Annotated in this window: 97 protein-coding genes and 1 tRNA gene; 80 read left to right on the top strand and 18 right to left on the bottom strand. The window is 55.1% G+C overall.

The window, feature by feature from the left end; genetic code table 11:
* The 6 genes from HMPREF3016_RS04995 to HMPREF3016_RS04970 all read right to left on the bottom strand — a co-directional run.
* On the bottom strand, positions 1-500 hold a 500-nt coding region (locus HMPREF3016_RS04995), incomplete at its 3' end, for a hypothetical protein (RefSeq protein WP_070741095.1).
* 19 nt (positions 501-519) lie between these two features.
* Positions 520-7,431 carry a DUF6531 domain-containing protein gene (locus HMPREF3016_RS04990; RefSeq protein ID WP_070740638.1) on the bottom strand — a complete coding sequence of 2,304 codons (6,912 nt, stop codon included), beginning with the start codon at positions 7,429-7,431 and terminating at the stop codon, positions 520-522.
* Between the two features lie 231 nt (positions 7,432-7,662).
* Positions 7,663-8,661 (bottom strand): NUDIX hydrolase, encoded by a 999-nt coding sequence (locus tag HMPREF3016_RS04985; protein WP_048751123.1) that lies wholly within the window; start codon positions 8,659-8,661, stop codon positions 7,663-7,665.
* Positions 8,662-8,908: 247 nt separating this feature from the next.
* The gene (locus HMPREF3016_RS04980; protein ID WP_070740635.1) at positions 8,909-11,161 is read right to left on the bottom strand and encodes an RNA degradosome polyphosphate kinase; all 2,253 of its coding nucleotides are present in this window, start codon (positions 11,159-11,161) and stop codon (positions 8,909-8,911) included.
* Positions 11,162-11,288: 127 nt separating this feature from the next.
* A complete protein-coding gene (gene mshD, locus HMPREF3016_RS04975; RefSeq protein ID WP_070740632.1) occupies positions 11,289-12,428 on the bottom strand; it encodes a mycothiol synthase in 1,140 nt (379 codons plus the stop codon).
* A 124-nt stretch (positions 12,429-12,552) separates the two neighbouring features.
* Complete coding sequence (locus HMPREF3016_RS04970; protein WP_004005341.1) at positions 12,553-13,257, bottom strand: winged helix-turn-helix transcriptional regulator; 705 nt, start codon at positions 13,255-13,257, stop codon at positions 12,553-12,555.
* Positions 13,258-13,750: 493 nt separating this feature from the next.
* Here HMPREF3016_RS04970 and HMPREF3016_RS04965 point away from each other — a divergent pair, with 493 nt between their 5' ends.
* Together HMPREF3016_RS04965 and HMPREF3016_RS04960 are read left to right on the top strand one after the other, a co-directional pair.
* Positions 13,751-14,428: a heme-binding beta-barrel domain-containing protein gene (locus HMPREF3016_RS04965; protein ID WP_013397656.1), complete on the top strand. Its 678-nt coding sequence runs from the start codon at positions 13,751-13,753 to the stop codon at positions 14,426-14,428.
* Between the two features lie 111 nt (positions 14,429-14,539).
* The gene (locus HMPREF3016_RS04960; protein ID WP_070740629.1) at positions 14,540-15,748 is read left to right on the top strand and encodes a CAF17-like 4Fe-4S cluster assembly/insertion protein YgfZ; all 1,209 of its coding nucleotides are present in this window, start codon (positions 14,540-14,542) and stop codon (positions 15,746-15,748) included.
* Between the two features lie 98 nt (positions 15,749-15,846).
* Here HMPREF3016_RS04960 and HMPREF3016_RS04955 read toward each other — a convergent pair whose 3' ends face one another.
* Together HMPREF3016_RS04955 and HMPREF3016_RS04950 are read right to left on the bottom strand one after the other, a co-directional pair.
* Complete coding sequence (locus HMPREF3016_RS04955) at positions 15,847-16,878, bottom strand: 6-phosphofructokinase (RefSeq protein ID WP_070740627.1); 1,032 nt, start codon at positions 16,876-16,878, stop codon at positions 15,847-15,849.
* 532 nt (positions 16,879-17,410) lie between these two features.
* Positions 17,411-18,610 carry a pyridoxal phosphate-dependent aminotransferase gene (locus HMPREF3016_RS04950; protein WP_070740624.1) on the bottom strand — a complete coding sequence of 400 codons (1,200 nt, stop codon included), beginning with the start codon at positions 18,608-18,610 and terminating at the stop codon, positions 17,411-17,413.
* A gap of 386 nt (positions 18,611-18,996) precedes the next feature.
* On the opposite strand from HMPREF3016_RS04950, the gene HMPREF3016_RS04945 reads away from it, so the two are divergent.
* The 14 genes from HMPREF3016_RS04945 to HMPREF3016_RS11050 all read left to right on the top strand — a co-directional run bounded on the left by HMPREF3016_RS04945 (position 18,997) and on the right by HMPREF3016_RS11050 (position 30,500).
* Positions 18,997-19,069 (top strand) — tRNA-Trp (locus HMPREF3016_RS04945).
* A gap of 69 nt (positions 19,070-19,138) precedes the next feature.
* Entirely contained in the window at positions 19,139-19,420 is a 282-nt protein-coding gene (secE, locus tag HMPREF3016_RS04940) for a preprotein translocase subunit SecE (protein WP_004005336.1), read from the top strand.
* A 92-nt stretch (positions 19,421-19,512) separates the two neighbouring features.
* The gene (gene nusG / locus HMPREF3016_RS04935) at positions 19,513-20,241 is read left to right on the top strand and encodes a transcription termination/antitermination protein NusG (RefSeq protein ID WP_048779616.1); all 729 of its coding nucleotides are present in this window, start codon (positions 19,513-19,515) and stop codon (positions 20,239-20,241) included.
* Positions 20,242-20,475: 234 nt separating this feature from the next.
* Positions 20,476-21,021 (top strand): peptidoglycan recognition protein family protein, encoded by a 546-nt coding sequence (locus HMPREF3016_RS04930; protein ID WP_004005334.1) that lies wholly within the window; start codon positions 20,476-20,478, stop codon positions 21,019-21,021.
* A 396-nt stretch (positions 21,022-21,417) separates the two neighbouring features.
* Positions 21,418-21,846 (top strand): 50S ribosomal protein L11, encoded by a 429-nt coding sequence (gene rplK, locus HMPREF3016_RS04925; protein WP_004005333.1) that lies wholly within the window; start codon positions 21,418-21,420, stop codon positions 21,844-21,846.
* Positions 21,847-21,968: 122 nt separating this feature from the next.
* The gene (gene rplA, locus HMPREF3016_RS04920) at positions 21,969-22,673 is read left to right on the top strand and encodes a 50S ribosomal protein L1 (protein WP_070740621.1); all 705 of its coding nucleotides are present in this window, start codon (positions 21,969-21,971) and stop codon (positions 22,671-22,673) included.
* A gap of 358 nt (positions 22,674-23,031) precedes the next feature.
* Positions 23,032-24,015 (top strand): dicarboxylate transporter/tellurite-resistance protein TehA, encoded by a 984-nt coding sequence (gene tehA / locus HMPREF3016_RS04915; protein ID WP_070740618.1) that lies wholly within the window; start codon positions 23,032-23,034, stop codon positions 24,013-24,015.
* A gap of 81 nt (positions 24,016-24,096) precedes the next feature.
* Complete coding sequence (locus HMPREF3016_RS04910; protein WP_070740614.1) at positions 24,097-25,224, top strand: ABC transporter ATP-binding protein; 1,128 nt, start codon at positions 24,097-24,099, stop codon at positions 25,222-25,224.
* Between the two features lie 48 nt (positions 25,225-25,272).
* Positions 25,273-26,028, top strand: a complete 756-nt coding sequence (locus HMPREF3016_RS04905) for a HipA family kinase (RefSeq protein ID WP_048751135.1) — start codon at positions 25,273-25,275, stop codon at positions 26,026-26,028.
* Between the two features lie 19 nt (positions 26,029-26,047).
* On the top strand, positions 26,048-26,899 hold the full coding sequence (locus HMPREF3016_RS04900; RefSeq protein ID WP_048751136.1) for a hypothetical protein: 852 nt from the start codon (positions 26,048-26,050) through the stop codon (positions 26,897-26,899).
* Between the two features lie 386 nt (positions 26,900-27,285).
* Positions 27,286-27,816 carry a 50S ribosomal protein L10 gene (rplJ, locus tag HMPREF3016_RS04895; RefSeq protein WP_004005327.1) on the top strand — a complete coding sequence of 177 codons (531 nt, stop codon included), beginning with the start codon at positions 27,286-27,288 and terminating at the stop codon, positions 27,814-27,816.
* A 116-nt stretch (positions 27,817-27,932) separates the two neighbouring features.
* Positions 27,933-28,310, top strand: a complete 378-nt coding sequence (rplL, locus tag HMPREF3016_RS04890) for a 50S ribosomal protein L7/L12 (RefSeq protein WP_004005325.1) — start codon at positions 27,933-27,935, stop codon at positions 28,308-28,310.
* A 318-nt stretch (positions 28,311-28,628) separates the two neighbouring features.
* The gene (locus HMPREF3016_RS04885; protein ID WP_070740611.1) at positions 28,629-30,164 is read left to right on the top strand and encodes a glycoside hydrolase family 32 protein; all 1,536 of its coding nucleotides are present in this window, start codon (positions 28,629-28,631) and stop codon (positions 30,162-30,164) included.
* A gap of 189 nt (positions 30,165-30,353) precedes the next feature.
* A complete protein-coding gene (locus HMPREF3016_RS11050; protein WP_160311320.1) occupies positions 30,354-30,500 on the top strand; it encodes a hypothetical protein in 147 nt (48 codons plus the stop codon).
* A gap of 94 nt (positions 30,501-30,594) precedes the next feature.
* Here the strand turns inward: HMPREF3016_RS11050 and HMPREF3016_RS04880 are convergent, their stop codons facing one another.
* On the bottom strand, positions 30,595-30,948 hold the full coding sequence (locus tag HMPREF3016_RS04880) for a hypothetical protein (RefSeq protein WP_070449073.1): 354 nt from the start codon (positions 30,946-30,948) through the stop codon (positions 30,595-30,597).
* A 144-nt stretch (positions 30,949-31,092) separates the two neighbouring features.
* Here HMPREF3016_RS04880 and HMPREF3016_RS04875 point away from each other — a divergent pair, with 144 nt between their 5' ends.
* Both HMPREF3016_RS04875 and HMPREF3016_RS04870 read left to right on the top strand, forming a co-directional pair.
* On the top strand, positions 31,093-31,470 hold the full coding sequence (locus HMPREF3016_RS04875; protein WP_256370665.1) for a PTS sugar transporter subunit IIA: 378 nt from the start codon (positions 31,093-31,095) through the stop codon (positions 31,468-31,470).
* A 304-nt stretch (positions 31,471-31,774) separates the two neighbouring features.
* Complete coding sequence (locus HMPREF3016_RS04870; protein ID WP_070740608.1) at positions 31,775-32,482, top strand: GNAT family N-acetyltransferase; 708 nt, start codon at positions 31,775-31,777, stop codon at positions 32,480-32,482.
* A gap of 161 nt (positions 32,483-32,643) precedes the next feature.
* On the opposite strand, the gene HMPREF3016_RS04865 is transcribed toward HMPREF3016_RS04870, so the two are convergent.
* From HMPREF3016_RS04865 to moaA, 5 genes are all read right to left on the bottom strand, one after another.
* On the bottom strand, positions 32,644-33,666 hold the full coding sequence (locus HMPREF3016_RS04865; protein ID WP_070740605.1) for a LacI family DNA-binding transcriptional regulator: 1,023 nt from the start codon (positions 33,664-33,666) through the stop codon (positions 32,644-32,646).
* Between the two features lie 182 nt (positions 33,667-33,848).
* Positions 33,849-35,117, bottom strand: coding sequence for a molybdopterin molybdotransferase MoeA (locus tag HMPREF3016_RS04860; RefSeq protein ID WP_070740601.1), 1,269 nt, complete (start codon positions 35,115-35,117; stop codon positions 33,849-33,851).
* Between the two features lie 28 nt (positions 35,118-35,145).
* The gene (locus HMPREF3016_RS04855) at positions 35,146-35,835 is read right to left on the bottom strand and encodes a molybdenum cofactor guanylyltransferase (RefSeq protein WP_246828461.1); all 690 of its coding nucleotides are present in this window, start codon (positions 35,833-35,835) and stop codon (positions 35,146-35,148) included.
* A 107-nt stretch (positions 35,836-35,942) separates the two neighbouring features.
* Complete coding sequence (locus tag HMPREF3016_RS04850) at positions 35,943-36,209, bottom strand: MoaD/ThiS family protein (RefSeq protein WP_048751142.1); 267 nt, start codon at positions 36,207-36,209, stop codon at positions 35,943-35,945.
* Positions 36,210-36,212: 3 nt separating this feature from the next.
* A complete protein-coding gene (gene moaA / locus HMPREF3016_RS04845; protein ID WP_070740598.1) occupies positions 36,213-37,436 on the bottom strand; it encodes a GTP 3',8-cyclase MoaA in 1,224 nt (407 codons plus the stop codon).
* 180 nt (positions 37,437-37,616) lie between these two features.
* Here moaA and modA point away from each other — a divergent pair, with 180 nt between their 5' ends.
* From modA to tuf, 23 genes are all read left to right on the top strand, one after another.
* On the top strand, positions 37,617-38,438 hold the full coding sequence (modA, locus tag HMPREF3016_RS04840; protein ID WP_070740595.1) for a molybdate ABC transporter substrate-binding protein: 822 nt from the start codon (positions 37,617-37,619) through the stop codon (positions 38,436-38,438).
* A 77-nt stretch (positions 38,439-38,515) separates the two neighbouring features.
* Positions 38,516-39,382, top strand: a complete 867-nt coding sequence (locus tag HMPREF3016_RS04835) for a molybdate ABC transporter permease subunit (RefSeq protein WP_048751145.1) — start codon at positions 38,516-38,518, stop codon at positions 39,380-39,382.
* 30 nt (positions 39,383-39,412) lie between these two features.
* Positions 39,413-40,792, top strand: coding sequence for a molybdopterin molybdotransferase MoeA (locus HMPREF3016_RS04830; RefSeq protein WP_070740592.1), 1,380 nt, complete (start codon positions 39,413-39,415; stop codon positions 40,790-40,792).
* A 43-nt stretch (positions 40,793-40,835) separates the two neighbouring features.
* On the top strand, positions 40,836-41,342 hold the full coding sequence (moaC, locus tag HMPREF3016_RS04825) for a cyclic pyranopterin monophosphate synthase MoaC (protein ID WP_070740589.1): 507 nt from the start codon (positions 40,836-40,838) through the stop codon (positions 41,340-41,342).
* A 72-nt stretch (positions 41,343-41,414) separates the two neighbouring features.
* Positions 41,415-41,933 carry a MogA/MoaB family molybdenum cofactor biosynthesis protein gene (locus HMPREF3016_RS04820; RefSeq protein ID WP_048751147.1) on the top strand — a complete coding sequence of 173 codons (519 nt, stop codon included), beginning with the start codon at positions 41,415-41,417 and terminating at the stop codon, positions 41,931-41,933.
* Positions 41,923-42,411: a molybdenum cofactor biosynthesis protein MoaE gene (locus tag HMPREF3016_RS04815; RefSeq protein WP_070740586.1), complete on the top strand. Its 489-nt coding sequence runs from the start codon at positions 41,923-41,925 to the stop codon at positions 42,409-42,411. Before HMPREF3016_RS04820 ends, HMPREF3016_RS04815 begins: the two co-directional genes overlap by 11 nt.
* Positions 42,412-42,448: 37 nt before the next feature.
* Positions 42,449-43,657: a ThiF family adenylyltransferase gene (locus tag HMPREF3016_RS04810; protein WP_070740583.1), complete on the top strand. Its 1,209-nt coding sequence runs from the start codon at positions 42,449-42,451 to the stop codon at positions 43,655-43,657.
* Between the two features lie 79 nt (positions 43,658-43,736).
* Positions 43,737-47,459 (top strand): nitrate reductase subunit alpha, encoded by a 3,723-nt coding sequence (locus HMPREF3016_RS04805; RefSeq protein WP_004005308.1) that lies wholly within the window; start codon positions 43,737-43,739, stop codon positions 47,457-47,459.
* On the top strand, positions 47,459-49,072 hold the full coding sequence (gene narH, locus HMPREF3016_RS04800) for a nitrate reductase subunit beta (RefSeq protein ID WP_048751150.1): 1,614 nt from the start codon (positions 47,459-47,461) through the stop codon (positions 49,070-49,072). The genes HMPREF3016_RS04805 and narH overlap by 1 nt, the downstream gene beginning before the upstream one ends.
* A gap of 3 nt (positions 49,073-49,075) precedes the next feature.
* The gene (gene narJ / locus HMPREF3016_RS04795) at positions 49,076-49,822 is read left to right on the top strand and encodes a nitrate reductase molybdenum cofactor assembly chaperone (protein ID WP_070740581.1); all 747 of its coding nucleotides are present in this window, start codon (positions 49,076-49,078) and stop codon (positions 49,820-49,822) included.
* A 23-nt stretch (positions 49,823-49,845) separates the two neighbouring features.
* The gene (narI, locus tag HMPREF3016_RS04790; protein ID WP_070740578.1) at positions 49,846-50,679 is read left to right on the top strand and encodes a respiratory nitrate reductase subunit gamma; all 834 of its coding nucleotides are present in this window, start codon (positions 49,846-49,848) and stop codon (positions 50,677-50,679) included.
* 35 nt (positions 50,680-50,714) lie between these two features.
* A complete protein-coding gene (locus tag HMPREF3016_RS04785; protein ID WP_070534484.1) occupies positions 50,715-51,959 on the top strand; it encodes an MFS transporter in 1,245 nt (414 codons plus the stop codon).
* A gap of 134 nt (positions 51,960-52,093) precedes the next feature.
* Complete coding sequence (locus tag HMPREF3016_RS11045; RefSeq protein WP_168162142.1) at positions 52,094-52,231, top strand: hypothetical protein; 138 nt, start codon at positions 52,094-52,096, stop codon at positions 52,229-52,231.
* A gap of 250 nt (positions 52,232-52,481) precedes the next feature.
* Positions 52,482-55,334 carry an aminomethyl-transferring glycine dehydrogenase gene (gene gcvP / locus HMPREF3016_RS04780; RefSeq protein ID WP_070740575.1) on the top strand — a complete coding sequence of 951 codons (2,853 nt, stop codon included), beginning with the start codon at positions 52,482-52,484 and terminating at the stop codon, positions 55,332-55,334.
* A gap of 194 nt (positions 55,335-55,528) precedes the next feature.
* On the top strand, positions 55,529-56,647 hold the full coding sequence (gene gcvT / locus HMPREF3016_RS04775; protein WP_070627486.1) for a glycine cleavage system aminomethyltransferase GcvT: 1,119 nt from the start codon (positions 55,529-55,531) through the stop codon (positions 56,645-56,647).
* Between the two features lie 359 nt (positions 56,648-57,006).
* Entirely contained in the window at positions 57,007-58,503 is a 1,497-nt protein-coding gene (locus tag HMPREF3016_RS04770) for an L-serine ammonia-lyase (RefSeq protein WP_070740572.1), read from the top strand.
* A 236-nt stretch (positions 58,504-58,739) separates the two neighbouring features.
* Positions 58,740-59,123, top strand: coding sequence for a DUF6985 domain-containing protein (locus HMPREF3016_RS04765; protein ID WP_246828460.1), 384 nt, complete (start codon positions 58,740-58,742; stop codon positions 59,121-59,123).
* A 346-nt stretch (positions 59,124-59,469) separates the two neighbouring features.
* Positions 59,470-62,979, top strand: a complete 3,510-nt coding sequence (rpoB, locus tag HMPREF3016_RS04760) for a DNA-directed RNA polymerase subunit beta (RefSeq protein WP_048754765.1) — start codon at positions 59,470-59,472, stop codon at positions 62,977-62,979.
* 100 nt (positions 62,980-63,079) lie between these two features.
* The gene (locus HMPREF3016_RS04755; RefSeq protein WP_048754791.1) at positions 63,080-66,985 is read left to right on the top strand and encodes a DNA-directed RNA polymerase subunit beta'; all 3,906 of its coding nucleotides are present in this window, start codon (positions 63,080-63,082) and stop codon (positions 66,983-66,985) included.
* A gap of 545 nt (positions 66,986-67,530) precedes the next feature.
* Complete coding sequence (gene rpsL / locus HMPREF3016_RS04750) at positions 67,531-67,905, top strand: 30S ribosomal protein S12 (RefSeq protein ID WP_004005292.1); 375 nt, start codon at positions 67,531-67,533, stop codon at positions 67,903-67,905.
* Complete coding sequence (gene rpsG, locus HMPREF3016_RS04745) at positions 67,905-68,375, top strand: 30S ribosomal protein S7 (protein ID WP_004005291.1); 471 nt, start codon at positions 67,905-67,907, stop codon at positions 68,373-68,375. The genes rpsL and rpsG overlap by 1 nt, the downstream gene beginning before the upstream one ends.
* A 72-nt stretch (positions 68,376-68,447) precedes the next feature.
* Entirely contained in the window at positions 68,448-70,562 is a 2,115-nt protein-coding gene (fusA, locus tag HMPREF3016_RS04740) for an elongation factor G (protein ID WP_070627481.1), read from the top strand.
* Between the two features lie 205 nt (positions 70,563-70,767).
* A complete protein-coding gene (gene tuf, locus HMPREF3016_RS04735; protein ID WP_004005289.1) occupies positions 70,768-71,958 on the top strand; it encodes an elongation factor Tu in 1,191 nt (396 codons plus the stop codon).
* A 448-nt stretch (positions 71,959-72,406) separates the two neighbouring features.
* On the opposite strand, the gene HMPREF3016_RS04730 is transcribed toward tuf, so the two are convergent.
* Complete coding sequence (locus tag HMPREF3016_RS04730; RefSeq protein ID WP_070740569.1) at positions 72,407-75,844, bottom strand: hypothetical protein; 3,438 nt, start codon at positions 75,842-75,844, stop codon at positions 72,407-72,409.
* A 600-nt stretch (positions 75,845-76,444) separates the two neighbouring features.
* On the opposite strand from HMPREF3016_RS04730, the gene rpsJ reads away from it, so the two are divergent.
* The 36 genes from rpsJ (at position 76,445) to glmM (ending at position 102,509) form a co-directional block, all read left to right on the top strand.
* On the top strand, positions 76,445-76,753 hold the full coding sequence (gene rpsJ / locus HMPREF3016_RS04725) for a 30S ribosomal protein S10 (RefSeq protein WP_004005287.1): 309 nt from the start codon (positions 76,445-76,447) through the stop codon (positions 76,751-76,753).
* Positions 76,754-76,766: 13 nt separating this feature from the next.
* On the top strand, positions 76,767-77,423 hold the full coding sequence (gene rplC, locus HMPREF3016_RS04720) for a 50S ribosomal protein L3 (RefSeq protein WP_004005286.1): 657 nt from the start codon (positions 76,767-76,769) through the stop codon (positions 77,421-77,423).
* 6 nt (positions 77,424-77,429) lie between these two features.
* Entirely contained in the window at positions 77,430-78,047 is a 618-nt protein-coding gene (gene rplD, locus HMPREF3016_RS04715; RefSeq protein WP_004005285.1) for a 50S ribosomal protein L4, read from the top strand.
* On the top strand, positions 78,047-78,349 hold the full coding sequence (gene rplW, locus HMPREF3016_RS04710) for a 50S ribosomal protein L23 (protein ID WP_004005284.1): 303 nt from the start codon (positions 78,047-78,049) through the stop codon (positions 78,347-78,349). The genes rplD and rplW overlap by 1 nt, the downstream gene beginning before the upstream one ends.
* A 42-nt stretch (positions 78,350-78,391) precedes the next feature.
* Complete coding sequence (rplB, locus tag HMPREF3016_RS04705; RefSeq protein ID WP_004005283.1) at positions 78,392-79,228, top strand: 50S ribosomal protein L2; 837 nt, start codon at positions 78,392-78,394, stop codon at positions 79,226-79,228.
* Between the two features lie 12 nt (positions 79,229-79,240).
* Complete coding sequence (gene rpsS, locus HMPREF3016_RS04700) at positions 79,241-79,522, top strand: 30S ribosomal protein S19 (protein ID WP_004005282.1); 282 nt, start codon at positions 79,241-79,243, stop codon at positions 79,520-79,522.
* 58 nt (positions 79,523-79,580) lie between these two features.
* Positions 79,581-79,946, top strand: a complete 366-nt coding sequence (gene rplV, locus HMPREF3016_RS04695) for a 50S ribosomal protein L22 (RefSeq protein ID WP_004005281.1) — start codon at positions 79,581-79,583, stop codon at positions 79,944-79,946.
* Positions 79,947-80,744 carry a 30S ribosomal protein S3 gene (rpsC, locus tag HMPREF3016_RS04690; protein ID WP_004005280.1) on the top strand — a complete coding sequence of 266 codons (798 nt, stop codon included), beginning with the start codon at positions 79,947-79,949 and terminating at the stop codon, positions 80,742-80,744.
* On the top strand, positions 80,745-81,161 hold the full coding sequence (gene rplP / locus HMPREF3016_RS04685) for a 50S ribosomal protein L16 (RefSeq protein ID WP_004005279.1): 417 nt from the start codon (positions 80,745-80,747) through the stop codon (positions 81,159-81,161). It begins immediately after the preceding gene.
* Positions 81,162-81,166: 5 nt separating this feature from the next.
* On the top strand, positions 81,167-81,406 hold the full coding sequence (gene rpmC / locus HMPREF3016_RS04680) for a 50S ribosomal protein L29 (RefSeq protein ID WP_013397613.1): 240 nt from the start codon (positions 81,167-81,169) through the stop codon (positions 81,404-81,406).
* Positions 81,403-81,675 (top strand): 30S ribosomal protein S17, encoded by a 273-nt coding sequence (rpsQ, locus tag HMPREF3016_RS04675; protein WP_004005278.1) that lies wholly within the window; start codon positions 81,403-81,405, stop codon positions 81,673-81,675. Before rpmC ends, rpsQ begins: the two co-directional genes overlap by 4 nt.
* 307 nt (positions 81,676-81,982) lie before the next feature.
* Positions 81,983-83,980, top strand: coding sequence for an S-layer homology domain-containing protein (locus HMPREF3016_RS04670; RefSeq protein ID WP_048751163.1), 1,998 nt, complete (start codon positions 81,983-81,985; stop codon positions 83,978-83,980).
* A 1,454-nt stretch (positions 83,981-85,434) separates the two neighbouring features.
* Positions 85,435-85,806 carry a 50S ribosomal protein L14 gene (gene rplN, locus HMPREF3016_RS04665; RefSeq protein WP_004005276.1) on the top strand — a complete coding sequence of 124 codons (372 nt, stop codon included), beginning with the start codon at positions 85,435-85,437 and terminating at the stop codon, positions 85,804-85,806.
* 3 nt (positions 85,807-85,809) lie between these two features.
* A complete protein-coding gene (rplX, locus tag HMPREF3016_RS04660) occupies positions 85,810-86,145 on the top strand; it encodes a 50S ribosomal protein L24 (protein WP_004005275.1) in 336 nt (111 codons plus the stop codon).
* Positions 86,145-86,705, top strand: coding sequence for a 50S ribosomal protein L5 (rplE, locus tag HMPREF3016_RS04655; RefSeq protein ID WP_004005274.1), 561 nt, complete (start codon positions 86,145-86,147; stop codon positions 86,703-86,705). The genes rplX and rplE overlap by 1 nt, the downstream gene beginning before the upstream one ends.
* A gap of 73 nt (positions 86,706-86,778) precedes the next feature.
* The gene (gene rpsH / locus HMPREF3016_RS04650; RefSeq protein WP_004005273.1) at positions 86,779-87,177 is read left to right on the top strand and encodes a 30S ribosomal protein S8; all 399 of its coding nucleotides are present in this window, start codon (positions 86,779-86,781) and stop codon (positions 87,175-87,177) included.
* Positions 87,178-87,204: 27 nt separating this feature from the next.
* Entirely contained in the window at positions 87,205-87,741 is a 537-nt protein-coding gene (gene rplF, locus HMPREF3016_RS04645; protein ID WP_004005272.1) for a 50S ribosomal protein L6, read from the top strand.
* A 2-nt stretch (positions 87,742-87,743) separates the two neighbouring features.
* A complete protein-coding gene (gene rplR, locus HMPREF3016_RS04640) occupies positions 87,744-88,106 on the top strand; it encodes a 50S ribosomal protein L18 (RefSeq protein ID WP_004005271.1) in 363 nt (120 codons plus the stop codon).
* A gap of 29 nt (positions 88,107-88,135) precedes the next feature.
* Positions 88,136-88,777: a 30S ribosomal protein S5 gene (gene rpsE / locus HMPREF3016_RS04635; protein ID WP_172461391.1), complete on the top strand. Its 642-nt coding sequence runs from the start codon at positions 88,136-88,138 to the stop codon at positions 88,775-88,777.
* Entirely contained in the window at positions 88,777-88,983 is a 207-nt protein-coding gene (rpmD, locus tag HMPREF3016_RS04630; protein ID WP_004005265.1) for a 50S ribosomal protein L30, read from the top strand. The genes rpsE and rpmD overlap by 1 nt, the downstream gene beginning before the upstream one ends.
* 1 nt (position 88,984) lies before the next feature.
* On the top strand, positions 88,985-89,431 hold the full coding sequence (gene rplO, locus HMPREF3016_RS04625; RefSeq protein ID WP_048751165.1) for a 50S ribosomal protein L15: 447 nt from the start codon (positions 88,985-88,987) through the stop codon (positions 89,429-89,431).
* 272 nt (positions 89,432-89,703) lie between these two features.
* Positions 89,704-91,011, top strand: coding sequence for a preprotein translocase subunit SecY (secY, locus tag HMPREF3016_RS04620; RefSeq protein WP_013397608.1), 1,308 nt, complete (start codon positions 89,704-89,706; stop codon positions 91,009-91,011).
* On the top strand, positions 91,008-91,571 hold the full coding sequence (locus tag HMPREF3016_RS04615; protein ID WP_048754761.1) for an adenylate kinase: 564 nt from the start codon (positions 91,008-91,010) through the stop codon (positions 91,569-91,571). The genes secY and HMPREF3016_RS04615 overlap by 4 nt, the downstream gene beginning before the upstream one ends.
* A gap of 119 nt (positions 91,572-91,690) precedes the next feature.
* Positions 91,691-92,527 carry a type I methionyl aminopeptidase gene (gene map, locus HMPREF3016_RS04610; protein WP_070627475.1) on the top strand — a complete coding sequence of 279 codons (837 nt, stop codon included), beginning with the start codon at positions 91,691-91,693 and terminating at the stop codon, positions 92,525-92,527.
* An 80-nt stretch (positions 92,528-92,607) separates the two neighbouring features.
* The gene (rlmN, locus tag HMPREF3016_RS04605) at positions 92,608-93,837 is read left to right on the top strand and encodes a dual-specificity RNA methyltransferase RlmN (RefSeq protein ID WP_070740566.1); all 1,230 of its coding nucleotides are present in this window, start codon (positions 92,608-92,610) and stop codon (positions 93,835-93,837) included.
* Between the two features lie 208 nt (positions 93,838-94,045).
* Positions 94,046-94,267, top strand: a complete 222-nt coding sequence (gene infA, locus HMPREF3016_RS04600) for a translation initiation factor IF-1 (protein ID WP_005505018.1) — start codon at positions 94,046-94,048, stop codon at positions 94,265-94,267.
* Positions 94,268-94,393: 126 nt separating this feature from the next.
* Complete coding sequence (gene rpmJ, locus HMPREF3016_RS04595) at positions 94,394-94,507, top strand: 50S ribosomal protein L36 (RefSeq protein ID WP_004005257.1); 114 nt, start codon at positions 94,394-94,396, stop codon at positions 94,505-94,507.
* Positions 94,508-94,680: 173 nt separating this feature from the next.
* The gene (rpsM, locus tag HMPREF3016_RS04590) at positions 94,681-95,049 is read left to right on the top strand and encodes a 30S ribosomal protein S13 (RefSeq protein WP_005505026.1); all 369 of its coding nucleotides are present in this window, start codon (positions 94,681-94,683) and stop codon (positions 95,047-95,049) included.
* A 68-nt stretch (positions 95,050-95,117) separates the two neighbouring features.
* Entirely contained in the window at positions 95,118-95,522 is a 405-nt protein-coding gene (rpsK, locus tag HMPREF3016_RS04585; RefSeq protein ID WP_004005255.1) for a 30S ribosomal protein S11, read from the top strand.
* A 137-nt stretch (positions 95,523-95,659) separates the two neighbouring features.
* Positions 95,660-96,652: a DNA-directed RNA polymerase subunit alpha gene (locus HMPREF3016_RS04580; RefSeq protein ID WP_013397604.1), complete on the top strand. Its 993-nt coding sequence runs from the start codon at positions 95,660-95,662 to the stop codon at positions 96,650-96,652.
* A gap of 100 nt (positions 96,653-96,752) precedes the next feature.
* Positions 96,753-97,472 (top strand): 50S ribosomal protein L17, sunset domain variant, encoded by a 720-nt coding sequence (gene rplQ, locus HMPREF3016_RS04575; protein WP_004005253.1) that lies wholly within the window; start codon positions 96,753-96,755, stop codon positions 97,470-97,472.
* A 132-nt stretch (positions 97,473-97,604) separates the two neighbouring features.
* Complete coding sequence (gene truA, locus HMPREF3016_RS04570) at positions 97,605-98,639, top strand: tRNA pseudouridine(38-40) synthase TruA (protein ID WP_070740563.1); 1,035 nt, start codon at positions 97,605-97,607, stop codon at positions 98,637-98,639.
* Between the two features lie 210 nt (positions 98,640-98,849).
* Positions 98,850-99,293 (top strand): 50S ribosomal protein L13, encoded by a 444-nt coding sequence (gene rplM / locus HMPREF3016_RS04565; protein WP_004005251.1) that lies wholly within the window; start codon positions 98,850-98,852, stop codon positions 99,291-99,293.
* A 33-nt stretch (positions 99,294-99,326) separates the two neighbouring features.
* On the top strand, positions 99,327-99,824 hold the full coding sequence (rpsI, locus tag HMPREF3016_RS04560; protein WP_004005250.1) for a 30S ribosomal protein S9: 498 nt from the start codon (positions 99,327-99,329) through the stop codon (positions 99,822-99,824).
* A gap of 169 nt (positions 99,825-99,993) precedes the next feature.
* Positions 99,994-101,049: a polyphosphate kinase 2 gene (ppk2, locus tag HMPREF3016_RS04555; protein WP_070740560.1), complete on the top strand. Its 1,056-nt coding sequence runs from the start codon at positions 99,994-99,996 to the stop codon at positions 101,047-101,049.
* A gap of 101 nt (positions 101,050-101,150) precedes the next feature.
* Complete coding sequence (glmM, locus tag HMPREF3016_RS04550) at positions 101,151-102,509, top strand: phosphoglucosamine mutase (RefSeq protein WP_070740558.1); 1,359 nt, start codon at positions 101,151-101,153, stop codon at positions 102,507-102,509.
* 208 nt (positions 102,510-102,717) lie between these two features.
* Here the strand turns inward: glmM and mscL are convergent, their stop codons facing one another.
* The 3 genes from mscL to coaA all read right to left on the bottom strand — a co-directional run bounded on the left by mscL (position 102,718) and on the right by coaA (position 105,287).
* Positions 102,718-103,083 carry a large conductance mechanosensitive channel protein MscL gene (gene mscL / locus HMPREF3016_RS04545; protein WP_070740555.1) on the bottom strand — a complete coding sequence of 122 codons (366 nt, stop codon included), beginning with the start codon at positions 103,081-103,083 and terminating at the stop codon, positions 102,718-102,720.
* Positions 103,084-103,285: 202 nt separating this feature from the next.
* Positions 103,286-104,275 (bottom strand): M15 family metallopeptidase, encoded by a 990-nt coding sequence (locus tag HMPREF3016_RS11285; protein WP_239661902.1) that lies wholly within the window; start codon positions 104,273-104,275, stop codon positions 103,286-103,288.
* 55 nt (positions 104,276-104,330) lie between these two features.
* Positions 104,331-105,287, bottom strand: a complete 957-nt coding sequence (gene coaA / locus HMPREF3016_RS04530; protein WP_037231131.1) for a type I pantothenate kinase — start codon at positions 105,285-105,287, stop codon at positions 104,331-104,333.
* 185 nt (positions 105,288-105,472) lie between these two features.
* Between coaA and glmS the strand changes: the two genes are divergently transcribed.
* The 3 genes from glmS to HMPREF3016_RS04515 all read left to right on the top strand — a co-directional run bounded on the left by glmS (position 105,473) and on the right by HMPREF3016_RS04515 (position 109,633).
* Positions 105,473-107,356, top strand: coding sequence for a glutamine--fructose-6-phosphate transaminase (isomerizing) (gene glmS, locus HMPREF3016_RS04525; RefSeq protein ID WP_004005244.1), 1,884 nt, complete (start codon positions 105,473-105,475; stop codon positions 107,354-107,356).
* Between the two features lie 200 nt (positions 107,357-107,556).
* Complete coding sequence (locus HMPREF3016_RS04520) at positions 107,557-107,991, top strand: holo-ACP synthase (protein WP_048751175.1); 435 nt, start codon at positions 107,557-107,559, stop codon at positions 107,989-107,991.
* A 40-nt stretch (positions 107,992-108,031) separates the two neighbouring features.
* Positions 108,032-109,633 (top strand): bifunctional ADP-dependent NAD(P)H-hydrate dehydratase/NAD(P)H-hydrate epimerase, encoded by a 1,602-nt coding sequence (locus HMPREF3016_RS04515; RefSeq protein WP_070740552.1) that lies wholly within the window; start codon positions 108,032-108,034, stop codon positions 109,631-109,633.
* The last annotated feature ends 47 nt before the right edge of the window (positions 109,634-109,680 follow it).

The following is a 109,680-nucleotide window of genomic DNA, read 5'->3' as shown; positions in this document are numbered from 1 at the left end:
CCTGTAAAAAACTGCTCCACACGCGGCAAAGAAGTCCGGCTCACCCCGAACCCGTAGCCTAAAGTCACCTCATAATCATCCCCAGACCGAGGACGTGGGCTAGGACGCATAGGGTAGTCCAGACGCATTGAGTCAATGATATTTACGGCATAGATAGCATAGCTATCATTGCCAAGACGATCTGCCATCGACAGTACGTCCTCAAAGTTTTTATAGTACACAAACAGCCCCTGACGCAGATCAAGCCAATCGACTGCAGTAGCGTATTCATAAGCCCACTCTGTATCGAACTCATGCAAGAAAGAGTCCCAGTCGAAGTCCAAAGCTGTTAACAGACGACGCCCGAAGTCTCGAGCATCTACCACCCCAGCACAGTCAACCTCTGCGATATACCATCCTTCACGCTCAAGATAGGGCTTCATACAATTCTGCCAATACCCATCTTCCTCAATGAAGATCGGGGCGATGAAGGGTTTTGAAAGATTATGTTGATATGGCATAAGCTTTTTCCTTTCAGGCTTAGTCAATAAGACGAATAAAAGTTAGGTAATGGTCTGGAGAATAGTAAATGCTTCCGTTGCTGCCTACCACGATACGGTGTTTACCACGATCAAGCCCAGGCTTACCATTTTCTTTAACGATAGGCTCGGGAGGTTTTACATCATACTCGGTATAGGTAATCGGATTACCATTCACGTCCTTTTCCGGAAGAATATGACCACCGCTTTTATTCTCGGGCATGTTTCCATATCCTTTAGGACCTTCGGCTTTCTTCCAGAGTTTATCCTCAGGCAAACGTCCAGTTTCCCAAATACTCTTCACAGACTCTTTAATCTCCTGGGGAATTACCCCTTTGAATTTGTCAAGGCTGATAATCGAATGCTTCGTCTTCTCAACCTCACTGAGGCCTTCAAAAGCAGTGTTATAGTCAGCCTCAGTTTTCTCAGCCTTCCAAGGCGAAAACTCAGGCCTAGGTCCTTCCCTAAGCCCGCTATAGTATTCAGGTTCAGCTTCTTTGAACTTCCCGTATTTGTTGTAATACTTCACCGGAGTTCCATTGATCTCTGACACGCTGCCAATACGAGAAGCCTGAGGTAACTCAGTATCGACCCAAGACTTCAGATCATCAGGATACATGATTTGCTGAGCAGGTTTATCAACCTCAGAATGTATAGGCTGAAGGCTACGATCATCACGGAGCACTCGCACTGCTTCCCGTCCCTCTGGCGTGAGGTTCTCAACCTTCGGTTCCTCAACAGGCCTCAGCTGCACATTGGGTTCGTCTACTGCTCCTGAAGTCCTGTGATCGAGAGATCCGGTATGGGTAGGTTTGGGCCCGTTGGGTATGTCTATCTGATGTGGGCTATTGTGCGGCGTGGGGTGCACTTTGGGCACTACGTGCTCGATGCCCAGCAGGCTGGTGCGCGTCCATGTGGCAATGCGGTCTTGGATTCCGTTGATGCGGGTTTTGACAGCATTAACGGTATTTTGGGTTTTAATGACAACAGGGGACGTCTTAACCCGATCAACCGTTCTGGAGATAACGGGGACTTTCATCGCCTGGTTGCCGGTGGCGCGTGCTACGGGCGGCCCGGCTTTGAAGAGCATCCCTATGAGTGCGGCTGTGAGTGCTTCTTTCCCGCCTTCCTGAAGGGCGTAAGCCTGCACTTTATCCCAGTCGATATTGCCGTCGGGGGTGTGGAAATCCATGCCATCAGCGGCACCGTTGGCGGCACCAGAAATAAAACCAACACCGCCAGCCAAAAGGATACTTGTCGGCGCTATGAACAGGGAACCAATAACACCTACAAGAGCCAGAAGGCGCAGACTCTGCTGCATGAAACGTTCGCCTTCTTGGCTCTGATACTTACGGTAATCTGCAACCGTCATGGGGCGCTCACCCCGAGGGTCCACATACTCCAGCGGATTATTGCCTGCATATGCGTAAACGTCAGCAAACCAGGATGAACCAGCTATCGCGGCCTTCGGGTCTGTTGAGAGAAAACGACGTGAAGGGCTGTCATATACGCGAGCGCCTAGCATATCTAGACCGGCTACGCGCAGCGACCCTGCACCCGTGAACTCGAAACCGGTGGGCAGCCCGGGCACCGGGGTAGCGCTTGCAGAAGGTACGCCCCAGTCTGTCGGCAGTCCGGGTGTGCTACCTAATGCCGAATCGAAGGTGCTGCCGGTCAACCCGGGGACGTTGAGGGTATGCCAAGGTGTCACTCCGCCGGGTATACCCGCCTGCGAAAAGCCGCCGTCAGAGCTGGGCGCGCTCGTTGCCCCAGCACCCAGAAGATGCGGAATATCCGACCTGGCATCCCACATGAGAGGCACCATAATGCCCTCACCATCAGAAACAGCGGATACCTCACCCACCGCGTCAGAAATCAGTGAAGTGCGTGAAATACCTGCACGTGAGGAAACAGAGTCTGTTACCGATGTCAGACCGCCGTAGGCACCCCAGCTATATTCGCGAGAGTATGAGGTGCCGGTGAGCTTATCGGTCGTGACTTCACCACTACGTTCGCCTGCCAGATTGTAGGCGTATTCCGTGATGGTATGAGCGGCAAGCTCCCCAGCGTCGCCTCGTGCACCTGCGTATGCGCGAGCCTCAACGGTGACTAACTGGTTCGCTTCGTTATGGGTGAAGATACGCTCACCCTCCAGAACACGAGAACCTGCAGCCGTGCGTTCAGACCCGTTAGAACTATCGAGAGCAAAGACGCGCTCGCGCATCATGACTCCGGCTGTGTACTCCCACTCCCACACGTGGGATGCTGAACGGGCGCCCACAAGCTGCCCGGCATCGTCATAGGAGTACAGCACAAGGCCATCCGGTGAAGTATCAGATCCCGTTGAATCTAACCCAATCACGCGGCCGTTATGGTCACGGATTACTTGTGTGCGTTCAAGAACCTTTGATTCTTCAAACCCTCGGACGTCGGTGAGTACCTGTTCCCGCACATAGTCTGAGATTAGCCCGGTAGCGCGCTCGTGCGTCCAAGAAGACACAATATCTCCCACCCGAATCCGTGTGAGACGTCCCAGAGGATCGTAGGAGAATACTGAAGAGATAACGTCGTGAGCGGGCTGTCCCGTGGCATGTGTTGTTACAGCTACCGTTCGACCGGCGCCATCTACGGTACGTGTAGATTTTGCGTAAGGGGTTACTGACGTGATCAGATAACCATCGGCATCATACGAGTACGTTAGTGTATATGCGCCGGTTTTGATAAAGGTATTCAAAGCGTGAAGACGCTCGTACATATCGTCGTCTGCATGAGCGTTGCTTTGCTCGTCCAATCTTAGGAATCCTGAACGGCTGCGAGAAATCAGACGGTCGTAGGAATCATAGACAAAACGATGCTCAAGGTACGGCTTTTCGACACCCGCAAAGGCGGAAGAATCGCGGTCCCTGAGTGCAGAAGCAGAGGCATAGTCACGCACCGTCACGGTCCGATGACCAATAGATGATGCTCCGGGGGAGTACGAATACTCCGCCGCGCACACACCATTGACGCTCAAAGACGCGAGCAGACCGCCACCCTGATAGTCGTAGGAGTATGCACGGGTCCGCTCACCATTATTCTCAGACAGCAGACGACCTGCGGCATCGTAGGTGTACGTAGATGTTATCTCTGCCGTAGAACCCGCGCCCTTAACGGTGCGGATAAGCTGACCTGCGGCGTCATAAATATACGTGGTGACCTGACCGGTCGCATCCAGGGTGCGCACCATCTGCCCAGCAGCGTCATACTCGAAATGGGTGCGATACCCTAAGGCATCTACAGCAGTCACTAACTGACCGGCTGCATCATAGATGAATCTGCGGTTACCAGCGCTGTTATCACTCATGCGGATCAGGCGTGAGCACCGGTCGTATGCATACGTTGCCACGCGAGATCCATGCTGCACCCGTACAATGCGGCCAAGGGCATCGCACGTCGTATGTTCAGTTGTGCCGTCAGGATAGGTTCGGGCAATAATTCGAGATGCGGCGTCGTAGGTTAGCGTTGTGTACGCCCAAGCGGTAGGTTCTTCCCACTCCACGTTCTCGCTCACTGCCGGCTTCTGCTCGGGCACGCTTAGCCCCACGCCCATGCGCCGCAGCCGCCCGGCTTGATCATAGTCGAATGTTTGGGTACGTCCCGCCGCAGATACCTCGCGTATCAGCCGGTTTGCCGCATCGTAGGTGCGGCGGGTGAGTCCGCCATGAGCATCAAGAGTTTCAACAGGGTTGCCTGCGGCGTCATAGGTTGTAAACTCGGTAACAGTTTCGCTGTTTCTTGGGGATGCGCTCGATGACTTTGAGTTTTGAGATGCACGTCTAACCGGCTGCGAAGAGTGGGTGTTGTTCTCGCCCTCAATAATCACCCGTCCCAGATAATCGACGTGACGGAATGAAGATCCGAGTATTCCGCCGGAGGACGTAGTTTCTTTGCCCGTTCTACGGTCTACAGCGCGATGTGTAACAACGCCAGTAGCATCCGTAATCTGGCTGATTTCGCCAGCCAAGTCGTAGTCAAACTCACTCCGGGCACCCAGAGGATCTGTCACCGCAATAAGTTGTGACAGGCCGTCGTATTCATAGTTGGTTACGGCACCGAGGGCATTAATAGTCTTGACCATGTTGCCCCAGGCATCAAATACTGCGCGGTTGGTACGACCCAGTGGATCCGTGACAGCGGTGAGCTGGTTGCCGTTATTGTACTCAAAGTGCGTGACATGACCGTAAGGATCTGTCAAAGAAACGGGCAGCTGACCCATAGGGCGCGATGTATTGTGTACACGGTGAGTGTCGCTTGAAGTGAGGTTTTGGCGAACAAAAGCAGGAATATCCAGTTCTTCGGGAGCAAGTTCAGGGTACGTGAGAGACCAGCGTGAACCGGCAGCATCCGTAACCGAGGCGAGTTGCCCGGCGGAGTTCCAATGAGTAGAGGTTACGTGACCTAGAGCATCCCTAACCTGCACTATTCGACCGTGTTTGTCGTACTCTAGATGGACTTTATCGCCAACACCGTTTGTTATGCTGATCAGTTCCTGACGTGCGTTATAGGTGTATGTGGTATGTACACCGGTGGGGTCAGTAACGCTCAGAAGGTTGCCGTACTCATCCCAGCTGTATTCTGTAGTATGTCCGTTCCCATCAGTCATAGTGATGGGGTTTGGGTTTGCGCCTGTTGATTCGTAGGTATATGACACTACCACGGGATCACCGGGGTTGAGCCGATCACGAAAATCACATACAGAGGTCGTGAGCAGGCGGTTATGTTCGTCCCAGGTGTACTTAGACAGTGCACCCTCGGGGGTAAGCTGTTTCGCTAAACGGCTGTGAGAGTCATAGGAACGGCTTATCGTAGAACCATCGCGTTCAGTAACGCTGATGCGGTTGCCGAACTTATCGTAGCGCATGACTTGGCGGCTGCCATCAGCAGCCGTCATGGAACTGAGACGTCCGCGTTCATCCGAGCGCCAAATATTAGAGCTGTCGCCGGTTATCGCATCAGCAACAATCGTCATAATGCCTGGAGCATAGACGAAAGACACTTCACGGGAATGTTCTGTCAGCTGGTGGACCACACGTCCTTGGCCGTCATAGGTATTAGTGACTTCACGGTGGCCGTTCACGTCCCAGACTTCTTCAATCAGGCGCTTAGCGTTATGGGTGTAACGACGAATACCGTCGGGACGGTTAACCGCTGCTAGCAGATCATCATCGTCGTAAATGTAGGTGACGGTATCAAGTATCTGCACATCATGATCTATGAAATAGGTGCTGGCAGCTTCAGGGCGAATACGGTTATCACGGGGTGAGCTGCCGTAGCGTATCTGAAGACCTCGACCTGAGGCCGGGTGAATGATGTCAGTTAGCTCTAACGCACCCGTTGCGGAATCCGATGAGTAAAGAGGCAGCGTTAAGGTTGCATAATGCCCCTCCATGACGCCTGTCCAGGCGCCAGAAGGGTCGTAGAAGTATCGAACATGCTTGGAATTGTAAACAACCCAATAATATGCGGGTGTAGTAGGTGCGCTGACCTTGCGCCCAGCATTCCTTGCCGTCTTGATTGCCTTCGTTGTCGCTGTGGATACATAGCTGTAAAGCTCGTCGCCGGGGACAGTTTTGCTAAGCCAATACGATTCGGAAGGAACACGACCAAAACCGTCGCCCATACGAGGGAACGCTAGAGTCCGACCATCAGGCGTGTGCCATACAGCGCCCGTGTTACTCAACGTAAGCTGAGTATCAAGCGTAGAAGACCAACCGAGACCAAAGATGCCCGAAGGAGCTTCTTCGGGATAGGTAATGGCAACGCTATTGTACATACGCTCAAGTTTGATGAGCGATGCCGCAGGAGCATGCTCGAAGGAGAGATCACACTCATGCTCAATGAAATTCCCTGTGGCAACATTTACGGGATCAAGCGCATATCCCGCTGAGTATACAGCGCCGGTTATTGTCGCACGAGAAACATCAATACTCGGACGATCCGTAGAAATTTTCTGTTCCTTCAGATAATTCCGGATATACCCCGTATTAAGGTACTGCGGATAATCCAAAAAATCTGCTTCAGAATAAATAGGACCTAACATTCCTTGAGAACCAGCTGTCGCGAAAGCTTCCGCAACAGTGAGAATCCAACGAACATCAGATTGGTTAGCATCAACCCATTTTGCTAGCGAGTTAAAAAGGCTTGCGGCATCAAAAAAACCCCATGACGTATGCTCAACAAAGGAACTGTAGCTTTTCGTGATATTGGAGTAAAGCTCGGCAATTCTTTGATCTAATGTGGAGTTCTTCTGTGCAAATTTCACGATGTTGCCGGGAATAGCCGATGTAGTCTCGGTAGCATCCTGGGCGGCATCCCGAGCCCTCTTCTCGGCGCGATGCGTACGGTTGCGCCCGATAACCTCTGCATTTCTGCCTGTATTACGGGATTTAATAATCGGGGCGCGTTCGTCGAACTTGGGACCTTCGCTATCTAGATTAGGCTGTGGTCGGGGAGGGTAATAGGCAGCGGGATCTTTCTGAAAACTTATAAATGTATTGCGATTATCATTTTCAATGTTATCTCTAATCTTCTTCTTTTCTTCCTCCCAATGTGCCATAGCCTCACGGAATTTTTTACGATTCTCATTTTCTTGGTGCGCGGCATCAGTATATTTCTGTAGGTCGGCAGCGGCATCGCCCAGGGCTGTAATCAGGTTTTTACATTCAGAGATGGAATACTTGCAGTTCTGATCAAAAACTCGTGCGAAATGTCCTTTAAACTCACGTTGGGCTATGCCAATATACCGCTGCCGTTCCGGAAGCTGTATTTCTAACTTTCTTTTTAAATACCTGAATATACTGAGCAGAATATCGGCATGATTAAAATCGAACTCAACATCACGATCTAGAACGTGCATGTTGTCGTATTCGCCCATAGTTTATGTATCTTCCGTGATGCGTGGCTGGAAACTATGCTGAACCTAAGTGAAAGGTTGAAGCTCAACTTATGTTACCAGATGTGAACCCCCATTATGAGCACAGCCTGTAGGGGCCTGAGGCGTTGCATGAGCCTGTATAGTCATCTGGAATACTTGAGCCCCTCGAAAGTTTTCGAGGGGCTCAAAACTCGCGCACTTCCATGCACATGGACTGCGAAAGTTCTGGTACTAATCAATAACCGGGCGGATGGTCTCAACCGAGACGATGCCGCCGTGCTCGGCGGTTGAGACCTGCAGGACTACCGCATCCCCTGGCTCCATATAGGGATCTTCGGTGGGAAGAATTTTCGCCGAGCCCTTCATGAGGTGCCCTTTGAGAGTTTTAAAAACCAGCGGAAAAACGGGACGGTGCGTGCACAGCAGCGAAGGAACTTCCTTCACGAACAGCGATTCGGTCACTTTTGCCGTGCGTTTAGGATGCCCTGCCGCGCCGCTCTCCGAGAGGGACTTCTTCTCTTTGATCGCGATTGCATGGTCGTTCGCGTAGGGCGCCACGGTCTGCATGCACCGCAGCCATGGAGATGAAAGCAAACGGGTGGGGGAGTATGCCTCCAGCAGGCGGCTATGCGCAAGCGCCTGGCGTTTACCGGTTCCCGCGAGCGGACGCTCGTCGTCGGCGGCAGTCCAGTTAGACCGCGGTTTTGCCTTGGCATGCCGCATAATGACGACCGGGCGAGTGTGCAGAGTACCGGCTTTATGGTGAGCAACGAGCGCATCCAAAGGCTCGTGATCGGTGCTGTTGCTCAAGAGCTTGCGTGCCTCTTTGGGGGTTACCCAGCGGATTTCATCAACTTCGCCTTCGTCAGCGCGGGGATGCTCACCCACGGGCAGCTGCGCGGCCCAGTAGAACACATCCTTGGGGCGCCCCGAGACCATATAGTTGGTGACCGCCAGCGGCACGCCGAGGGTTATTCTGAGGGTGACTTCTTCGCCTACCTCACGAATGGCGGTTTCAACGAGTGATTCGCCCGCATCCTGTTTGCCTTTGGGCCAAGACCAGTCGTTATAGCGGGGCCGGTGAATCATGAGCACCTCAAGTTTTTCCCCGTGCAAGCGCCAGACGAGGGCACCTGCGGCAACGACAGGCGCTGTGTTTTCGCGGGTGCGGGTGATGGCGAGTGAATTATCGTATACGTGGGCGGAATAGTACGTTGATTCGGTGGTCACGGGATCCTCTATGAGCTGGTAGTGATGATGCGGTGTACTCCCATTCTAGGGGAAAAATCTTCAGAGGCGTCACCGTCCCGTAACCTTGTGTTCACCTTCGTAGTAAAAATCCGAATGTTACGTGGCTTGGCGCCCTGTGGAGCGCAATTATGGGCATATAGTGTGGCTTTCAGACCGAAAATTCGCATAGTGCTACTTTTCGGTCTGAAAGCCACCTGTATACAGAAGTTACGGAAAGGGAAAACCGCTAAATCTTGTCGTGGTTCTTCCGGGAGCGCGAGCGCAGGTAATAGGACTGCACGTCGCGCAGCGGGTTGCCGTCGGCATCGGTATCGAAACGCTTCCACGTGCCGTCACCCGAGAGGTGCCAGGTGCGGGATTCATCGCTCATGTAGACCGTGAACATATCGAGCAGGTACTTGATATGGCGGGGGTCTTTGACCCTTACGAGCGCCTCGATGCGGCGGTCGAGGTTGCGGTGCATCATGTCTGCAGACCCGATATAGACGATGGGCTCACCCGCGTTCTCAAACGCGAAGACGCGCGAGTGCTCCAGGAAGCGCCCAAGTACCGAACGCACCCGGATATTCTCGCTGAGTCCGGGCACACCGGGGCGCAGGGCGCAAATACCGCGCACGACCACATCGACGGGAACTCCGGCCTGAGAGGCGCGGTAGAGAGAGTCGATAATCGCCTCGTCCACCATAGAGTTGCACTTGATCTGGATGCGCGCCTCCTTACCCGCCTTATGATTCTCAATTTCGCGGTTGATGCACTCAATGAGCCCGCTGCGCAGCGAACGTGGGGCGACGAGCAGCGATTTGTAAGTGGTTTTCGGTGCGTACCCGGAGAGCTGGTTGAACAGGCGCGAGACGTCCTCACAAATCTGCTCGTCACAGGTGATAATGCCGAGGTCTTCGTAGAACCGTGCGGTGGAAGGGTGGTAGTTGCCAGTGCCGATGTGCGCGTAACGGCGCAGCTGGTTGCCTTCGCGGCGCACTACCAAGGAGAGCTTGCAGTGGGTTTTCAGTCCGACCAGACCGTAGACCACGTGCACGCCCGCGCGTTCGAGTTTGCGCGCCCAGGAGATATTAGCTTCCTCGTCAAACCGCGCTTTAATCTCAACGAGTGCGACAACCTGTTTGCCTGCCTCAGCGGCTTCGATCAGCGCATCGACAATGGGGGAGTCGCCGCTAGTGCGGTAGAGGGTCTGCTTGATAGCCTGTACCTTCGGGTCGGCCGCCGCTTGCGCAAGAAACGCCTGCACACTGGTGGCGAAGGAATCGTAGGGGTGGTGCAGAAGCACATCGTGATCGCGGGTTGCGGCAAACACATCCGCCTCTTTGGCGGTTTCGGCGGCGTTGAGCCAGCGGGAGGTATGCGCAATATGCTTGGGGTAGTGTAGGGCAGGACGGTTAGCGCGCACGATCGCGCCCATACCACGCAAATCCAGCGGCGCGGGGAGCTTATATACTTCGGAGTCGTCGATATTGAGCTCAGAAATAAGCAGGTCGAGGATCGTGGGGTTGATCGTATCTTCAACCTCAAGACGCACGGGCGGACCGAAACGGCGGCGCAGCAGCTCCTTTTCGAGGGCCTGCAGCAGGTTCTCGGCATCGTCCTCTTCAACCTCAAGATCTTCGTTACGGGTTACGCGGAAGACATGGTGCTCAACAACCTCCATGCCGGGGAAGAGCGTGTCAAGGTGCTCGGCAATGATAACCTCTAGCGGAATATAGCGGGATTCCTTACCGGTCGTGTTGGCGGCGCGGGGACCATCCACCGAAATCATGCGGTCAAGCTGATCGGGCACCTTCACACGCGCGAAAAGTTCCTTTCCGGTCTGCGGGTTGCGCACCAGCACCGCAAGGTTCAGCGAAAGCCCCGAAATATAGGGGAAGGGGTGCGCCGGATCTACCGCGAGCGGTGTGAGAATCGGGAAAATATCGCGCAGGAATTCTTGGCGCAAACGGGTTTTAGCGTCTGCATCCAAGTCATCCCAGCCCACAATATGAATGTTCTGTTTTTTCAGCTCGGGAAGTATCTGCTCGTGGAATACCTGGGCGTGGCGCTTTTGTAGGCTGTGAGCGGCGGTCGAGATCGCCTCCATCTGTTCGTCAGGACTCAACCCTGCGGCGGAAGGTACTGCCAGTCCGGTAGCGATGCGGCGTTTGAGCCCCGCCACGCGCACCATAAAGAACTCGTCAAGGTTCGAGGCCACGATAGAAAGAAAATTCAGGCGCTCCAGCAGGTACAAATCAGGGTCTTCGGCGAGCTCCAGCACCCGGGAATTAAAATCGAGCCAGCTGCTTTCGCGGTCGAGAAAACGCTCGGCGCCAAAATCGCCTTCGATGCTGGGCAGATCGAGTTTTTCTCCCGCTTCAATGCGGTCGGCACGGGTATCGGCACGCTCAATCTTTGAGATATCGTTTCCGATGTGAATCAACCCGGTCATCGGTGCCGGTTCGGTATTCTTTTTGGTATGCGGGTGGGGTGCCACAGGCTATTCCTTACTATGTTGAGGGACTAAGTTTACGATGCGCCGCTCGTCATCGAGCACAACGCAGAAAGAACGTTCGGTACGGGTGTGAGCCGGTAAAGAACCCGCGCCCCACCCCGAATAAACGCTAGATGCTGCCGGTCGAGATAACCGCCGTGGTAACAGCGGAGAGCACGCCCGCATCCACACCGTTAGACGAACTCTTGCCGGATCCGCGTTCGGGGGCGTACATGCGATCCACGGTCGCAACTGCGAACCCTAACGACTCGTAGAGCTTCAAGGCAGGGGCGTTATCGGCGTCCACATACAGTTCGATTGCATGCAGAGGCTCGCCGTTTTCGTCGGATGCAAGCGCCAAATACGCCAGGGCACGCAGGGTCACGGTGCGCCCCAGACCGCTACCCTGGGCGTTTGGGCTGACCCCCACCACATAAATCTCACCCGCAGGCACCAGATCGTCGAGCGGCTGCCCCGGCTCGGTCTGAGCGGTGGGAATCTTTGTCCACGTAAACGCCGCAATATTATGCGGATCTTCCCGCTCGGAGATGAGAAAGAACCCCTCCGGGCGGAACCAGTCGCTGCCGGTGCGCTCGCGTAAATCCGCGAGAGTCAGGCGACCTTGTTCGGGGTGCTCGGCGAAGGCTTCCGCATTAACGCGAAGCCAGGGGTTTTCGTCGGCGGGGGTGAAGGTGCGCAGCTCAAGCGAGTCGGGCAGGGTGCGCGCATCCGAGAGCTCGGCAAGATTCTCACGGGTTTGCTCGTCAAGCGGAAGTACCATTTTGTACAGCACGCGCACCGGGGTGAAACCTGCGGCTTCGGCAAGCTCATTGGCGGGACTCTCAATACCGGTGTCGGTTGCGCTTCCGTGTACCCAGAGATTGTAGTTGGCGGCCTCGCTTCCTAAATCCTCGATAACGCGAGTGAAGAAGGCAGGACCGAGCCCCTGCCCGCGCATCTGCGGGTGAACGGCTGCCTCAAGTACACCGGGCTCGTCAGAGTCTTCGGGGGAGGGAACGGCAACGAGCACAGCCTGTAACTCGGGATTATCGGCGGCCGGAGTGAATGCGAAAACTTGCGGATGAACCAAACTCTCACCGCGCACCGCTTTCGAGAGCTCCACCAGAGTTTGTTCGGAGAAAGCCGGGGTGCCGTCGTGCTTCTGTACGGCACGTGCGAACTGCGTGAAATGCTCTAGAAGCTCAGCATTGAGGGGCATATTTTCGTAGTGCCCAGAGTCGAGGGTGAAGTTTTCGGGTGATGCCGCCATTCTCGCCTTCTTTCACATTGCCTACTGTTTAACTTTACCGGGTGAAAGCCTGCGTTTGAACCGGTTTGATGCAATAAGCGCAATCTTCGGCGCACCAGAAAAAGAAAAGTATTTCGCCGCGCCGTTAGTCTTCGGCAGAAGGGTCGTGATGGGTATTCTGCGCGTGGAACGAATACCCCACGTTGCGCACCGTGGTAATCATCTGTTCGTGCTCAGAACCGAGCTTTGAACGCAGTCGGCGAACGTGTACATCGACCGTGCGCGTGCCGCCATAGTATGAATCGTAGCCCCAGACCTCCGAGAGTAGCTGCGCCCGCGAAAATACTCGCCCGGGATGCTGAGCCACAAACTTCAAAAGCTCAAATTCCTTGAAGGTCAGGTTGAGTGCCGCTCCGTTCAGATGCGCCGAATAGGTTTGTGCATCAATGACCAGATTGCCGATGCGGATAATCTGCTGGCTGCGATCGTCTGTATCTTTGAGCTCGGGTGCCGTAACCAACAGGCGCAGGCGAGCATCCATTTCGGAGGGCGAAGCCTGGTCCAGCACAATATCGTCCACCTGCCACGAGGCGGAAACAGCCGCCATTCCGCCCTCGGTCAGGACAATCATGAGCGGGATAGTGATCCCCGCAGTCTTCAGAAGTTGGGCGGTATTGCGTGCTTTGAGCAGATTTTGGCGCGCATCCAGAATAACAATATCGTGTTCCGTGCCGATAGTACTCAGGGGCGAATCGAGGGGGAGCTCAATCACACGGTGGCTGAGCAGACTGAGGGCAGGAATGAGCTCTTGCGCTCGTGGCGCATCGCTCAGTAACGCAATGCGGTACATACATCCTCCTGAATCTGCAATCCTTACTCGCACGGTTTTGTACTATTTTACTCATGCCCTTGTGTGCTCTTTCAGGCACAGTATCTTCAACGGCGCTAAAACACGCAGCAGCGGTGCGCGGTAAAGTTATTTTTACCCAGGAGAGAGCGCCGTGATCCGTGCTTTAGATCAGCTATCTATGGTATTTTTAAGGCATGGACAACATCTTGTACTTAGAGATCTTCTTCATCTGCTTGATGGCTCTCATCTCGGTATGCATCGCCGTTGGTGCATACGCAGTACTTAAGGGTCTCTTCGCAGGGCAGAAGTAGAGCGTAAAATTTTTTGAGCCGAGGAAGGCTCACGGTGCCCCCGGTTAATGCTGAGGCACCCCGGGCGGGGTGCGCAGACAGTGCCGGGGGCTTTTGCATGCCTGGCTCTCGTGCATCCCAGCCTATGGCGAAATAGCCCACGTTTTGAACTGCTGGCCACAGAAAACCCCTAGAATAGGGGAATGGCAATTGAAATCCCAACCAACCTAACCCCCGAGCTCGTTCCCTTCGCGTGGCTTCTGGGTACCTGGGAAGGTACCGGAACCATGTGGTACGAAGGACAAGAGAACACCCCCTTCGGGCAGATTATTAACTTCACACAAGACGGCCTGCCGTACCTTGAATACCGCGCCGAGTCTTTCCTGCTCGACGATAACGGGCAAAAGCTGCGCCCTATCACCATCGAAACCGGCTTCTGGCAGATCGACCGTCCTCTCACGGATGCTGACGGCGGGTTCGGGTTGGTACCCAAAGATATCGTCCCCGCTTTTGCCGATGCGGAATCGGTTGAAACTCTGCGCAACGAAGATGATGGGTTCAATCTCATCGCCACTATCGCGCACCCCGGCGGAATCAGTGAAAACTACGTAGGCATGATTAAGGGACCGGTTGTGCGCATGCAGACCGGTAACCTGCTGCGCGACGAAATATCGCACGACTACGCCGGATCCGTGCGCCTGTGGGGGCTGGTGAACGGCAACCTCATGTGGGATTGGGAAATCGCCGACCAGGAAGGCAACCTGCACAAGCACGCCTCGGCGGAGCTGCGGAAAACCTCATCCATGACCGGCGATTCGCTGGGCACAGGCATGTTCGGTTCCCTCGACGACGGCGCAGAAGAAGGCTCCGCCGAAAACTAGGACTACACAGCGCAAAATAAAGCCCGCATACCCGCCGTCCCGCTGCGGTATGCGGGTTTTGCAGACCGCCTGGCCGCCACTCACGATAAAAAACAGCACGAGAGGAACATCATGAGCACCGCCGAAAATACCGCCGCCGATGCGCCCGAATACACCCCCACACTCAGCCCCCTCATGCAGGTACACGGTGCCTTCGCCGCAGACGGTCCGGATGCGGGCATCGCGGCGCATTACGGCAACCCCCTGGCCGAACAGCGCGCCCTAGCCCGCGACCGTGGAGTCACAACGGGGGAACCCGTAGTTGTGGACCGTTCCTCCCTCGGCGTCGTGCGGGTCGCAGGGCCCGACCGCGCCAGCTGGCTCACCTCCCTCGCATCCCAAGTCTTGACCGGGATGAAACCGGGGGACAGCCGCGAATTTCTGCTGCTCTCCCCGCAGGGACGTATCGAATATGCACCCGCCGCCGTCGAGGACGGGCAGGCGCTCTGGCTCATCGTCGAGGGTGCACAGGCGGAGCCGCTCACCGACTACCTGAACCGCATGAAGTTCATGCTTCGCGTCGATATTGAGAATATGAGCGGCGACTATGCCGTCATTGAGACCGCCCGAAACCCGCGCGGGGAACAAGGCTCTATCCATCCGGGCTTTGAGGATGCACTGATCTGGCGCGACCCGTGGACGGCACTCGTCGAAGGAGGCTACCATTACAGCGCAACGCCTGATGCGCATCCCGGCACCGACTACGAACGGTACCTGAGCATTATTCCCCGCGAAAAGCTCGCCACCCTCACGGAAGGCGCTCAGCTGGCGGGTGTCTGGGCGGCGGAGGCGCTGCGCATCGAAGCCTGGCGCCCGCGCGCAGGTACCGAAATCGACAATAAAACCATTCCGCAAGAGCTGGACTACACCCGCACCGCCGTGCACTTCGAGAAGGGATGCTACAAGGGACAAGAAACCGTCGCGCGTGTGCACAACCTGGGACACCCGCCGCGCCGCCTGGTCTTTCTCGACCTTGACGGCTCTGAGCACACCCTGCCCGCAGCGGGCAGCGAACTCTTCGTAGAGGGCAAGCCCCGTGCGGTGGGGCGCATAACCTCGGTGGCGCTGCATCACGAGGCGGGCCCCATAGCGCTCGCCGTCATCAAGCGGGCCGTGGACCCTGCGGCACCTCTGCGTGCGGTAGCTACCGGTGAGGCTTCAACCGATGAATCTTCAGCCTCTGCGACCGAATATGCCGCAGCACAGACCCTCATCGTCTCTCCCGAGGCTGGTGAAATCGCCCGCAAATCCCTTGCGGGGCAAGACTTCCTCAAGCGCTAACGAACATGCGAACACAGAAAACGCGGTGCCCGGCCAGAAACACTCTGACCGGGCACCCGCTGCGTTCTGTCTGTGATAGGCGGACTACCGCCGAACCCTTAGCGGCCGAAGAGAACCGCAGCCTCGTCCCAGCGCTCGCGAGGTACCGCCTTGAGACCGTCCAGAGCTTCTTCAAGAGGTACGTACTTGATTTCGGTGCCCTGAACCGAGACCATCATGCCCCACTTCTTTTCGTGCACCATATCGACGGCGCCCATACCCAGACGGGTTGCCAGCACGCGGTCGTAGCCGGTGGGTGCGCCGCCGCGCTGAATATGGCCCAGAATAGTGTTGCGGGTTTCGATGCCGGTGCGTTCCTCAATCTCCTGGGTGAGGTATTCACCGATACCGCCCAGGCGGGGGCGACCGTCCTTTTCCGTGCCCTTATTGGCTAGAACCTCGTCAAAGCCTTCAGGAATGAAGCCCTCGGCAACTACGACAAGCGGGGAACGGCCACGGTCGTGTACTTCTTTCACCCAGTGGCAGATCTCGTCCATTGAAACCTTGACTTCGGGAATCAGAATAGCGTGTGCGCCCGAAGCCATGCCGGAGTGCAGTGCGATCCAGCCTACGTGGCGGCCCATGACTTCAGCGACCATGCAGCGGTGATGCGATTCGCCGGTGGTACGAATGCGGTCCATTGCCTCGGTCGCAATAGAAACAGCGGTGTCAAAACCGAAAGTGTAGTCAGTGGCGCGCAGATCGTTATCGATGGTCTTGGGCACACCGATGACGGGCAGACCCGCATCCGCCAGACGCTTAGCACCGGCAAGAGTGCCTTCACCGCCGATAGCAATAATGGCATCAATCCCGTGGCGTTCCATCATAATTTCGATGTTTTCGGGTCCGCCGTGAGGCCCATCAAAGGGGTTGGTGCGCGAGGTGCCGATAATAGTGCCGCCGCGGGACGCCAAACCGCGTACCTTCTGCCGCGGAAGGTCCATGAAGTCGCCTTCGACTACGCCACGCCACCCGTCACGAAAACCGACGAATTCGTAGCCGTACTTCTTGACACCGTTGAGAACTGCGCCGCGGATAACGGCATTGAGACCGGGGCAGTCGCCTCCGGAGGTAAGCAGACCGATTTTCATGATGGCTCCTTATGTCTGCGCGTGTTGGGTGTTCTGCGCGTGGGTAAAAATATGGTCTCCGCCAGCGTCGTGCAATGGATGCGCGAGCTCGGGAGACCATCCTCTTAGATACTATTTTAGCCGCGTTTGGGTTATGTGGATAGCTGTGGAATTACTTGTGTTTTGCCACGAAACGGCATTAAAGTTCAGGTTTTAAATACTCAAAGCGCGGAAAAGCGTCTTATCGGGAGAGAACCATATGTGCGGTGGTAGCTCAATGCTGCCGAGAGAGTGTGTGGTATCTGGGGTGTAACCCAGAAAAGCAAGACATTAGGCAAGAAAGCCGTTTCTCTGTTCGCTCCATGGGATAACCAAAGCTCGGGTAATAATCATGATCGTGAGAGTTGATCCCCTCAGCCTGAACCCCCTAAGCATATGCGAGGCACCCGCCGGACTTTGCGTACAAGTCAGAACGGGTGCCTCTGCATGAGATGTATGCGGTGCGACCAGAAGTGCTTAACTACTCTCTTGAGGACCGCAAAAACGCCTAGGTTTAGCGTGCGGAACCGAGTAGCTTCTGCAGACGAGAGATACCCTCCATTAGGTCTTCATCGCTCAGCGCGTAGGAGAGGCGCAGATAACCGCTAGGGCCGAAGGCCTCACCGGGAACCACCGCGACCTCCGCCTCTTCGAGGATGAGCTCGGCGAGTTCGGCAGAGGTCTGGGGGTGTTTGCCCGCAATTTCTTTGCCGAGAAGCCCGTGCACATCCGGGTAGGCGTAGAAGGCGCCCTTGGGGCTAGGGCAGTGAACCCCATCGATCGCGTTTAGTCCGTCTACAATCTTGGTGCGGCGGCGGTTGAACGCGGCATGCATTTCCTCAACGTCATTCTGCGATCCGGTGAGAGCCTTTAGAGCCGCACGTTGCGCGATATTGTTCACGTTCGAGGTCAGGTGTGACTGAAGGTTGGAAGCCGCCTTGACTACATCTTCGGGCCCGATAAGCCAGCCCACGCGCCAACCGGTCATAGCGTAGGTTTTCGCCACGCCGTTGAGAATAACGCAGGTATCGGCAAGTTCGGGAACAACCTTGAGTATAGAAACGGAATCCATGCCGTCGTAGGTCAGGTGTTCGTAAATTTCATCGGTCAGCACAAAGACGCCTTTTTCAAGCGCCCACTGGCCGATCGCACGAGTCTCCTCCTCGGTGTACACCGCGCCGGTGGGGTTAGAAGGCGAGACAAAGATGAGCGCTTTCGTCGCTGGGGTGTATGCCGCCTCCAGCTGTTCGACGGTGACCTTATAGTCCTGGTCGCTTCCGGCAAAAACCTCGATCGGATTGCCGCCCGCCAAACGGATGCACTCGGGGTAGGTTGTCCAGTACGGGGCGGGGAGCAGAACATCGTCGCCGTCATCGATCACGGTAGCGAAGGCTTCATAGACCGCCTGCTTACCACCGTTTGTAATAAGTACCTGAGAAGGATCGACCTTAACGCCGGAATCACGCAGGGTTTTATCCGCGATAGCCTGTTTGAGCTCGGGCAGACCCGATGCGGGGGAGTAGCGGAAGTTTTTAGGATCATTGAGGGCTTCGCGGGCAGCATCAACAATATGTGCGGGCGTAGGAAAATCGGGTTCACCGGCACCGAAACCAATTACGGGACGTCCGGCTGCCTTGAGTGCTTTAGCTTTGGAATCGACGATAAGGGTTGCTGAGGGTGCGATTGCGCCGATACGGCTGGATATGCGCGCCATATGTGAATGTACTCGCTTTCATAGTTATTCCGCCGTGCGCCTTCGAGAGGGCTCTACGCGGCAGGCGGAATCGTGAAGTATCTCTCCTAAAGTGAAACTCGGCGGTGCGTGTGTGAGGCACGTCGAGCCCTTCTTATAAGCATAGAGAACATTGAGGGGGTGGAGAAAGTGTATGTGCAAGATTTTTTGAGTACGAAACCCGAAAAGCACAAAATATTGCCTCCAGTACTGTGTAGAAAGTTGCCAAAGACGCAGGGCTTAGGATAGAGTTATGTCAGCACCCCATGAGGGTGTTTTAGTTTGCCTCCTCGTGGGCCCACGGCTACGAGGCATTCGAGGATGTAAACATGTGGAGTAATCCACGACCGACGAAGTTTATGCTTCGAAGGGCGGTGGCTCAATTGGTAGAGCAGCGGTCTCCAAAACCGCAGGTTGCAGGTTCGAGTCCTGTCCGCCCTGCTAGTGCCTCGATGAAGTGTTCTGGCATCGTATAGGATGCGCAACTAGACGTAGAAAGGGGCAGCGAAAATGGCTAAAACTGCCACTGTGAAGACCACAGATACAGATATTTCTGATGACGTTCAACCTGGCGTCTTTGGTCGTATGTTCCGTTTCCTCCGCGAAGTTATCTCGGAGTTGAAAAAGGTTACCACCCCCACTCGCAAAGAACTCGCTATTTACTTCTTTGGCGTTCTCTTCTTTGTCGTTTTCATGATTTTGTTCATTTCGGGGCTTGACTGGGTTTTCGGTCAGGGATCCTTCTGGGTATTCGGTAACGGAACTCTGTCACCTAATCAAGGCGGGCGATAGTCTTCATAAGGCGCATCCGCGCTTATACCCGTACTATTTATTGAGCCCCCGGTGTGGGGTTAGATTCACGATGTAAAGAAAGTAGGAGCGACGTGTCCGAGCAGGAACAGGTACCCGAACTTGAAGAGACTGAGTCAGTCGAGGCTGCGGTTGATACCGAGTCTGTTGAGGCAGAAACCGCCGATGCGCCCGTCGCTGCCGAGAACGCACCCGATGAGAGCACTGTAAGCCCTCTCGAAGAGTTCAAAGCGAAGCTGCGCCGCCAGATTGGCGACTGGTACGTGGTGCACACCTACTCGGGTTACGAGAACAAGGTGAAAACCGGTATCGAGACCCGCATCCAGAACCTTGAGGCCGAGGACGAAATTTTCGAGGTTCAGGTTCCGATGGAAACCGTTGTCGAATACAAGAACACGGTCAAGAAGACTATTCGCCGCGTGCGTGTTCCCGGTTATGTGCTGGTGCGTATGGATCTGACCGACCACTCGTGGGGCGTGGTGCGCCACACTCCCGGTGTGACCGGTTTCGTGGGTCAGGATGCGTACAACCCGGTGCCGCTGCGCATGGATGAAGTTTTCGACATGCTCCTGCCCGTGTTCGAGGAAGAGCAGCAGAGCAAGGGACTGCCGACCCCGCAGCCCGTGGTGGAATCCGATTACACGGTGGGCGAGAACGTGCGCGTGAAGTCCGGCCCGTTCGAGGGTATGGATGCTACTATCTCCGAGATCAAGCCGGAGTCGCAGCAGGTCGTAACCCTGATCTCGGTCTTCGAGCGCGATACTCCGGTGACCCTGGAATTCAACCAGATCGAAAAGATCTAATCTTTTGTTTTTCACTATGTGAAAGGCTCTTTATATTGAATAAAGAGCCTTTCATTATGTTTAAGAGAACTCTAAAAATTTAGGATACCCACCGAATAAACGTTATATATTAGCATGATAAATTCCTTGCATCTGGAAGGGTGAAATGGCAGGGTGGGTAGTGTCTGCCATAGAGAATACTCCCGCCTTGAAAATCGCTTCGCCATGTGAGCGGACAGAGATAAGGAGAAATAGATGAGTTATGAGCTTTTGACGAACCGTAAAACCGAGAATCGTCATAAAAATTACCGCCAGGTCAACGATATTTTCTTCCTTGTTGTTCACTGGTGGGATGATAAAAAAGGACTGTCTTTTGATAGCAATGTGAATTTTTTGTGCAAAAATAACAATAAAGTTTCCGCACACTATGTTTCGGAGGGCGGTCGCGTAGCGCAGATCGCAGAAAACGAGGATGTAGCGCTTCATGCGGGTAACTGGAATATGAACGTTGCCTCAATCGGAGTTGAGAACCGTCCTGAGGCCGACTCCGATGACTTTGCAACCCTTGCCGAACTTATCGTAGATATTGAAACCAAGATTGGGCATACACTCTATATCATCGGACATCGGGATGTCGTCAGCAGGTTATGCCCCGGCGTGTACTATCCCCGCATTCCAGAGCTGATTAATCGTGTAAATACCATCAAATCTCAGCGCGGAAACGCTCCTGCTCCTTTGACCGAAGAACAACGTGCAGATATGCTTTCTCGACTGCAAAACATTAAAAATAACCCCGGGTAGCTGTAATCGTGAGCGGTGGTGGAAGCCCCATTTTCAATGCTCACTGTGATTTAGTCGTAACATCATGCTCATAGATACGAAGGTGTACCGTTGTCCGCAAAAACGGTACACCTTCGAGCTCTGTGATAACCAAGAGTTTTCCTGAACCTGCGTGCGCTCCAAGCTAACCAGGTCAGGTGCGCACTTCGCCTCTGCATCCTAGAGAACGAGCCGTCGGCTAAAAGGCTCGTCGCAAGAAAATCCAGTGGATTTAAAGCTGCTTTAACGCTAGAATATTCGTTTGTGTATGCGCATGCTCACGCTTTCATGCGCCCGCACGGGTGACCGCGCCACGGTCACCGTCTGCTGGCGTACGCTCCTGTACGTCAGTTTCCCAGCTAAGAAAAGGACCTAACATTGGCTCCCAAGAAGAAGGTCACCGGCCTTATTAAGCTGCAGATCCAGGCAGGCGCCGCTAACCCGGCTCCGCCCGTCGGCCCGGCACTGGGCTCGCACGGCGTGAACATCATGGAGTTCTGCAAGGCATACAACGCTGCTACCGAATCGCAGCGCGGTAACGTGATCCCCGTTGAAATTACCGTGTACGAGGATCGTTCCTTCACCTTTATCACGAAGACCCCTCCGGCTGCTGAGCTTATCAAGAAGGCTGCTGGCGTTGCTAAGGGCTCGGCTGTTCCCCACACCACGAAGGTTGGTTCTATTACCGAGGCTCAGGCACGCGAAATTGCTGAGACCAAGATGCCCGACCTGAATGCGAACGACCTAGACGCCGCAACTAAGATCGTTGCCGGTACCGCTCGTTCCATGGGTATTACCGTCGAGTAATTAAGCCGTTTTCGGCACCGCGGATTTCCGCATTTTAACTTGTAAATGCCCACGTTTGAGCGTGGGATGTGGCAGAGTCGAGCGCGGCTCACGAGACCACAACTGCATAAGGAGATAAGCAGATGGCAAAGCGCAGCAAGGCGTACAAGGCGGCTGAAGCCAAGATTGAAGAGGGTAAACTCTACACCCCCGCTGAGGCAGTAACCTTGGCGAAGGAGACTTCCTCCGCTAAAACTGATGCAACCGTTGAGGTGGCTCTGCGCCTCTCGGTTGACCCCCGTAAAGCCGATCAGATGGTTCGCGGCACCGTGAACCTGCCCAATGGCACCGGTAAGACCGCTCGCGTGGTTGTTATCGCAGCTGGCGATAAGGCTGCCGCAGCTGAGGCAGCGGGCGCTGACTTCGTGGGGTCGGACGAACTGATCGCTAAGATCGCTGGCGGCTGGACCGACTTCGATGCGGCAGTTGCAACCCCCGATATGATGGGCAAAGTTGGTCGCCTAGGTAAGGTTCTGGGTCCCCGTAACCTCATGCCGAACCCCAAGACCGGCACCGTGACCATGGACGTTGAGAAGGCTGTTGCAGACATCAAGGGCGGTAAGATCGACTTCCGCGTTGATCGCAACTCGAACCTGCACTTCATTATCGGCAAGGCTTCCTTCTCTGCTCAGCAGCTGGAAGAGAACTTCAACGCCGCTCTGGAAGAGATCAACCGTTTGAAGCCTTCCTCGGCTAAGGGTCGCTACATCTCGAAGGCTACCGTTGCGACCACCTTCGGCCCCGGTATTCCGGTTGATCCCGCATCCGTAGTTTCGGCTGCAGCCTAAGGCTGCGATTCTAGGAAGCCTGTGGGCTTCTCAGACGTGAAAGAACCCGTCGCCCATGCGTATTGCACGCACGGGCGGCGGGTTTTCTTTATTCTGGCACCGTATCCCACAAGATTTGTAGAAGAACCACCCAGCCTGAAGCAGGCTTAGAGGAACACGCTTCCGATCCATATTTCCGCTCCCATGGTATTTCCCAGCGGTTCTGCCGACATATCTATTCTGGATGAAGCCGCCGGGAATAAACGGAGCTTCTTTCCCCTTATGTTTCGTGGCGTTAAAACGCTGACACACGATCTTCGCATCGCTCTCGAAGGGGCGAGCGCCGCCGTATACTGTGCATATACCCCGGGAGGATTACATGAGTACTGCCGCCGCGCATCCCGTACCTTTGGGTACGCCCACCACCACAAAACCGTTCCCTATTCCGACGAGCTATTTTTCGGTAGCGCTGGGAACGAGTGCGCTGGGGCTGTCGTGGCGGTACGGTGCCACCGCAAATTTGGTACCGTCCTGGGTAGGAGAGAGTATACTGGCGCTCGCCTCGGCAACCTGGCTGGCGCTGATCGCGGCGTTTGCCGTCAAACTTATAACCCGTCGCGATGCGCTCCAGAGCGAACTTCGAGACCTCGTGATGTGCTGCTTCTTGGCGCTGGTTCCGGTCACCACCATTGAGGTTGGGATATCCGCGTACCCCTATGCGGCACCGCTCGGGTATGCATTGATTCTTATCGGTGTGCTGGGGCAGCTGGCATTTTCGATGTACCGCACCGCCGGACTCTGGCGTGGAACGCACACGGTTGCGGCTACAACCCCGGTCATCTACCTACCAACGGTTGCCGCGAACTTTGCCTCCGCGTCCGGGTTAGGGGCGTTGGGGCACCACGACTGGGCGATGCTGTTCTTCGGTATGGGTCTTCTCTCGTGGTTTAGCGTGGAGGCTGCAATCCTGGGCCGCCTGCGCACCGAACCTGCATTGGATCCTGCAGTACGCGGCATTATAGGGGTTCAGCTTGCCCCTCCGTTTGTGGGCGGTAATGCCTATCTGGCAGCTAATGGCGGGCACGTGGACTGGGTTTTCCTAGTGCTCACGGGTTACGGGGTGCTTCAGCTGCTGTTCCTGCTTCGCTTAGTGCCGTGGGTTCTCAAGGCCGGGTACACCATGAGTCTGTGGGGATTCTCCTTCGGATTGGGCGCTATGGCGGGCACCGGAATGCACCTGGTCGCGGTTTCTCAGCTCGTGCAGCTTGGCTGGGCGCTGTGGATTCTTGGCACCGCACTGATCGCGGTGCTTTGGCTCGGGATGCTGATGCTGGCAATACGCGGCAGGCTTTTAGCGCGGTAGCTTCATCGAACACGGATCCTCAGGAACGTGCGGGCTGTAGCGCTGCTTTTCGGGTAGAACGCCGGAGGTCATAATAGAAGCATGACAACTCAAGGTTCAACACCTCAGCCTTCCTCAACGACGACTCACGGGGGGCTTCAGATTCGTGGTGTCGCGAAGAGTTTTGGGGCGGATACTCATGTTCTGCGTGAGATCGACCTTGAGGTGGAGCCGGGCGAGATGGTGTCGCTGGTGGGTGCATCCGGAACCGGTAAATCTACGCTTTTGCGCATTATTGCCGGGCTTGAGGAAGCCAATGCCGGACGCATTACCTATGCGGGTCAGCCGTTGAGCGCTGGGCAGGTAGGGTTCGTTTTTCAGCATCCGATTCTGTACCCGCATCTGTCGGTTCGTAAGAATATTCTTTTTCCAACTACCCTGCGCGGCTACCGCCAAAAGGTCGATAAAAATTACTATACGGATCTTATGGATGCGCTCCAGATTGGCGAGCTTCAGCACCGCAACCCCCAGGAACTCTCAGGCGGGCAGGCGCAGCGTGTGGGTATTGCGCGCGCCCTCATCCGCAAAGCACCTGTGGTTCTTTTCGATGAGCCGCTGGCGAGTGTTGATGAGGAACTGAGCGCAAGTATTCGGGCGGATATTGCGCGTCTGCACGCCGAATACAGGTTCACGGGGCTGTACGTGACGCATGATCAGAATGAGGCGCTGCAGCTTGGGCAGCGCGTGGCGGTCATGGATGCCGGGTACCTGGTGCAGGTCGATACCCCCGAGCATTTGCTGGCAAATCCGCATACGCTGCAGGCGGCGCGGCTGACAGCATCGCCAGCCCTGAACGAACTGACTCTCACGGAAGGGCAGCATCTTCCGGAAGGGGCTTCGCTCTATGTGCGTGCAACCTCGCTGCGGCGTGTAGAGGGCATTGTTGAGAACCCCTTGGAGAATACGATACCGGTGCAGATTCAGGGCGTACTCCCGCAGGTGGGCGGCACACTCTACCGTGCTGTAACACTGGCAGAGGTGACTTTATATGCCGCGTCGCATGACGGTTCGGCGCGAGTTCCTCTGCAGGTTCCCGGTGGGCAGCCCCTCGAATTTTTTGAGCCGGATGCGCTCGCCCTGCCCGTCCTTACATCGGGAGGGCAGGTACAGGTTCAGGTTCCTCCGCATCATTGTTTTATCTTTGCCGACGGCATGCGGCACTATCTATGAGACACTAGGAAATTGTTAGACTTGTATATAGTTTGAGGATTCTAGAAGATGATCTCCGATGCCACGTTGCCCCACCGAGTAACAATGCGGTATCTGATTCGCATGGCGAATACGGGGGAACGTCCAGTGCTTTGCAGATGCGATGATGAGCAGGAATACTGGTGCAAAAGTTTTGAGCTAAGTATCAACGAGGATACGGTGGTGAATGAAATCGTTTCTGCCGAAGTTGGTCGAGCTATTGGTGCTCCCGTGTGTGAGTGGGCAATAGTCAATCCTGAAGAATTTGCGGGGACATCATTTGAGGGTAAGGAAATATCGGATGCACCGCTTTTTGGATCGCGTGTGGTTCAGACTGCACAAGAGAAGGATACTCTGGATCATTTGAACCGTGACGGTAACCAAGAACGTATTCCTAGGCTGGTTGCTCTCTGGTATCTTTGCAATGCCGTGGATATACAGGTGTTGTATAAGCAGGAGAATGATTTCCAGATATTTTCTTTTGACCACGGCTACTGGTTCGATTCACAGGAGCCGCCAGGACGTCAACTTATCAGTTTTCATCAGTTAGCTGGAAGGACCGAAATACCTGCAATCCCGGGGCATATCAAAAAAGATAACTGGCAGGCAGCCATCAACGCGGTGGACGCGTTAGAATATTCAGACCTACATCATATTATTGACATGATTCCGTCTGAATGGAATCAGTCAAAGCAAGGTATGGACGAAATACTTCGCTATGTGCTGGGGCGAAAAGGCTACACGATAGAACGTCTCACGCACCACATGAATCAGACGAGCCACTGAGAGGAGGAGAGAAAGACTGATGCTGTATCGCTACTGGACTGTTCGGTATGTTCCCGACGCCGTGCGCCCCGATACGGTCGGTGTCGGTGTGATCGTCGCCGATGAACAGAACACTGATTCTGCAAGCAGGTTCGTGACCAAGGTTTCCGATATTCCGAATATCGGCGGACCACGCAAAGAATTTCTGGCCTCTCTCAACGGTTTGAAGGAAGATCTGAAGTTAAGATCAGCGACTCAGTCGGATTTGGACCCCACTTCGACCGTGAGCGGGTTCGTGGAACGCGCTCGCAGGCAGGGGCACGGTATTCTTCAGATTGACCCGGCTCGTCCAGCTGCTGGTATTTCTGCACAAGCTATTGCAGATGACCTATATCGGCGGATAATTGATCGTTCACATGAGGCTCGTGCGCAAAACCTTACTCGTGTGCGCGGTATCGTTCGTGAAGAATATGAAAATTCAGTTATTATCGACCAATATCTTCAGAAGAAGCCAAAAATAGATATTCTTGGGGATTCTGCAACTGTTGACTTGGCGGTACTAGGAGAAAACTACACTGAACTCAGCAGCGCTTTCTCATTCTTGGCTGCCCCCAGCGCAGAGTTCCGCAACCGCCTCAAAGCTTTTATTGCTGATATGAATGAGGTCCGTGAAGGTAACGTGTCGGTTTTGCAGGGAGCTGATAAGAAGATGCTTCACCTTTCTGAAGATACCCCTGTGATTGGGTATTTTGAAGAGCCTCAGGGAAAGGAACAGGGCAGACTCTTTGAGTCGATGCTCAAACGCTGGGACCAAATAGGGGTTAAACCTCTATCCGTGGACCAAGCACACGAACACGTCCTAGATGTAGAGCGTAAACTCCAAAAGGTATAAGCCTCTCCTGTGCCTACGTGGCTCTCACATAGATAGTCAGGTGATTCTTACAGAGGCGGCAACGGGCTGCACCCGGGCAATAGGGTTTAACTTGCTTTTGCCGATTTAACCTGTCATGATGATTAGGCCAAAGACCGCCGGTCTAGAGCTATGTGCTGTGCAAATTTCGGTATCTTGCCGTAAGAGAACACAGCCTAATCTCTGATAAGAGCAGATTTCCTATCGGGAAATCGCCGCCCGCGCAGGTGCCCGATGTGACAGTTTCATCCTACGTGGATGCATTTTCATGCTGTCTGCCTCGTACGCCTGTGCGTCGGGGCATTTTTTATTGCCTCAAACACTGCACTTATTCGGCGACCTTACAAGAATCGGAAGAAGGAACTACCATGGCGACTCAGGAAAAGATCGCTGCAGTATCCGAGCTGAAGGAACTCTTCGAAGCCTCGAACGCAGTCATCCTGACCGAATACCGCGGTCTCACGGTGGCACAGCTCAAGGAGCTGCGCCGCGCACTTGGTGCTGAGACCGAATACGCCGTGGTGAAGAACACGCTTGCTGCTATTGCAGCAAAGGAAGTTGGCATCAACTCGTTTGAGGGTCAGCTTCAGGGTCCTTCCGCGCTGGCATTCATCAAGGGTGACCTCGTTGATGCCGCTAAGGGACTGCGTGACTTTGCCAAGGCAAACCCCCAGCTTATCGTGAAGACCGGTTACTACGAGGGTGAAACCCTGACCGAGGACGATGTGAAGCGCTACGCTGACCTCGAATCTCGCGAGGTTCTGCTGTCCAAGGTTGCCGGTGGCGCAAAGGCTGCTATTGCCCGCGTTGCCCAGGCTGTGGACGCACTGCGCGTCAAGCTGGAAGAGCAGGAAGGCGCAGCCCCCGCTGCAGCCGAGGAGGCTTCGGAGGAAGCATAAGCTCCCCGCACCTCACCGCGTGAAAACGCACCAAAACTTCAACCCGCCCGCCCGGGCAGGGTACTAATAAACCAGACCGCGGGCAAGACCCGCACCTGATAGTGAAGGAGCCACACATGGCTAAGCTGTCCATCGAAGAACTCATTGCAGCTTTCAAGGAACTGTCCCTCGTAGAGGTTTCTGAGTTCGTTAAGGCATTTGAGGAAGAGTTCGACGTTACCGCTGCAGCTCCCGTTGCAGTTGTAGCAGGCGGCGCTGGCGGCGGCGACGCTGCTGAAGAGAAGTCCGAATTCGACGTTATCCTCGAATCCGCTGGCGACAAGAAGATCGCCGTGATTAAGGAAGTTCGTGCCCTGACCTCCCTCGGCCTGAAGGAAGCAAAGGACCTCGTTGACGGCGCACCCAAGCCCATCCTCGAAGGTGCTTCCAAGGAAGACGCTGAGAAGGCTAAGGAACAGCTTGAGGGCGCAGGCGCAACCGTTACCCTCAAGTAATCGATTTCTTCTCGATTCTTATTACGCTGGGCGGCGCATCCACCACGGATGCGCCGCCCAGCGGCTTTTAATCCTTAAACACGAAACGTGTTGTTCTTACAATACGCAGGAAGGAATCTAACCCCGGAGAAACCTTTAAGCTGTACGCCAGCTGTGGCGATGCTGAGTCTGCCTGTACATCAGACGATAAAAGGCACATGACCCTAGGGAGGGCGCTCATGGGCTGGTATGATAACGCTTGAACCCCCACTCAGAGGTATATTGCCAACAGTCGGGGGAGCAGAGCACAGATATCTGAGAGTTGGAAAGATCGAGACCATGAGCCCGAAGAAAACCAAGACCTCAAAGAAGGCATCGAAAGCACGCCCCGAACGAGACCTAGCCCTTGAGGCACAAGACGTTCTGGATACCTTCGGCGCTGCTGTTCGATCTGACCGCGACTATCCGGCGCTGCATTTAGCGCCTCCGGTAGGAAGACTGAATGACCCCAACGGACTGGTCTATGACGGGCACAACTACCACGCCTTCTACCAGTACTCGCCGCTTCACCCCGAACGCAAAGTGTACTGGCGCCACGCCGTGAGTACCAACCTCGTAGACTGGAAAGACGTGGGGACCGCGCTGGTTCCGAATACCCGCTACGACTCCCACGGATGCTACTCGGGTTCGGGTATTCGCGTGAAGGGCGGTTTCGAGTTCTTCTACACGGGCAACGTCAAAGACTCCAAGAATAAGCGTGAATCCTACCAGATTCTTGCCACCGCGGGTAAAGATGCGAGCCCCGTTCGCCAGCTTCCGCCGCTTATTTCTGGTCCTCACGATGGTTACACGGCTCATTATCGTGACCCTCACGTATTTGAGCGTGACGGAAAATGGTGGATGGTCATCGGCGCGCAGCGCAAAGATAAGACCGGTGCCGTGGTTGTGTACACCTCGAAAGATCGCCGCGACTGGAAATTCAAGGGCGAGCTGGGTATCAAGGCTAAAGAGCTTGAGAAATGCTACATGTTCGAGTGTCCTTCTCTGCTGCAGCTGCGTGACGAAGTCACCGGCGAGATACGGGATGTGCTCATCTTCAGCCCGCAGGGTTTAAAACCGATGGGAGAGAAGTACCTCAACATCTACCAGAGCGGTTATATTGTGGGTGAGTTCAACCCGAAAACCCTCAAGTTCAAGGTAGAAACCCCCTTTACCGAGCTGGATGCGGGCTTCGAATTCTACGCCCCGCAGACTATCTCGGGCACCGGAATCTCAGCGGCTAAGGATGCGCCCCACGAGGAGACCGTGATGATCGCCTGGTTCGGCAATGCTGAGCAGGACGACCAGCCGTCCTGGTCGAAACGCTGGGTGCATATGATGACCTTCCCCCGCGAACTGCACTTGCGCGATGGTAAGCTCTATCAGCATCCTGTGCCTCAGCTTGACGACGCCATGCCGCTTCAGCCAATCGAGCCAGACGAGAAAGGTAAGCTCAAAGAGCTTAAGGATGCGCGCGTCTTCCGCCTGCGTGGCCGCGTGAACGTTGCCGATGAACGCGTGAAAATCAAGATTAAGGATACGCACGGCGTGGCGCTGAGTATCGTACTGGATCAGGATTTCGTGCAGATGGATCGCGGCGGAACCCGCTACACCGAGGGAGGCAGCCTGCGCCGCCGTACCCTCAAACGTGCTAAGACCCGCCAGTTCGAGCTGCTCGTCGATGGCTCGGCTGCCGAACTCTTCGTGGGCGGTAAGCTTGCGGCTTCGCTGGGTGCAGAGGTATTTAGTGCCCGCACCTTCTTCAAAGGTGAGAAACGCCGTGTTCGTCTGACCGGCGGGAAGGTTCTTTCGCTTGAGTATGCCCGAAAAAACTAGCCCCATTAGGGAGTTTCATAAGTAGAAAAAATATATTGTGCAGGAGCCTGGGATTTCATGGTCCCAGGCTCCTATCTTCGGGTATGCTGCATGCTAACATGTCAAGCGATTGACATATCACGAAACGGTGATTTTTCACCGCCTTTAACACAGACAGCACCTCGGGGTGCCAATCCAAAGGAGAGTAGCGTGGACCACAAATCAGTGGCAGAGCGCGTGCTGCAGGATGTCGGAGGCGTGGACAACATCCGCGCGGCGGCTGCGGCGGCTCCTTTTGGGCTGCTAGCACTTTACTCCTGCGATCATCCTCAAAGCAAAGGTAGCAAAAACATGTGAATTGGATTTGGAACATCCAAAACAAGGAGGGTTAATGTATTAGGAAGTAACTTCCTAATACATTAACCCTCCTTTATTATCCGTATTCTAACTCTTACATGTGTCCAGAACCATCTCCTGCGAACACATACTCACACCTAAAATTAGTGGTGAAGCCAACATTGTCTACTTGGTTAGTCACGACATGCTGATCAAAGGTGATATTGTACACACCTAATCGATTAATGTTTCCGTATTTTTCTTCGCATGCTTTACGGCCAGGACCTATAATCTGTTGCCAATCTGGTCCTTCAAGAAGCTCCCGACCGCTATAGATTTCAGTAATGTCGGAGTAAATGCGCCATGGTGGAGTGTAAGTTACTGCATTAGCAGACGGTATGCCCCCTAAAATAGAGGCTACTGACAATCCAGCGATTAAAGTAAAACTCTTGAGATTTACGCGAGCCATGGTACCTCCTAAGGTGGAATATCCTTACCTAAAACCCAAGCTATATAAGATAAGTTCTTCGCGCAATATTTTTGATAGTATTACAAGATATTAATTGTGCTTGAAAAGTAAAATATTTAATTTACCTATGTATTTTGTCTATTTATAAATGACCAGAAATACCTTGTGGCGCCCGCCGACGGTAAGATTACTGTGGCATTTCCCACCGGTCACGCCTACGGCATGCGCACCGAAGACGGGCTGGATCTGCTCATGCACATCGGTATGGATACTGTCGAGCTGGACGGCAAGCACTTTACCCCCAAGGTTGCCAAGGGTGATACCGTCAAACGTGGCGATATTCTGGCCGAGTTCGATATTCCCGCCATCAAGGATGCCGGGTATGTGCTGGTGACCCCGCTGGTCATCACCAACGCGAAGAAGCTCACCACCGCCGTACGTGATGCGCAGACTTCGGGTGCCTCGGTTGCTGCCGGTGACAACCTGCTTCAGGTTGGCCTCAAAGAGAAAACTTCGGCATAGATTTCACTGAGCGAGACATAAATTTACGCTCAGAGGTGCATAAAGTGCGTGGCACCCCATCACGAAAATCTCTGATGGGGTGCCACGTTTTTCGTTGTGGTGACAATGGTTTCGCAGAATTCCGCGTTACATTGAACGGGGTGTGACGCTGTAGGGAAATGTGTCGTACCTCCTTGTTCGCTTCTGGTGAGTTAGATAACGTTATATATGTCAGTGTTTTCTGCATAAAAATGCAGAGATTGAGAGGGGATGAGAACCCACCCCAGCCGATAGCTAGTACCCAACCACATGAAAGGTGATCATCATGAATACCACCCCGTACACCGTCCGCCAAGCTCGTCCAGAAGAAGTATCGCAGGTTCTTGATACGCTCACCGAGGCGTTCCTGAACGACCCCTATATGTACAAGGTCTTGGGCGAAAAACCGCAGGAAGATAAACTGCGCGCACGTTTTGAAGTCCAGCTCGAAGGCACCTATATGCCTCGCGGATGTGTAGACGTCGCCGTTGATCTCGACGGAAAGATTCTGGGTACTGCCCTGTGGCTTTCTCCCGAAAATCAGCAGACCGATGTCAAACAAGAGCTTCGAGATAACGCGAAGTTCATGAGGATCTTGGGACCGCGTACTATGCGGCATGTGATGGCTGAGAATCGTGAACTGCACAAGTACCGTCCGAAGTTTAAGCACTGGTATCTGCACACGATTGCGGTGCGGAAGGCCGCTCAGGGTCTTGGGGTTGGAACGGAGCTTCTGCGTCACGCGATTGACCGCTTTGACGGTACCGCCGCATATTTGGAGGCGTCCACCCCGCGTAGTGCCGCTCTGTACGAGCGTCTTGGTTTCATTCCTATGGGCACCTTCGCCTCGGGAGACCCCTATATGGGCATGCTGTACCCCATGAATCTTGAAACCGCTCAGGATGATGAGCACAGCGTATCTGTCCGTGAAGAAGACTCTCATCACGATGAGGGACATTTCATGATGCGGGAGCTCGTCGGCTCCTCCTCATAGAACGTACCCAATTCATCGCCGCGTGTCTTGAGCACTCGCAATTCTAACGTTGCGAGGGTTCAAGACACGTATTTTTATCTGAAATATTTGAGAGGAAATACCTTAAAGCTTGAGCGGTCGTTTGGGCATATTAGACACGTGATACGGCGTATGCACAACGCTCAATCTCGTGCAGACCGCACCGTGCCGCCCAACCGCAGGGTTACCGGCAGAATATCCTCACCGCCCCTAGCGTCTGCGGGTTCTGCATCTTCCTCGGTCTCGGCTGCGATCGCCTCCATTAAACGCCGAACGGCACGCTCGGCAAGAGCATCAATCGGCTGCACCACGCTCGCAAGTTCGGGCAGAAGTGTGCGAACCGTATCCGTACCGTCAAAACCTATAACCTGGAAATCTTCGGGCACCTGCACCCGGCGGCTCTGAGTCCAAGCCAAGGCGAGCGACGCATAGGTATCATTCGATGCGAAAACCGCCTCAACGGGTTGGGCGCCGTGATGCGCATCAAGATATTCGTACAGCATGTTGCGCTGATGTTCCGCTGACTCGTGAAATCCAAGCTCCAGAAAATCCGGTGATAGCCCAGCAGCGGTAAGCGCATCCGCATAACCTCTCTGCCGTAAATTCTGTTCACTTAGGGTCGAGGTAATGTGCAGTATACGCCGCGCCCCAGTGCCGATCAGATGCTCGGTCGCTTGCCGTGCGCCCGCATAATTATCGGAACGAATATTGGGGTAAGGACCGGTTTCGGGGCGATCGATAGCCACCAGCGGCGCCTGTACCTGAGGAAGCTGCGCGACGGCCTGCGAATGAGAGCCGGTAATAATTCCGTCCACCTGATGGGCAAAAAGCATATCTAAATAACGGTGCTCAAGCTCTGGCTGCTCATCGCTATTGCACAGAATCACCCGGTAACCCGCGTTCGCCAAACGCGACTCCAAACGGTACACCATTTCCCCATAAAAAGGATGCGCCACGGTCGGAAAAATAAGCCCGATAATATGCGAACGCCGTTCCTGAAGCGAACGGGCAATGGCATTAGGGCGATAACCTAGCTCGCGGATAGCCGCAAAAACCTTCTCACGAGTCTTCTGGCTCAAATAGCCGCGGTTATTCAACACTCGCGAGACCGTCGTGGGCGAAACCCCAGCACGGGCGGCAACATCGCCGAGTTTGGGCTGTGCCATAGCGCGTCCTTTCGCGTGTCAGATAATCTCCCAACACTATACAGCCTCTCGGATGCACCGAGAACCCTGTGCGAGCACGTGTTTACAGTACGGAATATCTTCCCTCATGCGGCAAGTTTTTTTACTGAGCGGGGATCGAGGTACTTAGGTAACGCGGTCTGTATAGCAGAACGATGTGCGGGCTAGAAAACAGGCACAAGAATCGCATGCGTGCCCGTCCGCTGGCCGGTCGCATCCACGAGAGCGAAGTGGGTCGCCTGAGCCAGCCCTGAAAGCATATGAGAGGCTAGAGCGTCCAGAGGATACGCCTTACCCTCAGAAACCCGCACCGGCATGAGACGATGCTGAGAACGCTTGCGCAGAGGCGGAATATCTGTAGCGAGTTCGGCCCGATCAAGCGCCGGAATCGGCAGACCGCGCAGCCCCGCCAGGATCACGGGAAGATACGAATATAACGCCGTATACGCCGCTAACGGGTTACCGGGAAGACCCAGCACCAAACGCTCCTGTCCCGCATTCATGCCCTCTTTGGGTGCGGGAATCTTTGCCGCCAACGCCGGATGCCCCGGTCGCACCCGCACGGACTCGAAAATATACTCGGCACCAATATCGGTAAGCGTCTGCCGCACCATGTCTACCCCGGACGTGCTCGACCCGCCCGTAAAAATCAGGATGCGCGCGGTCGAAGTCGTCACAAAGGTGTGGAATTCTTCGGCAATATCCGCAAGCCGTGCGGAAGGACGCACCTCGCACCCGGCGGCGGCGAGAGAGACTTCCAGAAAACCGCCGAACGCATCCCGAACCTGACCAGGAGAGGGCATACCAAAGGTAATAACCTCGTTCCCCGTGAAAGCGCACCGCACCGGAACGTTCTTAAGCACGGGAAGCTCGTCAAAACCGTTGACTCCCAAGAATGCCGCGCGCTGCGCCGTAATAAGATCGCCGCGAGAGCTTAGAATCGCGCCGGGAGAAAGCTCCGCGCCCGCATAGCGGATATCCGTTCCGGGTTCCGGGGCCGTGTAACCCTCCGCCATGTCAAGATAGTGAATTCCTGAACCGAGCGCACCGGCACCCTCGTACCGGTACGAATGCTCCTCACGCACAATCGCCTCGGTTCCCTCGGGCAGAAGCCCGCCCGTGAGAATCGGGGTTGCCTCCCCAGCGGCAATGGGCACCGCCAGACGGTGAACGTTTGTGCGCGCATCCTCGGGGTAATCCGGCGATACGAGACGCCAGGGCGGTGCACCGGCGATAGCATACCCGTCCATCGCCGAAGAACTATAGTGCGGCACAGGCATACGCGCCGTCAGGTCTTCCGCCACATACCTGCCGATGGTCGCCTGCAGGGGGAGAGCCTCGGTGCTCAGCGTTGGGGTGAGCGCGCTCGCGGCGGTGTGAAGCAGTTCGCGTGCTTCATGCCAGGAAACGGCGGGTGGATGGTGGTGAGACATGGAATCCTCTGCTGAAGTTGATGGGTTATTAGTAGTCGAGCCAGCGTGGAGTGCTGTAGCCGAGTTCGTGTGCCTGTTCCCAGGTATCGACGTCGGCAGTATGCGCGGGATCGAGCTCGACGGCGACCGGGGCAAGACGCTTCACAAAAGAGCGCACGGAGGCGTTTGTGCTGCCCTCTGCAAAGACTTCGCGTAGGGGTGCGAACCGGTAGATGCCAACGAGCGGTTGGAAGACTCCCTCCGCTACGCCCCAGTACCCCAGAGTTTCGGTCGGTGCGTCTACTGTGTGCGCGAGAAGTTTCTGCACTGCGGGCGCTATCTGCGGGGTATCTACCCCCAAAATAAGGCACCACGCGGGAGGGGCCTTCTCGCGCGCCGCATAGGCTGCCGCAAGTTTTTCGAGTCCGGCATGAAGCGCCGCCGCAGGACCGGAATAGGGAGGGTCTTCGCGCGTATGCAGTGCATCCGACGGCACCGGCAAGGTTTCGGGGCCTACGACTACGCGCAGCTGTGCCTGCCCGGCGGCATCAAGCGCGCGTTCCAAAAGGGTCTGGGAACCATTGGAAAGCCCGGCCTTCGGGGTGTGATTGAGGCGCGAAGATTTACCGCCCGCCACAATAATGGCGCAGAACGCGGGAATCTGGGCGGTGCGGGTCACCGGATGTTGGGTTCGTGTACCGTTATCCGGCGCACGTAATGGGTCATGCGGTGTGTGCACAGAGGTGAGACCTTCCGGGATGATGGCAGCAAGTGTAGCGTGGTGCGCATCCTGGTGGAAAACATGAAGCAACCGCCAAAAGCGAACGACAGCCCATAAGTCTGAGTTTACCCGCCAGCAAAGGGCGGCAGAACGTCTACGCGCACATTTTCGGTGAGCACAGTATCGAGTTCGGAACGGGTACCGTCGATCAGGAACGAACACTGGTGCATAACCTGCGCGAGCGTCATGCCGGAGGCAGTTTTCCCGGTAAACGCCTCACCCAATTTTTCGACGAGCGCACGCAGGGTCGGCTCGACCAAATCTGTAAGGCTCACCTGTGTCTCGGCAACGCCAGATGCGGCACGTGCGGCAGCGAAGAAATGTATCTGCACGTTTTAACCTCCGATAGCGCTCATTGAGCGGCTTGCTTGAGCGAACTCTTCAATATCGAAATCAGCGTCTTCTTTGCCGTGAGCGCGCGGTTTGAACCACATACCTTCGCGCCACCTCAAGGCAATCTCGCGGTCGCTGGCCCCCGAACGCAGCAGGTCGAGCAGGTCGGTTTCGGAATCCGAGAAGAGGCAGGAACGGATTTTGCCGTCGGCGGTCAGGCGGGTGCGGGTGCACGCTCCGCAGAATGATTCGGTGACTGAGGCGATAATACCCACACGCCCGAGCGAAGCGGTATCTTCGCGCGGGAACCCGGCGCCGTCGAGGGCGGTACCCAGCGGGTAGACCTCCCAAAGCTGGGCGGGGGAGTCGCCGCGTTTTTCGGCGACTGTGCCCAGAACGAAGTGTTCGGAGAGCATCGTGCGAATCTGTGCCGCCGTAATCGTTCCTTCACGCGTCCATTTGTGATCGGCATCTAGCGGCATCTGCTCGATAAACCGCAGCTGGTAGCCGCCGTCAAGCGCCCATTGCAGAAGTTCGGGGGCCTGAGCGTCGTTGATACCGGGCATGAGCACAGCGTTAATTTTGATGGGTTTTAGACCCGCGTCTGCCGCGCCGTCAATGCCTTTAAGAACTGCCCCCAGGCGATCGCGGCGGGTCAACTCGGCGAAGGTTTCGGGGCAGATGGTGTCGAGTGAAACGTTAATACGGCTCAACCCGGCATCGGCGAGCGCCTGCGCACGTTTTTCAAGCCCTATGCCGTTGGTGGTGATCGCCAGCGGAATCGTGGGGTGTTCGCGGTGAATTCGCCCGATAATATCGACGAGGTCTGCGCGCACCAGGGGCTCCCCGCCGGTAAAACGAATTTCTTCGACTCCAAGTTCACGAATGGCGATGTCGGCAAGGCGTGCAATTTCAGCGGATGTTAGTAGATTATTTTTAGGCAGCCACTCCAGACCTTCGGCGGGCATGCAATAAATGCAACGAAGATTACATTTATCAATCAGCGAAATCCGCAAATCGGTGGCGATGCGCCCCCACCTATCTAAGAGCGGACCGCGGTTTGTAATATATGGGGTCTTGCGTGCGGGTTTATGTAAGGGCTTTTGGGCGTCACCAGAATTTTCGGGCGTAACAAAAGCCGTGTTCGCATCCTGCTCAGAAGCTAAGGTGCGTAACACGGGGCCCGCAATAAGCTGTGTCCGACCTGAACCGGCGGTGTATGCCATGGAATGACCTCAAAGAAAATTCGTATATTAGAGGTGACAATTAGATTATTCCATGTCTGCGGGTATGAGGATAGTGTGCGTACCTTAAGTTACATCGAGCGCAAACGTACGGCACATTATTATCGCGGCGGGAATGCACGTTATTGTGCGTCATCACACCACAGGAAAGAAACATACACTATGAAAACTTCGTTGAAGGTTGCCAGTGCCAGCGCGGCACTTTTTGCCTCTGTCGCCATGACCGGATGCGGCTCCAACTCCTCTAACACCGATGCGTCTGCCTCTGCTTCTTCGGCAGCATCCGGATCCGTGTCTGGCAAGGTTGAGGTCTATGCGGCTGCTTCCTTGCGCAATGCGGGTGTCGAGCTGAAGGAAGCGTTCGAGAAGGAAAACCCCGGCGTTGAGATCACCTACTCCTTCGAAGGTTCCTCCAAGCTGGTGCAGAAGATCGAGCAGGGCGCAAGCCCGGATCTCCTGATTACCGCCGATACCCAGAACATGGATAAGGCGGCTAAACTCGACGAATTCAAGGATGCCAAGCGCGAGGTTATCGCCACCAACAAGCTGGTACTGGTCACCGCCGAGGGTAACCCCGGCAAGATCAATTCGCTGGACGATTTGAAGAACACCGAAGGTGTTGTTGCCGTATGTAAGGTGAACGCGCCCTGCGGTACCCTGGCGGATGAAGAGCTCAAGAAACACCATATTGAGCTTAAGAACGCGACCACCGAAGGCAACGTGAGCGAAGTGACCACCAAGGTCACTACCGGTAACGCGGATGCTGGCTTCATCTATACGACCGACCTTGCCGCCGCTAAGAAAGACGGCAAGAACCTGGGTTCGGTAGACCTGCCGGATGTTCCCAGGAACGAGTACCCCGCAGCACTGACCACTAAGGGTTCTTCCTCCGATGCTGCGAAGAAGTTTAACGAATGGCTCTCTTCGGATGAAGCCCAAAAGATTCTGGCAAAGTACGACTTCGAGTCTCCTCAGACAAACTAGAATCTCTAACGCACAACAGCTGTCACGTAACGGTCGCCTCCTGAAAGAACCTTGCGAGATTCTTGCAGGAGGCGGCTGTGTCGCCGCAGATTCCGAAAGACGTACCCGTGAAAAAACATACTGCTTTCACTGCCGTTCCCCGTTATTTTGCCGTTCCCGCGCTCCTGGGTTTCCTGCTTATTCTGGGTCCGCTCGTGGGTTTGCTGTACAACATCCCCTGGATGCGCCTGCACGACATTATCGACAAAGAAGTTCTCGACGCCGCGCGTCTCTCGCTCACCACTGCCAGTATTTCGACGCTGATTTGCGGGCTTTTAGGCGCCCCCTTAGCGCTGGTGCTCTCTAAAGTGCTCAGCCGCTCGCGCCTGAAAAAATTTGGGGGAGTACTGTACGCGATTATTTATACGCCCGTGATCCTCTCCCCGGTGGTTTCGGGTTTGGGGCTGCTCTTCTTCTGGGGGCGTAAGGGTATGATCGGTGAGCATCTGTACCACGCGGGCATTATGATTCCCTTTACACCCACCGCAGTTATTCTTGCCCAAACTTTCGTGGCTCTGCCTTTCTTCGTGGCGACCGCCGTAACAACCCTGCAGGTTATCCCTGAAGAATACGAACAGATAGCTCGGGTGGAAGGGGCAAAATCCTCCGAAATTACATATAGGGTGCTCCTTCCCTTAGCGGCACCGGGAATTGCTACCGCTTTCCTGCTTTCCTTCGCACGAGCGCTCGGCGAATTCGGTGCCACAGTCACCTTCGCGGGTAATGTGCAGGGCAAAACCGAAACTATTCCGCTCGGTATCGAATTGGCGATCGCTGGTGGAAGCATGAGCTCCGCATTGGGCAATGCTCTCATGCTCATAAGCCTGTACGTGTGCATCTTTGGTCTGCTCGGCCTATTTTCCGTGGTGAAGAAACTGCGTGCCAAAGCCTCTTACAATAGCTAGTAGATAATTCATCACCATTTGGGAGTACAGATGCACAAGCCCCAGTTCGATGGCACCCCCAGCACCGAAGAGTATCGCGCCTATCTGGCGCTTTTACTGCGTGATACTTTTATTGGTCGCGCCGAAAACCTGCCGCTGGCGCGTGCTACCGACCGTATCCTTGCGCAGGATGTGCTGGCCAGGCTTGATGTACCGAGTTTCGATAACTCCCAGATGGATGGTTACGCCCTAACCGCCGAGGGTGCCAGCCGTGAGAACCGCATCTTTACGGTGGGGCGTGAAATTCCGGCGGGACGGCCGCTGCAGCGTTCGCGCGCATCCGACGATTTAACCTACCCGATTATGACCGGTGCCCCCATTCCTAAGGGATATGTTGCGGTGGTGCCGGTTGAGCATTCTGAGCGCATCGAATATCCAGACCTACCCGAATCCTTCGGGCGTCCCAGCGAAAAAATTAGGCTCCCTCAGGCGCCCAAAGGGCAGTTTATACGTCGACGTGGCGAAGACGTGGTAGCTGGGCAAATCATGGCGCGCTCTGGCGAGCGCGTGACCCCCGCACTGCTGGGTACACTCGCCGCACAGGGGTATACCCGCGTGACGGTTGCCTGCGGGCCGCGCGTGCTGGTGTGCACCGGCGGCGACGAGATTCGCCCCACCCTCACCGAAGACGGTGACGATACGGCTACAGAGCTTGCCTATGGCCAGATTTATGATGCTAACGGTCCCATGCTCACCTCAATGTTGGTCGAGGACGGCGCCGTGGTGCGGCGCATCTCGATCGGAGACGATCCGGAGCTTCTGATCGAGCACTTGCGGGAAGAATATGAGACTTTCGCACCGGATATTATTATCACCTCCGGCGGGATCAGCCACGGCAAATACGAGGTTGTGCGTAATGCCATCGCTATGGCACCGTCTTTGGGGCTGCCAATTCCGCTTAGCTGGTTTGGGCATGTGAGCCAGCAGCCCGGCGGGCCACAGGGCGTGAATGTGCTGGATTTCAACGGGCACCGTCTGCCCATGATTTCTTTCCCCGGTAACCCCGTCAGTACCCTTATTTCCTATGTGCTGATGCTTCGCCCCTACCTGCGTGCGGGCGGACCTTACGGCACCCCGCACGAGGTGGCCTCGCGCATGGCGACTCTCGAAAATGCCCCGCGCGGCGTGCTCGTCATTGATAAACCGCTGACGGCACCGGCCAATAAACGCCAATTTTTGCGCGGTAACCTGGCGATGGTTGAATTTGAACCGGGGACCTATCGGGTGGAGCTATACCCCGATGTTTTGCCCGGATCGCATTTGCTGCATCATGCTGCGACCGCCGATGTGCTCATCGAGCTGGCGCCGGGCACCACGTACACTGGGGGAGGAGCGGTGCGGTACCACCGCATCCGGCTTACGGATAACTAAACCCGGCTGAACTCTCACCCCAACACAGATTTAAGGACATATCGTGACTGAGAAGAATCTTCACCTCAATGCGGCACAGCCAGCTCAAGACTTGACTCATGTGCGCTCCGACGGGTCTGCCCATATGGTTGATGTGACTTTGAAAGACGTCACCACACGCACGGCGCTCGCTGAGGGAACCGTGCACACTCGCGCCGATGTGATCGCCAAGATTTTTGATGCCGATTTGCCTAAGGGTGATGCTCTGCCGGTTGCGCGTGTGGCGGGTATTATGGGCGCTAAACGTACTCCGGATATTATTCCACTGTGCCACCCGTTGCCCTTGGGTAAAATTACCCTGGATTTTGAGCGTGGCGAGGACTATGTGCGCATCGTGGCGTCGGTGAAAACCCGGGGTGTTACCGGGGTTGAGATGGAGGCGCTAACCGCTGTTTCAACCGCAGCGCTGACGATTTTCGACATGATTAAGGCGGTCGATAAATACGCCGTGATCAGCAATATTCGGGTACTAGAGAAATCCGGCGGAAAATCCGGCGACTGGGCTGTTTAGCGTTCCGTACTTTGCTGCTTTGCGAAGCCCAGAGGGAAAACCTATGAACAACAGCATGAGAGGGAGCACATCGTGAGTGCAGAAGAAATCCAGCTTCCCGAGAATCTGACCGGGCTTGTTATCGTTGCGTCTACTCGCGCCGCCCGCGGTATCTATGAGGATAAATCGGGGCCTATCGCGGTTGAATGGCTGCGTTCACGCGGGTTCAAGACCCCGGACGCCGTCGTGGTCGAAGACCGGCAGATTATCGACTACTTCAACTCCCTCATTGCCGAGGGGAAGAAGAATAATAACCTGCCCACATTTATTCTCACCAGCGGCGGTACCGGGCTGAACACAGACGATCAGACCGTAGAGGCGGTACGCCCGCATCTGGATAAGGAAATCCCCGGAATCATGCACGCTTTCTGGGCGAACGGTCTGCAGAACGTATCTTCTGCAGTGCTCTCACGTGGGGTTGCGGGCGTGATCGATAAAACCTTCGTGATGACTCTGCCCGGGTCGCGCGGCGGAGTTAAAGATGGAGTGAAAACCCTGGACCCACTCGTTGAGCATATTTGCCGCCAGATGGAGGACTATCATGACCACTAAGCCGCAAGGGCTCGACCACAGCGGGGCGCATGGCGCTGAGCCCACCGGTTCGGTTGTCATTTTCACCGATATTACCGAGGAAGCCTTAGAGCCGCTCGCCAACGCCGCGAAGACTCAGATTATGACAGAGGCCATGGGCGCCCTTGTTGTATTCGACGGCATTGTACGCAACCATGATCACGGCAGTGCGGTGCGCGGGCTTTCTTATAGTGCGCATCCGCAGGCAAAAGAATATATTGCGCGTGTTGTGCAGTCTGTAGCGGATGAGCTGGAGGGGGTTCGTCTGTGGGCAGTTCACCGCGTCGGTCCTATCGCTATAGGAGAGTCCGCGCTGACCGTGCTTGCCGCTGCAGCACATCGTGGGCGGGCCTTCGAGGCCTGCGAGGCGGTGGCTGACCGTGTGAAAGCCCAGGTTCCCATTTGGAAAGAACAGGAGCTGACGGACGGCAGCACCGAATGGGTGGGCATAGACACCTAGAGACTCAACACGTATTCCCGCGAAAGATACCATCAGGATGAGCTTTATCCCAGACCCCGAAACCGCGCCGGATCCCGTAACTCAGCTGAGCGCGGCCGAACGTGCCTTCTATGCACGTCAGCTGATTCTGCCCGAGATCGGCATGGCGGGGCAGCTGAAGCTGAAGGCGGCACGGGTTGCGGTGCTCGGCGCCGGCGGGCTTGGTGCACCCGCCCTGCTCTATCTTGCGGGAGCCGGGGTGGGCGAGATTATCATCATCGACGATGATTCCATTGAGATCTCAAACCTGCACCGGCAGGTCATTCACAGCTACGCACGGGCGGGAAACTCGAAGGCAGAGTCGGCTGCCGAAACGATGCGCGCGCTCAACCCCTTCATCACGGTGACCGTTATCCGCGAACGCCTCACCGACAGTAACGCTTTGACTCTCCTCACTGGCACGGATGCGGTGCTTGACGGCAGCGATAATTTTGAGGCTCGCTATGCGGTTTCGGCTGCGGCACAACAGTTGGGTATCCCGCATATTTGGGCAGCAATTCTAGGGTTTGACGCACAGCTCAGCGTATTCTGGGCAGGTCATGGGCTGGTCTATGAGGACCTCTACCCGCAGGCCCCCGCACCGGGAAGCGTTCCTTCGTGCAGTACCGCCGGGATTATCGGGGCGCTCGCCGGGGTAGTGGGCTCAGCGATGGCAATGGAGGCTATTAAGGTCATCACGGGTTCCGGAAAGCCGCTGCTAGGTGAGGTTGGGCTATACTCCGCGTTAACAGGAAAATGGGAATATATACCTCTCTTAGCTTCGATGCAAGCAAAACCTAAGAAATCGGTAGAAACTCACCCTCAAGAGAGTCAAGACACTAAAAATCACTTAATATTTCGTCATAATTCAGGAAAATTGACGGGTAACCATCACACGCAAAAGTTAGAAGACATAACCCCTGTTCAAGCCCGGCAGCTTTCGCAGCACGAAAAAATGACCCTTATAGATGTTCGTGAAGCTATCGAGTTTTCTTCTTTTGCGATCGATGGGGCAATTAATCTGCCGCTGACAGAAATCTTGGAAGCTGCCCGTGAAGGCCGTCTTGCCGCGAAAATTCGCGAAAAAATTGACCCCGCATCGAAATATCTTGTGGTCTACTGCACGGGATATACACGGGCGTTGGAGGCAGCACGGGATATTGCTGCCGCTACAGATACTCCCGTGCGTGTTTTAGTGGGTGGAATTTCCGGATGGCTTACGGTCTGAATAACCCTATGAATTTCCTGGATTAGAGAATATTTTTATATCGTATTTGGCATACCAATTTTTGCGATATATTGGCTGTATGGAACAAGCATCACAGACCAAAGGTCCGGATGGACCCCTTACCGATCAGCTGATCAAATTCGGTAAGTTCTTCTCTCGCTGGGACGAGACTGATGACGGTCGTGCGGTTTTCCGTGAAGGTGGTCGCAAAGGCGATACCTTCTACCGCGACCGCTGGAGCCATGATAAAGAAGTTCGCTCAACCCACGGTGTGAACTGTACCGGCTCCTGCTCATGGAAGGTGTATGTCAAAGACGGCATTATCACCTGGGAAGCACAGCAGACCGACTATCCCACAGTCGGTCCCGACCGCCCCGAATACGAACCGCGCGGATGCCCCCGTGGCGCTGCATTCTCGTGGTACACCTACTCGCCGACCCGCGTGAAATACCCTTATGTGCGCGGTCTGCTCCTCGAAATGTACCGCGAAGCAAAAGCCCTGCACAGCGACCCGGTTGAAGCATTCCACTCCATCGTCTCCGACCCCGTCAAACGCAACCGCTACATCAGCGCGCGCGGTAAAGGCGGATTGGTGCGCTCCACCTGGGCAGAAGCACTCGAAATCGTAGCCGCCGCCCACGTGCACACCATTAAGTACTACGGACCCGACCGCTGCACCGGCTTCACCCCGATTCCCGCAATGTCGATGGTCTCCTTCAGTGCCGGTGTGCGCTTTATCCAGCTCATCGGCGGCGTGATGACCAGCTTCTACGACTGGTATGCCGACCTTCCCGTAGCATCGCCGCAGGTCTTCGGCGACCAGACTGACGTGCCCGAATCCGGTGACTGGTGGGATGCTTCCTACCTCATCATGTGGGGGTCAAACATCCCCGTCACCCGTACCCCGGATGCCCACTGGGTTGCCGAGGTGCGCTACCGCGGTACCAAGGTTGTCTCAGTCAGCCCTGACTATGCCGACAACACCAAATTCGCCGACGAATGGTTGCCCGCACAGGCAGGTACCGATGCTGCGCTCGCAATGGCTATGGGTCACGTGATTCTCAAGGAAAATTACGTGGATCAGCGCGTGGAGTTCTTCGAAGACTTTGCCCTGACCTACACCGACCTGCCCTTCTTGGTTACCCTCGAAACTCGTGAAGACGGCACGAAGGTTCCCTCGAAGTTCCTGACCGCCGCATCCCTGGCGGGGGAGCAGCACCAGGAAAACGCCGATTTCAAGACCGCCATGATGGATCGCGAAACCGGCGAGGTCTTTGTTCCCAACGGTACGATGGGTCACCGCTACTCCGAATCCGATCAGGGTAAATGGAACCTTGAATTGGACGGGCGCAAACCCATTCTCTCGATTCGCGATCTGCCGCAGGGCGAGTCCGCCGCTGTCGAGATCAAGATGCCGACCTTCGATAACCCCAAGGGCCACGGCGACATCATGACCCGCGGCGTGCCCGTCACCTACGTTGAGGGTCAGGAAGTTACCACCGTCTTCGACTTGATGCTTGCTACCTACGGTATCGGTCGCCCCGGCTTGCCCGGCGACTGGGCCAAGGATTACGAAGACTGGTCGATTCAGAACACCCCGGCATGGCAGGAGCAGATTACTTCAGTTCCGCCGGAGGCCGTTATTCGCGTGGCGCGCGAATTTGCGCAGAACGCTATTGACTCTCACGGTCGTTCTATGATTATCTTCGGTGCCGGTATTTGCCAGTGGTACCACGCGGATACAACCTACCGCGCTATCTTGGCTCTGCTGAACCTGACCGGCTGCCAGGGCCGCAACGGCGGCGGCTGGGCTCACTACGTGGGTCAGGAGAAGGCACGTCCGCTCACCGGTTTGACCAATATGGCAAACGCTTTGGACTGGAGCCGCCCGCCGCGTCATATGATCGGCACCGGTTTCTGGTACATGCATACCGACCAGTTCCGCCAGGACGGTTACTCCACCGATTACCTGCAGTCCCCGCTGGGCACCGGCGAGCTCAAGGGAGTACACACTGCGGATGTTGTCGCGCGCTCCACCCGTATGGGCTGGATGCCGTTCTACCCGCAGTTCCCCGAGAACTCGCTCGACCTCGCCGATAAGGCAGAGGCGGCAGTAGCGCGCGGAGAAGCCAAGGATAACGCCGATTATGTGGCACAGCGCCTGAACTCCGGCGACCTTGAATTCTCTGTTGAAGACGTCGATAATCCCGTGAACTGGCCGCGTACCCTGATGCTGTGGCGCTCAAACCTCTTCGGTTCCTCCGCTAAGGGTGAGAGCTACTTCCTCAAGCACCTTGTCGGCAGCATGGACAACGTGCAGGGCGCCGATCATGAGGAATCCATTCCGCGTGAGGTCACCTGGTACCAGGAAGCACCGCAAGGCAAGCTCGATCTGCTGGTCACCTCGGACTTCCGCATGACCACCACGACCCTGCTTTCGGATGTTGTGCTCCCCACCGCTACCTGGTACGAGAAGCACGATATTTCCTCGACCGATATGCACCCCTTCCTGCACGCGTTCTCGCCTGCTATCGACCCGCCGTGGGAAGCACGAACCGATCACGATACCTTCAAGGCTCTCTCATACGAGTTCACACGCCAGGCCAAGAAACACCTGGGCACCCGCAAGGATATTGTTTCGGTTCCGCTCCTGCACGATACCCCCGGTCAGATCAAGCAACCCGGCGGTCATGCACCCGACTGGAAGAGCACTCCCGGCATGTTAGGTGTTCCCGGTAAGAACATGCCGAACTTCATGACTGTCGAACGCGACTACAGCGCGATGTACGATATGTACACCTCTGTAGGCCCGCTTTTCGACAAGGTTGGTGCCACCACCAAATACGTGACGTACGATCTGAAGGACGAAGTCGCTCAGATGGCGAAGGAATTTGGTGTAATGGACTCCGGTAAGGGCGCGGGTCGTCCTGCACTGGATACCGACACCAAGCTCGCCGAGTCGATTTTGCGCATCTCTGGTACTTCCAACGGTGAGGTGGCCCTTAAGGGCTTCAAGGAACTTGAGAAGCAGACCGGTCTGCACCTGATGGATCTTGCCGAGGGTAACGAGGAACGTAAGATTACCTTCCCCATGACCCAGGCAGCCCCACAGTCCGTGATGACCTCTCCCGAGTGGTCCGGTTCGGAAACCGGCGGCCGCCGTTATGCGCCGTTCACCGTGAACATTGAAAAGAAGAAGCCGTTCCATACCCTAACCGGTCGTATGCACTTCTTCTTGGATCACGACTGGATGCACGAAATGGGCGAGGCGCTGCCGATTTACCGTCCCCCGCTGGATATGACCGGGCTCTTCAAAGAACCCGAAATCGGTACTACCGACGGCGTTTCGGTTGCAGTGCGTTACCTAACCCCGCACAACAAGTGGGCTATTCACTCCCAGTACTTCGACAACCAGCATATGCTGACCCTCTTCCGCGGTGGTCAGACTGCCTGGATGAGCCCCCAGGATGCCGAGAAGATCGGCGTCAAGGACGGCGAATGGATCGAATGTGTGAACACCAATGGTGTGTTCGTGGGTCGTGCGGTTGTCTCGCACCGTATGCCTGAGGGCGTGTGCTACGTGCACCACGCTCAGGAGCGTATGATGACGCCGAAGACCGAAACCACCGGCAAACGCGGCGGTATTCACAACTCTATGACCCGCATCCTACTCAAGCCGACCCATATGATTGGCGGCTACGCACACCTGGCATTCGCTTTCAATTATCTCGGACCGACCGGCAACCAGCGTGACATTGTCTCGTATATTCGCCGTCGCAAGTCGCAGGAGGTTACATTCTAATGCGTGTTATGGCACAAGTTGCAATGGTGATGGCGCTTGATAAGTGCATTGGCTGCCACACCTGCTCCGTGACCTGTAAACAGGCATGGACAAACCGTTCCGGTACCGAGTATGTGTGGTTCAACAACGTTGAGACCCGCCCCGGTCAGGGCTACCCGCGCCGCTACGAGGACCAAGAAAAGTGGAAGGGCGGCTGGGTGCTGAACAAGCGCGGTCGTCTGGAGCTCAAGAGCGGTAACCGCTTCCAGAAGCTCTTCTCCATTTTCGCCTCGCCGATTCAGCCCGAGCTCAGCGACTACTATGAGCCCTGGACTTACGACTACCAGAATCTCACCACCGCACCTCTAGGCGATGACTTCCCCGTGGCTAAGCCGGTATCGATGATTACCGGTCAGGACGCCAAGATTCAATGGGGTCTGAACTGGGACGATAACCTGGGCGGCGCCCCCGAGCACGGTCACCTTGACCCGCTTGTGGAGAAGGTGCGCAAGAAGGCCGAGGACAAGATTAAATTCGAGTTCGAGCAGACCTTCATGTTTTACCTGCCGCGTATTTGTGAGCACTGCCTGAACCCGTCCTGTATGGCGGCATGCCCCTCCGGCGCTATCTACAAGCGAGCCGAGGACGGCATCGTGCTGGTCGATCAGGATCGCTGCCGTGGCTGGCGTCAGTGCATTACCGGCTGCCCCTACAAGAAGGTGTACTTCAACCACAAGACGGGTAAGGCAGAGAAATGTACGTTCTGCTACCCCCGTATCGAGGCCGGTATTCCGACCGTATGTGCCGAGACCTGCGTGGGTCGTATGCGCTATATCGGTATCTTCCTCTACGATGCAGACCGCGTGACTGAGGCAGCATCCGTTGCCGATGAGAAAGACCTGTACGAGTCGCAGCTTTCGCTCATGCTCGATCCTTCGGACCCCGAGATTATTCGTTTGGCACGCGAGAACGATATTCCCGAGGCATGGATTACCGCAGCCCAGAAGTCGCCCGTGTACAAGCTGGCAAAGGAATGGAAGGTTGCACTTCCGCTGCACCCCGAATACCGCACCATGCCGATGGTCTGGTACGTTCCGCCGCTGTCGCCGATTGTGGATCTGCTCAAGGACCAGGGACACGATGCTGAGAACAGCCAGAACCTGTTCGGCGCGATCGAGGCGCTGCGCATCCCCGTTGAATACCTTGCTGAGCTGTTTACCGCTGGCGATACCGAGGTCGTGACCTTCGTGCTCAAGCGCCTAGCCGCAATGCGCGCCTACATGCGTGACATTAATTTGGGCGGCGAAGGCAATGAAGAGATCGCAAACTCGGTGGGTATGACCGGTGCGCAGATGTACGAAATGTACCGTCTGATGGCGATTGCTAAGTACAACGAGCGTTATGTGATTCCTCCGGCTCATATGGAAGATGCGCACAACCTCGAAGAGATGGGATGCTCGCTGAGCGTTGATGGTGGTCCCGGCATGTACGGTGACGCATTCAACGACATGGAAGGTCGCCCGACCCCCGTCTCGACCGGCGTATATGAGAGCTCTAACAAGGTGAGCCTCTTTAGCTGGGATGGGAACTCGCGTCCGGATGGTCTGTTCCCGAATACCACCGGAAAGAAGTAAGTAGTGGCTGGATTCTTTTCCAAGCTTATGGGCAAAGCCGATTCCGGGAACACCCCGGAATCGGCGCAAGCCGCGCACGATAACATTGATCCGTTTGATCGTGACTATGGTGCAGGTGAAGACCGCGACTCGGTGATTTACCAGGTCAGCGGCATGCTGTTGAGCTATCCGACGGAAGAAACTCTTGATCTTCTGCCGGAGTTTACGCGCTTGGCGCAGGCAACTGAGAATCCCGATTTCGCGCAGGCCGTGCAAACCGTTGCGGATTGGCTTACGGCTCGCGAGCTTGAAGAAGTTCAGAGCGACTACGTGCAGGAATACGACCTCTCCCGCAGGCACGCTCTGCACCTCTCTTACTGGACGGATGGCGATACTCGCCGTCGCGGCGAAACCCTTCTTCGATTTAAGAAAATGTATCGCGATTCGGGGATGCTCACCCGCCTTAACGGGGAACTTCCCGACTATTTACCTCTCGTCTTGGAGTTTGCGGCGCTGGTGGATCGTCGCCAGGGTCGCGCAGCGCTTCAAGCATACCGTCCCTCATTAGAGCTGCTTCGTTTAGCGCTTCGGGACGGAGACCTCCCACACTACGGGTTATTACAGAGTATCTGCAATACCCTCCCCGGTGTCTCTCCCGAGACTCAGGAACAGGTGCAGCAGATGGCGGGTTATGGCCCGCCCGTTGAGACCGTTGGTCTGAGCGGGTATGCCGATCCGCGGCTGACCCAAGTTAACCCTAATAATATTTAGACCCCTCAAATTAGGAGTACATCGTGTACGCACTCGCATCCGAGCACGCAGCACATGCGGTGCCTGTCGGCGAGCCGGGGATTGTAGACACCCTCCTGTGGGGCGTGCTTCCCTATGTCACTATTCTTGTTCTGATCGGCGGCACCATTTGGCGTTACCGTACCGATCAGTTTAGTTGGACCACTCGATCATCACAGATTTATGAATCCAAGATGCTGCGTCTGGGATCACCTCTATTCCACTACGGTCTAGCCGCCGTGTTTATGGGACACGTGGGCGGTCTAGTGGTGCCTAAGATGCTCACAGACCTCGTGGTGGACGACCACACTTATCACATTGTCGCTTTGGTGGGCGGTTCCGCAGCCGCTGCAGCAACTATTCTTGGTTTGTTCCTGCTTCTGTGGCGTCGTCGTCGTAATGCACAGGTTTTCTCTGCAACGACGATGAACGATAAGTTTATGTACTTTGTGCTGGTCGCCGTCATTCTGGCGGGTACCGCCGCAACTTTGATTTCCGCTTTTGACCCCTCGGGCGGTCTGCCCCCGGTTAACGGGCATGAGGTGGAGTTCAACTACCGCACCTCCATTGCGGTGTGGTTCCGTTCTATCTTCTACTTCCACCCAGAGGTAGCGTTGATGGTGAATGTGCCTGTCGCCTTCAAGATTCACATCATTGTGGCTATGGTGCTGTTCATTATCTGGCCTTTCACTCGTTTGGTGCATGCACTGACCATGCCGCTGCACTACCTGTTCCGTCCCTACACCATCTACCGTTCTCGCGGCAATGAGCGCGTGGGCGCACGTCGTGGTTGGGACAACCCGCAAGAGGTGCTCCCACGTGAGCGCGTCAATCGCTAACAATATACACACAACACATAACACAAAGAGGAATAATGAGTGCTCCCACTGCTGAGAGTTACGACCTAAAAAAGGGGCAGCTTTTTAACCTGCTGCTGGTTACCTTCGCCTCAACCGTTGGGTTCTGGGCGTGGACGATTGTCGGTCCGCTTGCGAAGTACTACGCCAAGCCGGATCAGATGCATTTGAACCCGGGAACTACGAGTTTGCTGGTTGCTATGCCTATCTTTATTGGTGCGATTGGGCGTATTCCGGTTGGTGGTCTAACCGATAAGTACGGTGGGCGCATCATGATGAGTCTGGTACTTGCCGTCAGCACTCCGCTGGTGCTCTTGGTCGGTGTTGCCGGCTCGATGAAGTCGTTCCCCCTGATATTGGTCTTCTCGTTCCTGCTGGGTATCGCCGGTACCGTGTTCGCGGTGGGTATTCCGTTCAGCTCCGCTTGGTACCCGCCCGCTCGTAAGGGCTTTGCAACCGGTGTTTTCGGCGCTGGTATGGTCGGTACCGCTCTGTCAGCGTTCTTTACTCCGCGCCTGATGAACCTCGTGGGTTATATGAATACCCACTACATCATTGCGGCTCTGTGCGCGGTAACCGCCATTATCTCATTCTTGTTCCTGCGTGATTCACCGGCTACCGCTAACCGCGAGGTTACCCCGCTGATGCCGAAGATCATTCGGGCGTTCAAGGTGAAGTCAACCTGGCAGCTGTGCTTCCTGTACTCGGTAGTATTCGGTGGCTTTGTGGCGTTCTCGAACTACCTGCCGACCTACCTGAACAATATCTACAGTTTCAACTCTGAAGATGCTGGTGCTCGTGCCGCAGGCTTCGCGGCGGCTGCCGTGATCGCTCGTCCCTTCGGCGGTATCTTGGCTGATAAGTTTGGTCCGAAGATTATTACCTTCATTGCGTTGGGCGGTGTGTCGGTTTTGGCTCTGGTTACCGCATTTCAGCCGGATGCTGAGCATGTCTACGGTCCCATCTTCTTGGCGATGGCAGCTCTGCTGGGCTTGGGTTCCGGCTCGGTCTTCGGTTGGGTTGGCCGCGCGGCTGACCCGAAGAACGTGGGTGCGGTCTCCGGCGTGATCGCTGCTGCCGGCGCTTTTGGCGGCTTCTTCCCGCCGCTGGTGATGGGTGCAACCTACGATGCCGCACATCGTAACTACTTTATCGGTCTAACTCTGTTGGCTGTAACTGCAGCTGTGGCCTTTGCCTCGGCATTCTTGGTCAAGCATGGCGGTAAGCCGGAACATCATAAGGCTGATGCCGTAGCGAAGTAGTAGCTGAGTTTTTCACTCAATTGTTTGTTTCCATGGCTCTGGCCGTTCCCTGCTCTGAGGGAGCGGCCAGAGCTTTTTACGTGAGTTTCGTACCCTAAAACCAATATGGGGTGGCGGTCACAAATTCGGAACAGATGGCTCTGAACGTAAATACCTCTAATTTATTGATTACAATGCAGGTTTTGGCCGACGCTGCCGGTGGTCTAGGCGGGTTCTTCCCGCCGCTGGTGATGGGTGCAGCCTACGACGCTGCCGCAAACAGCTACTTTTAACGGATAGATGCTCTTATCTGTAACGGCTGCCGCCAGAGGGGGGATGACGCTCCTGTATGTGGCGGTAAGAAATCGCTCGCCGTGCCGTAACAGGTGGTCGCATGTATGCCGATAAACCCTTATAACATACGTGTCACAGGGCATATGTAGCTAGAAGTTTGAGCCCACAATATGGGAAAATTAGTACTGTATATACACAACAGTACTGTTGTGAACCGCTAACGGTTTGCGCCGAATAGGAGAAGATATTATGTCTTTCATCGATCGTCATCTCGGCCCCCGTTCCGCAGACGCTGAGCAGATGCTCAAAGCCCTGGGATATGATTCCCTGGGAGCTCTGATGGACGACGCTGTCCCGCCTCAGATTCGCCTTCACGGCGAGCTTGATCTTCCCGATCCGTTGACAGAGCAGGATGCACTCGCCAAGATCGCCGAGTATGCCGCCGAGAACAAAGTTTATACGCAGATGATTGGCGAAGGCTATTACGATGCCGTAACCCCCGCCGTTCTGCGCCGCAACATTCTTGAAAACCCCGGATTTTACACCTCGTACACCCCCTACCAGGCTGAAATTTCGCAGGGTCGTCTGGAGGCTCTGCTGAATTTCCAGAACGTGGTTATGGAACTCACCGGCCTGGATATTGCGAATGCTTCCCTACTCGATGAGGCAAGCGCGGTTGCGGAGGCGGTTGTGATGATGCACCGCGCCAACCGTAAGGTTAAGAACGGTTTCTTCGCGATTGATTCTCGGTGCCTACCGCAGGTTCTTGCCGTGGTACGCGGTCGTGCCGAACTTCTTGACATTCCGTTCGTGGTCACCGATTTCTCGGAGGGGCTGCCCGAGGGCGATCTGTACGGTGTGGTGCTTGCATACCCCGCATCCGACGGGGAAATTCGTGACATTGAACCGCTGGTGAAAGCGGCCAAGGAACGTAACGCCCTAGTGACCGTGGACGCCGATTTGTTGGCGCTCACCCTGCTGAAGTCTCCGGGGGAACTCGGCGCTGATATTGCCGTGGGCAATACCCAGCGTTTCGGTTTGCCCTTCTTCTTTGGTGGTCCGCATGCCGCCTACATGGCCGTGCATAAGGGTATGGAACGCACTATGCCGGGCCGTCTGGTCGGTGTGTCGCAGGATTCCGCCGGTAAGCCTTCGTACCGTTTGTCTCTGCAGACCCGCGAACAGCACATTCGTCGCGAGAAGGCTACCAGTAACATCTGTACCGCCCAGGCTTTGCTGGCGATTGTTGCCGGTGCTTACGCTGTGTATCACGGTCCCGAGGGGCTGCGTGCTATCGCCGAACGTCTGCATACTAACGCGGCTCGTGTAGCGACAGCCTTGGAAAGCGTCGGATACGGTATTGCCTTTGAGCATTTCTTTGACACCGTGGTGGTTGAGACACCGGCTCGCGCAGACGATCTTGTAGCCAAGGCGCTTGAGGCTGGCATTAATATTCGCCGTATCAACGAAAACCGCGTGGGTATTTCGGTCGGTGAATCTCATGATGACCGAGTTCTGGAGCGTCTGGTAAAGGCATTTGGCGCAGAACTTCCCTCCGAGGCAGATGCCAAGTTCAGCATTCCCGCAAATCTGCTCCGTACCGATGAGTACATGCAGCACCCCGTCTTCCATAAGTACCGTTCCGAGACCGAGATGATGCGCTACCTGCGCCACCTCTCTGATAAGGATTTGGCTCTGGACCGCACGATGATTCCTCTGGGTTCGTGCACTATGAAACTCAACGCGGCTGCGGAAATGGAACCGATTTCCTGGCCCGAATTTGCGAATATTCACCCGCTTGCACCCGCCGATCAGGCTCAGGGCTGGCATAAGCTCATCAAGGAACTTTCCGACTGGCTGGTCGCTATCACCGGATACGATGTCGTATCTTTGCAGCCGAACTCCGGTGCAACCGGTGAGTACGGTGGTCTGCGTGCTATTCGTGCCTACCACGAGGCTAACGGTGATCACGAGCGTGATACCGTGCTTATTCCGCTTTCGGCGCACGGCACGAATGCCGCATCCGCAGCGCTTGCTGGGCTCAAGGTTGCGGGTGTGGCGACCGCATCCGACGGCTCGATTGATGTTGATGATCTGAAGGCGAAGATTGAGAAGTACGGCGATAAGATCGCTGGCATCATGATTACTTATCCCTCGACGCACGGCGTGTTTGAGCCTCAGGTATCTGAGGTTTGCGAGCTTGTGCATGCCGCGGGCGGTCAGGTTTACCTGGATGGTGCAAACCTGAACGCGCAGATGGGCTTCGCACAGCCGGGTAAGTTTGGCGGCGATATTTCCCATCTGAACCTGCACAAGACCTTCTCCATTCCACACGGCGGTGGCGGTCCCGGTGTTGGGCCTCTTGCTGCTCGTGAGCATCTGGCGAAGTACCTTCCCGGCGATGCCGCGACTGCGGATGCCGAAGGCAAGCTGCCTAGCGGCGCGGCACTTCCGATTGCGCAGGCGTTCTTTGGCTCTGCCGGTGTGCTTCCCATTAGCTGGATGTACATTGCTATGAGCGGTGCTGAGGGCTTGAAAAAGTCTTCGGAGTACGCGGTGCTGAACGCAAACTACGTGGCGAAAAAGCTCAACGATAAGTTCCCTGTGCTCTACACCGGCAACGCAAACCTGGTGGGTCACGAGTGCATCCTAGATATTCGTGAGCTTACCGACCGTTCCCATGTGACCGCCGAAGACGTGTGTAAGCGTCTGATGGACTTCGGTTTCCATGCGCCTACTCTTGCGTTCCCAGTTCCGGGCACTTTGATGATGGAGCCGACCGAATCGGAGTCGAAGGAAGAACTCGATCGCTTTATTGAGGCGATGGAGACTATCTACGGCGAAATTCTTGAGGTTGCCGAAGGCAAGGTCGCAGTGGAAGATTCCGTGCTGCGCAACGCTCCGCATACGGTGGATGTTGTTTCTGCCGACGAGTGGGATCGCCCGTACAGCCGCACTCAGGCTGCCTTCCCGGTTCCTTCGCTTCGCGCCAACAAGTACTTTACGCCTGTGGGTCGTATTGACGGTGCGGGCGGAGATCGTCACTTCGTTTGCGAATGCCCTCCGATGGAGGCATTCGATCTTGAAGCTCACGCCGAGTAGCTTCGATGATTCGATGAACTTCTGTGTGTCCCGCGTTTTTCGCCTGTTTGTTAGGAGGCGGGGGAGCGGGGCGCCCGGAAGGCTTACCGTACACACATAAAATAGAATGAATGTTCTTAAAAACAAGAATAATCGTTCTGGTATAAACCGTTCTGGCACAAAGCAGTGTATATGACTATGTACTAAGGAGAAACATGTCACCCAAGAAGACCGCACTCTACCCCGTCCACGAAAAGCTAGGCGCCGCATTTACCGACTTCGGCGGCTGGGATATGCCGCTCAAATACGCCAACGATGTTGCCGAGCATCAGGCTGTGCGCACCCGCGCCGGTATTTTCGACCTCTCCCACATGGGCGAGTTCCGCATCACCGGGCCCGATGCCGCTGCATTCCTCGACTACGCTCTGGTCTCCAACATGTCCGTACTCAAGCCTGGTCGCGCCAAGTACTCGATTCTCGCCAACGACAAGGGCGGCGTGATTGACGACCTTATCACCTACCGCTTGGGCGACGAAGAATTCTTGGTTGTGCCCAATGCCGCCAATATTGATAACGATTTTGCGGCCATGAGCGAGCGTCTGGGTAATTTTGATGTGAAGTTCGTCAACGAATCTGACGACACCTCCCTAATTGCTGTGCAAGGACCGCGTGCCGAAGAAATTCTGCTTGCGGCTGGTGCCTCCGATGAGGATGCGGTACGCGAGCTCAAATACTACGCTTCCGTTCCGGTCACCATCGCCGGGGTAGATGTACTTCTGGCACGTACCGGCTACACCGGCGAGGACGGTTTCGAGCTCTTTGTGCCGAACGCCAACGCTGTGAAACTGTGGGATGCGCTCGCCGCCGCTGGTGAGCCCTTTGGCTTGACCCCGGCAGGTTTGGCGGCACGCGATTCGCTGCGTTTGGAAGCTGGTATGCCGCTGTACGGTCATGAGCTGGGCCTGGATATTACCCCCTTCGAGTCCGGCTTGGGTCGCCTAGTTGAGATCGCTTTGGAGAAGAAGACCGCCGATTTCGTGGGCCGCACCGCCCTGACCGAACTGGCGAAGTCCCCGTCGGAGCGTATCCTGGTTGGGCTGAAAGCTCAGGCAAAGCGCCCGGCACGTGCGGGTTCGTTCCTCGTCGATGCCGAGGGTAATCAAATCGGTGAGGTAACCTCCGGTATTCCTTCCCCGACCCTGGGTTACCCGATAGCAATGGCACTGGTGAAGCGCGAATTCTCTGAGGTCGGTTCCGAGGTGGATGTGGATATTCGCGGTAAGCGTGCAACTTTTGACGTGGTCTCGCTTCCGTTCTACAAGCGCGAGAAGTAAATACTGCTTCATCTCAGGTAACCCGAGCAAGAGGCATAGGGCGGGTGAATGTGCTGAGGTATATTTACCCGCCCTTCAGCATGCCTGTGTCGGTATATCGACTCGAAGTTTATCGCACAGGCAAGCCCGGGCGCGCACGCAAACATAATCTCGCCTTAGTTTATCCATGACTTGAAGTAAGCTAGGATGAACTCAGCAGGTTGCAAGATGCTCGGTGAGCATAAACCTCAGGGAAAACCAGCAGACAATGAAGGCTGCATACCGTCTTCGGGTGGTTACACCGTGAGAATATAAACGGACGAACCGCCGCATATAAAACCTGGCGGGCAAGCGCATACTCACACAGATGAAGGAATAATGTGGCACTAGATACTGGCGTTCCAAGTAGTGTGCAAAAACAAGCCGAAGCGCTCGAATATGATATTAGCGTGTTCGAGCTCTTTAGCATCGGCATAGGTCCTTCCAGCTCCCACACCGTAGGGCCGATGCGCGCCTCCAACCGTTTTATCGCCGAACTTATTGACACCAACCTGCTCTCACGCACCACGAAAGTGCATATCGACCTGTATGGATCACTCGCCGCAACCGGGGCAGGGCACGGCACCATGAGTGCGGCGCTCAAAGGGCTGTGCGGGCATGTGCCCGAAACAATCTGCCTCACCGAGGCAGACGCCATGATCGAGCGTAATAGCGTGGACGGCACTCTGCCGCTCGCCGGGTATCCTTCCAGTATGTACGGTGCGACGGCTCCCTGCGGCGAGGAGGGCAAAGTTTACGGACCGGTTCTGAACTACCGAGAACTCGATATAACCCTGCGCCCCTTGACCGTGCTTCCGCGCCACACAAACGGTATTAAGATCGCCGCATTCGAGGGCGAGAAGATGCTTTTGGAGCGCACCTATTTTTCCATTGGCGGTGGATTTATTGTCGAAGGTGACGAGCCCGCAACCGGGGGAGCATCCCTGGAACACCCACCCTACCCGTTCGGTTCCGGCGCCGAGCTCCTAGATATGGCGAACGAGGCCGGGATGAGTATTGCCCAACTCAAAATGACGAACGAGTGTTCGCTTCGCAGCGAGACCGAGGTACGTCAAGGAATTCTGCACATCTACAAGGTTATGAAGGAATGCATCGGGTCTTCACTATCGCGTGTCGGTTACCTGCCTGGACCCCTCAAGGTACGCTGCCGCGCCGGGGCATGGCACCGCGACCTAATGACCGAAGACCCCAATAAATCGCCCGAATACGCCATCGACTGGGTGAACCTAATCGCGCTCGCCGTGAACGAAGAGAATGCGTTTGGCGGCCGCGTGGTGACGGCGCCGACAAATGGTGCATCCGGCATTATTCCGGCGGTTTTGCACTATGCGATGAACTATACGCCCGGAATACGGCATTGCGGTCGGGGCAAGCGTGAGGATGCGGTGATCGACTTTTTCTTGGCCGCCGCAGCAATCGGGGTGCTGTATAAGAAGCGTGCCTCAATTTCCGGTGCCGAGGTGGGGTGCCAAGGAGAGGTAGGCAGCGCCAGCTCGATGGCCGCCGCCGGTCTTGCTCAGGTTTTGGGCGGTACGAACGAGCAGATTGAAAACGCCGCAGAGATTGCGATGGAGCATAACCTGGGGCTGACTTGTGACCCTGTGGGCGGGTTGGTGCAGATTCCGTGCATTGAACGCAACGCGATGGCCGCGTCGAACGCAGTCACGGCGGCACGCATGGCACTGCGCGGTGACGGTGCGCATCGTGTTTCCCTAGACCAAGTGATCGAAACGATGCGCCAAACCGGCATGGATATGTCACACCGTTACAAGGAAACCTCAATGGGTGGCCTGGCGGTTAACGTGGTGGAATGTTAGCTCCAAAACGGTAGGGGAGCGCTCGCCCGGAAGCCGCAGGGGCATTCAGGGCGAGCGTTTTCTTTATCTTTATTGTGCAGTCGGCTAGAACACCGGTCGAGCGGTTACCGGTACGGCGAAAGACTGGCGGTCTCCCACCCAACCGTTTGTTGGTACCATGCTCTATGTGAGTGACCCGGTGGACGTGCCTGCGCTCAAGAAGGCATCGGTAACGTTTAGTTTCGATATGAAGACTCTTGACTCTGCCGGGTTGGCAGCGTATTCGTGCCGCGATTGACAACCTCCGCTCACCCGATACCGATATTTTTGCCCAGGCAACCCCTTATGTGTACCAGTTCTACCGTATGTATTTTGATATGGCGGATGAGCACGACTGGGAACAATACTTGCCGGATATTCCCGAATCTCAGGTGTGGACTCTTGTGGATCCCATCTGGGATCGGTGCACGGTTGCCTGGGACAATAACAATGTGCTGATTGTGGTGGAAGCCGAGACCGAGTGGGATATTGAGCACGGTATGATGATGGTGCTCCAAAACGGCACGAAACTGGTGAAAGTGGGTATGGCGGTTGAGTCTTACACCAACCCTGACGGCAGTATTTTCTTGCGCGAAGAATAGGCTTAGCAGGGGAGCTTAAGAGTGCGCTCATATGCTATTTCAAAAGCCTAGGAGATATACTGCGGAAACTTCCGGAAGGGCTATAAAAAGCTCACTTGAATCCGGCGCTTGCATCTGCTGTACGGGTGTGGTAGACAAACGCGCGAGCATAGTGTATTGTTAATATTTACGCTTTCCCTGACCTTTGTGCCTTCATATAGCGGTGGGCACGGGCTGAAGGTGACGTTAAACCGTTCGACATCTACTAGCTTTGCACACCGTTTTCGGGGTCTTCATCATGATGTCTTACGGCTCTGTCGCCGGGAGGCAGATTGCTAACAGACATGTCTGTGGAAGGATCCCCATTTTGGTCGCTTCGAGCACCTCTAACCATGACGCCGCTAACGGTGCGGAAAACAATTCCGACCGTCGTATCTCATTCGCAAAAATTAGTGAACCGTTGAAGGTTCCCAACCTGCTGGCTATCCAGACCGACAGCTTCGACCGCCTCGTGGGTAACGAACGCTGGGCAAAGCGTCTGGAAAACGCCCAGGCAGCAGGTGACACCTCTGTACCTGAGAAATCCGGTCTTGCTGAGATCTTCGAGGAGATTTCCCCGATTCGTGATTTCCAGGAAACCATGCAGCTGTCCTTCTCGGATCCGGAATTCTCCGATCCCAAGTACACCATGGAAGAGTGCAAGGATCGTGACGCAACCTATGCGGCACCCCTGTACGTTAAAGCTGAATTCATGAACCTGACCACCGGTGAGGTTAAGCAGCAGACCCTCTTCATGGGCGACTTCCCGCTCATGACCGAATCCGGTACCTTCGTGATTAACGGTACCGAGCGTGTGGTCGTTTCCCAGCTGGTGCGTTCACCCGGTGCATACTTCGAGAAGGCACCCGACCGCACCTCCGATAAGGACATCTACTCAGCACGCGTTATTCCTTCGCGCGGTGCATGGTTTGAGCTTGAAATAGACAAGCGCGATCAGGTGGGTGTGCGCCTGGACCGCAAGCGTAAGCAGTCCGTGACCGTGCTGTTGAAGGCTCTGGGATGGACCGAGGCAAAGATTCTTGCCGAGTTCGGGAACTATGATTCTATTCGTGCAACCCTAGAGAAGGACTCCGTCTCAACCCGCGACGAGGCTCTGCTCGATATCTACCGTAAGCTCCGCCCGGGCGAGCCCCCGACGGTAGAGGCCGCACAGGCGTTGCTCGACAACATGTACTTCACCCCGCGCCGCTATGATCTGGCGAAGGTTGGTCGTTACAAGGTGAACCGTAAGCTCGGTGTAGATGTTCCTCTTGATTCTCCCGAGGCATCGGTACTCAGCCAGGACGACATCGCTCAGATGATCCACTACCTGTGCGCCCTGCACGCTCAGGAGAGCAGCATCCCCGGTAAGCGTGACGGCAAGGAAATTTCCGTTAAGATCGATATCGACGATATTGACCACTTCGGTAACCGCCGCATCCGCACTGTGGGCGAGTTGATTGAGAACCAGATTCGCACCGGTCTTTCTCGCATGGAGCGTGTGGTGCGTGAGCGCATGACCACTCAGGACGTTGATTCCATCACCCCGCAGTCCTTGGTGAACATCCGTCCCGTGGTTGCAGCGATTAAAGAGTTCTTCGGTACTTCGCAGCTTTCGCAGTTCATGGATCAGAACAACCCGCTGGCTGGGCTAACCCACAAGCGTCGTCTTTCGGCGCTGGGCCCCGGCGGTCTTTCCCGCGACCGCGCGGGCATGGAAGTGCGCGACGTGCACCCCTCGCACTACGGTCGTATGTGCCCCATCGAAACCCCTGAAGGTCCGAACATTGGTCTGATCGGTTCGTTGGCAACCTACGGGCGTATCAACTCTTACGGCTTTATCGAGACTCCCTACCGCGTGGTTGAAGATGGTAAGGTCACCGACAAGGTGCGTTACCTGACTGCCGACGACGAGAAGAGCGTTATTATTGCGCAGGCAAACGCCCCGCTGACTAACGAGCGTACCTTTGCTGAGGACGAGGTTCTCTGCCGTGCAGGCGATGGTTCTGGTGAGGCCGTGCTGGTTGCTCCTGGCGCTGTGCAGTACATGGACGTTTCCCCGCGTCAGATGGTGTCTGTGGCAACCGCTCTAATTCCCTACCTTGAGCACGATGACGCAAACCGTGCGTTGATGGGCGCTAACATGCAGCGCCAGGCTGTGCCGCTGTTGGAGTCTGAGGCTCCTGTCGTTGGTACCGGTATGGAGAAGTACGCTGCGCTTGACTCCGGCGATTCCGTGCTGGCGAAGAAGGCTGGCGTGGTATCCGAGGTATCGGCCGATCTGGTGTTGGTCCGCAACGATGACGGCACCACCAGCTCGTACCCGATCATGAAGTTCTCCCGTTCGAACCCGGGCAACTGCTACAACCAGCGTGTTGTGGTGAAGGTCGGTCAGCGTGTGGAGGAGCGTGACGTTATCGCGGACGGCCCTTCGACCGACGGCGGTGAGCTCGCTCTGGGTAAGAACCTGCTCGTGGCATACATGCCCTGGGAAGGTCTGAACTATGAGGATGCGATTATCCTCTCCCAGCGCATGGTTTCCGAGGACGTGCTGACCTCGATTCATATCGAAGAGCACGAAATCGACGCTCGTGACACCAAGCTGGGTCCCGAAGAAATTACCCGCGATATTCCCAACGTTTCTGAGGAAGTTCTCTCTGCACTGGATGACCGCGGTATTATCCACATTGGTGCCGAGGTTGAGGCTGGCGACATCCTGGTCGGTAAGGTAACCCCCAAGGGCGAGACCGAGCTGACCCCTGAAGAGCGTCTGCTGCGCGCAATCTTCGGCGAGAAGTCCCGCGAAGTTCGTGATACTTCTCTGAAGGTTCCCCATGGTGAATCCGGTACCGTGATCGGCGTTCGCATCTTCGACCGTGAAAGCGACGATGAAGACGATCTGCCTCCGGGCGTTAACAAGCTTGTGCGCGTGTACGTTGCGCAGAAGCGTAAGATTACCGACGGCGACAAGCTCGCAGGTCGCCACGGTAACAAGGGCGTTATTTCCAAGATCCTGCCGGTTGAAGACATGCCCTTCTTGGAAGACGGTACTCCCGTTGATGTCATTCTGAACCCGTTGGGCGTGCCCGGTCGTATGAACATCGGCCAGGTGCTTGAGGTTCACACCGGCTGGCTCGCTAAGCAGGGTTGGAAGATTGAGGGTGACCCGGCGTGGCTGAAGAATATGCCGAACTTCCCGAAGGAATCCGGACCCACCCGCCTGGCAACCCCTGTGTTCGACGGCGCTCATGAGGACGAGCTCTTCGACTTGATGGATCACGCGAACCCGAACCGTGACGGCGATCGTCTGATTACTCGCTCCGGCAAGGCACGTCTGATTGATGGTCGTTCGGGTGAGCCGTTCCCTGACCCGATTTCGGTGGGTTACCAGTACATCCTGAAGCTGCACCACCTGGTGGACGACAAGATTCACGCTCGCTCCACCGGTCCTTACTCGATGATTACCCAGCAGCCGTTGGGCGGTAAGGCACAGTTCGGTGGTCAGCGCTTCGGTGAGATGGAAGTGTGGGCGCTGGAAGCATACGGCGCCGCCTACACCCTGCAGGAAATCTTGACCGTCAAGTCTGACGATGTGGCCGGTCGTGTGAAGGTTTACGAGGCGATTGTCAAGGGTGAGAATATCCCCGAGCCGGGCATCCCCGAATCCTTCAAGGTTCTTATTAAAGAAATGCAGTCACTGTGCCTGAACGTCGAGGTACTTTCTACCGACGGGAAGACCATTGAAATGAGCGACTCGGAGGAAGAAGGCTTCCGGGCAGCAGAAGATATGGGCGTGAGCCTAACCCACGAGGAGCCCAGCTCCGTGGACGAGCTCTAATCACAGCCTCTCCTTCGAGGGCAGGGCGTAGTCACGCATGATTTTCGCCCCGCCCATCAACCCCAAGTCTTCGAAACTACAGAAAGAGATTAGGACCGATATGTCCAACGAATCTTCGCTTGGTTTGATGCGAATTGGTCTTGCCACCGCCGACGATATCCGTCGTTGGTCCTACGGCGAGGTCAAGAAACCCGAGACCATCAACTACCGTACCCTGAAGCCGGAGAAGGAAGGCCTCTTCGACGAGCGCATCTTTGGTCCCACCAAGGATTGGGAGTGCTACTGCGGTAAATACAAGCGCGTGCGCTTCAAGGGTATTGTGTGTGAGCGCTGCGGCGTTGAAGTGACCCGCTCTAAAGTGCGCCGTGAGCGCATGGGCCACATTGAATTGGCTGCACCCGTCACCCACATCTGGTACTTCAAGGGCGTTCCTTCACGCCTGGGCTATCTGCTTGATTTGGCGCCGAAAGATCTGGAAAAGGTCATCTACTTCGCCGCCTACATGATCACGAGCGTGGATGAGGAAGCTCGTCATGAGGATCTGCCGAACCTGCAGGCGGCACACGACCGTGAAAAGCGTGAGCTGGAGTCTCAGCGTGACGCCGATATTGCCGCTATTTCCCGCGAAGTTGAGCAGGAACTAGCTCGTATTGAGGCTGAGGGCGGCAAGAAGACAGCCGAAAAGCGTAAGCTGCGCGATAATGCAGAGCGTCAAATGGCTTCTGTTCGCAAGCGCGCCGACCGTGAAATTGAGCACCTGGAGAAGGTCTGGGATCGTTTCAAGAACCTGAAGGTTGCTGACCTTGAGGGTGATGAGGCGCTCTACCGCTCCATGATCGATAAGTACGGTCTGTACTTTGAGGGTGCAATGGGTGCTGAGGCTATCAAGAAGCGCCTGGAAACCTTCGATCTAGAGGCCGAAGCTGAGGCCCTGAAGGAGGTCATTCAGACCGGTAAGGGTCAGAAGAAGACCCGCGCGCTCAAGCGTCTGAAGGTTGTAAACGCCTTCCTGACCACCAATAACTCCCCGCTGGGTATGGTGCTGGATGTTGTTCCGGTTATTCCGCCGGAGCTGCGCCCGATGGTTCAGCTCGATGGCGGTCGCTTTGCGACTTCCGACTTGAACGACCTGTACCGTCGTGTGATCAACCGTAACAACCGCCTCAAGCGCCTGCTGGAGCTTGGCGCTCCCGAGATCATTGTGAATAACGAAAAGCGTATGCTGCAGGAAGCTGTGGATTCGCTCTTCGATAACGGTCGTCGTGGTCGCCCCGTGACCGGTCCCGGTAACCGCCCGCTGAAGTCGCTCTCCGATATGCTCAAGGGTAAGCAGGGTCGTTTCCGTCAGAACCTGCTTGGTAAGCGTGTGGACTACTCTGGCCGTTCCGTGATCGTGGTTGGTCCGCAGCTGGAAATGCATCAGTGCGGTCTGCCGAAGCAGATGGCGTTGGAGCTCTTCAAGCCTTTCGTTATGAAGCGCTTGGTGGAGCTTTCGCACGCGCAGAACATTAAGAGTGCTAAGCGTATGGTTGAGCGTTTCCGCCCGCAGGTGTGGGATGTTCTCGAAGAGATCATTACCGAGCATCCTGTGCTGCTGAACCGTGCACCTACCCTGCACCGTCTGGGTATTCAGGCGTTCGAGCCGAAGCTGGTTGAGGGTAAGGCTATTCAGCTGCATCCGCTCGTGTGCTCCGCGTTCAACGCTGACTTCGACGGCGACCAGATGGCGGTTCACCTGCCGCTCTCGCCCGAGGCTCAGGCTGAGGCACGCATCTTGATGCTCTCCTCGAACAACATCTTGAAGCCTTCGGATGGTCGTCCGGTAGCTGTTCCTTCGCAGGATATGATCATTGGCTTGTACCACTTGACCACCACACGCGAAGGTGAGAAGAACGAGGGCCACGCATTCTCGTCGATCGCTGAAGCTCTGATGGCGATGGATCGTCACGATATTGAGCTGTACACCAAGATTAAGGTGCGTCTCTCTGGTGACGAGTTTGTAGCGCCCGAGGGTTGGGAGGCCCCTGAGGGTTACACGTCTGGCGCTTCGATTCTGCTGGAGTGCACCGTCGGTCAGATTCTGTTCAACCAGACTTTGCCGAAGGATTATCCGTGGTTCTCTGGCGTTGCAGATAAGAAGGGGCTGGGCAAGCTCATTAACGATCTTGCTGAGAAGTACCCGATGGATATCGTGGCGCGTACCCTGGATAACCTCAAGAACGCTGGCTTCTACTGGGCATCGCGTTCGGGCGTGACCGTCGCCGTTTCTGATATCGCGACCCCGGCGACTAAGCCCGCGATTATGGAACGCTATGAGAAGCAGGCCTCCGCGATTGAGGATGAGTTCGAGGTCGGTATGATTGGCGACGACGAGCGCCGTGAAGAGCTCATCAAGATTTGGACCGAAGCTACCGATACGGTCGCTGAGGCTATGCGCGAGAATCTGAGCGACAACGGTGGTCTGAATACCATCTACCGCATGGTGACCTCTGGCGCACGTGGTAACTGGATGCAGGTTCGTCAGATTGCGGGTATCCGCGGTCTGGTGTCTAACCCGAAGGGCGAGATTATGCCCCGCCCGATTAAGTCCTCCTACCGTGAAGGGCTGTCGGTGTTGGAGTACTTCATCGCAACTCACGGTGCTCGTAAGGGTCTTGCCGATACCGCGCTGCGTACCGCTAACTCGGGTTACCTGACCCGCCGTCTGGTGGACGTTTCGCAGGATGTGATCGTGCGTGAACATGACTGCGGTACTCGCCGTGGTCTGGTGCTTCCGCTGATCGATGCCGACGGCAACCTCCACCCGGATGTTGAGACCTCTATCCACGGTCGTACCTTGGCAATTGATGTCAAGGACTCTGACGGTAACGTCATCGCATCCGCTGGTGAGGATGTTTCGGATGTGCTGATCGAGAAGCTGTTCAAGGCTGGCGTGAAGGAACTGCGTGTTCGTTCTGTGCTGACTTGCGAGTCCAGCATCGGCGTATGCGCCCTGTGCTACGGACGCTCGATGGCATCGAACGTTCTGGTTGATATTGGCGAGGCTGTAGGTATTATCGCGGCTCAGTCCATTGGTGAGCCCGGTACTCAGCTGACTATGCGTACCTTCCACACCGGTGGTGTTGCATCGGCTGACGATATTACCCAGGGTCTGCCCCGTATTCAGGAGCTCTTCGAGGCTCGTACCCCTAAGGGCGTGGCACCGATTTCTGAGGTTTCCGGCCGTGTGACCATTGAGGATACCGAAAAGTCGTACAAGATCGTCGTTACCCCGGATGATGGTTCCGAACCGCAGTCTTACACGGTTCTTCGCCGTGCGGCTTCGAAGCTGCAGACTGGCGACCACGTTCAGGTGGGCGATCAGCTGGCTGCTGGTGCGGTTGATCCGAAGGAGGTTCTGCGTATTCGCGGTCCTCGTGAGGCACAGAAGCACCTGGTGAGCGAGGTTCAGGGCGTGTATAAGTCTCAGGGTGTAGAGATCCACGATAAGCACGTTGAGGTTATTGTGCGTCAGATGCTCCGCCGCGTGACCGTCATTGAGTCTGGCGATACCGAGCTGCTGCCCGGTGAACTTGTGGACAACATTGTGTTCCAGAAGGCTAACCGTAAGGCGCTCGTTGAGGGCAAGAAACCTGCCGCTGGCCGTCCTGAGATGATGGGTATTACCAAGGCGTCGCTGGCCACCGAGTCCTGGCTGTCTGCCGCATCCTTCCAGGAGACCACTCGCGTTCTCACCCAGGCTGCGATGGAGGCTAAGACCGATCCGCTGCTTGGCCTGAAGGAGAACGTCATCATCGGTAAGCTGGTTCCCGCCGGTACCGGTTTGGCTCGCTACAACGATATTGAGGTTGAGCCCAGCCAGAAGGCGCGTGAGGAGCAGATGCAGGCGTTCGATGGCTTCGGCTACCAGAGCGCGTTTACCCAGCTGGGTGAAGATCCGTACCCCTACGCCAACAGCGGCTACATGGCTGTTCCCTTGGACGAGTACGGCCGCGGTCTTGAGTAAGACTCACATAATGGGTTCGTAAGCTCGATCGTGAATCGGGCCTAGTTTCCTAGATGATGGAGGCGGTTTCGGGAAGTTCCCGAAACCGCCTCCTGACGTTAGCTAGGGGAGAGGAGCATCCTATCCCAGTATTAAGTGATGAATACCATAATATATTTACTATGCTGGGCGGTGTTCTCTCCGAGTTCAGCTAGATTAACAGGATTTTAACCTGTATAGTCTTTATCCGAAGTACCTAGCCTCGGCGTGGAATTCACCACCGTGATTCCTTGTGATAGTTAATCGTGAGGTCTTGGGTCAACGAATCAATGGCAGTATGGATACCGTCCTTTGGTGTTGCCTGTGCGCTGACACCTAAATGCCATTTTTAAGTGTGCCCAAAAACTTTTTCATCAGAAATAAGTTTAAACTCGCTGAGAGCAAGAACCCGTGTGTCTAGATGGGCTGCGGGCTTCTGTAACCGAGAGCATTTTGTGGCAACACAAAATGCCAGTAAGTTCCCAAGGACTTGAAGACAGATAAGTCCACATAGTAACGGAGAAAACGTGCCTACTATTCAGCAGCTGGTCCGTAAGGGCCGGACTCCCAAGGTCGTTAAGACCAAGGCGCCCGCACTGAAGGGCAACCCTATGAAGCGTGGTGTGTGCACCCGTGTGTACACCACCACCCCGAAGAAGCCGAACTCGGCACTGCGTAAAGTCGCTCGTGTCAAGCTCAACGGTGGTATCGAGGTTACCGCATACATTCCCGGTGAGGGTCACAACCTGCAGGAGCACTCGATTGTGCTCGTTCGCGGTGGTCGTGTGAAGGACCTCCCCGGTGTTCGTTACAAGATCGTTCGTGGCGCTCTGGATACCCAGGGTGTTAAGGGTCGCGGCCAGGCTCGCTCCCGCTACGGCGCTAAGAAGGAGAAGAAGTAATGCCTCGTAAGGGTCCCGCTCCCAAGCGTCCCCTCGTAAACGATCCTGTTTACGGTTCTGCACTGGTTACCCAGCTCATTAACAAGGTTCTGTTGGACGGCAAGAAGTCCGTGGCAGAGCGCATCGTATACGGTGCTCTTGAGGGTGTTGAGAAGAAGACCGGTTCTGACCCGGTCGTCACCCTAAAGAAGGCTATGGACAACATCAAGCCCTCGCTTGAGGTTCGTTCCCGCCGTGTTGGTGGTGCAACCTACCAGGTGCCGGTCGAGGTTCGCCCCGGCCGTTCCACTGCTCTAGCTCTTCGCTGGTTGGTTGGCTTCTCGAAGCAGCGCCGCGAAAAGACTATGACTGAGCGTCTGATGAACGAGATCCTGGATGCCTCCAACGGTCTCGGCGCCGCTGTCAAGCGCCGCGAGGACACTCACAAGATGGCCGAGTCCAACAAGGCCTTCGCACACTACCGTTGGTAATTCTCTGTTCATAGCTTGTCGAGGTTATGGAGCCTGGCAGGCTTTCGGAGTATCTCATTTAGGGAGAAAAACGTGGCACTTGATGTGTACACTGACCTGAACAAGGTCCGCAACATCGGTATTATGGCGCATATTGACGCCGGTAAGACCACTACTACTGAGCGCATCCTGTTCTACACCGGTATTAACCACAAAATCGGTGAGACTCACGATGGTGCGTCAACTATGGACTGGATGGCTCAGGAGCAGGAGCGAGGTATTACTATTACCTCCGCAGCTACTACCTGCTTCTGGAAAGGCAACCAGATCAATATTATCGACACCCCCGGTCACGTTGACTTCACCGTTGAGGTGGAGCGTTCGCTGCGCGTGCTTGACGGCGCTGTAGCGGTATTTGACGGTAAGGAAGGTGTTGAGCCTCAGTCTGAGACCGTGTGGCGTCAGGCTGATAAGTACGACGTTCCCCGCATCTGCTTCGTTAACAAGATGGACAAGATGGGTGCGGACTTCTACTTCACCGTTCAGACTATTATTGATCGTCTGGGCGCTAAGCCGATCGTTATTCAGCTACCCATTGGTGCTGAGAGCGATTTCGTTGGCGTGGTTGACCTGCTCGAAATGAAGGCATACGTATGGCCCGGCGACTCTAAGGGCGACGTGACCATGGGGGCAGAGTACGAGACTCGGGAGATCCCTGCTGACCTGCAGGCTAAGGCTGAAGAGTACCGCGCAGAGCTGATCGAGGCTGTTGCCGAGTCCAGCGAGGAACTTATGGAGAAGTACCTCGAAGGTGAAGAACTCACGATTGATGAGCTCAAGGCTGGTATTCGCCAGCTGACCATCAACGGCGAGGCATTCCCCGTGCTCTGCGGTTCCGCATTCAAGAACCGTGGTGTTCAGCCCATGCTGGATGCTGTGATCGACTACCTGCCTTCCCCGCTGGATGTTCCCGACGTTGAGGGATCCAACCCCGCCGATGAGGAAGAGAAACTGTCTCGTAAGGCTTCCGTTGATGAGCCTTTCGCGGCCCTGGCTTTCAAGGTTGCAGCTCACCCGTTCTATGGTCAGCTCACCTATACCCGCGTGTACTCTGGGCACGCGGCTCAGGGTCAGCAGGTTCTTAACTCGACTAAGGGTAAGAAGGAACGTCTCGGTAAGCTCTTCCAGATGCACTCCAACAAGGAGAACCCGGTTGAGGAAATTACCGCAGGTCACATTTATGCGGCGATCGGTCTGAAGGATACGACTACCGGTGATACTCTGTGCGATCCTGCAAACCCGATCGTGCTTGAGTCGATGACCTTCCCCGCTCCCGTGATCTTCGTGGCAATTGAGCCTAAGACCAAGGGCGACCAGGAGAAGATGTCGACCGCAATTCAGAAGCTCTCCGCTGAGGATCCCACCTTCACCGTGTCGCTGAACGAAGAGACCGGTCAGACCGAGATCGGCGGTATGGGTGAGCTTCACTTGGACATCATTGTTGACCGTATGAAGCGTGAGTTCAAGGTTGAGGCTAACGTTGGTAAGCCTCAGGTTGCATACCGCGAGACTATCAAGAAGACCGTTGAGAAGGTCGACTACACCCACAAGAAGCAGACCGGTGGTTCCGGTCAGTTCGCGAAGGTGCAGGTTTCCTTCGAGCCGCTGCCTCTGGATGGCGAGGAACTGTATGAGTTTGAGGATAAGGTGACCGGTGGTCGCGTGCCTCGCGAGTACATTCCTTCTGTTGACGCTGGTATTCAGGACGCTATGAAGTTTGGTGTTCTGGCCGGTTATCCGATGGTCGGCGTGAAAGCAACCCTGATCGACGGTGCTTACCACGATGTCGATTCCTCTGAAATGGCGTTCAAGATCGCTGGTTCTATGGTCTTCAAGGAAGGCGCTAAGCGCGCTAACCCTGTCCTGCTGGAACCGCTGATGGACGTTGAGGTGCGTACCCCCGAGGAGTACATGGGCGACGTTATTGGCGACCTGAACTCTCGTCGTGGTCACGTGCGTTCCATGGAGGATGCATCCGGCGTCAAGATCGTCAAGGCTCTCGTACCGTTGACCGAGATGTTCGGCTACATTGGCGACCTGCGTGGTAAGACCCAGGGTCGTGCAGTGTTCTCGATGGCATTCGACAGCTACGGCGAGGTTCCCAAGAACGTCGCTGACGAGATCATTCAGAAGAGCCGCGGCGAGTAATTTCCCGTCTCTTCCCTAAGGGTCGCGGGTTGAGAAGCCCGTGACCCCTCACTAAAATTTTTAAATAAAAATCCACCATTGAAGGCATGGACAGTTTCATCTCTGCCGCGTAATCCGCTATTCTAGACGCTAGACCGTTTTTTGCGGGTTGCGCCGGAGCGAAGATCCGGGTGCATGTTTTCAATACGTTCTAGGAGGAACACTCTTGGCTAAGGCTAAGTTCGAGCGCTCCAAGCCTCACGTTAACGTCGGTACCATTGGTCACGTTGACCACGGTAAGACCACCCTGACCGCTGCTATCTCCAAGGTTCTGGCTGACAAGTACCCGGACCTGAACGAACAGCGCGACTTCGGTATGATCGACAGCGCTCCTGAGGAGCGCCAGCGCGGTATTACCATTAACATCGCTCACATTGAGTACCAGACTGAGAAGCGTCACTACGCACACGTTGACGCTCCCGGTCACGCTGACTACGTCAAGAACATGATTACCGGTGCTGCACAGATGGACGGCGCAATCCTCGTGGTTGCTGCTACCGACGGTCCCATGGCGCAGACCCGTGAGCACGTGCTGCTCGCTCGCCAGGTTGGCGTTCCCACCCTGCTGGTGGCATTGAACAAGGCTGACATGGTTGATGACGAAGAGCTTCTCGACCTCGTCGAGATGGAGGTTCGTGACCTCCTCTCCTCGCAGGAGTTCGACGGTGATGACGCTCCTGTGATCCGCGTGTCCGCTCTGAAGGCTCTCGAAGGTGACCCCGAGTGGGTTGCTAAGGTCGAGGAGCTTATGGAAGCAGTTGACACCTACATTCCGGATCCGGTTCGTGAGACCGACAAGCCCTTCCTTATGCCCATTGAGGACGTCTTCACCATTACCGGTCGCGGTACCGTTGTGACCGGTCGTGCAGAGCGCGGTACCCTGAAGATCAACTCTGAGGTTGAGATCGTTGGTATCCGCCCCATCCAGAAGACCACCGTGACCGGTATCGAGATGTTCCACAAGCAGCTCGACGAAGCATGGGCAGGCGAGAACTGTGGTCTGCTTCTGCGTGGTCTCAAGCGTGACGATGTTGAGCGTGGTCAGGTTGTTGTGGAGCCGGGCTCCATCACCCCTCACACCGAGTTCGAGGCAAACGTCTACATCCTCTCCAAGGATGAGGGCGGTCGTCACAACCCCTTCTACTCGAACTACCGTCCTCAGTTCTACTTCCGTACCACTGACGTGACCGGTGTTATTAAGCTCCCCGAGGGCACCGAAATGGTTATGCCCGGTGACAACACCGAGATGACCGTTGAGCTGATCCAGCCCATCGCTATGGAAGAAGGCCTCGGCTTCGCTATCCGTGAGGGTGGCCGCACCGTTGGTTCGGGTCGCGTTACCAAGATCATCAAGTAATTGCCGTAGCAACGACGATTCGCTGATGATGCGTTGAACAGCTTGCTCTTTCAACGCTAGCGATTTTAGAAGTCCCCCTGCATCATTGAATGCAGGGGGACTTCTACGTTTAACACTCCGCAGTCCTGGAGAGAGGGCGCTTCTGTGAGCGATAGTTTGTGTTTGGTATCTAGCCCCGGTGGCATTCCCCTAACCATAAGCACGGCTGGGGGAGGGCATGCTGGGGTGGATTGGGGGCACCTTCTTTTAGCGCGTCCTGCTTGGGCAGGCTTTTCTAGAACACGCTAAAAGGTAACGGGGTAAATAGTCCGGGATTGCATTACTTCACCTTACCCGTGCCTCCCTTATCCTCTCCATAAAAAGAGCCTTGATAGTGAATGAAGCGAAGTTTCCAATGCTTTATTCACTATCAAGGCTCTTTTGTAGGAGCTAGAACATCTGTAATATTTTAGGCTTGACTATTTCCGTTCGGGTTGTTGTGCTGTTGTGAGTATCCAGGATACTGTGCCTGACTATTGGGCTGGTTATAGCCTTGGTAAGGTTGCTGCCCTGCCCATGGAGCCTGTCCGTAAGGTGCGGATGCGCCATTCGGAGGTGCAAACCCGGCAGGCGCGCCCTGATACGGGTTCTGTGGAAGAGCGGGAGCCTGCTTATCCGCTGAAGGCCCCTGATCGCGAGCCAGCAAACGCCATACAACACCAGCAATGAGAAGTACCGAGATAATCATGAGTGTGAGCGGGTTGAGCCCGTTGAGTAGAAGCGCAAGATCTACCGTAACGAGAGCTGCGCTGACAAATACCCAGATACGGTCAAGAACAACGCTGACGAGTGCAGTCAGGAGAATGCCCAAGAGCATGATGACCGCACCTTGCTGAAGGTAACCGGTGCCCCATGCCATGATGGTGAGGATCCCCTGTAATCCTATACCCGTGTAGAGTAACGCCGCAGAGATACCTTGCTGAGCGGGGCGTTTCTCGATGAGGTTTCGGAGTATCTTAGAAGCCACGACAGCAAGCAGAATGAGGATCGCAGCTTCCAGCAGGCTCTGGAAGAACCCTGTCACCGAGAAATCCAGAAGGATTCGTGTAGTAAATGCCACCGGTGCGGCAACGATGGCTGTTGGCAGCATGCGTTTAGTGCTGACGGAGGCAAAGCTCAAAGCTGTAAGACCCCACAGCAGGGCGCTCTGTACCGTATCTTCGGAAGCAATCGAAGCAAAAGTCCAGAAGGCGATAGCTATGATCGCTGGAACCATCAAAAAGGTGTTGTGCGGGCCGTAGAATCGGGTGCTGTCATTGCGCTGAGAAACCAAATAGTTTTTCGAGGATCGGGCAGGACCGTGGAGCGGAAGCTGAATAACTTTCGCTGAGTTCTCCAACTGCACGTTAAGAGGCTGAAGCGAATCATACTTGCCGGGGATCTCGCGCTTCAGCAGGGTTGTTAGACCGTAGAGGACTGCACTGCATAGGGCAGCGGCAAGACCCTGGTAGATAACATATTCAGAGAACCGTGGGTGATTGAGGTTCAGCATATGATTGGTAACGGTATAACCTGTCAAAAGCAACGCGATAGAGGCGCATACTCGGAGCATAGCCAGGTTTGCTGTCTCCCCGAGCCCCCACAGCACCAGAACAGCAAGGGGGCAGAAGATGGCGGTGAACAGAGCGTTGTCTGAGTACACAAAGGGAGCAATGAAACCGGGCAGGCACGCTGTGTAGAAGATAATGTAAAACACAGTTCGTTCGCGTGGCTGGCGGCGAGTCATATACAGAATTCCACTCAGCAGACCTTGAATAAGGAGCAGCCCAGAGGCAGTGAGGAACACCTGATCAGAGGCAATGCTATTGGAAGCCCACAGCACAATGACTGACCACAACATCGGGAACCTAGACGTCATAAACATAATATGACGTTCCGAGGTTTCTTGAGGAATAATGTAAGACATTCCAAACATATAGATGCTGGTCAGAACCAGAACCCCGACTGCCCACCAGTCCCCAGTGGGGAAGAGGTAGTTCATCGATGTTGCTGCAACGCCTAAACCGCATAACGTGAGATAGATGCAGATGAGAGGCACAATCTTTTGATCTTTATAGGCACTCGATGCTCGGAGCGTCAAAAAGCCAAGAGCCAGAACCGCGAGAAGAGCGACAACATAGAGCGAGGTATCAAGGGGTGGGTCAACAACCTCGCGGGGAGTCCACGTGAAGATCGAACGCAGCAGAAAGAATACAACTGCCATGACAAGGTACACCAGAATTTCCCGGAAGGCTGTCAGAGAACGTTTCTGGGGTAGCATCTCGTAACGGAGCGCGGCGAACAATCCAAGAGCGGTAATGGTGAGAGCACCTGCTAGGAGGATACCTCGTACGCCCCATCCGAGCTGAAGCGTAAAGAGCAGGTGCATAGTACCTAGGAAGAGGAATATCTTCGTTGTACTCGATACAAGGAGCTGAGGCAGCTGAAGCTTGCGGGCGGTAAGCATGAGAATACCCGCTGTTACGAAGTACAGGTAGAAAGCGGATTCGTGCTGGCCTAGCAACATTAGGCTTAACCCACTGCTTATTCCAGCGATCAGGTATACGTACTCCTGAGCGGGGAGGTATTTACGGTATGCAGTAATAATACCCACGCAAAGCACAGCAAATACCCATGCACGCGGAAAGGTAACACCGTCTAGATGTACAAGCAGCATAAATTCTAGCCCAGTTGGGAAAGAATTTATATTGGTCAGAAGTACATGTGGCATTTCGATAAAAGTGACGAATGCAGCAAAAATAATGCTTATATAGGTATCAATCCGAACATCCCAGCGCATGATGGGATGCTTAGGTAGATTCGCTTTCATTTCACGCTGCATAAGGGGGTACCCTCCCAAGACTGCGAGAAGGTGCAGCGCATATAGGCCCATGAGGACAACTATGACGGTAATGGGCCTCTCTAAGCCCCAGCCGAAACTGATCAGGGCGATGAACGGGTAGAGGCGAGCCTGAACGTAGTAGTCAAGCTTGTGTTCCAGAGCGGTAAAGACGAAAGCGTGAGCTGACATAACGGAGAAGACTATGCCCATATCAGAGCTGCTCATCTGCGGTATAAAGAAGAGCACAACGACCGCTGTGACGGGAACGAAAATACGGGAGGATTCTAAAAGACCCTCACGCAAACCGGTAGGTACAAGGCGCGAATTCAGGCGTATGAGCAGGCCCAGGATAATGGCGAGTACCGTGAGCGCGACGAAGTACCACACAAAGGGGAGAGCGGCTACGTTCGTGGCGGCAAGCGCATCCGAGACGAAGAAAGAAATAAGAACATAAGCCATCACCCTGTTGCGCATAAAAGAGCAGGCCAGAATAATCGCAGCTGTGCCAACGAGTGAGACCAGCAGCCAGATGAGGCTTCCGTCATTCCAAAGTCCCAGAACATAGGTTGCGATACCGGTAAGGGGTAAAAGTGCTAAACCTGTGGCGGTGAATGAGTAGGATGCGATGCGCAAACGTACCACGGTTTTGTAGGTAATAAGACCTGCGCTGTAGAAAAGTAAACTACCTAATCCTAGGCCAGCTACACGAAGAATAACGCTGGTCCTATCTTGCGAGGTGATTGAGGTGATGAACAGCGCTGCAGAACCGATGAGGAGCAATGAGCCCAAGTAAAGCAAGACATTGAGGAAAAGATCTTCGGCACGGCGGCGTGGCAAAGAACGGGTGGTCTGCTGGGGAGCCTGCATCGTTGCCTGTGATGGATCAGAATACCACGTTGTTTGTGGGTTTTGGCCCTGCCAAGGCATCTGTGCCTGAGGGTATGAATACCCGGCTGGTGTCTGAGGAGACTGCCCTGAACCCTGTGGCTGAGTGCCGGAGGGGAATTCGTGGTTGGGGGTAGACATGATATTTACTCCTTTAATGATTTACCTATTTTCACCATAGACGAATGCGGAGCATAGATTCTTTGATTTGATGCTTTATTCGGCATAGAGGTTTCTGGAAAAAGAATGAGAGAATCCTGAGTGTGAAATAACCGCATTTTAAGGATCAATTCTGGTTTTCGAGATTTCCTCTTGATAAATTCTCTGGACACTCAAACGATATGAAAAAATAAAATAATGAACCTCAGCATGAGAGTCAGGCAGGACTGCGAAGCAAAGGCATGTATCCTTGCCAGTAATTGTGTTTTTAACAACAACCTTTGAATCTGCTTGCGTGAGATGGTGAGTTTTGAGAGAATGGACGACGTTGTAAAAGCGTTTATCTGTTCTAGATAAGCCCACATATGACCCGGTCCGAGGAATGAAGGGACGAGTCTGTCTTACGGCAGGCGACACGCCCGAGTTCGGGGGTCGGTGCCCATGCGGGGTGAGGAACCCGGTTTCACCGGATTCAGTCCGTGGTGGGCGGCGCACGTGATGAATATATCGCGTTCCTTAAGCGCCATGATAAGGGGCACAAGCTCCGATACAGGGAATACATCAAGAAAGAGAGTCCGACAGATGGCGGGACAGAAAATCCGCATCCGTCTGAAGTCCTATGATCACGAGGTCATTGATTCTTCGGCACGGAAAATCGTCGAAACGGTAAAGGGTGCAGGCGCAACTGTAGTTGGCCCCGTGCCGTTGCCGACTGAGAAGAACGTATACTGCGTTATTCGTTCTCCCCATAAGTACAAGGACAGCCGCGAGCACTTCGAGATGCGTACGCACAAGCGTCTGATCGACGTTGTTGATCCGACCCCTAAGGCTGTTGATGCCCTCATGCGTCTTGACCTGCCGGCAGACGTGAACATCGAGATCAAGCTGTAGAGGATCGCATCTCATGACTAACAAATTCGAGCGCCAGGTGAAGGGTCTGCTGGGTACTAAACTTGGCATGACTCAGGTCTGGGACGAGGACGGCAAAGTTGTGCCGGTGACCGTCGTCAAGGCCGATTCTAACGTTATTACTCAGATCCGTAACCAGGAAACTGACGGCTACCACGCTGTGCAGATCGGTTTCGGTTCCATCGATTCTCGCAAGGTTACCAAGCCTCTGGCTGGTCACTTCGAGAAGGCCGGTGTTACTCCCCGTCGTCACCTCGTCGAACTGCGCACCGCAGACGCTGCTGAGTATTCCCTCGGTCAGGAATTGACCGTTGAGATGTTCGAGCCCGGTCAGAAGGTAGACGTCGTTGGCAAGACCAAGGGTAAGGGTTTCGCAGGTGTTATGAAGCGTCACGGCTTCAAGGGTGTTGGCGCATCGCACGGTCAGCACAAGAACCACCGTAAGCCCGGTTCCATTGGTGGTGCATCCTATCCCGCACGCGTGTTCAAGGGTATGCGCATGGCTGGCCGTATGGGCGCAGCTCGTCACACCACTTTGAACCTGACTATCCAGGGTGTGGACGCAGAGAACAATGTCCTGCTGATCAAGGGTGCAATCCCCGGTCCTAAGGGCGGCGTTGTTCTGGTTCGTACCGCTGTGAAGGGAGCCTAGTACATCATGGCTGTCAAAACCCTTAAGGTAGATCTGCCCGCAGAGATTTTCGACGCGCAGGCATCCGTACCCCTGCTGCACCAGGTTGTCGTTGCACAGCTTGCTGCCGCACGTCAGGGTACACATAAGACCAAGAACCGTGGTGAAGTTTCCGGTGCAGGTCGCAAGCCCTTCAAGCAGAAGGGTACCGGTAATGCACGTCAGGGCTCCATCCGCGCTCCGCATATGACCGGTGGTGGCGTGGTGCACGGTCCGACCCCGCGTAACTACGCACAGCGCACCCCCAAGAAGATGATCGCCGCAGCACTGCGTGGCGCTCTCTCTGACCGCGCTCGTCACGACCGCATCCACGTGGTGGAGAACTTCATCTCTGGTGAGACTCCCTCGACTAAGGCTGCTAAGGCTGCATTCGCAGAGCTTACCGATCGCAAGAATGTTCTGTTCGTTATCGATCGTGCAGAGGATGTGCTGGCACTGTCCGCACGTAACCTGCAGAAAGTTCACGTGCTCTACGCAGATCAGCTCAACACCTACGATGTGCTGGTTTCGGATGATGTAGTCTTCACCAAGGCGGCATACGACGCATTCGTAGCTGCTAATCAGAAGAAGGAGGGCGCTAAGTAATGAGCGTTTCCACCAAGTCTGTGTACGACGTAATTATCGCTCCTGTTGTTTCTGAAAAGAGCTATGGACAGATCGACGAAGACAAATACACTTTCGAGGTCGCTCCGGATTCAAACAAGCTTGAAATCAAGCAGGCTATCGAAACAATCTGGGACGTCAAGGTTGCTTCCATCAATACTATGAACCGTAAGGGAAAGCGGAAGCGCACCCGTTTCGGTTGGGGCTCTCGTAAGGACACCAAACGTGCCATCGTGACCCTCAAGGAAGGCCGTATCGACATCTTCGGCGGTCCGCAGGCATAAGGCTCGCGGAGACCACTTTAACGAAGGAAAGAAATATCTCACATGGGTATTCGTAAGTATAAGCCGACGACCCCGGGTCGCCGCGGTTCGAGCGTTGCTGATTTCGTTGAAATCACCCGCTCCACCCCGGAAAAGTCCCTGCTTCGTCCGCTTCACAAGACCGGCGGCCGTAACAACACCGGTCGTATCACCACTCGTCATAAGGGTGGCGGACACAAGCGTCAGTACCGTCTGATCGACTTCCGCCGTCACGATAAAGACGGTGTGAATGCACGCGTTGCGCACATCGAGTACGATCCAAACCGTACCGCACGCATCGCACTGCTGCACTACTTCGATGGTTCTAAGCGTTACATTATCGCTCCGAACAGGCTCTCTCAGGGCGACATCGTCGAGTCTGGCCCTTCAGCCGACATCAAGCCCGGCAACAACCTGCCCCTGCGCAACATCCCCGTAGGTACCGTGCTCCACTGTGTTGAGCTCCGTCCTGGTGGTGGCGCAAAGCTGGCACGTTCCGCTGGTGCTTCGGTTCAGCTGGTTGCTAAGGAAGGCAAGTACGGTCAGCTCCGTCTGCCCTCCGGCGAAATCCGTAACGTGGATGTTCGCTGCCGCGCAACCGTGGGCGAGGTTGGCAACGCAGAGCAGTCCAACATCAACTGGGGTAAGGCAGGCCGCAACCGCTGGAAGGGCATCCGTCCGACCGTTCGTGGTGTGGTTATGAACCCGGTTGACCACCCGCATGGTGGTGGTGAGGGTAAGACCTCCGGTGGTCGTCACCCGGTTAACCCCAACGGTAAGCCCGAGGGTCGTACTCGTCGTCCCAATAAGGAAAGCGACAAGCTCATCGTTCGTCGCCGTCGTACTGGCAAGAAGCGCTAAGGAGCCTGACACATGCCTCGTAGTTTGAAGAAGGGCCCTTTCGTTGATCAGCACCTCTACCTGAAGGTAGCGGCTCAGAACGAGAAGGGCACCAAGAATGTTATTAAGACTTGGTCCCGTCGCTCGATGATTATTCCCGATATGCTCGGGCACACCATCGCAGTGTACGACGGACGCAAGCACGTACCGGTATTCATTACCGAGTCGATGGTTGGGCACAAGCTCGGCGAGTTTGCACCCACCCGCACTTTCCGCAGCCATGTGAAGGACGACCGTAAGGGTAAGCGTCGCTAATCGGATAATCCGATCAGTTACGTTTCCTTTTCGGCATAAGACGAAAGAGAGATAGGCAATGGAAGCCAAGGCATCAGCGCGTTTTGTTCGCGTTACGCCTATGAAGGCCCGCCGTGTCGTCAACCTGATCCGTGGTAAGCAAGCGGAAGAGGCTCTGGCGATTCTGAAATTCGCACCCCAGGGTGCTTCAGAACCGGTATATAAAATCGTTGCTTCGGCAGTAGCAAACGCTCGCCAGAAGGCGACCCAGGAAGGTCTGCCGTTCCGCGAGGAAGAGCTGTTCATCAGCGAAGCATTCGTGAATGAAGGTCCGACCATGAAGCGCATTCAGCCCCGCGCGCAGGGTCGTGCATACCGTATCAATAAGCGCACCAGCCACATCACCGTGGTAGTTGCTACCCCGGAGAAGGAGGAGGACCGCTAAATGGGTCAGAAAATTCACCCGAACGGTTTCCGACTGGGCATTACCACCGAGCACGTCTCCAAGTGGTTCGCTGATTCCAACAAGCCCGGCGAGCGTTACGCAGACTTCGTTCGCGAAGATGTGAAGATCCGCGAGCTTTTGGCAAAGAACCTGGATCGTGCGGGCGTTGCAAAGGTTGAGATTGAGCGTACCCGTGACCGTGTGCGTGTGGATATCCACACCGCGCGTCCCGGTATCGTCATCGGCCGCCGTGGCGCTGAAGCAGACCGCATCCGTGGCGAGCTTGAGAAACTGACCGGCAAGCAGATTCAGCTGAACATTCTTGAGGTTTCTAACCCCGATCTGTCAGCTCAGCTGGTTGCTCAGAGCATTGCAGAACAGCTTGCAGCGCGTGTTGCATTCCGCCGTGCTATGAAGAAGGCAATCCAGTCCGCACAGCGTGCAGGCGCAAAGGGTATCCGTATCCAGTGCTCCGGTCGCTTGGGCGGTGCTGAAATGTCCCGTTCCGAGTTCTACCGTGAAGGTCGTGTGCCCCTGCACACCCTGCGTGCGAACATCGATTACGGTTTCTTCGAAGCCAAGACTACCTTCGGTCGTATTGGTGTGAAGGTCTGGATCTACAAGGGCGACTTGACCGACAAGGAACTGGCAGCTCAGCAGGCAGCCAACAACCGTCGCGGCAACCGCCGTGATGGTGATCGCCGCCGCTCCGGTGGCCGTGGTCCCCGTCGTGAACGCCGCAACGAGAATGCTTCGGCAAACACCGAAGCCAAGACTGCAGAGAACGGTGAGGCATAAATGCTTATTCCCCGTCGAGTAAAGTTCCGTAAGCAGCACCACCCCAAGCGTCATGGTCTCGCAAAGGGCGGCACCGAGGTTAGCTTCGGTGAATGGGGCATTCAGGCTCTTTCGCCCGCATATGTGACCAACCGTCAGATTGAGGCTGCACGTATTGCAATGACCCGTCACATCAAGCGTGGCGGTAAGGTCTGGATTAACATTTACCCGGACCGTCCGTTGACCAAGAAGCCTGCCGAAACTCGTATGGGTTCTGGTAAGGGTTCACCCGAGTGGTGGGTTGCTAATGTTAAGCCCGGTCGAGTCATGTTTGAGATCGCCGGTGTATCCGAAGAGGTGGCTCGCGAGGCACTGCGCCTGGCAATCCACAAACTCCCGATGAAGGCACGTGTTGTGCGTCGCGAAGGTGGTGAATAAGCGAGATGGCAGTTGGATCCAAGGATCTGAGCATCGATAAGCTCGCAGAGCTCTCCAACGAAGAGCTGGCTGCAAAGCTGAGCGAATCGAAGAAGGAACTCTTCAACATCCGTTTCCAGGAAGTCACCGGTCAGGCTAACGCTGGTCGTCGCCGCACCATCAAGCGTGATATCGCACGTATCTACACCGTGCTGCGTGAGCGCGAGCTCGGTATTCGTCCCGCAACCGAAGGTGAGTCCAAGTGAGTGAAGTAAAGAACGAAGAGCGCGGCTACCGTAAGTCCCGCCGCGGCTACGTTGTCTCCGACAAGATGGACAAGACCGTTGTCGTCGAGGTCGAGGATCGCGTGAAGCACGCACTCTACGGTAAGGTTATGCGCCGTAGTTCCAAGATCAAGGCACACGACGAGCAGAATGTCTGCGGTGTTGGTGACTATGTTCTGTTGGCAGAGACCCGTCCGCTATCCGCTACCAAGCGTTGGCGTGTCGTGGAGATCCTAGAGAAAGCTAAGTAAGCGCCTAGGACTCTGCTTGAGCACTATACGAGGTAGGGCCTCTTCCCCATAATTCCGTGGGGGAGAGGCCCTACCTCTATGTTCTATACGTCTCTTATATGAAAGATGTACAGATGATGAAACGAAATATGTTCACAGTACTTTATGAAAACTTTACTTTTTGAATATGGTTGAAAATCCGCTCTAGTATTGCTTACTATCGAAGGTACGCTTACTAAGTAAAACCTATATTTGACGTGGTTTCGCTGATTAGTGAGCCTCTAGGGCGTTATGCCCTCCGACACACTGCATACTGAGGAACACAGACATGACTCCTTCATCTAATCACGGCGTATCTCGACCCACGCAGAGAGCACTAGCGTCTGCTGGAACCGTATCGCTTGTGGTGGCATCGTTAAGCGCGATACCTGCATCGTTTGCTAATGAGCAACAGCCCGCTCCCCACGACAACAGTTCTGGTTGTCGTAATATTGCGATCACCGCTGATCGATACCAGGGGCTTCCGGGCGAATATCAGCTGGCATATTCCGACTACACCCGGAACCTTTATACAACATTCTCAAATGGACGTCCGCCCGTTTACACCGGTGGTGTTGGAGTGTGGACAACCTACGGCGAAATCCCAACCCTCGATGAAGTTATGCTGCCGGGAACCGTAGATTTTGTACCTAGCGGGCAGACCGAAGCGACAAGTAAGCAACTTGCTTCTCCTGACGGTATTGCGATTGATGATGCACACGGTACCATCTGGGTAACCCAGACTCGTACCAACTCGGTAACCGTGTACGATCTGTACACCAAGAAGGAACTGTGGACCAGCTACGATGCGCAGAATCCGGAAAACGGGTCTGTATCGCGTCCTCGTGAGGTTAAGGTTGATGCGAAGTCAGGGAAAGCATTCGTATCTGGTTCTGGCGGCGTTACTGTGTTTGACCTGAAGAGCCACCGGGTTATTCAGAAAATCAACTTTACGAGCTCCGACGGCTCTGCTGATACGGGTATGAATATGGAGCTGGATTCCGAAGGCGGTCGCCTCTACGTACCTTCGCTGAATTCGGGAACGTTGAAGGTTATTAATACCGAAACTCTCGCCGTCGAGCAGACTATCGAGCTGCATAAAGAAGTGGCGGACGCGCAGCTGCGTCCCTCCGACGTAACGATTGATAAGTCCTTGGGCGAAATCTATGTTTCGTCCCAGGGCGATATGGACCGCGAGACAAAAGTTTCTAAGGGGAACTCTGGTATCACGGTTTACGACTTAAAGACGGGCGAGTACAAGAAGAGCATTAATTTCGGGAAACAGACGCTGGCGATTACTGCCGACGAAGAGCATGACGTGGTTTATGCTACCGATTTTGCCACCGGAAAGATCGGCGTTATTGACGGTCGTACCGGCTCCATCACGCATGAGGTGAGCACGGGTGCAGAAGGCGGAGCTAACGACGTTCTCGTAACCCCCGAAGGCGAAGTCTACGCGGTTGTCAGAGACAAGTTTGCTGATAACGTGACGACGGGGTACACGCTGGATCCCACCACCGGTAAATTTAAAGAGGCGGCAAGCACTGAACCTAAGGGTGAGAACGGGGCAGATACTCCGATCGCGGTAAATTCCCTTGTCAAGATTACTCCGACGTTTACTGCTGTTCCAAACATTCCTCAGTGCGATCCCGTGCAGACTCAGCAGGTTGTCGCCACGACTTCAACAGCAGGTGCTGTATATCCTAGGGGCACCAGCACTGCTCCCTCACAAACCTCTAATGGCGATACCCCCGTTTTCTCGGATGTTCCTGAAGGTTCTCCCTTTTACGCCGATATTCAGTGGTTGGCGCATCAGCGGCTTTCTTTTGGGTGGGCTGATGGTACCTATCGCCCCCAGCAGCCGGTAGATCGTGGGGCTATGGCGGCGTATTTTTACCGTCTAGCGGGTTCTCCCGAGGTGGTACTTCCTGAGACCTCACCTTTTAAAGATGTCGATTCGTCGCATCCTTTCTACAAAGAGATTGTGTGGATGTCCCAGCAAGGCATTACAACCGGGTATGAGGATGGAACTTATCGTCCCAATGCATCGGTAAATCGTGGAGCGATGGCGGCTTTCTTCTTCCGTTATGCGAAGGTGACAAACTATGAGGCACCGCAGACTCCTCAGTTCAAGGACGTCGATCGTAATAATCCGTTCTACCGCGAGATTTCCTGGTTTAAGGACCAGCGCATCACGACTGGCTGGGGTGACGGCACTTTTCGTCCGAACGAGCCTATTCAGCGTGCTGCGATGGCGGCTTTCATCCACCGATTCGCTGTCAAATAAATAAGAGGCGACACAAGCGAGTACGCGGTTACCGAGGCGGTGCTTACCCCATGTTCGTGGGGTAAGCACCGCCTTGTTACTGTTATTTGGAGTATTCGAGGTAAATCCATTGCTCAGGTGAACGTGGGCATGAGAGAGCCACGATCTTGAGTGAGTACCGCTGCTATTTGCCTAAATAGTAGAGAATAACGCCGCGACCTTCGACGGTGACGGCGTTATTTGACAGTTAAAAGCGGTTCGGCTCCTGCAGACGGACTAGCAAGGAATATGGGACCCAAGAAATCTGTCTGATAAGAGCCGAACCTGTAAAATGACGCAAGCGTCTTAACCATTATGATGCAAAATGTTAGATTTTGCATCATGTTCACGAATAAAAGAGAAAAAATCTTGTTAATTCATGAAGTTATCTATCTTTATATCCGTAATGTGTCTAATATGCAGGTACACGAGTCTTAAGTGTCATAAGCCAGTTTCATCCAGGAAGTACAGAGCTTCGGGCGTTTTATAGAGTATGTTGCGTTATGGTGCTGGTAGGAACTTATTTAAGGGGCAATGTTCGCTTCGACGTGGGACATGCTAAGCGGCAGAGCATATGATGGGTAGAAATTTCCGAGCCCCTCATGCGGAAGACAGTGACATGGTTCAAATCTTGAGCCTCACAATTTGTAAAGCTCATGAGAATCTTGAGCAGCATCAAGTTGGGGCCAATCCTAAAACTCATAAGCTTTTTTGTTAGCGGAAGTTTCAAACATGCTCGCACGCGTGGGAATGCCGTTGCGACAACCGCCCGCGTTAACCCGAATACCTTGGTATCGAGACGCTTGCAAAATGACCGGCTGTACTGGAAGAGTATCTTCAAACGGCAGGGCAGTACTACCTCCAAAGCCCATATGGTTCGGTACTCGATAACCGCGACAGTAATGTTTGGGTGGGCGGCGCAAACACTGTCGGTGATGGTATACGCGCAGGATAATTTTTCACCAGTATAGAACTCTGTCCGAGTTGCAGAACCTGAAGGGTCTGACAGTGATACTCTCGCTGCGACGGTTGCGGTAACCCGCAAGATGGTGCCATTTAGCGCATACTCCCGCACTGTCTTCTAAGAACCTGAGAATGTGTGCATTGAAGCCCGGTATGATGCGCTATGCCTCACGATAAATCCTTTGAAATATCAGGAAAATTCCGGTAAAGTTTTAAGACTGTGTGGCTATACCCAGATATAGTCTCATAACCACGGGTTTCTCGTGCCAGTGCATAATGCCGCTATAACGGGTGGATACGCCCGCTTACGCGGGTCCAAATGCTCCTGGCATGGGTTACCCCAGGCGTTTCCGCTAACCCGTGCATCCTTATGATGCTGTGGGCCCGGGGCGTCAATCGATCCCGTAAAAATGTTCCGCAAGGCTGGCTCGCGCCTGAAGGCGAGTCGGAACCGGCGAGACGACAGGAGAAATATGATTCAGCAGGAGTCGCGACTGAAGGTCGCCGATAACACTGGTGCGAAGGAAATCCTGACCATCCGTGTGCTTGGTGGTTCCTCGCGTCGCTACGCAGGCATCGGCGATATTATCGTCGCAACCGTCAAGGATGCAATTCCTGGCGGCACTGTTAAAAAGGGTGACGTTGTGAAAGCAGTCGTCGTCCGTACCAAGAAGGCAACCCGTCGCGCAGACGGATCCTACATCAAGTTCGACGAGAACTCAGCAGTTATTCTGAAGAACACTGATGGTGATCCCCGTGGTACCCGTATCTTTGGTCCCGTTGGTCGTGAACTTCGCGATAAGAAGTTCATGAAGATTGTTTCGCTGGCTCCGGAGGTGCTCTAACTTATGGCTAAGATCAAGTCCGGCGACCTGGTTCAGGTTATTTCCGGTGCAGACAAGGGTAAGCAGGGCAAAGTTCTGAAGGTTATCCCCAAGGAAAACCGCGTGATTGTTGAGGGCGTTAAGGTCGTCACCAAGCACACCAAGGCAAACCCCGTAACCGGCGCAGCAGGCGGTATTCAGAAGGTGGAGGCACCGATTCACGTTTCGAACGTGGCAATCGTTGATCCTGAGACCGAGAAGCCGACCCGTGTTGGTTTCCGCGAAGAGACTGTAGAGCGTAATGGCAAGCAGCGTACCGTTCGCGTGCGCGTTGCTAAGCGTTCGGGGAAGGATATCTAATGAGCGAGACCAAGATTACCCCCCGCTTTAAGACCAAGTACGCTGAGGTTGTCGTTCCCGCGCTGCAGGAAGAGTTCAAATACCAGAACGTCATGCAGACCCCGAAGTTCGTTAAGGTCGTCGTAAATATGGGTGTTGGCGAGGCAGCTCGCGATGCAAAGCTCATGGACGGCGCTATCCGCGATCTCACCGCTATTACCGGTCAGAAGCCGGTTGTAACCCGTGCCAAGAAATCCATCGCACAGTTCAAACTGCGTGAAGGCATGCCAATCGGCGCACACGTTACCCTGCGTGGCGACCGCATGTGGGAGTTCCTGGACCGCCTGGTTACCCTGGCTCTGCCCCGTATCCGCGATTTCCGCGGTCTTTCCGATCGCCAGTTCGACGGTAATGGCAACTACACCTTCGGCCTCACCGAGCAGTCCATGTTCCACGAAATCGATCAGGATTCGATCGACCGCGTGCGTGGTATGGACATCACCGTGGTGACCAGCGCCAAGACCGACGATGAAGGCCGTGCCATGCTGAAGGCACTGGGCTTCCCGTTCAAGACCAACTAACGACTACGTTGCAGGTCCAGAGTCTGTTACCGCAGATTAGGGAAACCACAACGAGGAAGGGCTACAGCCCAAAATGACTATGACTGATCCGGTCGCAGATATGCTGACCCGTTTGCGCAACGCAAACTCCGCATACCACGACACCGTATCTATGCCCTACTCGAAGCTCAAGGCTCGCATCGCCGAGATCCTGAAGGCTGAGGGCTACATTGCCGATGTTAAGGAAGAGGAAGCAAAGGTTGGCAAGACCCTGACCCTCGTTCTTAAGTACGGTCCGTCCCGCGAGCGTTCCATCGCTGGCGTGCGTCGTATTTCCAAGCCGGGCCTGCGTACCTACGCAAAGTCCACGAACCTGCCTCGGGTTCTGGGTGGTCTCGGTACCGCTATTCTGTCCACCTCCTCGGGCCTGCTCACTGATAAGCAGGCTGCGAAGAAGGGTGTGGGCGGCGAAGTTCTCGCCTACATCTGGTAGTCGGTTAGAAGAGAAAGGAAGAGAAGAATGTCACGTATTGGACGTCTCCCCATCTCGGTTCCAGCCGGCGTTGAGGTAAAGGTCGATGGCAACCTGGTGACCGTTAAAGGTTCCAAGGGTGAGCTGAGCCACCAGGTGGCTTCCCCCATTACTGTTGCTCTAAACGACAATGAAATCGCGGTATCGCGCCCGAACGACGAGCGTGTTTCTCGCTCTCTGCATGGTCTGACTCGTACCCTGATTCAGAACATGATTATCGGTGTGACCAACGGCTACGAGAAGAAGCTGGAAATTGTTGGTACCGGTTACCGTGTGACCGCGAAGGGTAACGACCTGGAATTCGCTCTAGGTTACTCCCACCCGATTAGCGTCTCTGCACCCGAAGGTGTTTCCTTCGCCGTGGAAGGCGCTAACAAGCTGACCATTTCGGGTATCGATAAGCAGCTCGTCGGTCAGGTTGCAGCAAACATTCGTGGTCTGCGTAAGCCCGATCCCTATAAGGGCAAGGGTGTTCGCTACGCAGGTGAGCACATCCGCCGCAAGGTCGGAAAGGCTGGTAAGTAAACATGGCTATCAAGTCGAAGGCATCGCAGCGTGCACGCCGTCACGCTCGCATCCGCAAGTATGTTTCGGGTACCGCTGCGCGTCCGCGCCTGTGCGTCACCCGTTCGAGCCGTCACATGTTCGTTCAGGTTATCGACGATGTCAAGGGCGTAACCCTGGCATCCGCCTCCACTATGGAAGCAGAGCTTCGTGCCGCAACCGATCTGGACAAGACCGCTAAAGCAAAGCGCGTTGGTGAGCTTGTAGCAGAGCGCGCTAAGGCAGCCGGTATTGAAACTGTCGTGTTTGACCGCGGCGGCAATAAATACCACGGTCGTGTTGCAGCAGTTGCTGATGGCGCACGTGAAGGAGGTCTGGCACTCTAATGAGCGAACAGAACGTAAAGGAAACTCAGGTGAGCGAAGCAGTAGCAGCTGAAACCGCTGAGACTTCCAAGCAGCGCGAAGAGCGCCGCAACAACCGCGGCGAGCGTCGCGGTCGCGGTGATCGTAAGAACCGCGCACGCGAGGAGGAAAAAGATAAGTACATCGAGCGCGTGGTAACCATCAACCGTGTGTCCAAGGTCGTCAAGGGCGGTCGTCGCTTCAGCTTCACCGCTCTGGTCGTTGTTGGTGACGGTAATGGCATGGTCGGCGTTGGCTACGGCAAGGCTAAGGAAGTTCCAGCAGCTATTGCCAAGGGTGTTGAGGAAGCTAAGAAGAACTTCTTCCGTGTGCCCCGCATCGAGAACCGCACTATTCCCCACCGCGTACAGGGTGAGGAAGCAGCAGGCGTTGTGATGCTCCGCCCGGCAACCGCTGGTACCGGTGTGATCGCTGGTGGTCCGGTGCGTGCAGTGCTCGAAGCAGCAGGTATCCATGATGTGCTGTCGAAGTCTCTCGGTTCCTCGAACCAGATCAACATTGTTCACGCAACCGTTGCAGCACTCAAGCAACTGGAAGAGCCTCTGGCAGTTGCAGCCCGTCGTGGTCTGCCCAACGATGAGGTTATCCCCAGCTACCTGCGCAACACCAAGTCCGATAAGGCAGGTGCGTAATGGCTAAGCGTATTCAGCCCAGCGACGCAAAGCTGGAAATTACCCAGGTTAAATCCTATGTTGGTCAGAAGCAGAACATGCGCGACACCCTACGTTCCCTCGGCCTTAAGCGCCCGGGCAACAAGGTAGTGCGCACTGCCGACCCCGTCACCGTTGGCATGGTTAACACCGTTGCTCACCTGGTGAAGGTTGAGGAGGTCAAGTAAGATGGCAGACGCTATCAAGATTCACGATCTGCGCCCGGCACCGGGTGCCCACAAGGCAAAGACCCGCGTAGGCCGCGGTGAAGGCTCAAAGGGTAAGACCGCAGGTCGCGGTACCAAGGGTACCAAGGCTCGTTACCAGGTTCGTCCCGGCTTCGAGGGCGGTCAGCTTCCGCTGCACATGCGCCTGCCGAAGCTGCGCGGATTCAAGAACCCGTTCCGTACCGAGTACCAGGTTGTTAACCTGAAGCGCATTCAGGAACTGTTCCCCGAAGGTGGCGAGGTCACCGTCGAGAACCTGGTTGCTAAGGGTGCCGTTCGTAAGAACGAGCTTGTGAAGGTTCTGGGCGACGGCGACATCACCGTTAAGGTGAACGTTGTGGTTGATAAGGCTTCTGCATCCGCAATCTCTAAGATTGAGGCGGCAGGCGGTTCTGTAACCGTTAAGTAGTCTTCAGACTCACTAGATGGCTCCCGCACTTGAGGCGGGGGCCATCTTCTTTGAACAGCAAAAGTCTGCATTAAAGCTTTTATGATGTATTTAACGTCTCAGAAATTCTAGAAAATTCATCTTAAATAACGCTCACAGAATACAAAATACACATATCTCGCGCCGTGGTTATCGACAACACCGGTGAACAGGCTAGACTGGAAGGTATGTGTTTAGCGTGTTCCTAACATCTGTGTTAGCGAATACATACCCCAAGATTTTCAGGAGGACATGTGCTTAGCGCGTTCGGGCGAGTCATTAAGACCGCCGACCTGCGACGTAAGCTGCTGTTTACCCTAGGCATGATTGTGCTGTACCGTATGGGCACCTTCATTCCCGCCCCCGGTATTTCCTACGGCACGGTTCAGCAGTGTCTTAACGCCAACCAAACTCACGGTGGCGCCTACGACATCATCAACCTGTTCAGCGGTGGTGCACTCCTACAGCTTTCTATCTTCGCGCTGGGCGTGATGCCCTACATTACGGCAAGCATTATTATTCAGCTGTTGCGCGTGGTCATTCCTCGTTTCCAAGAGCTACACGATGAAGGGGCTCAGGGACAGGCCAAACTCACTCAATATACCCGTTATCTCACTATCGCTCTTGCGCTTCTCAACGCGACCACGATTGTGTCTATGGCACGCTCTGGCGTGCTTCTGGGGAACTGCCCCGGTATTATCCCGCAAGACGATGTGCTGCACATCCTGGTTATTATCATTACTCTGTGTGCCGGTACCGGCGTCATCATGTGGATGGGCGAGCAGATTACTGAGCGCGGCGTAGGCAATGGCATGTCTTTGCTTATTTTCACCTCAATTGCTTCCTCGTTCCCGAATGCTCTGGGCTCCATCCTGGAACAGCAGGGTCCGTTCGTCTTCTGGTCCGTATGCCTTGTGGGCCTTGCCGTGATGCTTGCGGTGGTCTACGTGGAGCAGTCTGTACGCCGCGTTCCCGTGCAATACGCTAAACGCATGATTGGTCGCCGTACTATTGGCGGTACCAGCACCTATATTCCGCTCAAGGTCAATATGGCGGGCGTTATTCCCATCATCTTCGCCTCCTCACTGCTGACTTTGCCTGGTATTATCGCGCAGTTCAATACCCCACAAGGTGGCGCAGCACCCCCCGAATGGGTGAACTGGGTAAATACCTACCTTACGAGGGGCGATCATCCGCTGTATATCGCTCTGTACTTCCTGCTGATTCTTGGATTCACGTATTTCTATGTTGCGGTGACTTTCGATCCGGTCGAGGTTGCAGACAATATGAAGAAATATGGCGGCTTTATTCCGGGTGTTCGCGCGGGTAAGCCTACTGAACGTTACCTCAGCTATGTGCTAACCCGCATTACACTGCCGGGTTCGCTTTACCTCGCTGTGGTTTCCATGATTCCGCTTGTTGCGTTGGTTCTCTTCAACGCAAACCAGAACTTCCCGTTCGGCGGTGCATCGCTGCTGATCGTGGTGGGTGTTGGTCTTGATACTCTCAAGCAGGTCAGCGCCCAGCTTCAACAACGAAACTATGAAGGATTGCTTCGATGAACCGTCTTCTGATCATAGGCCCTCCCGGTGCCGGTAAAGGCACTCAGGCCGTCAAGATCGCTGAGGAGCTGAAGATTCCCGCGATTTCGACCGGCGATATTTTCCGGAAGAACATTAAGGAAGAGACCGAGCTCGGTAAGGAAGCGAAGTCGTATATTGACTCCGGCAACCTCGTGCCCGATTCCGTTACGAACAATATGGTGCGTGCTCGTCTCGACGAAGCCGATGCGGCACACGGTTTCCTCCTCGACGGATACCCCCGCAACATCGCTCAGGTTCACGAGCTTGATGCTATCCTTGCGGATAAAAACCAGCAGATTGATCGTGTACTTTTGCTCGTTGCAGATAATGACGAGCTTGTTGCCCGACTGCTCAACCGAGCTGCCGAGCAGGGGCGCACCGACGATAATGAAGAGGTCATTCGCCATCGCTTGAAGGTGTACGAAGAAGAGACCGCACCGCTGATCGCGAAGTATCGTGAACGCGGTATCGTCAAAGAGGTTGATGGTCTAGGTGAGATTGCCGACGTGACCGAACGTATTCTTAAAGCCCTATCTTAGGGCTATACATTATAAACTGCGCCTCCGTCATCGTGCGGGGGCGCAGTTGCATGAACGTATGCCGCAGCGATACTGATACGGCAATACTCTTATGGAGTCAGGGCGAGAAGGAATCTTCTATGGCACGTGTAGAGGTCAAAACTAATACCGAATTACACCACATGTCGCGCGCAGGCATTATAACCAGCCGTGCGTTGGATGCGGCAGTTGCGGCTGCAAAGCCCGGAGTAAGTACCGCAGAGCTCAATAAAGTTTTCGAGCGCAGTCTAGAAGAACAGGGCGGAATCTCGAACTTTTATGGTTATTATGACTACCCTGCAAGTATCTGCACCTCTGTGAATCATGAGGTGGTACATGGCATACCCGGTGACTATATCCTTCAAGACGGCGATATTATCTCTATCGATGGAGGCGCCTATATTATTGACCCGGCTACTAAGAAGCAGTGGCACGGCGATTCTGCACGAACTGTATTGGTTGGAAATACTTCACAGGCCCGCCGAGACCTATCCGATATAACCCGGGAAGCCCTCTGGCACGGTATCGCCGCCTTGTCGCACGCAAAGAAAATCGGCGAGGTTGGGATTGCGATCGAAGAATTCGTGCGCAGCGAAACCGGGGATACATACGGTATCATCGAAGACTATGTAGGCCACGGTATCGGTACCTACATGCATATGGCGCCCGACGTGCTGAACTACGCCGCTCGTGACCTCGGCCCAAAAATTAAACCTGGCATGGCATTCGCAATCGAACCCATGCTTGTAACGGGGAATACCGATACCACCGTACTTGAGGATGACTGGACAGTCATTACAACCGATGGATCGGATGCCTGCCAATGGGAGCACTCGGTTGCCGTGCATCGAGATGGCCTGTGGGTTCTAACCGCAGAAGATGGGGGAGCCTCTGAACTGGCACGCTTCGGCATTATCCCCGTACCGATTCCTAAGTAGCATCTGCCCGCTTTGGGGCGTGCATCCTTGACAAGCATCATAACCACAGGCTGAGCATCTATAACGCCCGAAGGAAAACTATGAGCGAAACTCTGACAGGCTGCGCCGCAGCTTCAACCGATTCCACGTCGCGCTCCACCAAAGTACCCGTGGAGATTTCAAGCGTGCGCCCTGAACCGGGAAAAATTGCGCTCAAAGCACCCCGGCGAACAAAACCGCCCAAGCATATTGCTGATTTTGATATGGCAGGGCGCCGTGAATTCCTCAAGGAACTGGGATACCAGCCCTTCCGCGCATCGCAGCTCTCAAAGCACTATTTCGAGCGGCTGGTTAACGATCCGGCGCAGATGACAGATCTGCCTGCTCAGAACCGTGACGAGATAGTATCCCGCGCAATGCCGCAGCTGCTAACTCCTGTGCGAACCCTAGAAGCTGACGGTGGGGACACCCTCAAAGTCGTACATCGTCTTTTCGATGGGGCGCTTATTGAATCGGTCATTATGCGGTATGACAACCGTGTCACCATGTGTATTTCCTCGCAGGCTGGATGCGGGATGAACTGCCCCTTTTGTGCCACCGGGCAGCAGGGGCTCACCCGCAATCTCTCGACCGCAGAAATCGTGGAGCAAGTAGTTGCTGGGGCACGATATCTGAAACAGATGAAGGGTCTTGACAAGGCCGATGGAGGGTCGGAAGATACCCGCCCGCTACGCGTCTCCAATATTGTATTTATGGGAATGGGCGAGGCGCTCGCAAACTACAAATCAACGATGGGTGCGGTGCACCGTCTGATCGATCCCGCCCCCGAGGGACTGGGTATCTCCGCGCGCGGACTTACGATGTCTACCGTGGGTTTGGTGCCCGGTATCCGCAAGTTTGAGCTGGAGAAACTGCCGATTACGCTTGCCCTCTCGCTGCACGCGCCGGATGATGAACTGCGCGATGAGCTTATTCCCATTAACCAGCGGTGGAAGGTTGATGAGACTCTGGATGCCGCATACGATTATTACCGCACGACCGGGCGGCGCATCTCGATTGAATATGCTCTTATTCGCGATATTAATGACCAGGGATGGCGCGCTGATTTGCTGGGGAAAAAGCTCGCGCAGCGCGGTCGCGGATGGGTGCATGTAAACCCTATTCCGTTGAATCCGACTCCTGGCTCAAAATGGACAGCATCGCGTAAGGGTGTGGAGCAGAATTTTGTGGAGCGTCTGCGGGCACACGGTATTCCAACGACAATTCGCGATACTCGCGGTTCTGATATTGATGGTGCATGTGGCCAGCTCGCTGCCAAAGAAGAAGAGTAGGGGCGCCTCATACCGGGTAATAGTCCTTATTCTGCAGTTGTTTAAAAGGCAACTATGTCGTATAGTTGATAGTTGGCTGTTTGTACCAGCGTTAAGTGCGCCCTTTTTGCAGGTGTAAAACGCTCTTTACCAGTGTGTGAAGATATACAGCATCAGAAGATAGAACTGTTCAGAGCATAAACTCTGGGCACCGACGTTAGCGGAGGATATGGCAAAGAAAGACGGCGTCATCGAGATTGAGGGCTCTGTGGTTGAGGCTTTGCCCAATGCGATGTTCCGTGTTGAGCTAGACAATGGTCACAAAGTTCTCGCGCACATCTCGGGTAAGATGCGTCAGCACTACATTCGAATCCTGCCTGAGGATCGCGTGGTAGTGGAACTGAGCCCCTACGACCTGTCCCGTGGTCGTATCGTCTACCGTTATAAGTAAAACCCGATCATTAAACGTCGCTTCGGCGGCGTTTAAGTCGTGTTCATAGGGATAAATAGTTTTTCTGGTTGCACAGTAAGAACCTCTTATCTCGCCAGTTATCAAGTTGCAATCAAAAGGAATGCGATGAAGGTCAAGCCGAGCGTTAAGCCGATCTGCGATAAGTGCAAAGTGATTCGCCGTCATGGCGTAGTCATGGTGATCTGCGAAAACCCGCGCCACAAACAGCGCCAGGGCTAAGCCCACGGTAGCTGCGTAACACCGCCTGCGGGCGGAATCGTCATAGGCACCGCTCCGCATTGTTTATCGAGTGATAAAGGATGCGGATACCTCCGGACTCAGAGGCCGGGGACCGGGCAAATACCCGGGCAGTGATGCTACAGACCTCTGGAAAACAACAAGGAGAAGCCAGTATGGCACGTCTCGCTGGAGTTGATATTCCCCGCGAAAAGCGCGTGGAAGTTGCTCTCACTTACATTTACGGCGTGGGCAAGACCCGTGCTCACGAAACCCTCGCTGCTACCGGCGTGAACCCTGACACCCGCGTCAAGGATCTCACCGACCAGGAGCTCGTGGCACTTCGTGACTTCATCGAAGGCAACTACAAGGTTGAAGGTGATCTTCGCCGCGAGGTTGCAGCCGATATTCGCCGCAAGGTTGAAATCGGCAGCTACCAGGGTCTGCGTCACCGTCGCGGCCTGCCGGTTCACGGTCAGCGCACCAAGACCAACGCACGTACCCGTAAGGGCCCAAAGCGTACCGTCGCAGGTAAGAAGAAGTAAGCAACGTTGCTCTGTCGAACTATCAGTATCGACCAACGTATTAGAAAACCTTTGTAGGAGAATCAATAATGCCTCCCAAGACTCGCGCCGCGGCTGCTCGCAAGACCCGCCGCAAGGTCAGCAAGAATATCGTTGCTGGTCAGGCTCACATCAAGTCGACCTTCAACAACACTATCGTCTCCATTACCGATCCCACTGGTGCAGTAATCTCGTGGTCCTCTGCAGGCGACATGGGTTTCAAGGGCTCTCGTAAGTCCACCCCCTACGCCGCACAGCTAGCTGCTGAGACTGCCGCAAACCGTGCTAAGGAACACGGCGTCCGTAAGGTTGATGTTTTCGTAAAGGGCCCCGGTTCTGGCCGTGAGACCGCAATCCGCTCTCTGCAGGCAGCAGGCCTAGAGGTTGGTTCGATTCAGGACGTAACCCCCGTAGCTCACAACGGTTGCCGTCCGCCGAAGCGCCGCCGCGTCTAATTAGGCGAATGCCTAATCCCTCTGCGGCTGTCGTCTTCACAGATAACACCAAAGAGTCCAGACACCCGTCTGCTTCCTAAAATCTGTTTTCCCAAACTTGTGGGCTCATATAGCGGAGCTCACCGAAAGGAAACAAAGTGCTTATTGCACAGCGCCCCACTCTGACTGAAGAGGTCGTAGCGCCGAACCGTTCGCGCTTCACCATCGAGCCCCTTGAGCCGGGCTTCGGCTACACCATGGGTAACTCCCTCCGCCGCACCCTGCTGTCCTCCATTCCCGGCGCCGCTGTTACCAGCGTTCGTATCGACGGTGTTTTGCACGAGTTCAGCACTGTTCCCGGAGTTACCGAAGATGTCACCGAGATTATCTTGAACGTCAAGAAGCTCTCGATTTCTTCGGAAAATGACGAGCCCGTAGTTGCATACCTGCGTAAGCAAGGCGAGGGTGAACTTACCGCAGCCGACATTGAAGTACCTGCCGGTGTTGAGATTCATAACCCGGAACTGCACATCGCAACCCTCAATGCGAAGGCAAACTTCAATGCCGAACTGATTATTGAGCGTGGTCGCGGTTATGTGTCTGCAGCTCAGAACAAGACCGGTGATGCAGAGATCGGCCGTATTCCGGTTGATTCTATTTACTCCCCGGTTCTGAAGGTTACCTTCAGCGTTAACGCAACCCGTGTTGAACAGCGCACCGACTTCGACAGCCTGACTCTGGACGTCGAAACCAAGGAAGCCATTGCACCGCGCGATGCCGTCGCATCCGCAGGCAGCACCCTGGTTGAGCTCTTCGGACTTGCACGTGAGCTCAACGTTGCTGCCGAGGGTATCGAGGTTGGTCCGTCGCCTGCCGACGAGTCCATGGCTGCCGATTTGGCTCTGCCAATTGAGGACCTTAACATGTCCGTTCGATCCTACAACTGCCTCAAGCGCGAGGGCATCCACACCGTGGGCGAGCTCGTGACTCGTAGCGAGGCGGATCTGATGGATATTCGTAACTTCGGTGCTAAATCCATTGATGAGGTCAAGGCTAAGCTGCATGAGCTTGGTCTGGCTCTCAAGGATTCCCCTCCGGGCTTTGAACCCGTTGCTCGTGCATACGATGACGAAGACGGTTCCGGCGAATAAATTTCGATCGAATAGTTCACCCGGTTGTTCCGGGATCAGTAAACGTGGTTCCTAAGTCCCGTTGTTGGGGCGGTGGAACGTAAATCATGGAGAAATAACTATGCCTACTCCCACTAAGGGTCCCCGCCTCGGCGGTTCCCCGACCCATGAGCGCCTAATGCTCAATAACCTGTCGGCGCAGCTCTTCCAGCACAAGCGCATCACCACCACCTTGACTAAGGCAAAGCGTATGCGCCCGGTGGCTGAACGTTTCATCACCTTCGGTAAGAAGGGCGATTTGGCGGCTCGCCGTCGCGTGCTGCGATCCATTACCGACAAGTCCGTAGTACACGAGCTTTTTACTGTAATCGCACCGGCAATGGCCGAGCGTCCCGGTGGCTACACTCGCATCACCAAGATCGGTAACCGTAAGGGCGATAACGCACCTATGGCTGTTATCGAACTCGTGATGGAGCCTGTAGAAACCAAGGGTGCTGTTGCAGAAGCTACCAAGGTTACTGAGAAGGCTGCCGAGGCTCCTAAGGCTGAAGCAAAGAAGGCAAAAGCTGAAAAGGCTGAACCTAAGGAAGAAGCTAAGCCTGCTAAGTCTGAAGGTACCGAGGGTCTGCCTGCAGGCGCACACGCTCCGTTAGAATCTGGTGAGGCTCCCGAAGGCTTTGAGGTCAAGGGTAACGCTGACTCAATGAAGTACCACGTGCCCGGCTCCCGCTGGTATGCAAACACCATCGCCGAAATCTGGTTTGACTCCGCTGAGTCGGCTGAGGCGGCAGGTTACGCACCCGCCGGTGGTGCAGCAGCTCAGAAAGTTTCTGCTGAGTAAGTACAGCTAACGCGTTAGCTTATTGTCAAAATCCGTCGTCTAGGTTCATAGGCGACGGATTTTGCGTGTTTCAGACGTACATTCTTGGGCAATTCACCAGGTATTGTTGAAGGGCGAAAGGGGAAAGCTACTGTGTCTGATCACTTACAAGAACCTGGTCCTCAGGCATCACAGATCAACCTGGACTCGCAGCCATCATCTGGCGATGGGGACGTGCTGGGCACGCAGCGGGTACGTATCGACTGCGCCTATGACGGCACGTGGTTTAGCGGGTGGGCAAGGCAGCCTAATCTGGTAACTGTGCAGGGTGTATTAGAGGATGCGCTGGAGCTGGTGCTTCGCACGCATCACCGAGTGACGGTCGCCGGTCGTACCGATGCCGGAGTACATGCGCAGGCGCAAACTATCCACCTTGATATTGCCACCGAAACCTGGCAGAAACTTACCGGGCGTGACGGGCTGGCAGATCCAGCTGAGTCGCTCAAACGTAAGGTTTCTGGTGCTCTGAAACGAACCCTGGCGCAGGCAGAACATACGCTAGGAATCCCTGAGCGCATGCGCGGGCTTCTTCAAGGATCTCTTGTGCTTCACCAGATACAGCCCGTGCCGCAGGACTTTGATGCGCGGTTTTCAGCGACCGGCAGGCGGTATACGTACCGCATCCTGGATGGACAGGGGAGTAGCCCCGATCCGCTGCACCGCGCGTATGCCTGGTGCATTCCCGAAAGCCTAGACCTTGAAGATCTTAACAAGGCAGCTCATGAACTTACGGGGCTACATGATTTTCTCTCGTTCTGTAAGCCGCGTGAGGGAGCTACGACGATTCGTGAACTCCGCCGTATATACCTAACACGCCATGATGACGGAGTTATTGAAGCGACAGTTGAGGCAGACGCTTTTTGTCACCATATGGTGCGCTCGCTTATAGGGGCACTAGTTCTCTACGGCACCGGAAAACGGACTCAAGTATGGCTGCGGGAACGCCTAGAAAACCCGCAGCGGGATGCCTCACTCATTATGGCACCCCCGCATGGATTAGCTCTTGCACACATTGATTATCCAGCGCCTGAAGAGTACGGTCTGCAGGCACGAGCTACTCGGGCGATGCGGCAGAGCAACATTTTTAACGGGGAATCCGCGCCATTTAAGGGTTTTGGTGTGGATTAAGCACCTAAATTGCTGTATAGTTTTGCTAGTTGTGCGTGTTCTGCCCGAGCACGCTCTCGACACTGTCTAGTTGCAGGACGTCAAGGTGCCGCAGAGTACGGGTCAGAACGGGCGAGCATTCGGTCCTCACCCGGATTCGTCATGCACGTAGTAATAGGCGTGATACCCAACTAAGCGCCGAATGTACATTTCGAGACAAAGGCCAATATTTTGCGCACTTATACTCCTAAGCCCGGCGAAGTTGAGCGCCAGTGGCACATCATTGATGCCACCGATGTGGTGCTCGGTCGCCTCGCAAGCCAGACCGCTATCCTGCTGCGCGGTAAGCACAAGCCGACTTTTACCCCTAACGTGGACACCGGCGATTTCGTGATCATCGTGAATGCCGAGAAGGTCGCTCTGACCGGTGCAAAGCTTGAGCAGAAGCGTGCATACCGCCACTCGGGTTACCCTGGCGGTCTGAAGTCCGTCAATTATGCAGAGCTTCTTGAAACCAACCCTGTTCGTGCAGTTGAGAAGGCTGTGAAGGGCATGCTGCCTAAGAACAAGCTAGCTGCACAGCAGATCAAGAAGCTGAAGGTCTACGCTGGTCCCGAGCACCCGCACGCGGCACAGCAGCCCAAGACCTACGAATTCAACCAGGTCGCCCAGTAATTCGGGCCTACGAAGAAACTATTAGGAGAAATCGTGGCTCAGAACGAAGAGCAGATCGTAGTCGAGGAAGAGCTCACTAGCTACACCTCGGAATCCGCAGCCCCCGTCGCGGCGGCTGCACAGACAAGCCGTCCGGCACTGACTGTTGCAGGTGCTGCAGTCGGTCGTCGTAAGGAAGCAGTGGCACGTGTTCGCGTGGTTCCCGGTTCCGGTAACTGGACCATTAACGGCCGTAGCCTGGATAGCTATTTCCCCAATAAATTGCATCAGCAGGATGTGAACCAGCCGTTCAAGATCCTGGAACTTGAAGGTGCTTACGATGTGATTGCACGCATCAGCGGTGGTGGTCCCTCCGGTCAGGCAGGCGCGCTGCGCCTCGGTATCGCTCGTGCCCTCAACGAGATTGATCGTGAGAATAATCGTCCCGCGCTGAAGAAGGCAGGCTTCTTGACTCGCGACGCACGTGTTATCGAGCGTAAGAAGGCCGGTCTCAAGAAGGCACGCAAGGCTTCGCAGTTCTCCAAGCGTTAATCGCTGGTTCTGCTGCACAAAGCCCCCGCACTTCCTAAAGAAGCGCGGGGGCTTTGTGCATTATAAGGGGTTTACCTGCATAAGGTTGCGATAACTGTTATATTTGTCACTCAATCTCACTCTCGGTACAGTTAAAGTGTCAAAGCAGACACGAACGGAAAGAGAATTCATGACAGAAGAGAACCTTCGCCCCACAACGGAACAGGTCGAGAGCACCGTACCCGAAACCGCTTCTCAGCCTTCCGATGTTGCAGGTCCAGTCGTATCAGAGAAAAAGCACGCTATTAAAGAAGCTCTTAAACCCCAAATTCGTCGCACCTCAGTGGTTGAAGACTATGCGGCAGAACTGGATGAAATGGCATCTCTCACCCATGCTCTGAGCGGAAACAAGAAAAGCTCAAAGGGCGATGCCTGGAAGATTGGCTACCCTTACGATGAAAAACTCGGTCGTAAAGCATACGAAAAAGAAAAACGCGCACTGCAGATTGAGCTTCTGAAGCTCCAGCTATGGGCAAAATCGACCGGGCAGAAAATCCTCATTATTTTTGAGGGGCGCGATGCTGCGGGTAAGGGTGGTTCCATCAAACGCTTTACGGAACACCTGAACCCCCGTGGGGCTCGCGTGGTGGCTCTTGAAAAGCCAACCGATATTGAACAGACTCAGTGGTATTTCCAGCGCTATATCAAGCACTTACCCTCTGGTGGCGAGATCGTCATGATGGACCGTTCCTGGTACAACCGCGCCGGGGTTGAGCGTGTGATGGGCTATTGCACGCAGGCTCAGTACTTCGAGTTTATGCGCGAAGTACCCGACTTGGAGCGTATGCTCGTGAACTCGGGCATTAAGCTCATTAAGTTCTGGTTCTCAGTTACCAAGCAGGAACAGCTGGCACGCTTTACCTCACGACGCACCGATCCTGTTCGTCAGTGGAAACTATCACCTACCGATTTGGCGTCGCTCGATAAGTGGGATGATTACACTGCTGCGAAAGAAGCCATGTTCTTCTACACCCATACCGGCGATGCCCCGTGGACCGTTATCAAGTCAAATGATAAGAAGCGTGCTCGTCTGGAAGCTATGCGTTACGTGCTCTCACAATTCGACTACACCTCAAAAGACCGTGAAGTCGTGGGAACCTGCGATCCTTTGATTGTACGTTCTGCAACTGATGTTTTTGAAGAAGAAGGCGGCAGTGACCCCGAAGGTTTCCCTGTCATCCAATAAATAAAACTTTTGGTTGGTTTATTCAATAAACCTACTAAGAAAATAACCAAGAACCGCCCCTGCCTACCAAAGCGGGGGCGGTTCCGGCGTAAGATAGTAAGGTGACTGAACGACTTTTTGGAACTGATGGCGTGCGCGGCCTCGCGAATGAGATTATCACTCCGGCACTCGCTCTTGAGCTCGCGCAGGCAGCCGCCCTTGTACTTGGACATGAGCAGGTCGCCGAAGGCACCCGCCCCCGCGCCGTAATCGCTAACGATTCACGCGCATCTGCAGATTTTATTGTCTCTGCCATGAAAGCCGGGTTTACCAGCGCTGGTGTGGATGTGTTGGACGCGGGAATCGTCCCCACTCCGGCCGCCGCCTACTTAGTGGCTTACACGGATGCAGACTTTGGTGTGATGATCTCAGCATCGCATAACCCCGCCGCCGATAACGGCATTAAATTCTTAGCGCGTGGTGGACAAAAGCTTGAAGACGCCACTGAAGATGCCATTGAGCGCGTGTACCGAGAAAAGAACTTTAGGTACCCTACCGGGGGCGAGGTCGGCTCTATCTGCGCCCTAGAGAACGGTACTGAGGCATACGTTAAGCACCTAGTTTCCACGCTAGAAGACGAGAAGCCTCTCGCAGGTCTTAAGATTGTGCTGGACTGCGCGAATGGCGCGGCTTATGCAGCTTCTCCTGCGGCCTTCACCCGGCTAGGGGCCGAGGTTATTGCGCTCGCTGCTGAACCGAACGGCACCAATATCAACGATGGCGTAGGTTCTACGCATCCGCAGTCCCTTCAAGCTGCCGTCGTTGAACACGGCGCAACCTTGGGGATTGCACACGATGGTGACTCTGACCGATGTCAGGCAGTTGATGAGCAGGGGAACCTGGTAGACGGCGATCAGATTATGGCTATTCTTGCCTTGGCGGCGCATCGTGCTGGGCATCTGAGCCAGAACACTCTGGTGGCAACCGTGATGAGCAGCCTAGGGCTTGAACTCTATCTGCGTGAGCACGGTATTTCGCTGGTGCGCACCGCCGTTGGCGATCGTTACGTACTCGAAGAGATGCGTGAGCACGGGTATAACCTAGGCGGTGAGCAGTCCGGGCATGTGATTATGAGTGACTATGCGACCACGGGTGACGGTGTGCTCACCGGGATTCAGCTTGCCGCTGAGGTGGCGCGTAGCGGGGAGAAACTTTCTGTGCTAGCCTCGCGGATGCAGCCCACCCCGCAGCGTTTGATTAACGTGAAGGGCGTAGATCGTGCCGGCGTTTCAACCAATGCTGTGCTGAATACTGCTGTGGCCGATGCTGAGAAGGGGCTGGGGGAGAGCGGGCGTGTTCTTCTGCGTGCTTCTGGAACCGAACCGCTGGTGCGCGTTATGGTTGAGGCCGCTACGCAGGAGCAGGCCGATTCTGTTGCCCAGCATCTTGCGGATGTGGTGGCGAAAGAACTGGCTCTCTAGTCTTACAAGCTTTCTAGAAAATTGATGCGTATCGTTGGCGAAATAGAAATATTTCGCCAACGATACGCATTTTGTTTATAGCGCAGGTTCAGCTCATATCGGCAGATTTATTCGAGTTGAAAAATACCGTGGGGCACATCCAAAATCGGATGCGCCCCACGGCTTTTGTTGAATGACTAGTTATGTTTGAATCGGAGTGATCCGTAGATTACTTCTTAGCGAGGGAATCGCGGATTTCCTTGAGAAGAGTAAGCTCAGTTTCTTCTATTTCTTCAACCCTGTTGCGGGTAACCCTTTCATTGAGCTTTTGAACTGGAAGAACAACGGCGAAGTATACGGCAGCCGCAATGAGCAGGAAGTTTACGACAGCGGTCAGGAAGACACCAATCTTAATCTGACCGATAACTAAGAAATTATCGAAGTTCGGGGACTGCACCAGCATGGAAATTGCGGGCATGAGAACGGACTCAACCAGCGCGGTCACAACTGCGGTGAAGGCAGTACCCATAATGAAAGCGACTGCGAGGTCGAGAACATTGCCACGGAGAATAAAATCTTTAAAACCTTTAAGCATGTTCCTAGCCTATCGTGTTTCCCAGGAAATTTTCAGGGAAAACCAACAAAAACCGTTCCAAATAAAGTGATTTTCTTCACTAGTATATCACATATCAACCTGTAAAGGTTGATTTTAGATATTTGTTTCTGTGGGTTAGAACCCTGTCTAAAGAACAGTTAGGGGTGTAAGCTGTCGATAAACCTATGAGAGGTAGCTGAGTCTATCCAAGATAATCCGGTGCCGAACCGGTGCCAAAAAACTCTTCCAAAGTCTTTGCTCCTGATGCCCGATACTCCTGAGCCAGGCCAACACCTAGATAGCGGTAGTGCCAGGGTTCAAAGACATAGCCCGTCACATGCTGCTGGTTCTTTGGGAAACGCAGGATAAACCCGAAGTCGGGGGCGTTTTTCGCCAACCATTGACCCGCACGAGTATCTTGATAGCATTCTTGCAGCAGGCATCCTTCGGGGGAACCGAAATCGATAGCCAGTCCGGTCTGATGTTCCGAATATCCGGGCCGTGCGGAGAGCGTATCTGCGGTCTTCTGTCCATTAACCTGAACCCAATGCTGGTAGGTCTGTTTCTGCGCCGCGAAGGAACGATAAGCACTGCTGACCGTGAGGGTTATCCCATCCCGTGCTGCCGCATCCATCATGGACTGCGCCGCCGCAGCCGCCTCAGCACGTAACTGCTGACCATAAAACGGCACCAAATCCTGCGGGGCCCAATCTTGCGGTGAGAATGGGCGAGTTTTATTGACGATGCACCGTAACGATTCCGGGTGCGACTCGACCGATGTGTGCTCAGCAGGTTTTTTGCTTTCGGGTGCGGAAGGTTTTTCTGTAGTGCCGCCTTCTGGTTGCGACTTCTGGTCTTTGGGTTGTGAAGACTCTGAGGCTGTGGCCTCTGGGGTAGCTTTTTCAGACGGTTTTGTCTCTGGGGCTTTCTCGCTTGCCGTTGGGGACGCACTAGGCTTCATCGTAGGGGTTGATGGAGCGGAACTCTGCGTAACCTTTGGGGCGGCGGTAGGTGAAGATGACGCACTTGCCGCAGAAGCCGTGCCTGTAGCGCTTGGTGTAGTGGGGGCAGTAGCTGATGCATTCCCGCTAGCCTGAGGTTCCTGAGAGCCGCATGCAGACAAGACCCAAGACCCAGATGCCGCAGAGGCTGCCGTCAGTAGCGCTCGGCGTGAAAAAACTGATGTACCCATCGGGAACCTCCTTGGGAAACTGGTCTTTATTCTGGAATATGTCAACGGCAATGCGCTAATTTTTGCGCAAGAGAACCTGCGCCACCTTATGGTCGGAACCTTTCTGCAAGATCAGGTGCGCGCGAGCGCGAGTAGGAAGAACGTTCTGTACGAGGTTAGGCTCGTTGACGGTTTTCCAGATACCGGTGGCAAGCTCAATCGCTTGGTCATCGCTTAACTCAGCATAGCGCTTAAAGTAAGAATCCGGGTTCGTAAACGCGGAGGAGCGCAGGGTGAGGAACCGGTTAACGTACCATCGCTGAATATCTTTGGTATTTGCATCGACGTAGATGGAGAAATCAAAAAAGTCACTGAGCGTCAGGTCTGAGGTTTCGGGGCCTTCGGTACCAGCAGGAGCGAGTACATTAAGTCCTTCAAGAATCAGCACATCAGGGGTCGTGACCTCAATCTGTTCATCGGGAAGAATGTCATAGTACAGATGCGAGTATTTAGGGGCTCTGACCACGGGGACTCCCGATTTTATATCGGAGACAAATTGCAGCAGCGCCCGCCTGTCGTATGATTCGGGAAAGCCTTTGCGGTGCATAATGCCGCGGCGTTGTAACTCAGCATTTGGGTACAGAAAACCGTCGGTGGTGACGAGCTGAACCTTCGGGGTTGAGGGCCAGCGCCTCAGGAGTGCCTGCAGCAGGCGTGCCGTCGTCGATTTGCCGACCGCTACGGACCCGGCTACACCGATAATAAAGGGAACTCGTCGGTGGGATGCCTGAAGGAAGTCATTCGTCATGTGGTTGAGTGAGGATGCCGCGTTGACATACAGATTTAAAAGTCGGGAGATTGGCAAATAGATCTGGCGCACCTCATCGAAGTCTACCGGTTCTCCTAAGCCGCGGAGCGCTTCGAGTTCCTCTTCGCTGAGGGGTACCGAAATTTCGGTCGCTAGCCGCGACCATCGTGAGCGTTCCAGCTCGACAAAACGCGAGCTGGCGGCAGAAAAATTTGAGGAGCTCATTCCCCTAAGTGTACGAATTTTGCGCGTCAGATGCGAACAAGGCGTGGCATCCTTTAGGTTAAGAATGCACAAAGGCTGGGGCTATACCTTGAAAGAAATGCCTTTTGACTAGGGGTTATTCTGCCCACAGGTGTAAAGGGTGCCGGGTTAGCTGCCCTGGGGCGTGAATAAGATAAACTTGAGCTATGTGTGGAATTGTAGGATATGTAGGTCTGGACGCAGCTCCGGACGGTAATAAATTCGACCACGATGCATACAAAGTGGTCATTGAAGGTCTGCGCCGCCAGGAGTACCGCGGCTATGACTCGGCCGGTGTTGCGCTCGTATGCCCTGACGGCATCGAATTCCGCAAGAAGGCGGGCAAACTTATCAACCTAGAACATGAGGTCGAGGATGCGCCGCTCACCGAATCACAGATTGGCATTGGCCATACCCGTTGGGCTACCCACGGTGGCCCCACCGATAATAACGCGCATCCGCACGTGGTCGATCACGGTCGTCTAGCGGTTGTGCACAACGGTATTATTGAGAACTTCGCCGAGCTACGCGCCGAACTGCTTGCCGAAGGGGTGGAGTTTCAGTCTCAGACCGATACCGAGGTAGCTGCGGCACTTATCGCAAGTATCTATAACAAACTGGGTACTAAAGACCTGACCGAGGCTGTGCGTGAAGCATCAAACCGTATGGAAGGTGCTTTCACGATTCTTGCGGTTCACGCAGACCACCCCGACCGTGTGGTGGCAACCCGCCGCAACTCTCCGCTGGTGATTGGACTGGGAGAGAACGAGAATTTCTTAGGATCCGACGTTTCGGCGTTTATCGACCACACCAAAGAAGCCGTAGAGATGGGGCAGGACCAGATTGTCACCATCACCGGTACTGACTATTCCATTATTGATTTTGCGGGCAACCCCGCCGAAGGCAAGCCCTTCCACATCGAATGGGATGCCGCAGCGGCGGAAAAGGGCGGCTACAACTCGTTCATGGAGAAGGAAATCCACGAGCAGCCCACCGCTGTTGAGCAGACCCTCATGGGACGCATGGATGAAAAAGGCAACCTCGTTCTGGACGAGCTCAACATCGATGATTCCGTGCTGCGCTCGATCGATAAGATCATCGTGGTGGCCTGCGGTACCGCAGCATACGCGGGTCAGGTTGCGCGCTACGCTATCGAGCACTGGTGCCGTATCCCCACCGAGGTCGAGCTTGCCCACGAGTTCCGCTACCGCGACCCAATCGTGAACGAGAAGACCCTGATCGTGGCTCTCTCGCAGTCCGGTGAGACCATGGATACCCTCATGGCGGTGCGTCACGCCCGCGAACAGGGCGCTAAGGTTATCTCTATCTGCAACACCCACGGTTCAACCCTGCCGCGTGAATCCGATGCGGCGCTGTACACCCACGCTGGTCCCGAGATTGCGGTCGCATCTACCAAGGCGTTCCTGGCGCAGATTACTGCAGCATATCTGCTGGGTCTGTATCTTGCGCAGCTTCGCGGCAACAAGTACAAGGATGAAATCTCTGCCATCCTCGGTGAGCTGCAGAAAATGCCCGCCAAGATCCAGAAGGTTATCGACAACGATACCCTCGTGAAAGAACTTGGCGCCGAGATGAAAGATACCTCTTCGGTGATCTTCCTAGGGCGCCACGTTGGGTTCCCTGTTGCCCTTGAAGGCGCGCTTAAACTCAAAGAGATCAGCTACATCCACGCCGAAGGCTTCGCCGCCGGCGAGCTGAAGCACGGTCCTATCGCCCTGATCGAAGAGGGTCAGCCCGTTATCATCATTGTGCCTTCCGCACACGGGCGTGAATCTCTGCATGGCAAGGTTGTTTCCAATATTCAGGAGGTGCGCGCTCGCGGCGCCTTCACCATTGTCATCGCCGAAGAGGGCGATGAGGCTGTCAAGGAATATGCGGATCGTCTGATCACCGTTCCTGCCGCGCCTTCTCTGCTGCAGCCTTTGCTTGCCACCGTGCCGCTGCAGATTTTCGCGTGCGCACTTGCTGAAGCGAAAGGACTGGACGTTGACCAGCCCCGTAACCTCGCCAAGTCGGTGACCGTGGAGTAATCCTCATCCCGCATATGCGTTCGCGTGGGCGGTGTCGTTACCCTTCAGGGGACGGCACCGCCCACGCCTCGTTAACCCGCACTACAGTGCGAGGCTGAGGAAGTTTCATGATGTGTTAACATTGTTCGCTGTGCTGTCTTCCCTGCATCAACCTCGCTAAACTTAAAACAAAACTCGCATTTTGGCAGGAAAGGCGAAAAATGATTATCGGAATCGGCGTAGATACCGTCAACATTGAGCGCTTTGAACGAATCGTCACCGAAACACCAGCTTTTGTGCGCAGGGTATTCACACCGAATGAGCGCACTCGTAATATCCGTTCTCAAGCCGTACGTTTTGCCGCCAAAGAAGCGGTCGCCAAAGTCTTAGGGGCACCCGATGGGCTCAACTGGCAAGATTGCGAAGTCGCCAGCAGCGAGAGTGGGCAGCCATACCTGATTCTTACGGGAACGATCGCCGAACGTGCCCGTACCCTCGGCATCAACCGTCTGCACCTGAGCCTAACCCACGATGAACCCGTAGCCGTTGCCATCGCCACGGCGGAATATCTGAGCGCTACAGAGCTTGCCCATCTGAAAAGGTTTGATCCTGAAAGCTACAGTATGACGGTTCTCACCGAAGACCCCACCGACTAGCCCCTGCCGCATCGACGCGAGCATTTGATCAGGAGGAGTTATGAAGCTCGTCTACACGGGTACACAAATTCGCAACGCCGAACGTCCTTACCTTGAGGCACCGGACTACGACGGGTATTTGATGCAGCGCGCGGCGGATGCGCTCGCCGCCGAAGCTCACGATATGCTTGCTGATGCGGGGCAGCACAGCCAGTATACGCGCATCCTCTTATTGGTTGGGCCGGGAAATAACGGCGCGGATACCGTGTATGCAGGCACCCGGCTGCATCAGCAGGGGTACCGCATTGAGGCCGTTCTCTTCGACCCAACCGGTAATAACCTGGAGCTGCTCGCCCGCGAAAGCGGTGAAGGAACCCGCGTGCTTGACACCGCCCAAAGTCTGCGCGATATTGCCTCCTACTCCCTGATTATTGACGGTATTTTGGGAACCGGCGCGAAGGGAGCAGCACGTGGGGAAGCGGGGGAGTACCTGGCTAAACTCCGTGCCGTGCAGATGGACGGTAAATTACCCCCAGTGCTCGCCTGTGATGCCCCGACCGGGCTCGATAGCGAACGCGGCACCCTGCACGAACCCTCACTCGCGGCTGCGCGAACGGTCACGTTTATTGGGCGTAAACTACCGGCAGGAACCCATATTGCGGAGCACTGCGGAACTATTAAACTCTACGATTTAGGGGTTCCCGAAGCTCTCAAGGGGTATAAGCCGATGCTGCGCGTTATGGAACGTGAGGACTATCGGGATCTGCTCGAAAAGCCTTCGGTATTCTCACATAAGTACAATCGTGGTGTACTTGGCATGCTCACGGGAAGTCGTGATTATCCCGGTGCTGCCCTGATGAGTGTGCGTGCTGCCCTCAACACCGGGGTGGGGATGGTGCGTTTCAATGGGAAAGACGATACCTTGCGCACTCTCATGCTCGGGCAAAACCCGGAAACGGTGTGTTTCACAGGGCCTCCCGCCCACGAGCATGTGCACGCCTGGGCTGGCGGCAGCGGCACCGGTCCCGAAACCCTGGATCATAACAGGTACCTGCTCAATGCCCCTGAACCTGCAATTCTGGATGCTGGTGCGGTAGACCTCGCCGCAGATTATATGATGGCGGGGCATAGCCTAGGTGAACATAAAATTCTGACTCCGCATGCAGGGGAGCTGGAACGTTTCCTGCGGCGCATTCATAAGCACTCGCCGCAGCGTTGGGAAGAAATGCTTGACGGTGCTCTCGTACCCAGCCGGGAAAACATTAACGCCGAGCCTTGCCGGTGGGTTCGTGCCGCATGCGAGCTCAGCGGCGCAACCGTGATGCTTAAGGGCTCGACGACGCTTATCGCCGCCCCCGTGGGTGCCACCTATAGCGTGCACGGGGCTACCGGGTGGCTTGCTACCGCCGGAAGCGGCGACACCCTCACCGGTATTCTGGGTGCTCTCTTGGCACAATATATGGCGGCTGCTCAGGAACGTCATGAGCAGGTCGAGGGATGCACTTATGCAAGTCTTGCGGCACTGGCGGTTTACCTGCATAATCGTGCGGCGCTGGCATCGTTGGAGGGACGCAAAGGGCCGGTTCCTCCCAGCCGAGTGGCCGCGTATTTACCGCAGGCGATCGCGGAACTTCTTGATGAGAAAGCCGTTCTCGACGATTAAAACCTGAACAGGATACATAGTGGTGGGGCGTGACATGATGTCACGCC

The sequence above is a fragment of the Rothia sp. HMSC065D02 genome (genome assembly GCF_001815285.1).
Taxonomy (GTDB): Bacteria; Actinomycetota; Actinomycetes; order Actinomycetales; family Micrococcaceae; genus Rothia; species Rothia dentocariosa.
The sequence above is the reverse complement of the archived record's forward strand: the minus strand, read 5'-3'. Positions and strand labels throughout refer to the sequence as shown.

Coding starts and splice junctions, on each gene's coding strand:
- HMPREF3016_RS04990 (WP_070740638.1), bottom strand. CDS start 7,431: ATGGGCGAATACGACAACATGCACGTTCTAGATCGTGATGTTGAGTTC.
- mshD (WP_070740632.1), bottom strand. CDS start 12,428: ATGGCGGCATCACCCGAAAACTTCACCCTCGACTCTGGGCACTACGAA.
- HMPREF3016_RS04970 (WP_004005341.1), bottom strand. CDS start 13,257: ATGTACCGCATTGCGTTACTGAGCGATGCGCCACGAGCGCAAGAGCTC.
- HMPREF3016_RS04965 (WP_013397656.1), top strand. CDS start 13,751: ATGGCAATTGAAATCCCAACCAACCTAACCCCCGAGCTCGTTCCCTTC.
- HMPREF3016_RS04960 (WP_070740629.1), top strand. CDS start 14,540: ATGAGCACCGCCGAAAATACCGCCGCCGATGCGCCCGAATACACCCCC.
- HMPREF3016_RS04955 (WP_070740627.1), bottom strand. CDS start 16,878: ATGAAAATCGGTCTGCTTACCTCCGGAGGCGACTGCCCCGGTCTCAAT.
- HMPREF3016_RS04950 (WP_070740624.1), bottom strand. CDS start 18,610: ATGGCGCGCATATCCAGCCGTATCGGCGCAATCGCACCCTCAGCAACC.
- secE (WP_004005336.1), top strand. CDS start 19,139: ATGGCTAAAACTGCCACTGTGAAGACCACAGATACAGATATTTCTGAT.
- HMPREF3016_RS04930 (WP_004005334.1), top strand. CDS start 20,476: ATGAGTTATGAGCTTTTGACGAACCGTAAAACCGAGAATCGTCATAAA.
- rplA (WP_070740621.1), top strand. CDS start 21,969: ATGGCAAAGCGCAGCAAGGCGTACAAGGCGGCTGAAGCCAAGATTGAA.
- tehA (WP_070740618.1), top strand. CDS start 23,032: ATGAGTACTGCCGCCGCGCATCCCGTACCTTTGGGTACGCCCACCACC.
- HMPREF3016_RS04910 (WP_070740614.1), top strand. CDS start 24,097: ATGACAACTCAAGGTTCAACACCTCAGCCTTCCTCAACGACGACTCAC.
- HMPREF3016_RS04905 (WP_048751135.1), top strand. CDS start 25,273: ATGATCTCCGATGCCACGTTGCCCCACCGAGTAACAATGCGGTATCTG.
- HMPREF3016_RS04900 (WP_048751136.1), top strand. CDS start 26,048: ATGCTGTATCGCTACTGGACTGTTCGGTATGTTCCCGACGCCGTGCGC.
- rplJ (WP_004005327.1), top strand. CDS start 27,286: ATGGCGACTCAGGAAAAGATCGCTGCAGTATCCGAGCTGAAGGAACTC.
- rplL (WP_004005325.1), top strand. CDS start 27,933: ATGGCTAAGCTGTCCATCGAAGAACTCATTGCAGCTTTCAAGGAACTG.
- HMPREF3016_RS04885 (WP_070740611.1), top strand. CDS start 28,629: ATGAGCCCGAAGAAAACCAAGACCTCAAAGAAGGCATCGAAAGCACGC.
- HMPREF3016_RS04880 (WP_070449073.1), bottom strand. CDS start 30,948: ATGGCTCGCGTAAATCTCAAGAGTTTTACTTTAATCGCTGGATTGTCA.
- HMPREF3016_RS04870 (WP_070740608.1), top strand. CDS start 31,775: ATGAATACCACCCCGTACACCGTCCGCCAAGCTCGTCCAGAAGAAGTA.
- HMPREF3016_RS04865 (WP_070740605.1), bottom strand. CDS start 33,666: ATGGCACAGCCCAAACTCGGCGATGTTGCCGCCCGTGCTGGGGTTTCG.
- HMPREF3016_RS04860 (WP_070740601.1), bottom strand. CDS start 35,117: ATGTCTCACCACCATCCACCCGCCGTTTCCTGGCATGAAGCACGCGAA.
- moaA (WP_070740598.1), bottom strand. CDS start 37,436: ATGGCATACACCGCCGGTTCAGGTCGGACACAGCTTATTGCGGGCCCC.
- modA (WP_070740595.1), top strand. CDS start 37,617: ATGAAAACTTCGTTGAAGGTTGCCAGTGCCAGCGCGGCACTTTTTGCC.
- HMPREF3016_RS04830 (WP_070740592.1), top strand. CDS start 39,413: ATGCACAAGCCCCAGTTCGATGGCACCCCCAGCACCGAAGAGTATCGC.
- HMPREF3016_RS04815 (WP_070740586.1), top strand. CDS start 41,923: ATGACCACTAAGCCGCAAGGGCTCGACCACAGCGGGGCGCATGGCGCT.
- HMPREF3016_RS04810 (WP_070740583.1), top strand. CDS start 42,449: ATGAGCTTTATCCCAGACCCCGAAACCGCGCCGGATCCCGTAACTCAG.
- HMPREF3016_RS04805 (WP_004005308.1), top strand. CDS start 43,737: ATGGAACAAGCATCACAGACCAAAGGTCCGGATGGACCCCTTACCGAT.
- narH (WP_048751150.1), top strand. CDS start 47,459: ATGCGTGTTATGGCACAAGTTGCAATGGTGATGGCGCTTGATAAGTGC.
- HMPREF3016_RS04785 (WP_070534484.1), top strand. CDS start 50,715: ATGAGTGCTCCCACTGCTGAGAGTTACGACCTAAAAAAGGGGCAGCTT.
- HMPREF3016_RS11045 (WP_168162142.1), top strand. CDS start 52,094: ATGGCTCTGAACGTAAATACCTCTAATTTATTGATTACAATGCAGGTT.
- gcvP (WP_070740575.1), top strand. CDS start 52,482: ATGTCTTTCATCGATCGTCATCTCGGCCCCCGTTCCGCAGACGCTGAG.
- gcvT (WP_070627486.1), top strand. CDS start 55,529: ATGTCACCCAAGAAGACCGCACTCTACCCCGTCCACGAAAAGCTAGGC.
- HMPREF3016_RS04755 (WP_048754791.1), top strand. CDS start 63,080: ATGTCCAACGAATCTTCGCTTGGTTTGATGCGAATTGGTCTTGCCACC.
- rpsG (WP_004005291.1), top strand. CDS start 67,905: ATGCCTCGTAAGGGTCCCGCTCCCAAGCGTCCCCTCGTAAACGATCCT.
- HMPREF3016_RS04730 (WP_070740569.1), bottom strand. CDS start 75,844: ATGTCTACCCCCAACCACGAATTCCCCTCCGGCACTCAGCCACAGGGT.
- rpsJ (WP_004005287.1), top strand. CDS start 76,445: ATGGCGGGACAGAAAATCCGCATCCGTCTGAAGTCCTATGATCACGAG.
- rplC (WP_004005286.1), top strand. CDS start 76,767: ATGACTAACAAATTCGAGCGCCAGGTGAAGGGTCTGCTGGGTACTAAA.
- rplD (WP_004005285.1), top strand. CDS start 77,430: ATGGCTGTCAAAACCCTTAAGGTAGATCTGCCCGCAGAGATTTTCGAC.
- rplW (WP_004005284.1), top strand. CDS start 78,047: ATGAGCGTTTCCACCAAGTCTGTGTACGACGTAATTATCGCTCCTGTT.
- rplB (WP_004005283.1), top strand. CDS start 78,392: ATGGGTATTCGTAAGTATAAGCCGACGACCCCGGGTCGCCGCGGTTCG.
- rpsS (WP_004005282.1), top strand. CDS start 79,241: ATGCCTCGTAGTTTGAAGAAGGGCCCTTTCGTTGATCAGCACCTCTAC.
- rplV (WP_004005281.1), top strand. CDS start 79,581: ATGGAAGCCAAGGCATCAGCGCGTTTTGTTCGCGTTACGCCTATGAAG.
- rpsC (WP_004005280.1), top strand. CDS start 79,947: ATGGGTCAGAAAATTCACCCGAACGGTTTCCGACTGGGCATTACCACC.
- rplP (WP_004005279.1), top strand. CDS start 80,745: ATGCTTATTCCCCGTCGAGTAAAGTTCCGTAAGCAGCACCACCCCAAG.
- rpmC (WP_013397613.1), top strand. CDS start 81,167: ATGGCAGTTGGATCCAAGGATCTGAGCATCGATAAGCTCGCAGAGCTC.
- HMPREF3016_RS04670 (WP_048751163.1), top strand. CDS start 81,983: ATGACTCCTTCATCTAATCACGGCGTATCTCGACCCACGCAGAGAGCA.
- rplN (WP_004005276.1), top strand. CDS start 85,435: ATGATTCAGCAGGAGTCGCGACTGAAGGTCGCCGATAACACTGGTGCG.
- rplX (WP_004005275.1), top strand. CDS start 85,810: ATGGCTAAGATCAAGTCCGGCGACCTGGTTCAGGTTATTTCCGGTGCA.
- rplE (WP_004005274.1), top strand. CDS start 86,145: ATGAGCGAGACCAAGATTACCCCCCGCTTTAAGACCAAGTACGCTGAG.
- rpsH (WP_004005273.1), top strand. CDS start 86,779: ATGACTATGACTGATCCGGTCGCAGATATGCTGACCCGTTTGCGCAAC.
- rplF (WP_004005272.1), top strand. CDS start 87,205: ATGTCACGTATTGGACGTCTCCCCATCTCGGTTCCAGCCGGCGTTGAG.
- rplR (WP_004005271.1), top strand. CDS start 87,744: ATGGCTATCAAGTCGAAGGCATCGCAGCGTGCACGCCGTCACGCTCGC.
- rpmD (WP_004005265.1), top strand. CDS start 88,777: ATGGCTAAGCGTATTCAGCCCAGCGACGCAAAGCTGGAAATTACCCAG.
- rplO (WP_048751165.1), top strand. CDS start 88,985: ATGGCAGACGCTATCAAGATTCACGATCTGCGCCCGGCACCGGGTGCC.
- HMPREF3016_RS04615 (WP_048754761.1), top strand. CDS start 91,008: ATGAACCGTCTTCTGATCATAGGCCCTCCCGGTGCCGGTAAAGGCACT.
- map (WP_070627475.1), top strand. CDS start 91,691: ATGGCACGTGTAGAGGTCAAAACTAATACCGAATTACACCACATGTCG.
- rlmN (WP_070740566.1), top strand. CDS start 92,608: ATGAGCGAAACTCTGACAGGCTGCGCCGCAGCTTCAACCGATTCCACG.
- infA (WP_005505018.1), top strand. CDS start 94,046: ATGGCAAAGAAAGACGGCGTCATCGAGATTGAGGGCTCTGTGGTTGAG.
- rpmJ (WP_004005257.1), top strand. CDS start 94,394: ATGAAGGTCAAGCCGAGCGTTAAGCCGATCTGCGATAAGTGCAAAGTG.
- rpsM (WP_005505026.1), top strand. CDS start 94,681: ATGGCACGTCTCGCTGGAGTTGATATTCCCCGCGAAAAGCGCGTGGAA.
- rpsK (WP_004005255.1), top strand. CDS start 95,118: ATGCCTCCCAAGACTCGCGCCGCGGCTGCTCGCAAGACCCGCCGCAAG.
- rplQ (WP_004005253.1), top strand. CDS start 96,753: ATGCCTACTCCCACTAAGGGTCCCCGCCTCGGCGGTTCCCCGACCCAT.
- ppk2 (WP_070740560.1), top strand. CDS start 99,994: ATGACAGAAGAGAACCTTCGCCCCACAACGGAACAGGTCGAGAGCACC.
- mscL (WP_070740555.1), bottom strand. CDS start 103,083: ATGCTTAAAGGTTTTAAAGATTTTATTCTCCGTGGCAATGTTCTCGAC.
- HMPREF3016_RS11285 (WP_239661902.1), bottom strand. CDS start 104,275: ATGGGTACATCAGTTTTTTCACGCCGAGCGCTACTGACGGCAGCCTCT.
- coaA (WP_037231131.1), bottom strand. CDS start 105,287: ATGAGCTCCTCAAATTTTTCTGCCGCCAGCTCGCGTTTTGTCGAGCTG.
- glmS (WP_004005244.1), top strand. CDS start 105,473: ATGTGTGGAATTGTAGGATATGTAGGTCTGGACGCAGCTCCGGACGGT.
- HMPREF3016_RS04520 (WP_048751175.1), top strand. CDS start 107,557: ATGATTATCGGAATCGGCGTAGATACCGTCAACATTGAGCGCTTTGAA.
- HMPREF3016_RS04515 (WP_070740552.1), top strand. CDS start 108,032: ATGAAGCTCGTCTACACGGGTACACAAATTCGCAACGCCGAACGTCCT.